This window comes from Hyalangium ruber, assembly GCF_034259325.1.
Taxonomy (GTDB): domain Bacteria; phylum Myxococcota; class Myxococcia; order Myxococcales; family Myxococcaceae; genus Hyalangium_A; species Hyalangium_A rubrum.
The window spans coordinates 57,672-173,014 of the sequence record NZ_JAXIVS010000011.1 but is presented as its reverse complement, the minus strand read 5'-3'; the positions used below and the strand labels follow the sequence as shown (position 1 = coordinate 173,014).

Genomic DNA, 115,343 nt, shown 5'->3' with positions numbered 1-115,343 from the left:
TTCAACTGCCCCCGCTGGTAGTCCTCGTGGAGGCCGCACAGCTGCGCCCATGGCAGCGCCGCCCAGATGTCACTCAGTCCTCCGAAGAAGGGGGACTGGAACTCTCGCTGGCACGCTAGGAGCACATCGACGGGGCCACGCCGCGCGAAGGAACTGGCCAGCACGTGCTCCATGCTCCCCGCGGGGTCGGTTCCGCCATCCACCAACAACACACACGAGAAGTCCTCCGTGGTGAAGCGGTAGCAGTTGCCCCAGTTGCGCAAGCCCGGCTTCAGGGCAGGCCCCTCTCGCGCGGGCTGCTCGCCATAGAAGGGCAGGATGTCGATCTCGATGTCCCCCACCTTCACCGTCTCTCCCCAGGCGGGCGCCAGCACGTTCTGGCCACACGCCCTGAGGGACGCCTCGAAATGCTGGGGGGAGAGGAGGCTGATGCGGGGCATGCGCGGCACCAGCACCGGAACGTCTGGCGTGGCCAGATGGGTCAGCAGCGAGGGAAGGTGCCAGTGGTCTCCGTGGCCGTGGGTGATGACCACGGCGTCCACGCCCTGGGAAGGAAGGTGGACCGGCGCCTCGCTCATGTAGGGCATGCGGCGATCCAGGCTGACCGGATCCACCAGAATGCTCGTCGTGCGCGATCGGAGCAGCAGGCTCGCGTGCTCGCGACGATAGATGCCGGGCTTGTCCGGCACGGGCCAGCGCACCTCGGGAGGAGGCGTGGGACGAAGCAGTTCGAGCGCGTCCTCCTCCTGGAAGGGCCACACCTCGCGCAGGCCCTGGACATCCTCCGTGTGGGTGGCCAGGCGAAGGAAGTGGGCAATGGCCGGGAGCACGTCCGCGGGCAGCTCGGAGTTCCACTTTGCTTCGGGCGCCTGGAAGTCCAATTGCCAGGGACCGGGCTCGGGGAACAGCGCGCTGTCATCGATGACCATCCCTCCGTCATCCACGCACTGGGGGCGAAGCACGGGACGCGTCACCCGGCCATTCATGCGCTCCAGCACCGCGCGGCACCCCCGCGGCTCGAACTTCGCCTGCAGCAGCCTGTGGAGCACGCCGCCCAGAAACCACGCCTCGAGCCGCGGCATGGCCGCCAGCTCCACGAAGAGTTTTGGAGGGAGCACCATGGCCGACAGGGGTGGCAGGTTTATCTACTGTCCCCGGCCACATCAACCGCTCTTCGCCCGCCTGCCGTGGAGACCTGACGGCCAGGCACGTGAGTTGGTCATTTACGCATGAGAGGCCCGACATATACGATGCGCCGCGCCAGTGCCTCGCGCGCGGCCTGGCCCGTTGAACAACCGAGAATGAGCACCATGACGTCAGCGCCGCCGATCGGCTGGAAGAACTTCATTGCGCGGTACTGGCGCAAGGCTCCAGTGCATTTCCCAGCGGCGTTCCGGCCGGGGCTTCTTTCGCCCGATGAGGGCTTCGAGATCTTCGCCACGGCGAGTCGGGCAACGGCGGAGAAGCCAGGCAGCCGCGTCCCGCTCCACTTCTTCACGGGCAAGGGCTTCAAGGAGTCGGACCCCAGGCCCTTTCTGCCGCTCGCGGACAAGTCCCTCGAGGCGTATACGCAGCGGCTGGCCACCCAGCTGCCCGGGCAGAACTTCGTGCTGGCGCTCAACCATGCCGAGGCCTGGAATGACTCGTTGTGGCTGCGGTGCCGTACCTTCCTGCAAGAGCTCTACGAAGGTGTCGGGATCCCGGAGAACACGGACCTGGTCTTCTGGCTGAGCCGGGCAGGCGTCAGTGGCTTCGGTGTCCACAATGATCCGTTCGATCACCTCATCTTCGTGCTCACGGGCCGCAAGCGGTTCCTGCTGTGGCCCACGGACATCATCCGCGCCCACCCCGAGGTGGTGAACGACACCACCTATCTGGGAATCCGAGACCAGAGTCTCATCGTCGATCTGGAGCCCGGGGACATGCTCTACATCCCCCAGGGCTACTACCACGTCGTGGAGGGCGACAACCAACCGTGCTTCCAGTTCAGCCTCGCCATCACCTCCGAGCGAATGCTCTGGCTCGACTGGTTCCGGGGCTCGATGTGGAGAGCGCAGGAGCCCCAGCTCCGCGAGGTGCCCGCGAGCATGACGATTCCGCTGATCCCCCCCCAAGGGGGTGAGGTGACAGCTCCCCTACCCGAGCACCTCGAGCAGCTGACCCATGCCTTCTCGGGCATCGGCTCCAGCATGAGGCTCCAGGTGGCCCGGGGCTGGCTGGCGCGGCTGACGAGCCTCGGGCTTGGTCCCCCGCAGGAGCGGGATACGCGCGCCATTACCGACGACGATACGCTCCAGGGCGACTCCGACAACCCCATCCTGCTATACGCCCTGGGCGACTCGCTGGTGGGGGCCGCGCGGGGGCACTCGTTCGTGACACGCGCGAGCGAGGGTGTCCAGGCGCTGGTGGAGCGCCTCAACAGTGGCCAGCGGTGGCGCGTCGGTGCGCTGCTCGATGAGCAGACGGCGACGTGGCACTGGTCCGCCTCCGACCGCGCCGAGGCCCATCAACTGCTCACGCAGCTCCATCGCGTGCGTGCATTGGAATTGGGGTCCCTGCTCCCAGGGGCCGTGGATTGACAGGAGTTCAAAAGATGGTGGCGCCGTTTCAGCTGAACTGGCCTGACTTCGTTGCTCGCTACTGGCGGAAGCAGCCCGTACACTTCCGCAAGCTCTTCCCGACAGAGTTCCTGGCCAAGCATGACGCGTTCCGGATCCTCTCGGCGGCGAGCAAGTCCGCCAACAAGCCTGGCGAGCAGGTCGCCCTGCGCTTCTTCGTCGACAAGTCCTACCGGGAGTTCGATGCCCGGGGCTTCCTGCCCTCCAATGATGCGTCGATCGAGGACTACACGCGCCGTGTGACGGAGGCGCTCAACGGGCGTGGCTTCGCGGTCGTGCTGAACAAGGCACATACCTGGGACATCGGGCTGTGGCGACAGGCGCGCGGCTTCGTCAAGGGGCTCTACTCGGAGATCGGCGTGCCGGAGAGCACCGACGCGGTCATCTGGTACAGCCGCACCGAGGTCACGGGATTCGGTGTCCATGAGGATCCCATCGACAACCTCCTGGTGATGCTCGATGGGCGCAAGCGCTTCCGGATGTGGGCGCCCGAAGTGCTGCAGCGCCACCCCCATCTGGTCGGGCATGCCGGCTACGAGTCCATCCTCGGGGAGGCCCAGACGTTCGATCTCGAGCCGGGCGACGTTCTCTACATCCCCCAGGGCTACTACCACGTCTCGGAGGCCGGCTCCGAGCCCGCCCTCCAGCTCAGCATCCTGATGGCGGTCCACAAGCACTACTGGATCGAGTCGATCCAGCGAGACGCCACGAAGCTGATCGACTCGCGGCTCAGCAAGGTCGAGAAGAGCCAGACGATCCCCTCCTTCCAGCCGGACAAGGCACGCCGCTCGCCGGAGATGCCCGAGAACCTCAACACCATGCTGGAGGCCTTCGAGAGCATTGGCACGGACCTGCGTCTGGCGGTCTCTCGCAAGTGGCTCGCCCGCTTGAGCGGCCTGGGGCTCGAGGCCGCGCCAAAGCAGGAGCCGCGTGAGCTCAAGGACACCGACACGGTCTGGGTCGATCCTTCCGAGCCGGTCCTGTTCCAGGTGCAGGAGGGGCAGCTGCTTGGCGCCATCTATGGGCACTCGTTCGCCGTCCAGGCGCACCCCAAGCTCGTCGAGCTGTTCCGCGATCTGAACAGCGGCCAGAAGTACAAGGTGCGTGAACTGATCAAGAAGCACAGCGGCGAGGCGACGGTCCGCAAGAAGCAGTACGCGCTGGATGCCGCGTTCATCCGGTCGATGCTCGGGCGGCTCTACTCGATGCGTGCCATCCAGGTCGAAGAGGCCGCCGCGCGGCCAGCCCGCTCATCCACGAAGCTGCCCGTGAAGCGGGCCACGAAGCCGTCCGCGAAGAAGCGCGTCCGGTCCGAGGCGCGCTAGGCCCGTGGCATCGGTCATCGTCTTCCTAGGCCCGTCCCTCAGCCAGGAACGGGCCCGAGCCATCCTGGACGCCGAGTACCGCCCGCCGGCGCGCAAGGGCGACATCTACCGGGTGCTGGCCTCCGGGGTGAAGACCATCGTCCTGATCGATGGAATCTTCCACAGCGGGCCCTCCATCTGGCAGCGGGAGCTGCTCGCCGCGCTGGACGAGGGCATCGAGGTATTCGGAGCCAGCAGCATGGGTGCGCTCCGCGCCGCGGAGCTCCACTCCTTCGGGATGGTGGGGTACGGCACCATCTTCGAGTGGTACCGCGATGGTCTCATCAACGCGGACGATGAAGTGGCGCTGCGCCACGCTCCCGAGGACATGGGGTATCGCGCGCTGTCGGAGCCGCTCGTCAACATCCGCTACACCCTGCGCCAGGCGGTGGCCGACGGAAAGCTCTCGGAAGATGAGTCGGAGCGACTCCTGACCTTCATGCGAGAGACGTACTACCCCGAGCGTTCGTACCGCCGCCTTCTCGAGTGCCCCTTGCTGCGCGACTGGCCCAAGCCGCGAGTGGCGGAGTGGAAGCAGTACCTGCGCGAGAACGCCGTGGACCTCAAGTCTCGCGACGCGAGTGGCGTCCTGCGGCACTGCGCCCAGCGGGAGCGGGTGGGCCGGTCTGGTTCGAGTGACCGGGTGGATCTGTGGCGCGAGGAGTTCCAGCGCGTGAGCCTGGGCTTCCGTCAGCTGGGAAGTGGCACCACGCCCGTCGCGGGGCACACCCTCTTCCGCGCGGCGCGCCAGTCCCAGGAACTCTGGGACGCCACGAGCCAGCGCGTGTTGCGCCAGTGGTTCATCCTCGACTGGGCGCGCCAGCGCGAGCTGACCTGCCCAGAGACCTCCGTGCGGGCCTTCGAGAGCCACTGGGCCCGCGCGAACGACGTCGTGGACGCGGGGACCTGGGCACGTGCCCACGGGTTGACGCGCCAGGAGCACACGGCCTTGCTCGCCGAGCGCGCCCTGCTGTCCTGGCTGCTCGAGTCGGGCCCCGGAGCATTCGGACTGGAATGGGATCGAGATGCCGTGGCCCGACTCGAAGCGCACCTGTCCCGAGAGCGGCCCCCGCGGACCTCCGAGGCCGAGGAGCGGGCTTTCATCGTGGCCTGGGCTCGCGAGAGCGGCGTGCGGTGTCCCCCCGCTGAACGCGACGCCCTCTTCGCATCGTGGGGGCTGGGCTCCGCCACCAGCCAGGTGGATGCCGCCCGCTCACTCGAGCTCGCACCGGAGCGACTCCTCCGCGTCCTCGAGGAGCGGGCACTCGCGGAGTGGGTCATCGCGCAGGGCCCTACCCGGTTCGGACGCGCGCATGATCTCGAGGTCGCCGTCGTCCAGGAGCTCCAGCTGTCGGGACGCACCGCCAGCCTCCTGACCCCTGGGCAGCCGTCATGAGTCTCGAACTTCCCAAGGCCTACATGCGCGGGACGCATCGGGTCGTCTCTCCAGAGACGACCCTCGAGCGAATCCGACCGCATCTGCGCTCCTTCGGCATCACCCGCTGCGCGGACATCACCGGACTCGACTGCACCGGCATCCCGGTCTACGTCGCGATCCGTCCGCAAGGGCGCGTGCTGCAGACCTCCAACGGCAAGGGGCTTCGCCACGTCGATGCCCAGGTGTCGGCGCTGATGGAGTCGATCGAGCACTGGCACGCCGAGAACCCTGCGGTGCCCTTTCATCGCGCCTCGCTTGGGCAGTTACGCCGAGATGGCGCCCGTATCGTCTCACCGGAGAGCCTCGAGGGCTTCTGGTCCTCGGCGTACTTCACGGAGGACCAGGTGCTCGACTGGGTCCAGGGCGAGGACCTGCACTCCGGAGAGGCGCTCTGGCTCCCAGCGTTCACCGCTTACTACTACCGGCACCAGCATCACCGGTACTCGTTCAACGGTCTGGCCAGCGGCAACCACCTCACCGAGGCGACGCTCCACAGCCTGTATGAGTTGATCGAGCGAGACACCCTCTCACGCCTCTCCGAAGGCAATCGGATCCACCTGGGCCGGTGCGATGTCATCGACCTCGACACCGTCACCGACGAAGTGGTCGGCGTGCTCCGGGAGCAGGTCGAGCGCTCCGAGCTCCGGCTCGTGCTGCTGCGAGCACCGAGCGAGCTGCCCACGCATACGTTCATGGCTGTCCTGCTGGACTCCTCGCCCTTCAGCCACGCCTCGACGGTGAACCTGGGCTACGGCGCCCACCTGAGTCCCTCGGTGGCCGCGACACGGGCGATCACCGAGGCCGCCCAATCGCGGCTCACCTTCATCCACGGCTCCCGGGACGACCTCTCGGAGGCGGCCTACCAAGGTGGCGGCAGCCACCAGCGGCTGTACTCGTTCTTCTCGCAGCTCACTCCTGACACGAGCTGGGATGAGCTGGAGGAACGCTCGAGCCACGATCTGACCCGCGACTACCAGCATGTCCTCGAGAGCCTCCAGCAGGGTGGCTTCCAGGGCGCATATCGGGTGAACCTGAGCCAGCGGCTCGCGGAGGTCGTGGTCGTGAAGGTCATGGTTCCGGGAGCACGACTCACGATCTCGATCTGATATATGCCGCGCGGATAACCGCGCCCTGTCGCTGACCGGAGAGCCCGTGGCAAGAAAGTCCCCGGCCGAGAAAGCGGCCCAAGCACCGGTGTTGGGCATGTTCTTCGACGCCCAGCGGTCTCCCGCCGACGCCCTCGTCGGGGGAATGCACGTCGCGATCGAGGACTTCGTGACCGCGACGCTCGCGCATGGCGAGTCCCGGCCGCGGTTCTTCTCGTCGCCAGGCAACGTCGAGACCACCCGTGCCGAGGTGCAACACCTGCTGCGGCGCTGGCACCGCCCCGCTGACGTCGCGACGGTGGACGGTTACGGCACGCTGCTGAGCGGCCTCGATGGACAAGGCATCACGCACTGGCACGACATCACAGGCGAGGCCGAGCGTCCGTTCGCGCTCCGCCAGATGCATGCCCGGACGCCCTACCCCATCACGATCACGCCGCATGTCATCAGCCGTCGGCACCTGCGCCACTCGTGGTTCCTCCAGCTGCTGCTGCTCGACGTCCGGCCTTGTGACTCCGTCGTGTGCATCTCTCCCACTACGCGCGATGCACTGGCCGCCCTCATGGGCCAGGTCGAGGAGTCCTTCAACCGGGCCCACGGCACCCAGCTGAAGTACCGCGGACGCTTCGACGTCATCCCGCTCGGAGTCGATGAACTCCTGTTCCGGGAGCGTGACCAATCCGACGTCCGCCACCAGTTGGGTCTCCCGCGCGATGCCTTCATCCTGCTGTGGGCGGGCCGCGTCGCGCCCGACAGCAAGGCGGACCTCCTGCCGCTGCTGCGCGTCTTCCGCCAGCTCGTCGCGGACAACCCCCGGCAGAATCCCCTACTCGTGCTCGCGGGCTCTGGTACGGACTCCCATCTGCGGACGATCCGAGAGCACGCGGCACAGCAGGGCATCGGTGACCGGGTGATGGTCATGTCCGAGCTGCACAAGGCACGACGACACCTGTACTACTCCGCGGCGGACGTGTTCGTGTCGCCGATCGACAACGTCCACGAGACGTTCGGCTTGACGCCCCTCGAGGCCATGGCCTGTGGCATTCCCGCCGTCGTCTCCGATTGGGATGGCTATCGCAGCACCGTCATCGACGGGGAGACCGGATTCCGGATACCGACCTCCTGGATGCGCTGCGATGCCGATGTCTCCGCGCTCGGGTCGCTGCTGGACTTCCCCACGGATCTGGTGGCCCACCTCACGCTCGCGCAGTCGGTCGCCATCGACCTGACGGTCCTGCGCGAACGCCTCCAGTCCTTGATGAGCAACGAGACGCTCCGGCGCCAGATGGGGCAACGCGCCCGGCAGCACGTGGTGGCGTCGTTCTCGTGGAAGCAGATCATCGCCCGGTACGAGGCGCTCTGGAGGGAACTCTGCGCCACGACGACCCGGTTGAAGCGACGAGCCCCCCGCGCCCTGCCGCACACTGCGCCTCGGTACTTCGACGCCTTCCAGGGCTTCGCCACCGAGATACTCACAGGCCGCAGCAAGCTCGTGCTCGGCGAGCCCGGCCGGGAACTGCTGACGGGGGTTGGACAGCTCGCGCCCCGCTACGTGGGGTCCGAACCGCTCCATCGCGGCACCGTGGAGCAGATCCTCAAGGCGCTCGCTCACGGAAAGGGGGCGCCTGTGAGCATCAGCTCGGTCATGCGCACGCTGGCGGCGAGCCGGACAGCGTTGTCTGGCGACCGGGGCCGTCGCCACCTCATGTGGCTCCTCAAGTACGGCTACATCGAGCGGGCCAGAGAGAAGAAATGATCCTGCTGATCGCCGATCCGGATGACCGGCATGCCGATGCCCTGGAGACCGCGTTGCGGAAGAAGGGCACCGAGACGTTCCGCTTCCATCCCGAGGATCTGCCGCTCACCGCGACCGTCACGCTCCATCCCGGGTCGCCACACGTCCCAGGGTTGCTCCAGAGCGAGCAGGGCATGCTCTCCCTGGAGAGGGTCCGCACGGTCTGGATGAGGACCTATCGGGGCTTCTCGCTCCCGCCAGAGTGGAGCCCCGTCGCGAAGCAATATGCCCAGGCGGAATGCACCGAGACCGTCTCCGGGCTCTATCTGCACCTGCGAGAGCGATTCTGGGTCAACCCGCCCTGGCGACTCCGCCATGGCGCCGACAACCGGGCACTTCAACTCCGCGCGGCCCAGGAGAGCGGGCTCGAGATTCCGCCCACCCTCGTCACGACCGACCCACATGCCGCGCTCGAATTCTTCCGCGAGTGCCAGGGGCAGGTACTGCGCCTGCGGATGAAGCTGTCGCCGCCTGCCAGTGCCCGAGCGGCGGCCCCAGAGAAAGCGCTCACTCTAGAGAGCCTTCAGGATGCCGAACTCTTCCGGCGAGCCCCGGTCATGCTCCAACAGACCACGCCCGGGGTGACGAAGGTGCGTGTGGCCGTCATCGGGTGCCGCCTCTTCGCGGCGGCGCTGCCCGCGCGACCGACCGGGAAACCACGCGCCGCGCGAGCCTCCAAGCTTCAGCCCCACACCCTTCCAGAGCCCCTGGGGACAGCCTGTCTCGCAGTCGTGCGCAGACTGGGCCTGGCCTCGGCGATCCTCGAACTCGGCCTGACGGATGGGGACCGCTATGTGTTCCTCGGCATCGACGCACGGGGCGACTGGCTCCCGCTGGAGCGCGAGGCCCGCCTTCCAGTGCTGGATGCCCTTGCCGAGATGCTCAGACAGGGCAAGACCGACTTCGAGTGGGCAGGCGGATGACTCCGCTCAAGGCCGGCGCATTCGCCAGAGGTGATAGCTCCTCTCGCGCTGCGTATAGCCGGCATACCGCTCGATGGTGATCCGATTGAGGAGGCGGACGACAGCCTCCTCGTTCCCAAGCTTCGGATCGATCATCTGGAAGAACAGCCGGTGCAGGTGGTAGCTGCCGAGATAGATGCCCCGCGCGACATCATCGGTGATGTCGGCGGACCGCACCCGCTCCAGCCCCGCGGACCTCATCCAGCGCTGGTTCCGGGCGACCTCTCCAGGCGCGACGATGTCCGCGTAGCAGAAGACACCGCCGGGCCGGAGCACCCGGGCGACCTCGCGATAGAACCCAGCGAGGTCGGGGTAGTAGTGCGCTGACTCGACGTTCAGGACGACATCGATGCTTGCATCATCGAACGGCAGCGCCTGCGCATCCCCACGGATGAACCGGAGATTGCGGGCGCGGTGGGCCTGCCGGCAGAAATCGATGTTCCCCTGGGACTGGTCGAGTCCGTAGACCTTCTTGGGCTTCGCGTAGCGGACAAGGTAGGAGCACGGCCCGCCACGGCCGCAGCCCACGTCGAGGACGACCTTGCCCGTGAGGTCGACTCCCTCCAGCGTCTGCCGGATCAAATTGACGGAATACCGGAAGGCGAAGTCCAGCTTGGACTTCAACCAGCTGAAGTCTTCGCCCTGGGAGCTTGCATACCCGTGATTCATGAAGACGAAGCGCGGATCCGGGATGCGCTCGGCAAGCTCGTCATACACGCTGGACGTAGCCGGGACCGGGGATGGCTGTGCCGTGCTCATGGTCCGCCTATATCACGCACCTGGCGCTGCGCTGCCCGGCCTATCCACCCGCGATGGCGGGGATGAGAGTGATGCGGTCCCCCTCCTTCACTGGCGTGGATAGTTCCTGGAGGAACCGGATGTCTTCCTCGTTATGGAAGATGTTCACGTAGCGCCGCACACTTCCTTTGTCATCGAGCAGGCGCGGGCCGATTCCGGGGTAGCGACGCTCCAGATCCTGGAGCACTTCGCCCACCGTGGCGCCCTGGGCGGACACTTCACTCTGGTTCTGGGTGTAGCCGCGAAGTGGGGTCGGGATACGGACATGGGCCATGTTCAATCGCTCCTTCATCGGGCCCTGGCGGCCTCGAGTTCACGGGTCAGGCGTTCGATCGTCCTGGCCTGCTCCTGAACTTCGTTTCGAGCCTTCTCGAGCTCGGCAGAGGTCACCTCACGGAGCTTGCGCAGCTCCGTGTAGAAGGCCCAGAGGGTGTTGTAGCGGGCGAGCAGGGAGCCCCCATCCGAGAGCGCCTCTGGGGTGATTCGCTCGGAGGACACATCGGAGATGAACTGTTCGACCCTGGAGGTCAGCTCGTTGCGGAGCTTCAGGTAGTCCAGGTCATTGGGCTCGGGGTTCTGGAGATCGAAGGGAAACCCCTTCCCTTCCAGGAACGCCTCGGGAGAGCTGTGCCGAAGCAGCTGATGGAGCCCAGCGAACCGGGTCTGGTCCGGGCTCTGGTCGAGCAGGAGGACCGGGGTCTCGAAGGCGAGGCAAGGCAAGGCACAGTGCAGCCGCGTCGTCACCACGCAGTGCGCGCGTTGATAGGCGTCCAGGAGGCGCTCGGCCTTGGTGAACCGCTCGGACACGTCAGCGGTCACAGTGTCATCGTGGGTGAGCGTGAGGATCGGTCGGTCCGTTCTCTTCCGGAGCGCTTCGACGATCTCAGCGGGCAGATCCACGGCCGCGATGAAGTCCTCGCGCACGGCCTCCGGCTTGCGCTTCAAGGTGAGCGTCAGGCACCCGGAAAAATACGCGGGCACCTCCGCCTTCTTCAGGAGCTGGAGCGTATGGAGGTCCCGAGCTCCCACGGGCCCCCACTTCTCGAGGTACTCGCGAGCGCTGGGGTGCAGGAAGAACTGCTCGGCTGAAATTCCCGCCGGCCCCCACCCTCGGAAGGAGGAGAGGTGCATGGAGACGGGCAGCGGGATGATGCTCTCGACCGGTGGCCAGTTCTCAGCGCGGTGGGCGAACCAGCCGTTGAGGATCAACGCGACGGGCTGCTCGTCCCCGGGCACGAAGTCGGCGAGGAAGTCACGGTCGATGAAGTGGTCCACGCGCGGAAGGAACTGACGAGCGGCAAGGCTCTGGATCTCGTCCCCCAGATTGCGGGTGTTTCGATAGCAGGACAGACCGAACTTGATCACGAGCGTTCTTTACGCTGTCTCCGAGGCCCCGTCACGCGTGCAGGAGAGGAGCACTTCCGTGAAGGTAGGCAGGCGCTTGAGCTCCACCGCGCGCTCCATCCGCCAGCCCGTCTGCCGCAGCAACACGTCGAGCTCGTCGGGGGTGAAGTCATTGACCCAGGTGAGCTTGCGCCGGTAGGCGATGGAGGCACCCTTGCGGCAACAGTACGACATGACGAGCCGCGGCGCGGCGGCCCCGATGCGGGTCAGCACGGCCGCTGGCTCCTGGATGTATTCCAGCACGCCCAGCATCGTCACCACGTCCCAGCGACCCGGTGGAAACTGCCCCGCATTGAGGTCCGCGACGATGCAGTCTTCGCTGCGCTGGACGAAGTCCGAGGGCGTGTAGCGACACGCGGGATGCAGGAGCCGCCGCACGGCCATGCCCCCAGCCCCGATATCGAGCACGCTCGAGCCTGGGGACACCATGTCCGCAGCGAGCTGGGCGCGCTCGGTCCAGCGCCCCTGCACGCTGGCCGGGTCTGCCCACAAGGCGGCATGGTCCTGGGTGGCTTCCCTGGCGCGTCGCTGCACGACCAACGACTCTCCTGCCTCCAGCACCCGAAACTCAGGATGCGCGACGACCCAGGCATCCAAGAAGGCTCGGCGGCTGTCGAGGGAGTTGTAGTCGGCGAAGAAGATCATCCCACCCGGGCTGACCCGGTGGACGAGCCGCTCCAGGTCCCCCTGGATGGACTCGAGCCGGTCGCAGTCGATACACGCGAGCGCCACTGGCTCATCGAAGGAGAGCGTGTCCTGGTCGACGCGCAGGCCGGGGATGCCAAGGTCTTCTACGGTTCTAGCCAGATGTTCGATGGTGCTCTTCACCGACATCTAGCTCCCCGTCCCCTGCTGATCCGGGTTGGCGCGCTCGGAGAACTCGATCCGGTCCCCACCCGCCGCCTGCGCCTTGCGCAGCGCCTCGCTGGCGTCCTTCATCAGGTTGCCGAAGCTCACCTGCGTCTGGCCTCGCACCGGCGAGGGCTCGAAGACCGACAACCCGATGGACACCGAGATGTTCGGCAGGGGCGCCAGCGTCTTCACCCGCATCCGCAGCCGCTCGGCCACCACCAGCGCGCCCGTCCTCGGCGTGTGCGGCAGGAAGGCCACGAAGCGCCCATCCGCCGTGGGGACGATGACGTCGATGTCTCTCACCCCGCCCGAGAGCAGCCCCAGCATCTCCGCCAGCATCGCGGTGCGCTGCGTGGTGCTCAGGCTCGCGGTGCGCTCGGTCAGGTGGTCCAGCTCCAGCAGCACCAGGGCGATGGGGTAGCGGTAGCGCCGGCTGCGCTTGACCTCCATCAGCAGCAGGCGCTTGAGGAACTCGAAGTCCGGAGAGCCGGGCGCATCCAGCCGCCCCTTGCGGACCTCCGCCTCGCTGGCGGCGCTGTCCTCGGAGGCGGCCGCCTCGGCGTCCTTCGCGGCGGCCCGGGCCTCGGAGAGTTGCACCAGCAGCCCCACGCACGTCACCACCGTGGTGCGCTTGAGCGGCCCCACCAGACAGGCGTCCGCGCCTACCGCGGCCGCCCGGGCCTCTGGGTGCTCCTCCTCGGGCATGTAGAGCAGGAGCACCGGAACCCCCGGCGCCTCCTGCTTCACCTCCCGGCACAGCGCCTCGCCATCCAGCGGCCCCGAGAACGAGGCCAGCAGCACCGTGGGCGGACTGCCGCGCACCTCGCGCAGCGCCTCGCCCGCGGTGGCGACGACGATGACCTCATACCCCGCGCTCTCGAGAAACCTGCGCAGGGCCGTGGAGACCGGGACAGAGGGCTCGGCGATGAGGGCGGCACGCATGAGGAGGTATTAAACCTCCAAATCAGACCGACATGACCTCCTTTTCCTTGGCGGCGATGATCTTGTCGACCTCGGCCACGCCCGCGTCGGTCTCCTTCTGCACCTTCTCCTGCAGCCGCTTGTTGTCGTCCTCGGTGATCTTCTTGTCCTTCAGGCTCACCTTGAGGGCTTCGTTGGCATCGCGGCGGATGTTGCGGATGGCGACCTTGTGCTCCTCGCCCTTGTTCTTCACCTGCTTGGCGATCTCCTTGCGGCGCTCCTCCGTCAGCGGAGGGAACGGCAGGCGGATCATCTCGCCGTCGTTCATCGGGTTGAGCCCGAGGTTCGCCTCGCGGATGGCCTTTTCGACCTCCTTCAGCACGCTCTTGTCCCACGGCTTGATGGTGATGAGCCGGGGCTCGGGCGACTGCACGCTGGCCACGCCGTTGAGCGGGGTAGGAGTCCCGTAGAAGTCCACCCGGATGCCGTCCAGCAGGCTGGTGCTGGCGCGACCGGTGCGCACCTTCGTCAGGTCCTTGCGCAAGTCATCGAGCGTCTTGTCGATACGGGACTTCAACTGCGTGACGACTTCGTCATTCGCCATTGTGAGCTCCTAGGAAGGAAGAGTTCAGGCCCAGACCGTCTCGGATGCACCCACCACTGTACCGATATCGCCGGCGCCCAGCACGGCCCGACCGATATTGCCGCGCACCGTCAGGTCGAACACCACGATGGGCAGCTTGTTGTCCATGCACAGCGAGATGGCCGTGGAGTCCATCACGTTCAGGTTCTGCTTCAGCACGTCCATGTACGTCAGCGAGCGGTAGCGCCGCGCCGTGGCATCTTTCTTCGGATCCGCGTTGTAGATGCCATCCACCTTTGTGGCCTTGAGGATGATCTCCGCGTTGATCTCCATGGCGCGCAGGGACGCGGCGGTGTCCGTGGTGAAGTACGGGTTGCCGGTGCCCGCGGCGAAAATCACGACGCGCCCCTTCTCCAGGTGGCGCACGGCGCGCCGGCGGATGTAGGGCTCGGCGATCTGCTCCATCTTGATGGCCGACAGCACTCGGGTATGCACGCCCTGCTTCTCCAGCGCGTCCTGCATGGCCATGGAGTTGATGCAGGTGGCGAGCATGCCCATGTAGTCGGCGCTCGCGCGATCCATGCCCTCGGTGGAGCCGGCCACGCCGCGGAAGATGTTGCCTCCGCCAATGACGACGGCCAGCTCGACGCCCGCCTCCACCACCTCCTTCATCTCGCTGGCGATGCGGGTGAGCGTGGGCGGGTGGATGCCATACTTGCCATCGCCCATCAGGGCCTCGCCCGAGAGCTTGAGGAGGATGCGCTTGTAGCGGAGGGAGCGGGTCGGTTCGGACATGCGGCCCCGCTTCTATCCCCCACCCCGGCCTCAAGCAACGTTCGCGTCTACACGGTGTCTACAGATCGTCTACCGCGAACTTTCCTCCCCGGGCTTCAGGCAAGCCCCGGAAAAAGCGAAGGGCCGTGGCCCCGAGCCCTCTCGGACTCAGCAGCACACGGCCCCATGCCTGGCCCGCCGGGTGGCGGCGTGCCCTCGACGGCTTAAGCCTGGCCCAGCGTCTTGGCGACCTCGGCGGCCAGATCATCCTTCTTCTTCTCGATGCCCTCGCCCACCACGAAGCGCGCGAAGCGGCGGATGGAGACCTTCTCGCCGATCTTCGCGGCGCGCTCGGTCACCATCTCGTGGATGCGCTTCTTGTCGTCCTTCACCCAGTACTGGTCCACGAGGCAGACCGTCTCGTAGTACTTCTCCAGCTTGCCCACGAGGATCTTGTCCCACATGGCCTCGGGCTTCTTCTGCTCCTTGAGCTGGGCGCGCTGGATCTCCTTCTCCTTCTCCAGCGCGTCGGCGGGGATCTCCTCGCGGCGCACGTACAGCGGGGTGGTCGCCGCCACGTGCATGGCGATGTCCTTGGCCAGGGCCTGGAAGTCCTCGTTGCGAGCCACGAAGTCCGTCTCGCAGTTGACCTCCACCATCACGCCGATGCGGCCGCTGTGGACGTAGGTGGCGATGATGCCCTCGGCAGCGACACGGCCTTCCTTCTTGCCCGCCGCGCTGATGCCCTTCTTGCGCAGCCACTCCTCGGCCTTGGCGAAGTCGCCACCGGTCTCGGCCAGCGCCTTCTTGCAGTCCATCATGCCCGCGCCGGTCTTCTCGCGCAGGTCCTTCACCATCGTGGCGGTAACTTCAGCCATGTTCTTCTCCAGGCCCCGTCTGCCTGGCGCCATGCGCCGGTCGGGGAATTGAGGTCAGGTACTTCGGTGGGAAAACGGAAAAAGGCCGGGCGGTGAGAGCCCCACCACCCGGCCGGACTTCGGTGCTGGTACGAGAGACGCTCGGGCCTGCTTAGGCCTGAGTCTCCTCGCCACCCTCGCCGCCCTCGCCACCCTCTGCGGACGGCTCGGAGGCCGGCGCGCCCTTCATCTCCACGAGGGGCCCACGGCGCTCGCCGCCACGGTCCCCACCACCGCCACGACGGTCACCGCGGTCGCGGTCGCCACGGCGCGGGCCCCGGCGGTCGTCACGGTCCCGGCGGTCATCACGGCCGCCGCCCTCACGCTCCTCCTGCTCGTCGCGGTCCGCGGCGCCCGAGGCGCGGTAGCGGGCGGCGCCCTCGAGGCACGCGTCGGCGATCTTGCCCGTGAAGAGCTTGATCGAGCGGATGGCGTCGTCGTTGCCCGGGATGACGAAGTCGATGCCGTCCGGGTCGCAGTTGGTGTCCACCACGCCGATGACCGGGATGCCCAGGCGCGTGGCCTCGTGGATGGCGATGTGCTCCTTCTTCGGGTCGATGACGAACACGCAGCGCGGCAGCTTCGTCATCTCCTTCACGCCACCCAGGTTCTTCTCCAGCTTCTCGCGCTCGCGCTCCAGCGAGGCGACTTCCTTCTTCGGCAGACGCTCGAAGGTGCCGTCCTCGGCCATCTTCTCCAGCGTCTTGAGGCGATCGATGCCCTGCTTGATCGTCTTGAAGTTGGTCAGCGTGCCACCCAGCCAGCGGCTGGTGACGAAGAACTGACCGGCGCGCGCGGCCTCCTCGCGGATGACGTCCTGGGCCTGCTTCTTGGTGCCCACGAAGAGCACCGAGCCGCCGCGCGAGGTGATGTCCGCCACGAAGCGGAACGCCGAGCGGGCCATCACCACCGTCTTCTGCAGGTCGATGATGTAGATGCCGTTACGGGCGCCGAAGATGTAGGGCTTCATCTTCGGGTTCCAGCGCTTGGTCTGGTGGCCGAAGTGAACGCCGGCCTCCAGCAGCTGCTTCATGGTGATACCGGTGGCGGCGGCCATGGCCTGCGCCTGCGTCTGATTGTCCTGCGTCTCCATCGACATGTTTGCTTCTCCGGTTGTATCCGCCACGCCCGCTGACAACATCGGCCGTCCGCCCCCGGGAGAATCCTCGGGAGCACCGGATGCCGACACGGGCGTGTGTGAAGTGGTACTGCGTCCTGCCTCCCCCAGCTTTGGGCCAAGGGCGGGCGGTTCCTAACAAAACCCCTCCGGGGCGCGCAAGCTTCACGTCGCGGGAGGCCTACATGCCCACACTTCTTGGGGCTGGCAGGTCAGCGGGCAGCAGGGCGAGCGCCTGGGTCCGGCGCCCCCCCTGCCTGGCTACCGGGACGACTCGCGAAGCCTGCGCCCCAGTAGCACGAGCGCCAGGAAGCTCAGGAACAGCGGCACGCCCGCGCCTCCCGCCGAGGCACAGCCCCAGCCCACTGGAGACCCCAGCTCATCGCCGTCGCCATCCCCGTTCCCGCCGCCTCCGTCGGAGCCGGGTGAGCCACCGTCCGGGCCGGGCGTCCCACCGTCCGGACCTGGCGTCCCGCCGTCCGGGCCGGGCGTCCCACCGTCGTCCTCACCCGTGCCGCCGTCCTCGCCGCCCGTGCCCCCATCCGGAGCATTGGGGTCCGTGACCACCACCTCGTTGGACGTAACGCTCGCGGTGAGCCCATGGGCGTCCTGGGCACGGACCGTGGCGACGTATCTCCCCGGTGGCAATGCCAGCCCCGACTTTTGCGCGGACAGCGCCAGGTCCACGGATTCAAACCCCATCACCTGGGTGGGCTCCTCCACGGTGCCGAGGGCCCACTCGTACTTCGCGATGGGCGTGGTGTTGGTGGGCGTGATGTCGTTGAACGGGTCCCAGGACACGGAGACGGAGTGGGTCAGGCCCGTAGGGGTCAGTGTCAGGGTGACCTGGGGATTCGTTCCACTCGCTGGCGGGGTGAAATCGTTCACCTTCACGCTCAGGAGATACCCATCCGGGACAACGGCGGCGCTGTCGTCATAGTGGTACGGGATCCCAGGCATCCCCGTGGTCGATGAGGTCTGCATGCCGACGATGACCCGGCCGGAGTCCATCAGGCACATCGAGGAGACAGCATCCGTGCTCCCGCCTCCCACGAAAGAAGCCCAGCCCTCGCCTCCCGCGGCGGGAGCCATCCACACGAAGCCCTCCCGGGGATTGGCATCCACCGCATTTTCGATCGCGGGGTCGAACCCGGCATTGGCTCCCTGAAAGTCCGCCGAAGCCGTTCTTCCGCCGACGTAGGCCGTGCCGAAGTTGGAGTCGACCGCGAGACTCAGTGCCTCATCAACGCCACTGCCCCCACGCACCTGGACTCCCTGTGTCTTCCCTGCCCCGTTCACCCAGGCCACGAAGGCATTCTTGCCCTCCGGGAGCGTCCCGCTGACGAGGGAGGGAGAGTCCGTGGTGCCTGCCATCACAAAGGACTGGGATTTCCCGGGTGTGATGGCACTGCCCTGGTCCTCTCCCTCGCCGCCGACGTAGGTCAACCACTCGAGTGTTCCCGACACGTCGAGTTTCACGACGAAGGCATCCGAAATGCCTCCCTTGTATGCATTCAGGACCTTGGCGTCGTAGGGCATCCCCAGAGACGTGGTCGTCCCCACCGCCAGGAGCTTTTTCTGCGTCAGGTCCGCGGTGATGCTGAAGAACTTGTCGGAGCGCGAGCCACCGATGAGCAGCGGCTCTTCACCCCACCCGATCATGGCGCCGAACTCGGTGGGCTCCACCCGCACCACGAAGGCGTTCGGTACGGGCTGCGTCCCCAGCGCGCCCATGAAGTTGCCGGAGGCCGTCCACCCAGAGACGTAGACGATGCCATCAATCACCGTCACGCCCGTGGCTACGTCCTCACCACTGCCGCTCAGGTACAGGAACCAATCCGGATTCCCCTCTGCATCGATCCGGGTCAGAAAGGCATCCGGCACGGTCTCCACGTTCGTGGCCTTCGTGCCGATGACAGGCCCCATGCCCGAAACGGAGGAGGAGGTGGTGCTGCCCACGATGTACAGCACACCGTTCGGTCCTGCCGCGACGGCGTTGGGCGTATCGTCCCCGTTGCCTCCAAATACCGCGACGGGGGTGGTGACGTCTTCGACGAGGCGACCGTCTGAGGGATCGAAGCGGGCCACGAAGAAGTCCTGACTCGTGCGCTCCACTGTCGTGCCCGCGTCCGGAGCGAGGCTCGCCGACTTGGTGCGGCCCACGGCCACGACATAGCCGTTGAGGTTCGTGAGGGCCGCGACGTAGTCGGGGCCGTTGCCGCCCAGGTAGGTACTCCATTGGGCTTCGTTGGGCACCGCGCTCGCGATCAGCGGCAGGGTGACCACGAGTGACACGAGCGCGGCGGCCCGAACGGCGCCACGCGGCAGGGAAACGAACACGGTGAAGCCCCCTCAGAGCAGATCGAAGCCCACGCCCGCCGACGTGGTCAGCAGGAAGCCCCGGTACTGGTTCTTGTCTTCGACGGCGAGGTACTCGGCCCCCACATCCACGAGGAAGGTGAGCCGGTTCGAGGCCGACAGCCGAAGGCCCGCCACCGCGCCGCCACCGTATGCGGAGGCGCCCGGGACGGCCGTGCCGCGAAGCGCCAGCCGGGGCTGCACCGCGCCGTTGCCCAGCAGGAGCCCCGCCTCCGCCCCCACGCCCACGCTGCTGCCCATCAGCACGCGCGCGTTCAGATCCACCATGCCGAGCCCCAACGTCAGGCCGCCGCCCACGCCGACACTCTTGCCCACCGGATCGACGAAGCCGAAGACATCCGGGCGCAGTTGCAGCGACGCGGACGCCTCCTCTTCCGCGGGCTCCTCCACCTCGGGTGGAGGCTGCTTCGCCCGGGCTTCGGCTTCCTCGCGGGCCTTGCGCTCGGCCTCCAGACGCTGGCGCTCAGCCTCCAGCTGCGCTTCCTTCTGCTTGCGCTGCGTCTCCACCGTCTCGCGCGCCGCCTCGGCCATCTTCACGAAGTTGGGAGGAAAGATGATGGGATCCACCTTGAACGCGGGCGCCACCACCGCCAGCTCTTCGAGCTGGATGCGGGCCGAGTCCTCCACGCCCAGCGCGAACAGCGACGCCGCGAGGTACAGCCGGGCCTTGGCCTGGTCCTCTTTGGAGAGCCCAGGCGATTTGAGCTCATCCGTCAGCGCCTTGCGGGCCCGGGCGTAGTCTCCCCGCTCGTAGAGCGTGACGCCCCGCATCTCCGCTCGCGCCGGAAGCGCGGCGAGCATCGTCCCCAGGAACAACAGCACCGCGAATCTCATGGCCCCTCGGTCGCCTTCTCCCAGTTCACCTGGTGCTCCGTTCTCTTGCCCGAAAGGATGCGAACGGTAGCCCGGTACTCCTTGAACTTGGGGTTGCGCAATTCCAGCTGGTACGTGCCCGCCTTCAGCTCCAGGTTGTTGTCCTGCGGCACCTGCCCCCTCTGCTGACGATCCACGAACATGTCCGCCCAAGGCCCCGACTTGATGCGAAGCACTCCCCACCCTGGGCTGACCTGAACCTCGAGCGGAAAGTACTGGTCCGCCGAAGTGCCCGGGCGCGAACCAGGCTTCTTCTGCACAGTCTGGGACGTGTTTGGCGTCTGCTGGGCAACCTTGCCCGCGGAGATCTCCACCGGAGGCGGCTTCGGCGTCTCCTCCGGAGGCGGCGTCACCGTCTTCACCTCCACGGGAGGAGGCGTGGGCGTGGGCGTTATGGGCTCGGCCTTCACGACGGTAGGCGGTGGCTCGACCACGGTCGGCGGCACGGGAAGAGGCGTCTCCCCAGGCCGCAGGAACCAGAAGCCCAGGCCCCCCAGCAGCAACAGCGCGAGCACTCCCACCACCGCCAGCTGCGGCGTGCGGCTCGGACGGACCGACGCCACCCGCTCGGTGGTCGGGTGCGCTCCCGGCGCGACGGTCGGGTCCGCGCGCCTCACGGTGACCGACTCGGGCAGTTCCACCGCCGGCGTCTCGGCCAGCGTCTCGGTGGCCAGTTCGGGCGCGGGCCGCGAGTTCCTCGGCACGGGACGGTTCGCAGCCTGCACGGGGAGCGGCTGGGTGCGGACCGGCGGCACCGGCTCGCTGGGCTTCTCGCCCCGGGGCGACGGCTCCAGGCGCGTGGCGCCATCGCCCAGTTGCCGGGCAATGGCCTTCAGCTCGCGGCGCACCGCATCCACCGTGGTCGGGCGCTGCGCGGTGGTCTTCGCCAACAGCCGCAGCACCAGCTCATCCAGCGCTGGGTGGATATCCACGTAGGTGGAGGGCGCGGGCGGCTTGGCCTGCACGTGCTGGATGGCGATGGACATGGCCGACGGGCCCTCGAAGGGCAGCCGCCGGGTGAGCATCTCGAAGGCAATCACGCCCACCGAGTAGATGTCCGTGTGCGGCCCCACCGCCTGGCCCGTGGCCTGCTCCGGCGCCATGTACTCAGGGGTGCCCACGATCATGCTGGCGCGCGTCTGCGGGCTGGTGCCGTTGGGCATCTCGCTGCGCTTGGCCAGACCGAAGTCGAGCACCTTCACCGACTCGCCGCCGCCCGAGTCGCGCACCACGAAGATGTTGCCCGGCTTGAGGTCGCGGTGAATCACGCCCATGGCGTGCGCGGCGCCGAGCGCTGCCAACAACTCGTCCAGGAGCGCGACGACCTCCACCTCCAGCATGGGCGCGCGCTGGGAGATGACCTCGTCGAGCGGTGCGCCCTCCAGGTACTCCATCACCAGGTACTGGCCGATGTGCGGGATGGTGCCGAAGCCGAAGATGTCGATGATGCCGCGGTGGCGCACGGCGCTGGCCGCCCGCGCCTCGGCGATGAGGTCTCGCGCCCCGGAGCCCTCGGACAGCTCGGGTCGGAGGATCTTGATGGCCACCTTGCGGCCAATGATGGGGTGCTCGCCCTCGTAGACGATGCCCATGCCGCCCGCGCCGATGCGGCGCTTGACGACGAAGTCACCCAACTGCTTGCCCACCATCACATCGCGCGACACCGTGGCTTCCCACCCGCCACTGGCAGGGCTGTCCTCGGCCTCGTCCTCCTCCTCCGGCGCGTCCGGGACGAGCGCCAGCGAGTTGGGGGGCGCCTCGGGGGCCTTGCCCTGCGAGCGGCGAGAGGGCGAGTCGTGGCGAACGGTGGACTCGTCGCCGAAGGGGTTGTCCTCTACGGCGCGTGCGCCGTCCCTAGGACACACCGTCTTTCCTGGAGGCAGCATGGCTCCGCACTGGGAGCACTTCAGCAGGCTGCGCATCGGCTGATTCATAGGTTCCCGGCACCCACTTCGGCATAGAGGCCACATGCCGACTGGTCCGCGCGTCCCACTGGCACCTGATCTCCCCCTGAGCAGAATGAACTCGTGTGACAAATATCACACAATGCGGAGCGCCGTACCACGTACCCCGGGCGCACCAGGCAGGGGAGCACAGGCCATGAGCGAGGGAGCAAAAAGGTGCTCGCCCTCTGACCAGACGCATGGAGCCGAGTACGATGGCGGGTGAGCCATTCCGCATGGCCTCCGAGGTATCCCCACATGGGACACGACAAACCGCCCCCTGGTGGCCCGAAGCCCACATCCGCTGGAAACAAGCAGAAGGACGCATCCGCAGGCAGGAAAGAGGGCCGTGGAGGAGCTGCCTCCGGTGCGCCCACGGTGCCCATGCGGCCTGTCCCCGCGCACGCCGCTCCGACGATCGCCATGAAGCCGATCTCCCTGGAGATGGAGGGAGACGAGGGATTGCACAGCGCCCCCACGGTTCCCATGAAGGCGATTCGCCTCCCTGTCGAGGACATCCCTCAGGCCGTCGCGGTTCCCGCGCCCGAGAAGGCTCCGGAGAAAGCCCCTCGCCCCCGGCAGCCCCCTGCCCCTGTTCCGGTGGAACGGCCGGCGGCCACCTCCAAGCAGCCTCCCGCCCCCGTCGTCGTCATCCAGAAGCCCGCGCCTCCCGCGCCGCTCCCCCAGGCCGCGAGCCCGGCAGCGCCCCCTGCCGCGACGAGCGCCGCTCCCGTTCCCAGCGGCGCCAATACTTCAGCCCCCGCCAAGAGCCCGGCGCCGCAGCCCGGCGCGAAGCCACGACCGCCAGAGCCCACCCGCGAGCGAGCAGCCGTGGTGGTCGAGGTGACCCTCACTCCCCCCGCCCCCGCTCCCGAGCCGCAGGCGCCCGAGCCTCCGCGCAAGCGTCCCGGGCAGTCCACCTCGGTGATGCTGCGCGCCGGCAAGCTCCACGAGCTGCTCGATCAGACCCAAGGGGCGCAAAAGAACGCCCGGCCCTCCATCCCCCTGGCGGCGGTGAAGCTCACCTATGACGGCACCCGGCCCGCCGAAGGCCTCGCCAGCCCCCGCTCCGAGTTGGCCCTCGTGGCCCCCGTGCAGAGCTACCCGGGCCAGCGCACGGTCCTCTACACGCAGAACGTCATCAACCAGTACGCCGTGGCGAGCAACCCCCGCTACTACCTACGGCCCCAGGAGCCACGCGAGGCGGCCCACCTCTTCGTCTTCGACGTCATGAGCTCCCAGCACACCTCGCTGGGGAAAGCCTTCCCCGCGCGGGCCGCCGACACCTTCCGGCCCGGCACGCTCGTGGAGATCTGGAAGTGGCTGAATGAGACCGCGCGCTCGAAGGGGTGGCGCCCGGTGGAAGGCAGCGCCCTGCTGGAGGCGATGGGGCGAGGGTTGCCCATCATCGCCATGGCCGACACGCCCTCGGGCCCTCGACTCGCCGTGGTGGAGCCAGGGCCTCCAGGCCCCGGTGGAAAGCCCCGTCTGGCCAGCGCTCACGAGCCGCGCGGCCAAGGCCGCACGCCGGAGCAGGTCTTCGGAGCCATCGTCGCGCGCTACCTGGCCCACGACTGAGCGCGGGCCAGGTGCGCGGTGACAGCGCCCGGGTTGCCCCGGGCCGCCGTCCTGCCTAGACGCTCGCCTCGGCGGCGCCGTGGCACTTCTTGTACTTGCGACCGCTGCCACACGGGCAGGGGTCGTTGCGGCCCACGCGAGGCCCTTCCGCCTTGGCGGGAGGCTTGGCCACCACGGCGGCCTGGTCGAGCTTGCCTTCCTCGTTCGCCCGGCCTTCCACGGCCTGCTGCTGCCGCTGCGCCATCTGCCGCTGGAGCCGCGCCGTCTCCTCGGCCGTGTTGCGCGCCTGCACGCGCATCATCTGGCTGACGAACTGCGTCTTGATGGCCCCCAGCATCTGGATGAAGCCGTTGTAGCCTTCCTTCTTGTACTCCTGCTTGGGGTCCTTCTGGCCGTAGCCGCGCAGGCCGATGCCCTGCCGCAGGTGGTCCATCGCCAGCAGATGGTCCTTCCACAGCTGGTCGATCGTCGCCAGGTACCGGTACTGCAGGAAGCGCAGGAACTCCTCACCGAACTCCTGCTCACGCTGGAGGATGACCTTCTCGGCCGCCTTGTAGAGGTCCTCCTCGACCTGCTCGCGATCACCCGCGGCGTTGAAGGTCATTTCCAGGTTGAACACGTCCTTCACGTTGCGCTGCAGCGACTCGATGTCCCACGTGCCCGGGTTCTTCGTGGGCATGTACGTGTCGGCCTGAGTGACGATGACGTCCTCGAGCGCGTCCAGCACGAGCTCCTTGAAGTCCGCCCAGGTGACGGTCCGCTCGCTGCGGATCTTCGCCCGCGTCTTCTTGTCCTCCTCGTACTCGATGAGCGGCAGGCCGGCGCCCGCGGCCAGCACCTGGCGGCGCAGCTTGTAGATGGTGCGCCGCTGCTGGTTCATCACGTCGTCGTACTCGAGCAGGCTCTTGCGGATGTCGAAGTTGTGGCCTTCGACGCGCTTCTGGGCACCCTCGATGGCGCGGCTGAGCCACTTGTGCTCGATGACCTCGCCCTCTTCCATGCCCAGCCGCTCCATCAGCCCCTGGATGCGCTCGGAGCCGAAGATGCGCATCAGCTCATCTTCCAGCGACAGGAAGAAGTGGCTGACGCCCGGATCACCCTGCCGGCCGGCGCGGCCGCGCAGCTGGTTGTCGATGCGCCGCGACTCGTGCCGCTCGGTGCCGAGGATGTACAGGCCGCCCAGCTCCATCACCTCGGTGCGCTCGGCCTTCGTCTGCGCCTCGAACTTCTCCTTCGTCTCCTGGAACTTCGCCTTGTACTCGGCGAGTTGCTGCTCGTAGGCGGCCTGCGCGGCCGGGTCCACCGGCTGCCCGTCCACGGGCTCGGGCGGCGTCGGCTCGTCGCCCATGGCCATCTTGGTCATCACCTCGGGGTTGCCGCCCAGGAGGATGTCCGTGCCGCGGCCGGCCATGTTGGTGGAGATGGTGACGGAGCCCTTGCGGCCCGCCTGCGCGACGATGTCCGCCTCGCGCTGGTGCTGCTTGGCGTTGAGCACGTTGTGCGGCACGCCGCGCTTCTTGAGGAAGGTGGACACCACCTCGCTCTTGGCGATGGACACCGTGCCCACCAGCACCGGCTGGCCCTTCTTGTTGAGCTCCTCGATCTCCTTGGCCACCGCCTCGAACTTCTCGCGCTCGGTCTTGTAGACCACGTCCTCGAGGTCCTTACGGACCATCCCGCGGTTGGTGGGGATGACGCGCACGTCGAGGTTGTAGATCTTCGCGAACTCCTCGGCCTCGGTGTCGGCGGTGCCCGTCATGCCCGACAGCTTCGAGTACATGCGGAAGTAGTTCTGGAACGAGATGGTCGCCAGCGTCTGGTTCTCGTTCTCGATCTTCACGCCCTCCTTGGCCTCGACGGCCTGGTGCAGGCCGTCCGACCAGCGGCGGCCGGGCATGAGGCGACCGGTGAACTCGTCGACGATCATCACCTCGCCGTCCTTCACCACGTAGTCCTTGTCGCGCTTGTACAGCGTGTGCGCGCGCAGGCCCTGCTCGACGTGGTGGAGCGTTTCGATCTCGCCCGGATCGTAGAGGTTGTCGATGCCCAGCCGCTTCTGGAGCTTCTCGATGCCGTCATCCGTCAACGACACCGCACGCGACTTCTCGTCCAGCGTGTAGTCCTGGTCCGGAACGAGGCCGGGGATCACCTGGTCGATGCGGTAGTACTTGTCGGTGCTGTCCTCGGTGGGGCCCGAGATGATGAGCGGGGTACGCGCCTCGTCGATGAGGATCGAGTCCACCTCGTCCACGATGGCGTAGTTGAGCTCGCGCTGGACGTAGTCCTGCAGACGGAACTTCATGTTGTCGCGCAGGTAGTCGAAGCCGAACTCGTTGTTCTGCCCGTAGGTGATGTCGGCCCGGTACGAGTCCTGGCGCTGCTTGTCCGTCAGCTCGTGGAGGATGCAGCCGGTGCGCATCCCCATGAAGCGGTAGATGCGGCCCATCCACTCCGCGTCGCGGCGGGCCAGGTAGTCGTTCACCGTCACCACGTGTACCCCGCGCCCGCTGAGCGCGTTGAGGTAGCTGGGCAGCGTGGCGGTGAGCGTCTTGCCTTCACCCGTGCGCATCTCGGCGATGCAGCCCTCGTGCAGGAACATGCCGCCGATGAGCTGCACGTCATAGTGGCGCTGGCCGATCACCCGGCGCGCGGCCTCGCGCGTCAGCGCGAACGCCTCGAACAGCAAGTCGTCCAGCGGCTTGCCGTTCTGCACCTCTTGCTTCATCCGGGCCGTGGCGGCGGCGAAGTCCTCGTCCTTGAGCTCCCGCATCCGGCTCTCGAGCTCGTTGACACGGGAAACCTTCGAACGGGACTTCTTGAGCTCGCGCTCATTTTTCGTCCCGATGAGCTTCTTTAAAGTCCATTCGATCATGCGTTATGGCTCTCTCGCGCCGGGAGAATCCCCGAACCACGGCGGCGAGTGAAGGGAAATCCCTGGAGATGTAAGAGGGAACCCCGGGAAAACCACGCGCGCTCCCGAAGCATTCCTCTTGCCCGTCTGCCCTGCGCGCGGTCGGGACACAGTAAAACGGAACCGAGACCACGCAATGTCCCAGCGTCGAAAGTCCTCCCGCCACCCCTCTCGTCCCGCAGGGCAGCGCCCGGCGGGCCCGCGTCCCGCTCGGACTCAGGGCCGGACTCCCGAGCGCCCCTCCGCCGCCGCTGCTCCGGGCCCTCGCATCCCACCCCGGGTCCAGATGCCCACCATGCCCCCACAGAGCTTGACGGCTCGCGTCGGACGGTGGGTCTGGACTTGCCGCGCGGGCTTCGAGCCCCACCTCTACGAGGAGCTGGCCTGGGCGGGGGCACAGCCGCGTCCGCTGGGCGAGGCGCTCGTCGAGAGCGAGGGACAGCAAGGGCTCGCTCCCGCCTTTGCTCGGCTGGGCTTCCAGGTGCTGGCCAGCACCTCGGAGGAGGCGCTGGAGCCTCTCGCCACCCTGGTGGCGGACGTGGTGGCGGCCCTGCGCCCTGGCTCGCCCCTCGTGCTCCAGGCCTTCACGCCCGACACGCCACGCGGCAATGCGCTCGCTCCCCAGGCCGAGGCCCTTCGGGAAGCGGTTCGCGCCCGCCTGCCCGCTGGCCGGCTGCTCGAAGACTCGGAGCGGGCCCGTGAAGCAGGGGCGCAGATCGTCTGCCTGTGCGTGGCCCCCGGGCTCACCGTGGTGGGCGCCGTACTGGCTCGCGAGGCCCTGTCCCTGGCGGCGGGAGGGCGGCAGCGGATGCGGCGCGCGGGGGAGTCTCCCTCCCGAGCGGCGATGAAGCTGGAAGAGGCGCTCCATGGCCTGGCCTTCGAGCCCGGCCGAGGCGACGTGTGCGTGGACCTGGGGGCGGCTCCCGGGGGCTGGACGCAGCGGCTGGTGGCCCGAGGGGCTCGCGTCATCGCCGTGGATCCGGCGCGGCTGATGCCGGAGCTGGCCTCGAACGCGCGCGTGCGGCACGTGCAGGAGAGCGCCTTCGCCTTCGCGCCAGAGGAGCCCGTGGACTGGCTCTTCTGTGACATGGCCTGGCGCCCGCTGGAGGTGGCGCAGCTGCTCGCCAAGTGGGGGCGGCGCGGCTGGGCCTCGCACCTGGTGGCCAACATCAAGCTGCCGATGAAGGACAAGAACCCCATCCTGCTCCGGGTGCGGCACACGCTCACCACGGACGGAGGCTGGAAGGGGCTGACCGTGCGCCAGCTCTACCATGACCGCGACGAGGTGACCGTCACCGCGCACCGAGTCTGATGGATGGGCCCTGCGCGAGGGCCGCCGCCGCGCTACAAGAGCGGGGATGCCCTACGCCATCGATGACGCCACCGCCACCGCCCTCGTCGCCCTGCACCCCTGGGCCGTCGCCCGCAGTGCCCAGCCCGTCCAGCTCGCCGTGGAGACGCTGCTCGAGGCTGAGCGCGCCCGCAGGGGCCAGCCGGACAAGCTGGGGGCGATTCCAGCGCTCGCGCTCACGCAGGGGATGCTCCTCAAGGAGGAGTTCGACCTGTCCACCCATGCCCACCACGACGGCTGGCGCGTGGGCGCCGTCATCGCCGACGTGCAGGGGATGATCAACGCCAACGCGCGCTTTGGCTTCGGTGTCGGGGACGCGGTGCTCAAGGCCACGGTGGAGTCCCTTGGCGCGCAGTACCCGGGGGCCAAGGTGGTGCGGCTCCACCCGGATGCCTTCGCCGCCCTGCTGACGCCCACCTCGCAGCTCACGGTCCGCGAGGAGCAGCGGGAAGCCACGCGCGCGCGGCTCTCCGAGGATGTGGCGAAGGTGCTGCCGTCAGGCACGCCCGTCGCGGACGTGCCCCGGCACACGGTGACGCTGCTGGAGTTCACCGTGGACCAGCCGTCCCACTGGCAGGTGCTCGGCCCCCTGCTGTGGGCCGAGCTGGAGCGCGCTCACGTGATGGAGCGGCTGGGGCGGACGACGGACGTCATCCAGCGCCGGCGCATCCGCCTGGACGGCTTCGTCCCGGGCGCTTGAGGCACCTCGGAGGCGACTACTCCTCAAGGATGAACTTGCGCGGGTTCTGCGGGATGCCGTTCACGCGGACTTCGTAGTGCAGGTGCGGGCCCGTCGAGCGGCCCGTGTTGCCCACCGCCGCGATCAGCGAACCGCGCTTCACCTTGTCACCGGCCTTCACCAGCATCTTCGCCAGGTGGCCGTAGCGCGTCTTGATGCCGTAGCCGTGGTCGATGACGAGCACATTGCCGTAGCCGCCCTCGAGCCCCGCGAACACCACCGTGCCGTCCGACGGCGCGAACACTTCCTTGCCGTGCGGCGCAGCAATGTCGAGGCCCGCGTGCATCACCCGGTCCGCCGTATACGGATCCAGGCGCGAGCCGAAGTCGCTCGTCACCCAGCCGCGCGCCGGCCACAGCGAAGGCGTGGAGGCCAGCAGCGACTTCTGGTCCTGGAAGTACGCCTGCAGCTCCTGGAGGCTCTGCTCCTGCCGCGTGGCCTCGGCCGACAGGCGATCCAGCCGCCCCATCAGCGCGTTGGGCGTCTCGCTCGTCGCCAGCTGCGTGAACTGCGTGTCCGTCGTCGGCGCCGTGGTGCCCGGCTCCGTCTCCGTCGGACCCATGGCCAGGTTGCGCTGCGGGTCCGACAGCAAGGTGATCGCACGCAGCTTCTGGTCGAAGCGCTCTACCCGGTCCAGCGTCGAGCCGATGTGCTCGATGCGCTCACGCACCGACTTCAGCTGGCCGCGGAGCGTCAGGTTCTCTTCCCTCAGGATGCGGTTCTCCGCGGCGTCCTGCGCCACGCGGAAGTAATGCATGGTCCCACCCAGGCCCATGCCCGCCAACAGCAGCACCCCAACACCCACCTGCACCAAGAAGGACTTCTGGATCTGGTAGCGCTTGACCGGAGAGTGGTGGTCCGAAACCACCATGACGGTGTAGGTCTTCTTTGCCACGAACAACTCCCCTGTTTACGCTTTCGGCATGGGCTCTACGGCGCGGAAAGCTAAGTCTTCCCCTCCCGCATCACACCTGCCCGCCCTTACCCACTCCCGCGAGTCCGTCCCTCAGCGGCATTTCGCCGCTGCTGGAACAGTTTGCGCAGCTAGCATCTGCGTTTCTTGAGTGTCAAGGTGAACAGACCGCCGACCCCTACACCGGGTTCCGCAGGGGTCGGAAGATCCGTCACGCCTGAACTTTCACAAGGATGACGGTGATGTTGTCGTCACCGCCCCGGTCATTGGCCATGTCGATGAGCTTCTTCGGCATGTCCGCGACATCGGGCGTATTGAGGACCAGCTCGTGGATCTCCCGATCCTCGAGCATGTTGGCCAGGCCGTCCGAGCACAGCATGAAGACATCGTTGGGCTCGGTGAGCACTCCCATCACGTCCACCTGGACTTCCTCTTCGAAGCCCACCGAGCGGGTGATGATGTTCTTGTAGCGCGAGTGCTTGGCTTCCTCGGGGGTGATCATCCCCGCCTTGATCTGCTCGTTGACCAGCGAGTGGTCCTCGCTGATCTGCTGGATGAGCTCGCCGCGCACGAGGTAGGCGCGGCTGTCACCCACGTGGGCGAAGAAGGCCTGGTCATCCTTCACCACCAGGGAGATGACGGTGGTGCCCATGCCGGAGAGGCGTGGGTCTTCCTGGGCGGCGGTGTAGATGGCCAGGCAGGCCTTCTCCACCGCGTTGCGCAGCGCCTCAGGAATCAGGGAGTCCTGAAGGTTGGAGGTGGAGATGAACGGGTTGTCCCGGCTCTCGCGAGCGCGGCGCATCTCCTTGTCGATGGTCTCCACGGCAATGCGGGAGGCCGTACCACCACCGGCGTGGCCTCCCATGCCGTCCGCCACGACGTAGAGCTGCAGCTCATCGTCAATGAGGAAGCTGTCCTCGTTGTGGTTGCGCTTACGACCGACGTCGGTCTGACCAGCCGAGACGACCTTCAGTCGAGGTGCAGCGCTCTGTCCTGCGGTTTTGGACACGGTGCCGGATGCTATGTGACGACTTGGAGCGGGGCAAGGACGCGGATCTTCCGACCCGAATCAGGCGCTCCGTCGAAGCCGCCCCCGTGCCCCACCGCCAGGCGTCGACACCCGCCTGGGACGGGGCGTGGACCCCAGCGCCCGGTTCGCCGACCGCACCAGGGCCTCCGCCGCCCCCAGGGCCTCGCGCGTCACCTCCACCCCCGAGAGCATGCGGGCAAGCTCCTGCGTCCGCTCGGCCCCCGCGGCCAGGGGAACCACCTCGGAGACGGTACGCTCCCCCTTGAGCCCCTTGCGGATGAGCAGGTGAGCGTCCGCATAGGCGGCCACCTGGGGAAGGTGGGTGATGCAGAGCACCTGCCGGTGGCCACTGACCTCCTTGATCATCCGGCCCACCACGTCCGCGATGGCCCCGCTCACACCCGAATCCGCCTCGTCCAGTACGTAACAGCCGCACCCGTCGCTATCGGCGAGCGCTCGCTTGAGCGCCAGCAGCAGCCGGCTCGCCTCGCCGCCGGAGGCCACCTTGGCCAGCGGGCGCGGAGGCTCGCCAGGGTTGGCGCTGAAGAAGAACTCCACCTCGTCGATGCCCTCGGGCCGCAGCGTCTCCCCCGGGGTGACGCGCACCTCGAAGGCGGCCTTGCCCAGGGCCAGCCCCGCCAGCCCCTCCCGCACCTGGAGCGAGAACTCCCCCGCACAGGCAGCGCGGGCGCGCGACAGGCCTGTAGCACTCTCTCTCGCCCGGGCCTGGGCCACCTGCCGCTCCTTGGCGAGCCCCTCGAGGATCTCCTTGCGGTTCTCCAGCGTGGACAGCTCGACCTCCAGCTCCCCACGCTTCTTGAGCACGCCGTCCAGGGCGGTGCCGTGCTTGCGGCACAGCCGCTTGATGGCGTCCAGGCGCTCCTCCACCTCCGCCAGCCGCGAGGGGTCCGACTCGAGCCCTTCCGTGTAGCGGTTGAGCCGCCGCTGCGACTCCTCGATCTCCGCCACCGCCGAGCCCAGCGACTGGACGATGGGCGCCAGCGTCGCGTCACACCGCGCCGCGTCGTTGAGCAGTCCCAGGGCCCGCCCCACCGTCTCCAGAACGGAGCTCTCGTCCCCGGCGATGAGCAACTCGGCCTCGGACGCCTGGCGCTTGAGCTTCTCCGCGCTGCCCAGCCGGCGCCGCTCCACGTCCAGCTTCACGTCCTCGCCCGGCTCCGGAGCCAGGCGGTTGATCTCTTCCAGTTGGAAGCGCAGGAACTCGGCGCGCTCGCGCACCCGGGCCTCGTCGCCGCCCAGCGACTCCATCCGCTCCTCCACCTCGCGGACGCGGGCGTAGTGCTGACCGTACGTGGCCAGGGCCTCGCCCAGCTCGCCATAGCGGTCCAGCAGCGTGCGGTGGAGGCTCGAGTCGAAGAGGCTCACGTGCTCGTGCTGGCCGGCGATGTCCACCAGCCCTCGCGTGAGCCGGGAGAGCACCCCCACCGTCACCAGCGAGCCGTTCACGTACGCCTTGCCACGCCCGTTGCGCCCCAGCACCCGGCGCACCAGCACCTCCTCGCCCAGCGCCGGCAGCCCCAGCTCTTCCAGGCGCGCGGCCAGCGCCGGACTGCACGCGAACACGCCCTCCACGGCGGCCTCGTCACAACCCGCCCGGATGACATCCGCATCCGCCCGGCTGCCCAACAGCAGCCCCAGTGCGTCCACGAGGATGGACTTTCCGGCTCCGGTCTCTCCCGTGAGCACGGTCAGCCCCGCCCCGAATGCAACCTCCACCTCTTCAATCACCGCGACGTTCGAGATCCGAAGTCCCAGCAGCACACGCCCTCCGATGTCCGCTTCTGGCTACGACACTGAACACCCTAGCAGGTATTGCGGGCACTGCACAGGCGTTCCGTGCAGGCCACGCCTGCCGGACGGGTGGGAGAGGAGGCGACGCGGCGGGCTCAGCCCTCGTTGAACAGGTCCTGAATGTCCTGTTCTGTCAGGGACTTACCGAAGTCCCCCTCCGTGCCGAGCACTCCGGCGGCGAGGTCCTTCTTGCGCTTCTGGAGGCTGAGGATCTTCTCCTCGACAGTGCCGCGGGTAATCAGCTTGTAGCTGATGACGGCCCGGGTCTGGCCGATGCGGTGGGTACGGTCCGTGGCCTGGTCCTCCACGGCCGGGTTCCACCACGGGTCGAAGTGGATGACGTAGTCGGCCGCGGTGAGGTTGAGGCCGGTGCCGCCCGCCTTGAGGCTGATGAAGAACAGCGGAGGACCGTCCGGGCGGTTGAAGTCATCCACCTTGGCCATGCGGTCCTTGGTGCGGCCGTCCAGATAGAGGTACTGCAGGCCCCGCTTGTCGGCCTCGGCCTTGAGCAGCTCCAGCATCTCGGTGAACTGGCTGAAGACGAGGGCGCGGTGCCCCTCGGCCACCAGGTCGTCCACGAGCTGGCCGAAGCGCTCCACCTTGGCGCTGGGCGGCAACAGCGTGTTGGGCGGCAGCTTGAGCAGGCGCGGATCACAGCACACCTGCCGCAGGCGCATCAGCGCGGCGAGGATCGACACGCGGCTGCGCTTGAAGCCCACCTTCTCGATGCTCTCGCTGACCTTGCGGCGGCTCTCGTCCAGCACCTCGCGGTAGAGCGCGGCCTGGCCGGGCTCCATCTCGCACCAGGCGACGCTCTCCGTCTTGGGCGGCAGGTCGCTGGCCACCTCTGTCTTCAGGCGACGCAAGATGAAGGGCTGGATGCGGCGGCGCAGCCGGTCTCGCACGGAGATGTCGTTGGCCACCTGGATGGGCTGCTCGTAGCGGTCGCTGAAGCCCTCGGCGCTGCCCAGGAAGCCCGGCATGAGGAAGTCGAAGAGGCTCCACAGCTCGCTCAGGCGGTTCTCCAGCGGGGTACCTGTGAGCGCCAGGCGCGTGTCGCTGGGCAGTGACTTGCACGCCTGCGCGGTGGCGCTGTCGGCGTTCTTGATGTTCTGCGCCTCGTCGAGGATGACGTAGCGGAAGCCCACCTGGGAGAGCTGATCCAGGTCGCGCCGAACCAGGGCGTAGGACGTCAGCACCAGGTCCATGTCCTTCAGGTCCTCGGCGCGCTCCTTGCGGTCCTGGCCGTGCCACACCATGACCTTGAGGCCCGGGGTGAAGCGCTCGGCCTCGCGCTCCCAGTTGGCGAGCACGCTGGTGGGGGCCACCACGAGCGAGGGCTTGCGGCCCTCTTCGTTCGCCACCTTCTGCAGCAGGCTCAGGGACTGGATCGTCTTTCCCAGACCCATGTCGTCCGCGAGGATGCCGGACAGGCCGTGCCGGTGCAGGAACCAGAGCCAGGACAGGCCCCCTTCCTGGTAGTGGCGCAGCGTGGCCTGGAGCCCCTCGGGCATGGAGATCTTGGGCACGCCGGCGGTGTCGCGCAGCTCCATCATCGCCTGCCGCGCCTTGGCCTCCACCTCGGTGAACTCGCCCAGGTCCGCGAGCAAGTCCAGCGCCACGCCCTGGTGCAGCGGCAGCCGGGTGCGCGTGCGGCCCGGCATCGCGCCCGCCTCCTCCAGGATGTCTGCCACGCGCTTGATCTCGGCGGGGTCCGCCTCCGCGAAGCTGCCGTCCTTGAGGGGCACGAAGCGCCGGCCCGACTCCAGCCACATGCGCACCGCGCCCAGATCCACCGCCTGATCATCGGTGACGAACTCGGCGTCGAGATCGAACCAGCTCACCCCGCTCATCCCCACGCGCACGCGCGGCTTGAGCTTGGGACGCAGGCGCACCTTGGGGGCCTGCACGCCGAAGCGCTCCCACTCCTGGGGCAACGAGGCGAGCCCGCGCGCCCAGAACTCGAGCGCGGAGTCTCCGCTGGCCTCATAGGCATTGGCCTGACCGTCGAAGCGCAGGCCCAGCTCCGTCAGGCGCTTGCCAGCGCCGCGCTCCAGCTCCTCGCGGCGCCGGTAGAGCTTGCGGCTGTCATTGCCCACGCCGCTGGCGTAGCCCAGGTGGCTGGCGGTCGGGGACACCGGCACCGTGGTCTGCCCGTAGCGTGCGGCCAGCTGCACCTTCACGCGCTCGGGGGAGCCCTCCATGGTGAGCACGAAGTGCGGCTCCACCGACTCGTCCACGTCGATGTTGTCCGCCTTGAACGCCATGCGGAAGCGCGGCAGGTGCGCGGCGAAGAACGTCAGCACCCGATCGAGCTGGGGCGCCGGGAAGGACATCGTCGGCTCCAACAGCCACTTGCGCAGCAGCCGCGGCGGGAAGTCCGGCTCCACCGCATACAGGTTCTGGGCCTGGATGACCCAGGTGCGCTTGCCTCCCAGGAGGATGACATCCTTGAGCGGGAAGCTCGACCCATCCGGGAAGAGCAGCTCGATGCGCGCGGTGGCCCCGTCCGCGCGAGACTCGAGGTGGATCTGCGGGCGACACGGCGTCTCCGAGAAGATCAGCGCCGTGCCCCGGTAGATGACGCGGCGCTGGCGCAGCAGATCCAACAGGTCCGCGAGGTCCTCATCCGAGAGGACGATGCGCGAGTCGTAGCGGTGCTCGTGCTTGGCGAGGATGAGGAAGACGCGCTCGTCGGCCGGAGCGATGCGCGTGCCCGCCTGCAGCAGGCGCTTGACGTGTACGGGCCCCTTCATCTGGGCGTCGTTGCGGCGCACGTCCATCACCCAGTGGCGCCCGCTCGGGCCCGTGCTGGAGGGCGTCAGCCGATAGAAGAACTCGTAGTCCGCCTGGGCGGACAGGCCCAGCCAGCTCTCCACCTTGGCCAGCGCCGGCAGGCTCACCGGGTCGGCCGAGGGCGGCAGTTCCGGAACGGGGACCTCGTCGTCCACGGCGTCCGCGAGGGCCTCTTCGGGCTTGGGCTCGGGCGGCGCTACCGGCCGCTTGGGCTCGGGCGGCGGAGGGGGACGGAAGCGCGTGGCGTAGATGAGCGCCGCGGCGACCACGTGCTTGCAGTGCGGCCCGTAGGTATTCCAGGACGGGCAGGAGCACGTGGAGGTGAGCTTGCCGTCCTTGGGCTCGAGGATGACCTCGTAGCGCTCTCCGGTGGAGCCGGCCACCTGGGCGCGGATGCGGTCGCCTTCACGCTGGAGTCCGAAGACGCGGCGGCTCTCCGCGTACTCGCGGCCCTTCTTGAAGGTAGTCGGCTGCACTTCGGCCTTGAGGGCGCGCAGCCACAAGCCGTCCTGCGGGGGAAGAGATTCTCGGGTGTCGACGGGAGATTGCACGAGTCGCGAATGCCCAGGCGAAGGGAACTGCCTCGCATACCACAGAGATGGCTCGCCGCGTCGAAGGGATTACGGCCTCCCGTTCAGATCGGAGCAGACACTGCCCCTGGACTGCTCGCGGCTGTGAGATCATCAACGCCCACCATGGCTCCCCACGTCCGACCACGCGTCTTCGTCACCCGCCAGCTCCCTGGAGAGGCCCTCGGCCGACTGAGCAAGCACGTGGAACTCCGGGTGTGGGAGGAGGAGCTTCCCCCGCCCCGAGAGGCCCTGCTGGAACTCGCACGCGGAGTGGAAGGGCTCATTACCCTGCTCACCGACCGGGTAGACGCGCCCCTGCTGGAGGCTTCTCCCTCACTGCGGGCGGTCAGCAACGTGGCGGTGGGGTACGACAACATCGATGTAGCGGCATGCACTGCCCGCCGGATCGCCGTGGGCAACACGCCAGGGGTCCTCACGGAGACGACGGCGGACTTCGCCTTCGCCCTGCTCATGGGCCTGGCGCGGAGGGTGGCGGAGGCCGATGGGTATGTGCGGGCCGGCCAGTGGCGGACGTGGTCCCCTACCCTGCTGCTGGGCGCGGACATCCATGGGGCCACGCTCGGAATCGTCGGCCTGGGCGCGATTGGCGCCGCGATGGCCCGGCGGGCGCGGGGATTCGGGATGCGGGTGCTGTACGTCAACCGCCACCCGAAGCCGGAGCTGGAGGCGGTGCTGGGGCTGCGGCGGGTGGACAAGGCCACGCTGCTCGCCGAGTCGGACTTCGTCTCGCTCCACGTGCCGCTGACGCCGGAGACGCGGCACTGGATGGGGCGCGCGGAGCTGGCCGCGATGAAGCCGGGCGCGATGCTCGTCAACACCGCTCGGGGGACCGTGGTGGATCAGGCCGCGCTCGCCGAAGCGCTCGCCGGTGGACGCCTGGGCGGCGCGGCGCTCGACGTCACCGAGCCCGAGCCCCTGCCCATGGACAGCCCGCTGCTGAAGCTTCCCAATGTCCTGCTCGCCCCGCATATCGCCAGCGCGAGCCATGCCACCCGCGGCCGCATGGCCTCCATGGCCGTGGACAACCTGCTCGCCGCGCTGGACGGGCGCCGCCCGCCCCACTGCGTCAACCCGGAGCTCTTCCCATGAACGCCGACATCCACCTCGCTGATGAAGTCCTGGCCCGGCTGCGCGACGTGCCGGACTTTCCCCGCCCCGGCATCGTCTTCAAGGACATCACCCCGATGCTCGCGGACCCCATCCTCTTCGGCCGGGTCATCAACGCGATGTCGGCGCCCTTCCGGGGCCAGCACATCACCAAGGTGGTGGGCGTGGAGGCGCGCGGCTTCATCCTCGGCGCGCCCGTGGCGCTGGCGCTCAACGCGGGCTTCGTCCCCGCGCGCAAGCCCGGCAAGCTGCCCCACCGCACCGTCATCGAGCGCTACTCGCTGGAGTACGGCGCCGACGGGCTGGAGATGCACCAGGACGCCGTGCTGAAGGGTGAGCGGGTGCTCATCGTGGACGACGTGCTGGCCACGGGCGGCACCGCCGAGGCCACCGCGAAGCTCGCCACGCAGCTGGGAGGAGAGCTGGTGGGCTTCAGTTTCCTCATGGTGCTCGGCTTCCTGGACGGCGCGAAGCGCCTGGGCGCCGACCGGGTGCGCAGCCTCATCACCTTGTAGGCCCCCGCTCGCTCGACATTGACATCTCGGCCTCGGCTGGCTAATAAATTGGTCGAACAACCAATAAACGAGGCCAGCCGATGGGCCGTCCATCCAACACCGAGGAGCGCCGCCAGCAGATCGTCGCCGGGCTGCTGCGGGTCATGGCCGAGCGGGGCTACGAGCGCGCCTCGGTGACGGAGATCGCCAAGGCCGCGGGCCTGAGCCCCGGGCTGGTGCATTACCACTTCAAGGACAAGCAGGAGATCCTCCTGACGCTGGTGGAGCAGCTCTCCGCGCTCGTGCGCGAGCGGGTGGCGGCGCGGCTCGCGCGGGTGAAGGGAGACGACGCTCGGGCCCGGGTGGAGGCGTTCCTGGATGCCTTCCTGGCCACCGGAGCGGATGCGGATCCCGCCGCGGTGGCGAGCTGGGTCACCATCAGCGCGGAGGCCATCCAGCAGCCCGAGGTGCGCACCCTCTATGAGCGGGCGGTGCGGTCGGACCTCGAGCAGTTGGAGGAGCTGGTCGGCGCGGTGACGGGCAAGCGCAAGGCGCGGGCGGTGGCCGCCGGGCTCTTCGCGGCCATCCAGGGCTACTTCGTGCTCTCCGCGTCGGTGCCGGGGCTGGTGCCGCCGGGCTCGGCGGCGAGCACGGTGAAGCGCATGGCGGCGGGGCTGCTCGACGGGGCCCAGCCCTCGGAGGAGGCATGAAGACCGCGACGAAGCTCGGCCTGCTGTCGAGCCTCTACCTCTCGCAGGGGCTCCCCTTCGGCTTCTTCACCCAGGCGCTGCCGGTGCTGCTGCGCAAACAGGGCATGTCGCTGCCCGACATCGGGCTGACGCACCTGCTCGCGCTGCCCTGGGCGCTCAAGTTCCTCTGGTCTCCTTATATGGACCGGTACGGCTCGGAGCGCCTGGGCCGGCGGCGCGGGTACATCCTCCCGCTGCAGGTGCTGTCGGCAGGTGTCCTTCTGCTGCTCGCGGTCCCTGTCGAGGGCGTGAGCACCCAGGGACTCCTCGCCGCCGTGCTGCTCGTGAACCTGCTGGCGGCCACCCAGGATGTGGCCACCGATGGGCTCGCCGTGAACCTGCTCACCTCACGGGAGATGGGCCTGGGCAACGGCATCCAGGTAGCGGCCTACCGGGTGGGGATGATCCTTGGCGGCGGGCTGATGCTCGTGGTGTTCGATGCCACGGGCTGGCGCCCGACCCTGCTGAGCCTTGGGGCCATGCTGCTCGTGGCCACCGTGCCCGTCCTGCTCTACCGCGAGCCCCCTTCCGCACCTCCGGCACCGCAGAGCCTGGGGTTGAGGTGGTGGCTCCAGCGCCCAGGCGCGGGAGGGTGGCTGGTGCTGCTGCTGCTCTACAAGGCCGGAGAGGCGCTCGCCACGGGCATGCTGCGCACCTTCCTCGCCGACGCGAAGCTCAGCCTCACGGACATTGGCTGGATGCTCGGCGGCGTCGGCTTCACTGCGGGGCTCGCGGGCGCGCTGGTGGGCGGCGCGCTGGTGAACCGACTCGGGCGGCGGCGCGCGCTGATCCTCTTCGGGGCGCTCCAGACCGGGGCCGTGCTGCTCTACGCGCTGGCCACGAAGGGCGCCTCGCTGCCGGTGCTCGCGCTCGTCTGTGGCGTGGAGCACCTGGCCAGCGGCATGGCCACCGCTGCGCTCTTCACGGTGATGATGGAGGAGTGTCGCCCCGAGCACGCAGGCGCCGACTACACCGTGCAGGCCTCGGTCGTCGTCATCGCCACGGGCCTGTCGGCCGCCGTCAGCGGGTTCTCCGCCGAGGCCATCGGGTACTCCGGGCACTTCCTCCTGGCCGCCGCGCTGAGCGCCGTGGGTACCGCCTACGTGCTCTTCACCTTCCACCCGACTCGGGCGCATTCGCTCCGAGCCACTCCGGAGGCGTCATCATGACCATCGCCGTCTACGCCGGCAGCTTCGACCCGGTCACCGCCGGGCACCTCTCCGTCATCCGACAAGCCGCGCGCCTCTTCGGCCACGTGGTGGTCGTCGTCGCCGTCAACCCGAAGAAGCGCACCCTGCTCACCGCGGCCGAGCGCGTGGAGTTGCTCCGGGAGGTGGTGGCGCTCCACCCCAACGTCACCGTGGCCAGCACGGAGGGCATCGTCGTCGAATACGCGCGGGCCATCGGCGCCAGTGTCCTGCTGCGTGGGGTGCGCGGGGCCACCGACGCCCAGTTCGAGACGGAGCTGGCGCAGACCAACCGCGCCCTGGCTCCGGACATCTCCACCCTCTTCCTCCCCGCCGAGGCACACCTCGCGGAGGTCAGCAGCAGCGCCCTGAAGGATCGCCTCTCGCGAGGGGAGGACATCTCGGCCTTCTGCCCGGCCGCCGTCGCTGCCAAGCTGCGCCAGCGCCTCCTCGAGCCCCGGAGCCCCGTATGAGCCTGTCGTTCCTCACCCTCGGAGTCGGAGATGCCTTCTCCGCGCTGTACTACTCCTCGTGCCTCGCCGTGGAGGCGGAAGGTCAGGTGCTGCTGATCGACTGCCCGCACCCCATCCGCAAGATGATGCGCGAGGCCTCCCAGTCCTCCGGAATCCCGCTCGACGCGGACCGGGTGGCCGGTGTCGCCCTCACCCATCTGCACGCCGACCACAGCTCCGGGCTGGAGGGCCTGGGCTACTTCTCCTTCTTCCTGCTGAAGCGGAAGCTGGCGCTGCTCTGCCACCCAGAGGTGGCCCATCGCCTCTGGGAGGGGCACCTGGCCGCCGGCATGGAGTGCCTCATCGAGAAGCACGGCGAGTCCCCCCGACCCAAGCACTTCGAGGACTACTACGCCCACACCCCGCTCTCCACCGAGACGGCCGTGAGCTTCGGGCCCTTCTCCATCGAGTGCCGCCGCACGTACCACCACCTGCCGACCACGGCGCTGCGCATCCGCGCGGGCGGACGGTGCCTGGGCTACAGCGCGGACACGGCCTTCGACGAGGGACTCATCGCGTGGCTGGCCGAGGCGGACCTCGTGGTGCATGAGACGAACTACGGCGTCCACACGCCCTACGCGAAGCTCGCGGCGCTGCCCGCCGAGCTGCGCGCCCGGATGCGGCTCATCCACTACCCGGACGACTTCGACACCGCCGCGAGCGTCATCGAGCCGCTCGCACAAGGGCGCCGCTACACGGTATGAGGGGGCGCCCGCCCCACCGACCAGGTCGGGCGACACGGGAGAACGCGCCCCTTGGAACCCTCGCCCAGTCCTGCTCCCGCTCCGCCCGCGCTCGCCATCCAGGTACGGGGCCTCGTCAAACGCTTCGACGACACGGTGGCCGTCGCCGGCATCGACTTCGAGGTGCGCTCGGGCCAGTGCGTGGGGCTGCTCGGCCCCAACGGCGCGGGAAAGACAACGACGGTCGAGATCCTCGAAGGGCTGCAGAAGCCCACCGCCGGAGAGGTGCGGCTGCTGGGGCGGAGCTGGGAGAAGGATGAAGCGGCGCTCCGCGAGCGCATCGGCCTCGCGCTCCAGGAGACGCGCTTCTACGAGCGGCTGACGGTCGAGGAGACGGTGCGCCTCTTCCGCTCCTTCTACAAGCAGGGGCTGGAGGTAGAGGAGGCCATCGCGCTGGTGCGGCTGGAGGAGAAGCGCGGGGCGCACTCAGTGAAGCTCTCCGGCGGCCAGCGGCAGCGGCTGGCGCTGGCGGTGGCGCTGGTGTCGGATCCGGAGCTGCTCTTCCTCGACGAGCCCACCACGGGCCTGGATCCGCAGTCTCGGCGCGCCCTCTGGGACGTCATCGAGGGGCTCAAGGGCAAGGGCCGCACCGTGGTCCTCACCACACATTATATGGAGGAGGCGCAGGTGCTCTGCGACCAGGTCATCATCATGGACCACGGTCGCATCGTGGGCCAGGGCACGCCCGCCGAGCTCATCGCCTCCATCGGCGGAGACCAGGTCATCGAGTTCGCCACCACCTCGGCCTTCCCCGTCGAGGCGTTCGCGGACATTCCCACGTACGTGTCCCACCACCCCCGCGGCGAGGGCCACACCCTCACGGTGAAGGAGCTCCACCGGGCCCTGCCTGGGCTGCTCTCGGCCGTCTCGTCTCGCGGCACGCAGCTGCGCTACCTCTCCACCCGCCAGGCCACGTTGGACGACGTGTTCCTCGCCCTCACGGGCCGCAGCCTTCGCGAGGACAACGCGTCATGAAAGCCAACCATCCCCTCTGGGAACTCTTCATCTTCCGGATGCGGGCGATGTGGCGCGAGCCCGCCGCGCTCTTCTGGACCTTCGCCTTCCCGCTGCTCACCTCGCTGGCGCTCGGGCTCGCCTTCCGCGACCGCGAGCTGCCCGAGCTCCCGATCGCGGTGGTGGATGGCGCCGACGCGGACCGGCTCTCCGCCTCGCTGGACGCGACGAACGGGCTGGTGGCCTCGCGCATGTCCGAGGCCCAGGGCCGCGACGCGCTGCGGCGAGGCAAGGTGTCCCTCGTGCTCATCCCCGGGGCCCAGCCCGAGCTGCTCGTGGACCCGACCCGGGAGGAAGGGCGCACGGCCCGCATGCTGACGGTGGACGCGCTCGAGCGGCTGAACGGCCGCGTGGACCGGCTGGTGGTGCAGGACCGGCCCGTGACGACGCCGGGCTCGCGCTACATCGACTTCCTCATCCCCGGGCTCCTCGGCATGGGGCTGATGTCCTCGGGGGTGTGGGGCCTGGGCTGGGCCGTGGTGCAGATGCGCACCGGAAAGCTCCTCAAGCGCCTGGCCGCCACGCCCATGAAGCGCAGCCACTTCCTGCTGTCCTTCGCCCTCAGCCGCTGTGTGCTCGCCGTGGTGGAGATCCTCTTCTTCGTCGCCTTCGCACAGCTGCTGTTCGACGTGCAGATGTTCGGCAGCACCCTGGCCTTCGTCGCCCTGGGCCTCTACGGCTCCCTGTCCTTTGGAGGGCTCTCCCTGCTCATCGCCAGCCGGGCGGGCAGCTCGGAGACGGCCAACGGACTGATGAACCTGGTCACCATGCCGATGATGGTGCTCTCGGGGGTGTTCTTCTCCTCGGCCAACTTCCCCGGCTGGATGCAGCCCGTCATCCAGGCCCTGCCCCTCACCGCGCTCAATGATGGGCTGCGCGCCATCATGACGGACGGCGCGGCCCTGCCCAGCCTCTGGCCCCAGCTCCTGGTGCTCGGTGTGTGGGGCGTCATTCCCTTCGGGCTCGCGGTACGCTACTTCAAGTGGATGTAGCCGCGGGCCCTGGGGAGGGTAAGGTCCGCGCCCCGGAGGTGACATCCTTGAACGCCGTGCGACGCCCTCGCTCCCGCTGCCCGTCGTGGATCCCCGCCCTGCTCCTCGTGGCGGGCTGCGCCCAGAACGCGCAGACCGTGGCGCCCTCGGACACGGTCCGCATCACCGTGCTGCACCTCAACGACGTGTACCAGTTCAGCCCGATGGATGGAGGCCGCCTCGGCGGACTGGCGCGCGTCTCCACGCTGCGCAAGCAGGTACACGCCGAGTCTCCGCACACGCTGACGCTCTTCGCGGGCGACACCCTGGCGCCCTCCGTGGAGTCCATCACCGAGGTGGACGGCAAGCCGCTCCGGGGCCGGCAGATGATCGACGCCTGGAACGCTCTGGGCGTGGACTACGCCGTGCCGGGCAACCATGACTTCGACTTCGGAGACGCGGTGCTGCGCGAGAGCATCCACGCCTCCCGCTTCCCCTGGCTCGCCGCGAACATCTTCGACAACCACACGGGCCGCCCCTTCGAGGGGCTCCAGCCCTATGTGCTGCGGGAGATCGGCGGCGTGAAGGTGGGCCTGTTCGGCCTGCTGCTGCCAGAGACGGAGGTGACCTCCAGCGTCTCGCAGGACACGAACATCCGGGACATCTGCTCCACGGCCCGGCCTGTCGTCTCCCGCCTGCGCGCACAGGGGGCGACGGTCATCATCGCGCTTACCCACCTGGAGGTGGGGCAGGACCGGGAGCTGGCGAAGTGCGCGCCCGTGGACCTCATCATCGGCGGCCACGAGCACGAGCGCATCGAGGACCGCTCCACGGGCGTCCCCATCTTCAAGGTGGCGGCGGATGCCGTGGAGCTGGGCCAGGTCACGCTGGACGTGGATCTGCGCAGCGGCGCGGTGAAGAAGCTCGACTGGAAGGTGCTGCCGGTCACGAGCGCCGTGCCGGAGGACCCGGCCTTCGCCGAGGCGATGCGGCGCTATGACGCGCTGGTGGCGGAGCTGGCGCAGCCCGTGGGGCGCACCGCCGTTCCGCTGGAAGCGCGCAAGAAGGTCGTGCGCAGCCAGGAGACCAACCTGGGCTCGCTCATCGCCGATGTGCTGCGCGAGGCGGCGAGCACGGACGTGGCCCTGGTCAACGGCGGCGCCATTCGTGGCGACACCGTCTTTCTCGCCGGACAGCTGACCCGGCGCGAGATGCTCTCCATCTTCCCGTACGCGGACAAGCTGGTGCGGCTGGAAGTCACGGGCGAGACGCTGCTCGCCGCGCTGGAGAACGGCGTGAGCAAGAGCGCCGAGGACTCGGAGCCGGGGCGGTTCCTCCAGGTCTCCGGCCTGCGCTTCGCCTTCGACGCGAGCCGGCCTCGGGGCCAGCGGGTGCTCTGCGTCCTGGTGGGCGACAAGCCCCTGTCGCCCACGGCCCGCTACAGCGTGGCCACCTTGAGCTTCCTCGCGAGCGGCAAGGACGGCTACGAGATGTTCCGTGGCGTACCCGCCACCCCTGCCCTCGCGGAGGGCCGCACGCCCCGGGACGTGCTCAGCGACGCCCTGCGCACCGGAAAACCCTCCCCCATGCGCCAGGGCGATGGCCGCATCCTGCGAGCCTCGAACATCAAGGCCACGGACAAGCAGTGCGTGCCGGCGGCGCCCACGATGTAGACGTGGCCTACTGGGGCGAGCGGACGATCTCGTCCATGCTCGAGTCGAAGAGGTCCCGGGGAACGAAGCCCAACACCCGCCGGGCCTTCTCGATCGAGAAGCTCCCCCGGAAGCTCAGGAAGTCGGGAGCCTGTTCCGGCGGGAGCGAGGGCAGCGCTCCCTTGCTGAAGAACCCGGTGTACCGGTGCCACTCCGTGTGGCCATCGATGATGTTGAACGTCTGCCCCACGGCCTCATGGGTACGCAGGGCGCGGACCACGGACTCCACCAGGCTGCTGATGTGAAGGAAGCCCAACAAGGTCCGCCCGCCGTCCACATGGGGGAACTGCCCGGCCGCGATGAGCGCCGGAATCCGCGTGCCCCAGGTGGACGTGGGGTGTACCCCGAGGATGACCGCGGGGCGGAAGATGACCGTCCGAAGGCCCCGAGCGGCAACCGCGTTCACCACCCGCTCCGCTTCGACCTTGGTGAGAGCGTAGGCATCGCCCTCGGTTGCCAGGGGCGTGTCCTCCTCCACCACATCCGCCCGATTCCGGAACGGGTAGACGGCGATGGTGGAGATATGCACGAAGCGCTCACACCGGGCGGCAAGCGCGGCCTCGGTGACAATGGCCGTGGCCTCCACGTTCACCCGCCGGGCCTCGGCGAGCTCCGTCGTCCCTGTCGCCGCGCAATGCACCACGTACCGGGCACCACGCACGGCGGCCTCCACGGCGCGGGCGTCCGTCAGCTCGCCCAGGAACGTCTCCACGCCCTGCTGCTCCAGCTCCGCCCGAGCCTCGGGACGCCGAACCAGCGCACGCACCCGCATTCCTTCCTCGCGGAGACGCTGGACGACATACGTCCCCACGAATCCGTTGGCTCCCGTGACGAGGACAGTCTGGTCTCGCAGCTCCATGTGAACCTCCCTACTTCCGTTAGGACACCGTCCACCCGCGCAGCCGGTACACCAGCCGGCCCGCCAACTCCCGCAGGGCATCCGAACTCGCGCTCAGGTGGTACGAGCGCGGCAACCAGCTCGGAGGACGCTTTCCGAGCGGCGCGCGCACGTCCGCTACGAAAGTATCCGGACGAACGCCAACCGCCGCGAAGCAGCCATAGGCCCGCGGCATGTGCGCCGCGCTCGTCACCAGCAGCAGCGTCTTCCAACCCTGCTCGCGGATGATCTTCTCGGACCCCACCGCGTTCTCCCGCGTGTTGCGGCTCTTGTCCTCGACGAAGATGCGCGAGGGCTCGATACCCCACAGCTGGAGCTGCCGCGACAGCACGTCCGCCTCGATGATTGCCTCGGGGCGAGGATCCAGCGAGCCGCCCGAGATGAGGACGTTGCGCGCCTTGCCCTCCCGCAGCAGCTCATAGCCCCGAAGGATGCGATCCCCCGCGCCGTTGTACTCGGCCCGCCCCGACGTCTCGGTGGCGTCCGGATCCAGCCCACCTCCCAGCACGATGACCGCGTCGTAGACCACATCGGGCCGATACGTCGGCGTCACCCCAGCCTCGACGCTGCGCATGAGGCCCGCGGCCACCGGCTCGATGGAGAAGACGTAGAGCACCAGCAACCCGAACACCTGGAGCCCCACCGCCAGACGCGCCCGCCGCCGCAGGACGAGCCCCACGACGATGAACAGCATGGCCCACGTGAGGGGCGCGAGGAACATGTCGAGGATCTTCGAGAGGAGCAGGAACATGGAGACGACTCAGCGCTCGCCCCAGTGGAGCTTCTGCCGAAGGATGGTGAAGTAGGCCACGCGGGGGTTGCGCACCAGGTTCACCCGGTTGGGCGAGCGCACCACCTCGATGCAGTCGCCGCCCTGCAGCCCATGGCCCGTCTGCCCATCCAGGGTGAGATAGGTATCCGCCGTCTCGCGGCGCAGGGTGACGCGGATGACGCGATCGGCCGGCACCACGATGGAGCGCTGGGTGAGCGCATGCGAGCAGATGGGCGACAGGATGGTGCAGTCCACCGAGGGGTGGACGATGGGCCCGCCCGCCGACAGCGAGTAGGCCGTCGACCCGGTGGGCGTCGCCAGGATGATGCCATCGGCCTTGTAGGTGGTGATGGGCACCCCATCGATGGACGTCTCATGGTCGGCGATGCGCGCCAGCGCGCCCTTGTTGATGACCACGTCGTTGAGGATCTCATCCTCCACGATGACCTGCCCGTTGCGCAGCAGCCGGCAGGTGAGCTTCATGCGCGAGTCCACCTTGAAGTGGCCGGCGAGCACCTCGTCCAGCAGACCGAACATCTCGTCCACCGGCACCTCGGTCATGAAGCCCAGGCTGCCCAGGTTCACCCCGAGGATGGGCACCCCGCGCCCGCCCAGCAGCCGCGCCGTGTGGATGAGGGTGCCATCGCCGCCGAGCACCACCACGAGGTCGGCCCGCTGGGACAGTTCCCGGTCCTCCACCCTCGGCCAGCCCACGGCGTGCGCCAGATAACGCTCGCCGAGCACGGTGAGGTGCGGGTAGCGCTCGCGGATCTTCACCGCCAGCGCCACGGCTTCCTGCTTGTCCCTCTTCGCGACGATGGCCAGGGTCTGCACGCTGGCGGAAGGTTCTAGTCCAGCCGGGCAAGGCGTGCTGGAGGAAAAGAATGGGAGCGATAGGTTCTCCCCATATGGACCTCTTCGACCACGCCAGCCAGAAGGAGCAGGAGTCCCAGGCCCCCCTGGCCGAGCGCATGCGCCCCACCACCCTGGCCGAGTTCGTCGGGCAGGAGCACCTCACGGGCGAGGGCCGCTTCCTGCGCCGGGCCATCGAGCAGGATCAGGTGCCCTCGCTCCTGCTCTGGGGGCCACCCGGCACGGGCAAGACGACGCTGGCGCGGGTGATTGCCCAGTCCGCCGGGGCCGCCTTCGAGTCGCTGTCGGCCGTGCTGTCCGGCGTGAAGGACATCCGCGAGACGGTGGCGCGGGCCCAGGACCGCTGGAAGATGAACCGCCAGCGCACCCTGCTCTTCATCGATGAGATCCACCGCTTCAACAAGGGGCAGCAGGACGCGCTCCTGCCCCACGTGGAGAAGGGCACGGTGACGCTGATTGGCGCCACCACGGAGAACCCCTCCTTCGAGGTGAACGCGGCGCTCCTGTCCCGCTGCCGCGTCGTCACCCTGCGCGGGCTGGAGGAGGAGGAGCTCATCTCCGTGATGCGCCGCGCCCTGGAGTCCCCCAAGGGCCTGGGTGGCAAGGTGCAGGTGGAGGACGAGGCGCTGGAGTTCATCGCCCAGGCCGCGGGAGGCGACGCGCGCAAGGCCCTCACCGCCCTGGAGGCCGCGGCCGCCTACGGGGGCACGCGCGTGGACAAGAAGGCCGCCGAGGAGGCGCTGCAGCAGAAGATGCTGCTCTACGACAAGGGCGGCGAGGAGCACTACAACGTCGTCAGCGCCTTCATCAAATCCATGCGCGGCTCGGACGTGGACGCGGCGCTCTACTGGATGACGCGCATGCTGGAGGCCGGAGAGGACCCCGTCTTCGTCTTCCGGCGCATGGTCATCTTCGCCTCGGAGGACATCGGCAACGCGGACCCGCAGGCGCTGGGGGGGGCGGTGGACGCGCTGCACGCCTTCCAGCTGGTGGGGATGCCGGAGGGCGTGCTGCCGCTCACCCAGGCGGTGACGTACCTGGCGCTGGCGCCCAAGTCGAACGCCGTGCTCACCTCCTATGGCGAGGCGCGGGCGGCGGTGACACAGGAGGGCGCGCTGCCGGTGCCCATGAACCTGCGCAACGCGCCCACCAAGCTGATGAAGTCCATGGGCTACGGGGGCGGCTACAAGTACCCCCACAACTTCGAGGGCAACTACGTGCCGGAGGACTACCTGCCCGAGGCGCTCAAGGCTCGCCGCTTCTACAAGCCCACCACGAACGGGCGTGAGCGAGAGCTGGCCGAGCGCTACGAGGAGTTCCAGCGCCAGCTCGCGGCACGAGGCCGCGAGCCCGGCGAGGAAGGCTGAACGGCTAGGCCACTTCTAATGGCGAGTTGCCCTCGCCCTTGCGCGTCTTCATGGTGCGGCCTGCCACCTCGTACTGCTTGAGCAGGCGGCGGAAGTTGGAGCGGTCCACGCCCGCGGCGCGCGCGGCGCTGGAGACGTTGTTGTTGTTCCGCTCCAGCAGCGCGGTGAGGTAGCGCCGCTCGAAGGCCCGCATCGCCAGGCGCTTGGCCTGCGCGTAGGGCAGGTGCGCCAGGCTGAACACCTCCACCGGAGAGCCCGCCTGCGGCGACTCCTGGAAGCCCGGCGGCAGGTCCTCCACGTCCAGCACCTCGTTGGAGGTGAGCACCACCGCGCGCTCAATCACGTTCTCCAGCTCGCGCACGTTGCCCGTCCACCGGTTCACGGTGAGCGCCTCCATGGCGCGCGGGGTGAAGCCCGTCACCTTCTTGGCCAGCTTCGCCGCGTACATCTTCAGGAAGTGGTGGGCCAAGAGCGGCACGTCCTCCGGCCTGTCGCGCAGCGGCGGCAGGTCGATGGTGATGACGTTGAGGCGGTAGAAGAGGTCCTCGCGGAACTTGCCCTGCTCCTTGGCGCGCGTCAGGTCCACGTGCGTGGCGGCAATCACCCGCACGTCCACCTTCACTGGCTCGTTGGCGCCCACGCGCTTGACTTCACCCTCCTGCAACACGCGCAGCAGGCGTACCTGGGTGGCGGGCGGCACATCGCCGATCTCGTCCAGGAAGATGGTGCCGCCGTCGGCCGCCTCGAACAGACCCTTCTTGTTGCCGGTGGCCCCCGTGAAGGCCCCCTTCATGTGGCCGAACAGCTCGCTCTCCAGCAGCGTCTCGGTGAGCGCCGAGCAGTTGATGGCGACGAAGGGCTTGTCCTTGCGCGCGCTGCGGTAGTGGATGGCGCGGGCCACCAGCTCCTTACCGGTGCCGCTCTCACCCTGGATGAGCACCGTGGCCGTGGAGTGGCTCACCGTCTCCACCAGCTTGAAGACGGCGCGCATCTGCGAGGACTGGCCGATGAGGTCCTCGAACTGGCTGCGCGCGGTGAGCGCCTCCTCCAGCGCGCGGGTACGGTCCTTGAGCGCCTTGCGCTCGGCCGCCTTGCCCACCGTCAGGCTCAAGTCGTCGATGTTCTCGAACGGCTTGGTCAGGTAGTCGTACGCGCCGGCCTTCACCGCCTCCACCGCGGTCTCCACCGTGGCGTAGGCCGTCATCATGATGACCTCGACGTCCGGCCGCTCGGCCTTGATGGCCTTGAGCAGATCCATGCCGGACAGGTGGGGCATGTTGATGTCCAGCACCGCCACGTCGATGGAGGGGTCCTTCGCGGCCGCCAACCCCTCGACGGCGTCGTCCACCGCGACGACGGGGTAGCCCTCGCGCTGCAGAATCGAAGTGACGGCCTTCAGAACGACGGTGTCATCGTCCACCACGAGGATCTTGGCGCGTTTGGGCTGGGTCACGGCAACCTCTCGAGCTGCAGGGGTATGGGAAGAAAGACGGTGAAGCGGGAGCCCTGGCCGAGCTGAGTGTCGACCTGGAAGACGCCCCCGTGGTCCTGGACGATGCGGTAGGCGATGGACAGGCCGAGCCCTGTCCCCTCGCCGGGGGCCTTGGTGGTGAAGGACGGCTCGAAGATGCGCGGCAGGTAGCGCTCCTCGATGCCCGTGCCCGTATCGGAGACCGTGAAGAAGCAGCGGTCCCCCTCGCGCCCCGTGTCCACCTTGAGCTCACCTTCCGCATGGGGCAGCGCCTGGAGCCCGTTCTGCAGGAGGTTGAGCAACACCTGGGACAGCTGCGCCGGATCGCCGAACAGCTTGGGCAAATCACTGGCCAGGTTCAGCTCCAGCTTCACCTTGGGGTTGGCCTTGAGCTGCGCCTTGAAGAGCACCGTCGCGTCTTCCACGCACTTGGACAAGTCGAACGGCCGGCGGTCCTCGACACGACTGTGACGGCTGAACTTCAGCAGGCTCTCGACGATGCGCTTGCAGCGCAACGCGCTCTCCTCGATGAGATCCAGCGACTCCTTGTCGTCCGCGTTGCGGCCCTCATCGCGCTTCATCAACTGCGCGAAGGCGAGGATGCCGCCCAGCGGGTTGTTGATCTCGTGCGCCACGCCGCCCGCCAGCTGGCCCACCGCCGCCATCTTCTCCGTCTCGATGAGCCGCTTGGTGAGCGCGTGCTCCTCGGTGACGTCGCGGTACGAGCACACCACGCGCCCATCCCCCGGCATGGGGAAGGCGGCCACCACGTAGCTGCGCCCCGCCTGCTGAATCTCCGCCCGCGCGCTCTTGCCCGTCTCCAGCGCCACCGGCAGCGGGCAGCCCTGGCACGGCGTGTCCCGCCCGAAGAGGTACTGGTAGCACGTGGCCGCCGAGGCGTTGGCCCCCTCTCCCTGCGAGGCCACCTTCAGGTACGCCATGTTCGCCCGGCGCACCGAATAGTCCGACTGCATGACGGCCAGCGGCGACTCGATGCAGTCGAACGTCTGCTCCCAGTCGCGCTTGGCCTGGCTGAGCATCAGCGTGCGCGACTCGACGCGCGCCTCCAGCTCGGTGTTGAGCTGCTTGAGCTCCGCGTTCTGCTCCTGCGTCACCCGCATCAGCCGCTCGTTGTCCTCCACGAGCGCGTACTGCTCGAAGGCGCTCTTGACGGTGAGCACCAGGTGGCTGTCGTTCCACGGCTTGGAGATGAAGCGGAAGATCTCCGAGCGGTTGATGGCCTCTTCGATGGCCGTCTGGTCCGCCTGACCGGTGAGCATGATGCGCTGGGCGCGCGGTACCTGCTCTTTCACGCGCGTGAGGAAGTCCACCCCGTTCATCCCCGGCATGCGGAAGTCAGAAATGACCACCTGGGGCGCGAACAGCTCCAACCGCCGCAGCCCTTCCTCGGCGTCCGTGGCGGTCTCGATTTCCCATTCTCCGCGACGCAACACGCGCCGGATGGACTTGAGGATGTTCTCCTCGTCGTCCACCAGGAGCAGTCGCCCGCGGGAACCCGCCTCCTGTGTGTGCGTAAGCCCCACTCTCAGCCTCACCTATCTTTCCGTGTCAAACATTTGCAATGACGCGGCCACCGGATACCCAACACAGGGCGGCGCCAACCTGTTGATTCTTCTCTTTTTTAAATTTCGTGACAAAGACCCACCCCGGGTCATTCCATACCCTGAAGGTGACAAAGGGTCCATATCGACCCAGGTGCGATCGGGAATGACCCGGGTCATTCCGGTTTATACGGATTTGTCCTACCCCCGTCGGGAGCCCGCCAACAAGGAGACGGGCGAGTGCAGGCAGATGCGGTTGCGCCCTTCGGTCTTGGCCCGGACGAGCGCCTCTTCGGCGGTGAGCACGAGCTGCTCGGGCGAGAGCACGGTGCGGTGGGGGAAGCTGGAGATGCCCAGGGAGACGGTGACCTGGAGCTGCCGCTCGGGCCCCAGGTGCAGGCCGCCCATCTCCTTCCAGATGCGCTCGGCCACGGTGATGGCGCCAGCCATGTGGGTGCGCGGCAGGAGCACGGCGAACTCCTCGCCGCCATAGCGGGCGACGAGGTCCGTCTCGCGCACGGTCTTCTGGAGGACGCGGGCCACGGCGCGCAGGACTTCGTCCCCCACGGGCTGGCCGTGGCGGTCATTGAGGGCCCGGAAGTGGTCCAGGTCCACGAGGATGAGGGCGAGCGCATCGTCGTAGCGCTGGGCGCTGCGGAACTCCTCGCGCAGCCGCTCCTGGAAGTAGCGCCGGTTGTGGACGAGCGTCAGCCCGTCCAGCACGGAGAGCTTCTGCAGCTCGATCACCTGCGCGCCCAGAGTTCCCAGCGCCAGGTGGTGGGAGAAGCAGCGCTGCATCCGAACGCGCAGCTCCTCCTCGTCCCAGGGCTCGGACACCACCTCCACCCCCAACCGAAGGGCGGTCAGGCGCAGCTCGCGCGCCTCCATGGGGGCAATGGCGAGCACGGGCACCCGCCTGGTCGGCACCTCGACATCCATCAGGCGGCGCAGCAGCGCCAGGTCATCGTCCGGGCCCAGGCACCACAGGACGAGATCCACCTCCATGGCGAGCCGGAGCACCTCCGGGCCGGGAGGCACCACCCGGGGGGCATAGGCCTCGGATCCCAGCGCTCCGGCCAGCTTCGCCGCAGTCGCCCGGGAATCCTCTACCACCAGCAAGGCGAAGGGCTTGTCTCCCACACTGTCCCCGTGAAGTAAGGCCGGGGACGGTAGCATGGGCTTCCGAGCGAGGGCGACTCCCACGATTGCGTCCCAGGGCCGCCGTCTGCTACCCAGCCTCTCTCTTCGAACGTCGCGAGGACCTTCCTTGGCCACCTACCCGAGCATCAGCCTCTTCCTCCCCGCCTGGAACGAGGAGGACTACGTCGAGCGCGCCGTGTCTCGGGCCCTGGACGTGCTGCCGCGGCTCACGGACGACTTCGAGATCATCGTCGTCAACGACGCGTCCACGGACCGCACCAAGGAGATCGCCGAGGAGCTGGCGACGAAGATTCCGCAGCTCAAGGTCATCACTCACCCGGTGAACCTGAAGCTGGGCGGGGCGATGCGCACGGGGCTGTCGGCGTCCACCAAGGACATCGTCGTCTACTCGGACATCGACCTGCCGTGGGACCTGAGAGAGCTGGAGCGGGCGCTTCACCTCATGGACTACCTGGAGGCGGACATGATCTGCGCCTTCCGGTTCGACCGGACGAGCGAGGGGCCCAAGCGCATCCTCTACTCGTTCGTCTACAACCTGCTCATCCGCTCGCTGTTCGACATCAACATCAAGGACGTGAACTTCAGCTTCAAGGTGATGCACCGCCGGGTGCTGGAGTCGGTGGAGCTCAAGAGCCTGGGCTCGTTCATCGACGCGGAGCTGGTGGTGAAGGCCATCCGCAAGGGCTTCCGCGTCTTCCAGATGGGGGTGGACTACTTCCCGCGCACCCGCGGCGTGTCCACGCTGGCCTCGCCCTCGGTCATCATGAAGATGGTGCGCGAGCTGGTGAACCTCTACCCGGAGACGCGCGAGCCACCTCAGGCGATCAAGCCGGTGCGGCTGCCTCCGGACGTGGCGCCGCTGCATGCCACCCCCGCGGCCTGGCGCCGCAAGCACGGGTAGGCGGGTCGCACTGTGGGACGAGGCCGCACGCGCCTCATCGTCAACGCGGACGATCTGGGGCTGCACCCTTCCCTGGACACCGGAATCCTCCGCGCGCACCGCGAGGGCATCGTCACCAGCGCCACGTTGCTGGCGACGGGCCCCAGCGCGCCCGAGGCCGTCTCCCGCGCGAAGGCCCAGGGGCTGGCGATGGGCGTCCATCTGGCGCTCTCCACGCGACTGCCCAGCGCGGCTCCTGCGGCGGAGGTACCCACGCTGGCGCCGGGTGGGCGGCTGCGCGCGAGCTGGGCGGACTTTGCCCGCGCGTGGCTCACCGGCCGGGTGCGGCGCGAGGAGGTGGCACGGGAGCTGGAGGCGCAGCTGGCCCGCGCCCGCGCGCTGGGCGCCGAGGTGGACCACCTGGATGCGCATCAGCACCTGCACCTGCTGCCCGGCATCCGTCCGCTGGTGGAGACGCTCGCGCGGCGGGAGGGCTTGCCCCTGCGCTGGCCGGACCGACTGCCTCGCGCCGCGTGGCTGCGGGCGCCGGGCCCCGCGCTGAAGACACTGCTCCTGTCGGTGCTGGCTCGGACGGCACGCCCCACCTCGGGCGTGCGGCGGGTGAGCGCGGGAGGCGTCTTCGAGGCGGGCCGGCTGGATGAGCCCACCCTGCTGTCCCTGCTGGACTCGCTGCCCGAGGGGGACTTCGAGGTGGGCTGCCACCCCGGTGAGGGCACGCCCCACGTGCCAGAGGATCCGGCGTGGACCTACGGCTGGCAGGCGGAGATGGAAGCCCTGACCAGCCCTCGGGTGAAGACGCGGCTACGGGAGCGCGGCATCACCCTGGCTACCTACGCGTCCCTGCGCGCCGAGGGCTGAGGGCTGAGGGCATCGCTGCGCTGACGATTCGCGGCGGGCCTCGACGGATTCTTGAGGGGGCTGTCTCCTCAAACGCGTGAGATCCCTAGAGAGGGGGGCGGGAACACGCCTTGCACTGCCCCCATGCATGCGAAAGTCCCTCGTAGCGTTCCTGATGATGGGTGCCTCGGCGTGTGGTCTGCCCGGGGCGCTCGACTCGGACAACCCGCCCACCACCTCGGGCCAGTCCGGCAAGTACCAGCTCACCAACAGCGGGATTCAGTGTACCCAGGCGCCCTGCCCCACCATCCTCGTCACCGCCCTGGGCACCGATGACTCGGTGCTGGTGAGTGACATCGCGTTCCCCGACTCCATGCCCCTGGAGCGCCGCAAGCAGCTGGCCAACCAGCTGTTCGAGCCGGGCGGCCTTGTGGCGGAGGGCACTCCCCACGGAGAGGGAATGGAGGGGGTGTTCGAGCTCGAGTCCGTCACCGAGCCGTAGAAGCTTCCGCCACATAGAGGATGTGCGGGGTGGTGTAGCCGGCATCCAGCTCCACCGTCTCGCGCACCTCGAAGCCCGACGCTCGCAGCAGGGTCTCCATCGCGCTGCGCGGCTTGAGCACCAGCCCGCCACCGGCCTTCGTGCGACCGATAAGCTTCACCATCACCCACTCCTGCGCGAGGCACTTGTAGTGCTTCCAGGAGTGGTCCCCTTCCGCCTCCTTCAAGAGGAAGCGCCCGCCGGGCCGCAGCAGGCTCCGCACCGTGCGGAGGAACGCGGGCCACCGCTCCTCGGGCAGCAGGTACAGCACGTCACACACCACGGCCGCGTCGAACTGGCCAGGGCGCAGGGCCGCGAGGCTCTCCACGGTGCCCACCTCGGCATGGACGTTGGGGAGCCGGCCGGGGCCTTGCGAGGCCCACATCACCTTGCGCGGATCCGGATCCACGCCGTACACGGTGCGGCTCGGGTCGGACAGGGCCATGAGCGCGGAGAGCAGCCCATGGCCACAGCCCACGTCGGCCACGGTGCCCCCCGCGGGCAGCCGGTGGGCCATGGCCTCCAGCGGCGCGGAGAAGGCCCGGGCTCGCACGTGGAAGCGCTCGGCGCGAGGCAGCGAGGAGAACAGCGCCAAGGACTGATCGAGGAGCGTGCTCACGAGACGTTCCGTTCGGAGAAAAGGATGCCCTGCATCATGAGACGTACTGCGCGGCCCCGAAGGCCGCGGCCAGCGCGAGCATGAGCGCCGCGCTGCTGGCAATCACCCCGAGGCGCAAGCGGGGGCGCTCGCGCAGCAACAGCGCCAGCGTGAGGAACAGCGGGAAGGCGGGCAACAGGTAGCGCCCCATTCCCATGAAGTCCTTGCTGGAGAGCGCGGGCAGTCCAACGATGGCGGCCGAGTAGAGGCCATAGCCCCAGCCCAGCCGCTTCACGGTGGGCCACACCAACGCGAGCGCGCCCAGGGTGAAGGCGGCGTGCCCCACCAACCTCAGGAAGTCCCCCACCGGCATGCCCCGGAAGAAGCCCTGGAACCAGCGGACCTTGGCCCACGTGCGCCAGCCGGGCATCTGGTCCCAGCCGGGCGCGGACTGCACCTTCACGAAGGCCATCGGCTCGCCAAAGGTCCGCCAGAGATAGAAGACGTAGAGCAGGAACCCGGTGGCGGCGAGCACCGGAAGCAGATCCGTGACACTCCAGCGCAGGCCGCGCTCGTGCTTCCACTCCAACCTGCGGGCCAGCAACCCGAGCACGAGCGCGGGCGCCACGGGCCTGGCGGCGGTGGCCACGGCCGCCAACAGCACGGCAGGCAGCAGGTGCCCCCGCTCCAGGAGCAGGAAGGCGCCGACGATGAGCAGCAAGAAGAACGCGTCCGAGTACATCGCCCCGTAGAGGAAGAAGGCGAAGGGGTACAGGGCGAGCAGCAGGCCCGCGTTGCGGACGGTGTCCTCGTCGGCGCGCGTGCGGGCCCAGAGGGTGAAGAGCACCAGCGCCAGCACGCCACACACCATGGTGAACAGCACGCCGGCCAGGAAGGTGTCGAGGCCCACCGACGTGAGCCCTCGGAGCACGAGCGGGTACGCGGGGAAGAAGGCCACGGGGCTCTGCTGCCCCGGCGTGTAGCTGTAGCCCTGGGTGGCGATGTGGGCGTACCAGCCGGCGTCGTAGCGCACCCAGCCCATGGGCGGAGGGAGCCCGGACCACGTCTCCCGGGCGGGGCTGTAGCCCTCGGGGAAGGCCCACGAGCTCACCGAGACGGCCACCGTACACGCCAGGAGCGCGCCGAGGGCCGTCAGGGCGATGAGGTGGGGGGCGGAGCGGTTCATGGCGCTGGGACTTCGTCCAGAACCGCTCCAGGGTCAAGGGTGACGGACTACCGGGGATAGAACGTCTTGTTCTCCTTCACCATGCCCTCCAGGGCCGGCGCGGGGGTGAAGCGCTCCCCGTACTTGTCCTGGTAGTGCTCCAACCGGCTGAGCAGCACCGCGGGAGTCAGGCTGTCCGCGTAGCGGAAGGGGCCGCCCAGGAACGGGGGGAAGCCCAGGCCGAAGATGGCGCCCACGTCCCCATCCCTCGGGCTGCGGAGGATGCCCTCGCCCAGGCAGCGGATGGCCTCGTTCACCATCTGCAGCGCGCAGCGCTCGGCCATCTCCGTCCGGTCGAAGCTCCGCCGCTCCGTGCCGTGCGGCAGCAGCGCGTAGATGGAGGCATCCACCTGCTTCTTCTTCCCGGCGTAGGTGTAGAAGCCCTTGCCGTTCTTGCGGCCCAGGCGCCCGTCCTCGATGACCTTCTCGAGCGTCTTCGGCGCCGCCAGTCGCTTGCCGAACGCGGCCTCCATGATGGGGCCGACCTTGTGGGCCACGTCGATGCCCACCTCGTCCAGCAGGGTGATGGGCCCCACGGGGAAGCCGAAGTCGACCAGCGCCTTGTCCAGCTCGGCGATGTCGGCGCCCTCGGCCAGCAGGTACGCCGCCTCGTTTATGTACGGGGCGAGGATGCGCGAGGTGTAGAAGCCCACGCCGTCATTGACGACGATGACCGTCTTGCCCTGCTTGCGGCCGACCTCCACGCAGGTGGCCGTCACCCACTCGGCCGTGCCCGGGTGGGTGATGATCTCCAGCAGCGGCATCTTGTGGACCGGGCTGAAGTAGTGCATCCCGATGACCTGCGCGGGCCGCTTGCTGCCCTTGGCCAGCTCGGTGATGGGCAGGCTGGAGGTGTTGGAGGCGAAGATGCAGTCGTCGCGGGTGACGGCCTCCGTCTCGGCGATGATGCGGTGCTTGAGCTTCAGGTCCTCGAACACGGCCTCGATGACGATGTCCACGTTCTTGAAGCCGCTGTAGTCGGTGCCCGCGGACACCATCGCCAGCTTCGCGGCGGACTCGCGCCAGGTCAGCGAGCGCTTCTTCACCCGCTCATCCAGGATGCTCTGCACCTGCTTGAGCGCACGCCCCACGCCCACGTCGTCGCGGTCCTTCACGCGCACCGGCACGCCCTGGAGCACCGAGGACACGTAGGCGATGCCGCCGCCCATCAGCCCGCCGCCGAGCACGCCGATCTTCTTCACCTCGCGCGCCTTCACGCTCGGGTTGGAGGTGCCGTTCTCCTTCTTGAGCGCGGTGGTGGCGAAGAAGATCTCCACCAGCCGCTTGGAGGTATCCGACACCACCAGCTCGCCGAACAGCCGCGCCTCGGTCTCCAGCCCTACCTTGCGACCAGACTCCACACCCGCGCGAATGGCCTCCAGGGCCTTCTCCGGAGCGGGGTACTTGCCGCGCGTCTTCTTGAGGAGCTGCTTGCGCGCCTGGTCGAAGAGGATCTTCCGGCCGAGCGGGTTGGCCTCGAGCGCCACCTCGGCCCACATCTCCTTGTTGGAGAGGCTCTGGAGCAGCCCCGACAGGCCCTTCTTCGACTGCGCGGCCACGGCCTTGAGGCGCTGGCCATGCGGACGCTCCACCTTCAGCGTCCCGGCGGCCAGCTCCCGCGCGCGCTGGAGCGCCACCGAGCGCAGCAGCGGCACCGGCACCACCTCATCCACCAGCCCGAGCTTCTTCGCCTTGGAGGGCTTCACGTTCTTGCCGGCGAGGATGAGGTCCAACGCCGCCTGGACGCCGATGAGCGCCGGCAGCCGCTGGGTGCCGCCCGCGCCCGGCAGCAGTCCGAGCTGTACCTCGGGCAAGCCGAGCGTCGTCTTCGGGCTGTCGGTGGCCAGGCGGTAGTCACACGCCAGCGCCCACTCCAGCCCGCCGCCGAGACACGAGCCGTGGATGGCCGCCACCACCGGCTTGGGGAACGCATCCAGCCGGTCGAAGCCCTCTTGGGCCTTGCGCGAGGTCTCCGTGGCCTCGGCTGCGCTCTTGATGGTCTGGAGGAAGTCGATCTTCGCCCCGGCCACGAAGTTGTCCTTCTTGCCGGAGGTGAACACCACCGCCTTCACCGCCGGATCCTGCTCCGCGCGGCCCAGCAGCTCCGAGAACGCCTCGCCCGTCTCCGGGGAGAGCGTGTTCACCGACTCACCTGGCAGATCGAACGTGAGGACCGCGACGCCGTCCTCGACCTGGTAGGTGAAGCCCTGCTTCGCCTCGAGCTCTTCGAGTTTGATGGCCATTACGCACGCTCCAGGACCACCGCGGCGCCCAGGCCGCCAGCGGCGCAGACGGTGCAGAGCACCGTGTTCTTGTTCCGTCGCTTCAACTCATTGAGGGCCTGGGTGACGATGCGCGCCCCCGTGGCCCCGAAGGGGTGACCGAGGGAGATGGAGCCACCGTTCACGTTGAGCCGCTCGCGGTCCACCTCGCCCACCGGGCCGCTCCAGCCGGCCTTCTTGGCGAAGGCGGGCGAGGCCAGGGCCTGGATGTTGCTCGCCACCTGCGCGGCGAACGCCTCATGCATCTCCACCAGGTCGATGTCGGCCAGCTTCATGCCGGCGCGCTGCAACGCGATGGGCGCCGCATAGGCGGGCCCCTGCAGGAGCTGGTCCCCCGGGTCCGTGGCGGCGTAGGCGTGCGCGCGCAGGTAGCCGAGCGGCTCCAGCCCGAGCGCCTTGGCCTTCTCCTCGCTCATCAGCAGCAGGGCGCCGGCGCCATCGGTGAGCGGCGAGGCATTGCCGGCGGTGATGGTGCCGTACTTGCGGTCGAACACGGGCCGAAGCTGCCCGAGCGCCTCCAGGCTGGTGTCCTCACGGACGATGTTGTCCTGGGCCGCCACGTCCTCGTACTTCGGAGGGACGACGACGTGCATCACCTCGCCATCGAAGCGGCCTTCCTTCCAGGCGCGCGCGGCGTTGTGGTGCGAGGCAAGGGCAATGCGGTCCTGCTCCTCACGGGAGATGCCGTTCTCCTTGGCCATCTTCTCGGCGCTCTCACCCATGGTGAGGCCGGTGGAGTACTCGGCGATGGCCGGCGGCACGGGCAGCAGATCCTTCGCCTTGAGCTTCTGGAAGGGCTTGAGCTTGTCCGGGAAGCTCTTGGCCTTGGAGGCCGCCACCAGCGCATGCGCCAGCGGGCGACTGGTGAAGATGGGGGCGTCCGACATGGACTCGGTGCCACCCGCGATGACGACGTCCGCCTCGCCCACGGCGATGGCATTGGCCGCCGTGGTCATCGCCTGGATGGAGGTGGCGCAGGCGCGCGCCACGGTGAACGCCTCGATCTTGCGCGGCAGGCCCGCGGCGATGACCACCTCGCGCGCGATGGAGGGGGCCGTCAGCGTGGGGATGACCTGCCCGAAGACCACCTGGTTGATTTCATGGGGATCGATGTCCGCCCGCTGCACCAGCTCCTGGACCACCAGCTTCCCCAGGTCCAGGGCGGTGAGCCCCGAGAAGACGCTGCCCGCCTTCACGAACGGAGTCCGCAGCCCACGGACGATGGCCACTCGACGGTGGCCGTTGCTCTCACGTGCCATGTTCCTCACCTCCAACTGCGAGTGAGGAACTTGTAACGGCCCTTGATGCGACGCGTCAACGGGAGATTGATTCTAGAGTCAATCGGCGGACGAAGCCCGGCTGCTCGCATGGAAAGCCGGGGGTTTGCCGAGCGTCAGGGGCTCTGGCGGAGCGCGGTGCCGTAGCGGTGTACGGAGTCCACCAGGAACTTCGCGGCCTCCGGATCCGTGGGCGGGAGGATGCCGTGGCCGAGGTTGAAGATGTGCCCCACCGGCCCTGCGCGCTTGAGGATGTCCACCACGCGGGCCTCCAGCTCCTCGCGCGGCAGGAAGAGGTGGAGCGGATCCAGGTTGCCCTGCACCGCCACGTCCTGCCCCAGCACGCGCCGGCCCTCGTCCATCTGGATGCGCCAATCCAGGCCGATGACGTCCGCGCCGGTGCGCTTGAGCAGCGGCAGGTGCGGAGACATGCCCGTGCCGAAGACGATGACGGGCACGCCCGTGGCCTGCAGCTCCTTCACCATCCGCGTGAGGTACGGGAGGCTGAAGCGCTCGAAGTCGTAGGGGCCCAGCTCTCCGCCCCACGAGTCGAAGATCTGGACAACCTTCGCCCCCGCCTCCACCTGCATCTTCAGGTACGGGATGAGCGTGTCGGTGAGCTTCTGGAACAGTGTGTGCGCCAGCTTCGGCTGCTCGAAGAGCAGGCGCTTGATGAGCATGTAGCTCTTGGAGCCGCCGCCCTCGACCATATAGGCCGCCAGGGTGAACGGCGCGCCCGCGAAGCCGATGACGGGCACCGAGTCATTGAGCGCCTTGCGCGTGCGGCGGATGGCCTCGGCGACGAAGCCAGTGCCCTCCACGGGGTCCGGCACCGCCAGCCGCTCGATGTCCGCCGCGGTGCGCACGGGGTTGGGGAAGTGCGGCCCCTTGTCCCCCAGCTCCAGGGCGATGCCCATGGCCTCCACGGGGATGAGGATGTCCGAGAAGATGATGGCCGCGTCCACACCCAGGCGGGTGATGGGCTGCACCGTCACCTCGGCGGCCAGGTCCGGGTGCTTGCACAAGTCCAGGAACGCGATGTTGCCGCGGATGGCGCGGTACTCGGGCAGGTAGCGGCCCGCCTGGCGCATGAGCCACACCGGTGTGGTGTCGGTGGGCTGGCGGCGCGCGGCCTTCAGGAGTCTGTCGTTCATGCGGGAGTCCTCCGGCGTCGTCTGGCGCCGTGCTCCGCCCATACCGGACTTCGACGCGGAAGTCCTGCCCCACGCACCGCCCCGCGCTCTAAATGACGCGGGCCGGACCCACTCCCCACGGAGCGAGCCCGGCCCTGAAGTTTCGGAGGCAGCGGCCCTATCCTGCGCCGCGCCTTCGAGCCCTGCGCTTACTTGGCGATGAGCAGCAGCACGCCCCGGCCGCACACGCCGTAGACGTAGTTCTCGCCGCCCAGCAGCGTCTCGGCGCCGGGGCTGGCCACCTGGCTGGCGCCCTCGGCCCAGTTGCAGGTGTCCGTCACCCGGTACCAGCTCTTGCCGGTGCCCGGCCACGGCAGCTTGAAGTCCACGTTGCCGGACCAGCCGTTGTAGGCCACGTAGATGGCGCTGGCCGGGTCACCGAACTCGGTGCCGTCCACGCGGAAGGCCAGGGCGTGGTTGCCGCCGTTGTTGAAGTAGGCGGAGTCCGGCACCAGGCCATCGGGCTTGAACCAGCGGTGCTGCTCCATCACGTTCCCGTTGTTGTCCACGGCGCTGTAGAAGTTGAGCGGCCGCAGCGCCGGGTGCGCCTTGCGGAAGGCGATGAGGCGCTGGGCGAACGTCTTGAAGCTCGTCTGGTCCGTGGTCAGCACGTAGTTCAGCCAGTTCTTGTCCGAGTCCAGGTTGTAGACGTTGTTGTTGCAGTACTGGGTGCGGAGGAACTCGTCGCCGCCGGTGAACATCGGCGTGCCGGCGCTCAGCATCAGGAAGGCGAAGCCGTTGCGCGCCGCCTTGCGCTGGTCCGCGGCGATGCCGCCCTGGTCCCAGCTGTGGTTGTTGTCCTCGCCACCATCCGAGGGGCCGTAGGGCCACGCCTGGTTGTTGTTCTTGCTGTTGCAGCTGTAGAGGTCGTCCAGGGAGAGGCCGTCGTGGGCCACCATGAAGTTGATGGAGTTGAACGGCTTGCGGCCATCATCGCCGTACAGGTCCGACGAGCCGGCGAAGCGCGTGGCCAGCTGGCTGGGCGTCACCGTCTCCATGCCCATCTGGTTCTGGTCCTTGCGCAGCGTGTCGCGGAAGATGCCGTTCCACTCGGACCAGGCCCCTGGGAAGTTGCCCACCTGGTACGAGTTGCCACCGATGGCCCACGGCTCGGCGATGAAGTCGGTGCCCACGCCGCCCGCGGCCGCGCGCGGCGTCAGGGTGTTCAGGATGCGGTTGAGCGCGGTGCCGCTGTTCAGCTTGTCGTAGTTGAAGCAGCCGTGCTCGCAGGTGTTGCCCAGCACCGAGGCCAGGTCGAAGCGGAACCCGTCCACGCCCAGCGTGTCCTTCCAGTACGCCAGCGAGTGGATGATGAGGTCCTGCGCCTTCGGGTTGAAGGTGTTGAAGTTGCCGCCCACGCCGGTGTTGTCCCAGCTGAACTGCTTGTCGGCCGTGAGGCTGTAGTAGGTGGGGTTGTCCAGGCCGCGGAACGTGTAGACGTTGAAGGTGCTCGAGTCGTTACCGTTCCACGCGCCGCCCTCGCCGGTGTGGTTGTAGACCACGTCGACGAAGACCTTGATACCGTTGTCGTGGAAGGCCTTGACCATCTCCTTGAACTCGCGCGTGGGGCCACCCGCCGACTTGTCGTAGGCGTAGCGGCGGTCCGGGGCGAAGTAGTTCAGGGTCATGTAGCCCCAGTAGTTGTCCCCCGCGGTGCTGGCGACGTTGTCGTTGGCGTCGTTCTCGGTCTCCTGCACGGGCAGGAACTCCACGGCGGTGACCCCCAGCGCCGCCAGAGAGGCCGCCTTCAAGCCCGCGCCCTTGTAGGTGCCCCGGTAGGCGGCGGTGATGCTCGTGTCGTTCTTCGTGAGGCCGCGCACATGCACCTCGTAGATGACGTCATCCTTCAGCGCGCGCGTGGGCTTGGTGCCGATGGACTGGGTATCCCCCGCCAGGACGACGCCCTTGGGCGCCCGCGCGCCGCTGTCCAGGTTGCGGTAGAGCGGCCCGGAGCCGAACACCGTGCCGTCCGTGCTGTTGGCGTTGGACGGATCGTGGCTGATCTCCAGCGCGTAGGGGTCCAGCAGCAGCTTGTTGGGGTTGAAGCGGTTGCCGCTCGCGTCGACATCCGAGATGAAGCCGGTGGCCGTACCCTTGGCCCAGCTGCTGTTGTACGGCCAGTTCGGGCCCCAGGCGCGATAGCCGTAGTACACGGGGCCGGTAATCCCGTAGGTGGTCTGCAGGGTGGAGACGGCCACGGTCTTCGACCAGATGTTGGTGGCCGTGTCCTTGGTCATCACGTACTTCACCACCTCCTGGGCGCCGTACGGAGTCTTGTAGAGCCACACCTCGAGGCGGGTGGCGCGCGCGGAGTAGACACGGAAGGTGATGTTGGCCTTGGTCGAGTCGTAGCTGGCCCCCAGGGTCCAGGTCACCGCCTCCTGCTGCTGGACGCCTGTCTGCTCGAGCTGCTCGGCGAGGAAGGAGGCGCTGGGGTCCGAGGGACCGCAAGCCGCCAGCGCCGCGACCAGGCTCGCGGTCAGGAGGGAACGCCAGGGCAAGGACCCGAGGGCCCTGCCAAGGGGGTCGGTGGCCATCTTCATGGGGGACAACTCCCAGCGCGGTTTCGGGGGGATGGATGCAGCGGGCCCGCGCTTGCCCGTAGAGCGGCCTTCCAGCATCTCACGGGGAGCAGAGTCAACGCGACCATGCCCGAAAGGACTGAAATGTCATGGAGCGAGCCCCCTGCCCGTCCGGGCTCCTGAGGGGCAGGTTGGGGCTTTTGGGGGAATGATCGAGGCCTCAAAAACGTAGGCTTGACAGTGGCGGAGGCGGTCGATACAAGGCCGCCCACGTTGGTCGCGGCGAACGCGCTCAGGGCGGATAGCTCAGCGGTAGAGCGTCGCCCTTACAAGGCGAGGGTCACAGGTTCGATCCCTGTTCCGCCCAAGAGTTGTGGGGAGTTAGTTCAGTTGGTTAGAACGCCGGCCTGTCACGCCGGAGGCCACGGGTTCAAGTCCCGTACTCCTCGCCAATAGAAGGGCCCGGAATCGCAAGGTTCCGGGCCCTTCGTCTTTGGCGGTGGACCTTCGAATCGCCTCGTACAACATCCTGGCGGACGCCTACCTCAAGCCCGAGTGGTTTCCGCACACGCCCGCGGACCTCCTCCGGCCGCAGGGGCGCCAGGAGGCGCTGACCCAGCGCATCACGGGGCTGGATGCGGACATCGTCTGCCTGCAGGAGGTGGAGCCCAACAGCTTCGCCGCGCTCCAGCGGGCGCTGGAGCCGCGCGGGTACTCGGGCGTGCTGGCCCTGAAGCAGCAGGGCCGACCCGATGGCTGCGCGGTGTTCCACCGCATGGAGCGTTGCCTGGGCCACCGAGCCCATTACTTCGGGGACCGGCTGGAGGACGGGCGCATCTCCGGGAACCTGGCGCTGGTCGTGGACTTCGATGCCGGAGGGGACCGGCTGCGCGTGGCCTGCACCCACCTGCGCTGGGACCGGCCGGACAAGCCCGTGGAGCAGCACCAGGGGATGCAACAGGCGACCGAGCTGCTCGAGGAACTGGTCCGGCGGGACTCGGAGGCCCTGTGGGTCGTGGGCGGCGACTTCAACGCGCAGCCTGGGGATCCGCTGGTCCGAGCGTTCGCGGCGGCGGGGCTGCTCGATGCCTACGCGGGAAGGCACCAGCCGACCTGCAACGCGAACGGCAGGCCCAAGACCATCGACTTCCTCTTCCACTCGCGCGCGCTGCAAGCGCAACCGGTCCGGCTGCTGGAGCTGGATGCCCAGACGCCGATGCCGTCGGAGACCGAGCCCTCTGATCACCTGCCGATCGCCGCGCGGCTGCTGCGCGCCTGAGCCGCCGCCACCTCTGCTTGCGAGCGCGGGAGGTGGTCTCGACGGGGCCCGGTGATTGAAACCCGCTTCCGCCACATGGTAGGACGAGGAGGGCCGCTCGCTCCCTGTCGAACATCATGGAATCCCACGGAGCTGGACGACCTCGCCGTCAGCTGGCTCGAATCATCGCAGGCGTGCTCCTGGCACTCGGTGCGGCCCTCGCGCTGGTGTTGGCTACGACGGTGGCCGCGCTGCACAACCTCGAACACCCCTGGTTGAAACAGCGCATCGTCTCCAAGGCGGAAGCGGCCACCGGCCTGCGGCTGGACTACCAGACAGCCGAGGTCGCCCTGCTCTCGGGCCTGCGGCTCGAAGGGCTGGTGGTGCGTACCCCGTCGCCCTTTCACACCGTCGCGCCCGAACTGCTGCGCGTCGGCACGCTGGAGGCGCAATGGTCACCCAGCTCGCTGCTAAGCGGGGCCACCCAGATTGAGCGGGTGGCGGTGCGGGACGTGGCCTTTGTCCTGGTGGCCGACGATGCGGGGCCCACGTCTCTTACGGAGTTGATGGGGCCGAGTACACCTGAGCCGCCGCCCGTGAAAGCCCCCCTCGGAGCCTCGCAGCAGCTCGCTGTCCTCCTGGCCTCCGCGCCCCCCTTGGGGAAGGTTGAGGTGTCGGGCGGATCGTTGAGCTACGTGCGCGTTCGGAACAGCGAAGTGCTCGAGCGCTGGTCCCTACGTGGGCTCGCAGCCACAGCCGAAGCGAAGCATCAGAACGACGGATGGAAGCTCTCCGCGCAGCTCGGCCAGACCGGTACGCCGCTTGCCCTGGAAGTGAGCCGTGAAGGCGCAGCCCTTCCGTCGGCCCAGGCCCTGCTGGAACTGGCCCTCTCGGCGGAGGCGGGGGCGATGGACACTCGCGTGCGGGTGGATCTCGATGTCGCACGGCAGACCTTCGATCCGCGGTTCACCGTCCGCTCCCTGCTGCACGGCTCGGCCTCCGCGAAGTTCGATGGTGAGAAGCGGCACATCGCCATCGAGCTGGACCGCACCCAACTGACCGACAGCGCCGAAGTGCAAGCCCGGTTGGTGCTTCCGGATGCGGCGGATGTCCCGCCCGTCGTGACGCGGCTCTCAGTGGATCTGGATCTCGGGCGACTGTTGCAATGGATTCCCGCCGATTTGCGGCCGTTCTCCCTCGAGCGCGGCACCGTGCATCTGGACGCTCAGGAGCTCACGCTCAGCGCCATGCCGCAGCTGGGCCCTCAAGGGAAACTCGGGCTGGACGTCGACGTCGCGGCGCTCCAGCTCGCTCAAGACGATCTTCGGGTGGCCCTCGGCAATGGACGCGTCTCCCTGGTGGCGACTCCGGATTCGTCCAAGGGGCTGGACGCTCGACTCACCTTTGCGCTTCAAGCGCTCGATGTCGGGGGGCCCACCACGCTTCGTATTCCGAAGGCCTCCGGGGAGCTGAAGGGTCGGCAGCTGCGGCCAGACCTCTCCTCGCCCATCCAGGTTGCGGGGGATGTTGCCCTGTCCGGAATGGTGGATGCCTTGGACCTCCGTGCCTCTGGGATCCGTGCGTCCGCGGAACGTCTTGGCTTTCACCTCCAAGCTCCCTTGGCGGGTGAGCCGCCCTTCGCGCTGAAGGCGGATGTGCCCGTGGGGGCGCTCCGGGTGGTCCTGGCGGATGGACGCGAGGTGCTGCAGGGCCCCGTGCGCATCAAGCTCGACGCGTCGGAGGCCTTCCCTCGGTGGGACGAGCCGCGACTTGGCCGGGCCCGCGCCCATCTGGAACTCGACCTTGGCACGATGCACGCGTCGCTGGATGCCACCAAGGGGACCGACGATGTGGCGTACACCTTGGCCGTCCAGACCCCGGACCTCGTGGCTGTTCGGCCCTTCATCCCCGAGTCGGTCGCCGCGCGCGTTCCCTGGAATCAGCTGGCCGTCAACCTGGCCTCCACCGGCAGACTGGCGGCGCTCTTTTCCCCCTCGCCCCGGTTGGAGCACCGAACGGAGCTGCGCCTGCAGCGGCCGGGATGGGACGACGTGTCGGCCAGCAGCCTCACCGCCGTGATGCGCTCTCAAGGAGACTCCTGGCGGCATCAGGGCGAACTGGACCTCAAGGTCGAAGGGCTGCGCGCCGGTGAGAAGGACATGGGTCCTCAGCACCAGGCCGTGACGCTGAACCTCGATCGCCGCAAGCCGTCGCTTCGGCTTGGGCTCACCAGCCATGCAGGGCTGAAGATCGCGCTCGATGCCGCACTGGCGTTCGACCGAAAAGCCCGCGCGCTTCGCGTGGATGTGAAGGGCGACCTTCCGACCCTCGGGGAATGGTCCCCCCTTCTGGCCAAGGCTCAGGTGCCCACGGAGCTGGACACCTCGCGGCTCGCGCTGAACGTCGAGTTGCATGGCACGCTGCTCGGAGTGCTCACGGACATCGCCGCCGACGGCACCCCCAGCCTGGCCCCCGCCCCTCAGCGGACGGCGAGCTTCGAGGGAAAGGCGGTGGTGGACGCACGCGGCATCCGCTGGAGACAGGCGGGCCAGTCGCTCAACCTCCCTGCCCTGCACTGGCAGGTCGAGTCGCACGTCGAAGGGGCACGGCGAAGCGTCCACAGCCTCCTGACGGTGGAGAAACTCACCGTGGGCATGGGCGATCGCCGGCTCTCCCTCGCCGACCTGTCCAGCGACACCACCGCCACCTTCACCGAGCGGTTGGAGGCGGACGAGGTCGAGCTGAGACACCTCATGAAGGTCCGCTCCCTCGAACAGAGGCCGGCACTGCCCTATCCGGTTCAGGATCTGGAGTGGTCGTTCTCCGCTCGCCGTAAGCCCAACGGCGTCATTCACGTCCCCGACCTGCAACTGACCCATGCGGGGACAAGTACCCAGCTGAAAGCCAGAGGCCGGCTCGACCTCAGCGACAACGGGCGCCGCCTGGCGGTCCAAGGTGAGTTGACCCAGGACTTGTCCAAGCTCGCGCAGCCGGGCCGGCTCGAGAGCAGCGGCAAGGTCACGGTCGATTTCCAGGTGGCTTCGCCCGATCTGGTGGTCTTCCGAACCCTCTCCAACCTGCTCCTCCAGAACGTACACGTGCGGCTGCCCGAAGCGGGGATCTCGGTCCAGGCGCTCGATGGCAACGTGCCGCTGACCGAGAACGTGGAGCTCTCCCAAGGCCAGGTGCGACTGCTGAGCGACATCGACGTGAACCCGTACTCGATGCTTCGCTTCACCGACCAACACCCCTTGCTCTCGCGCAGTGGCTTCGTGTCGGCGGGCAGCATCACCACGCCCTACCTCTCCATCGCGCCCCTGGCCGGAAACCTGTCCATCAACCAGAACGTGGTCTCCATGAGTCAGCTGGAGATGGGCGTCCGCGGTGGGCGTATCACCGGGCAGTGCATGCTGGACTGGCAAGGAAATCACTCCACCCTGCAGGCACACGTGCGGGCGACCGGCGTGCAGTCGTCCCGAGGCGAGCCCTTCGACGGAAATATCGCCGTGGTCGTCTCGGGCAAGGACCGCAGCGTCAACGGGCGCGCGGAGATCCTGCGCATTGGCAACCGTCACCTGCTCGATCTGCTCGACCTCGAGGATCCGCACCACACCGATCCCGCGACCAACCGCGTCCGCTACGCGTTGGGACTGGGTTACCCGAAGAACGTGCGGGTGAGCTTCAACCATGGCTTTGGCCGCCTGAGCATCACCATGGGCGGCGCGGCCAGCCTGCTCAGCATCGACGAGATCCGGGGCATTCCCATGGGCCCCATCGTCGACCGTGTCATCAACTCCTTGTCCCTCGTGGAGGCCACGCCGTGAAACACCGCGTGTTGCTGCTGCTTGCCGCCCTCGCCTCCGCCGGGTGCATCAGCGCCCCGGAGATCGTCATGGTCGATCGCGCGACCGCGCTCGAAGAACAGGCCGCGGGCTCGTTCAAGGAGGTGGAGCAGCGGCTGGCTCGCGCGGGAATGAGCCCGACGCCGGTGCCGCTCACACCCAACCAACTGGAGGAGCTGGGCCTCCAACCCACGGCGTTGGTCGAGAACGTGGGCAAGACGCAGGCGGACCGCGTCGACGAACTGCTCCGCCGTCACTGCGTGGGCGAAGGAAAGGACGGGCTGCTGGTGGACACCCGGCGTCAGTGCCAGGCCAGGCGTTTGTCGGCCGATGACGTCGCCCTGGTGGAGCGGGTGAACCGAGCCCGGCTGCAGCTGTGGCAATGGATGCGAACGGTCCGCCCCGGCGTGCCCGAAGAGTCGTTGCGCCGGAGCTGGCAACAGGTCCACGCCCAGGGGGTGGTCTGCGGCGGCTGGGTGGAAGCCGATGACGGCACCTGGGGAGAGAAGAAGTGCTGACGCCCCGTGGCCCCTGCCTCTTGGCCCTGGCCGTCCTCCTCGCGAGCGGCGCCTGGGCGCAGGACGATGAAAACGATGGAGGCTTGCGCACGCCCTCGCTGCTCACCGTGGGCGTGGGAGATCACTTTCTGGGGCAGTTGGCGCCCGATGGGAACACGCTGATCTTCCTGTCCAACCGCAACATCGCGACCGAGATCTACGTTCAGGATCTGGAAGGAGGCCGCGAGCGCCGCCTCTTCGACGAAGGCGCCGACGTGACGTGGCCGCGGATCAGCCCTGACGGCAAACACCTGCTCTACATCTCGTTCCGAGACCAGGCCAGCGGTCAGCTGTGTGTGCGGGACTTGCCCGATGCGGAAGGTCGCCGCTGCCTCGTGGAAGAGACCAGCGCGCTGCAGGCGGAGTGGATCGATGCCTCGCATATCGCGCTGGTGAGCAGGGCGACCATCCAAGGCGATCTGCGGCTGTCGCGAGTCACCGTAGGTAGCGAATTGAGCGCCAGGCCTCTGCTCGATCGCAACCTGACCAGCCCCACCCTCTCACCCGATGGGCGCTGGCTGGTGTACGTCCCGATCGAGCGCTCCGTGCGGCAGGTGGGCCCCGGCTTCGCCGCGCGCGCCGCGCCCCACCTGGAGGCACTTCGGCTGGATCGCCCCGGCGCGGCCCCCGTACGGCTGGCGCTCGATCTCCCAGGAAAGACGGGACAGCCGATGTTCGCTGTCGATGGGCGCTCCCTGTACGTGGTGCAGTTCTTCACGGACTCCAACGCGGACGGGGTGATCGACGCCAGCGACAGCGGAGTGCTGTTCCGGATGCCCTTCGAGGCCGAGCGCGAGGACGCACCCGAGCTGGCCGCTGCCTCCAGCCCGGACCAGCTCACCAGTGTGTCCTGGAACTGCCAGTACCCGGCGCCCGCGGCCGCCTCCCTCATCGCGACCTGCTCGCGCGATCGCTCCCTGGATGTGTTTCAGCTGCCGCTGGATGGACAGGTTCCCAGCAACTGGGACGTTCCGCGTCTCAACGAGGAACTGGGGATGGTTGGCAGGCGCGCGGATCAGCTCCTGCTCTATCGCCAACGCCTGCTGCGCGAAGCCCGGCCCAAGCCCCGCCGCCTGCTGATGATGCGCATGAGCCAGCTCCACCTGGCTTTCGAGGACTTCGAGGCGGCGGAGTTCTACGCCCGCCAGATGCGCTCGGTGCCCGATCCCGCCACCGCGGGCCTGGCGGAGCCGATGCAGATCCTCATCGACCACCGACGAACCATGAAGGAACGCGAACGCGGCCGCATGGTGGACGAGCTGAGCGACAGCGGGCGCCAGCGCATGGCCGCGCTGGATCCCGCCGCTGCTCCCAGCCCGCCCTCGGCCGTCTTTCAACACGTGGTGCGCAGTGAGCTGGCCGAGGCCGCTGGCGACTTCACGCTGGCGCGTCAGGAGCTGGAGGCGGCCCAGGTAACGGACTCCTCGACGCGCGCGGTGCTGGAAGCCTACTTCGAGCGAGCGGACGCGCTGTACCGCAAGCTCGACGATCGGCAGGCCCTGGTCGAAGCCGGCCGCCGGCTCTCCCTGAACAAGGCCTTCCAGGACGAGGACCAGCTCGACTTCGCTCGCGCGGCCGTCCGAGCCCTGTACCGGGGACGCCCCTACGACGAGGCGGATGCCGCCATGGCCCAGGCGCTCGCAGCGGCACCCGCCGGCTCGGCCTATGCGTTCGCCTTGGAGCTGGGCCGGTACGTCAACGCAATACATGAGGAGCGCCCTCCCCGCCCGGTCCGGGACGCGTTGACCGCGTTCTACCGCCAGCAGACGGATCCCATTCGACGGCGAGCGCTGGTGCAAGAAGCCGTCGAGCGCGCGGCGGGGCTCGGCGCTGACGGCGTGCTGGAGGCGTTGGCGACGCTCTACATCGACGACGCCCCGCCCGGCACCCAGGAACTCCGCCGGGCCGAGCGGTTGTTTCGCCGCGCGATGATGGGCCGCGCCTACCGTCGGCTGGCGAGAGAGCGCAAGGACGAGGCCCGCGCCGACTTCGACCTCGTGACGCAGCGGACGGGCTCCCTGGAAAGTGCTGTTGAATCCATGAACCTGCGCTTGCGCGCCGACGTCCCCCCCGAGGTGGTGGAGAAGGAGGTCACCACCACCTCCGAGAAGATGGCCAAGCCTCTCGCGCACTTCGTGAAGGCCTACCTCACGGCGCGCCAGTTGCCCAAGCTGGAGGGTAGCGCCCACTCCCAGGCGGTGGAGGCGGCCATGGGAGCGCTGCGCGCCTCGTGGAAGGAACTCAAGAACCAGCGAGCGGTACACGCGCTGGCTGGCGCCATTCAGCACGAGGACTTCCTCCGTGGCCGGAAGCCCGCCGCCGCCGAGCGCGCCAACCGGCACTACTTGATCGCCTTGGACCTGGTGCGGAACAACATCCGCTACCGAGCGATGATCCTCGGCGCGCTGGGGCAGTTGCATACCCAGGTGGGCAACTACCACATCGCCTTGGGCTACCTCGATCAACGGGACAAGTATCCCTACGTGGACAACGCCGCGGGGCTGGCGGTGTCCCTTGCCCGCGCCCAAGCGCTCTTACACGTTGGCCGCGAGGCGGAGGCAGCGCAGGCGGCGGATCGCGCCCTGGCCATGGTGGATGCCAAACCGAAGCTCGCCAGGTTCATCCCCCTCGCGCTGGATCGCGCGGCGCTCTACAACCTCGCCGCGGGCCGCTTCGAGCGTGCATTGGCGCTCTACGATCGCGCGCTGCCCACCTTGGAAGCGGGCCCCAGCGACGAGGAGGGCCTGCGCAACCGGCTGGTGGTGAGGCTGGCCCGCTGCGCCGCGGCGCTAGGGGCGGATCAGCCGCAGCGCGCGTTGGAGGATCTGGACATCATTGATCGACAGCTGGAGACCCCCGCCGTGCAAGCCACACTGAGCTTGTCACGCGCCACGCCCCGGCACGTTCAGCGCTCCTACGGCATCATCGCCTCTGGACTGCGCGCCAATGCGGAGACCCGACTCGGGCGCCCGGATGCCGCCGCCCGCGCACTCGAACAGCGGCGTGCGCTGTTCCTGGAGCGGTTCGCCGAGTCGGATCGCGATGAGGACATCGGCGCGGTGATGCTGGTGGAGCTGCGGCTGGCCGAGAATGCCGTGGAGCGCCGGGACACGGCGCTCGCGGCCCGCTGGTTGGGCCAGGCGATCGCGCACGCCGACTCCCTGCTCGAGCGCACCCACGCGCCGGTCCATACCGGTCAACTGGATGTGCTCTGGTTCGCCGCGCAGTTGCACGCGGAGGGAACCGCGCAGATGCCCTTCGACGTACCCAAGCGGCTGGGCCAGGCGCACCGCTCCCTCCTCGACCAGCGGCACCCCTCCTGGCGCTCCTATCTGGCGTGGTTCGAGATCTATCTGGCGCTCGGCGCAAACCCGCCAGCAGAGACCCGGGAAGCCTTGCTGCTCCCCGCCCAGCCCTGAGTCGCCGCTACGCCCGGGCCCGCATCCGCAGGTGTTGGGGCGAGCGGATGAAGAACGAGGGGGACCAGGTCACCTCCTGCTCCACGCGCTGGAGGTCCTTCAGGCGCGACAGCATCACCTCCAGCATCACCTTCGCCTCCAGCCGGGCCAGCGGCGCTCCGAGGCAGAAGTGGATGTCCATGCCGAAGGCCAGGTGTCCCTTGGTGTCCCGGTGGATGTCGAAGCGGTCCGGGTCCGGGAAGCGGCTCTCGTCCCGGTTCGCCGAGGCCAGCAGCGGCAGCACCACCGTTCCCTGAGGAATGAGCTCGCCCCCTACCTCCACGTCCGCGGTGGTCAGCCGGAAGATGCACTGCGCCGGGCTCTCGTAGCGCAGCACCTCCTCCACCAGATTGGGGATGAGCGAAGGGTTCGCTTGCACCTCGGCCAGTACCTCCGGGTGGTCCGTCAGCGTCGCCAGCGTGTTGCCGATGAGGCTCGTCGTGGTCTCGTTGCCGGCGATGAGCAGCGTGTTGGCGAACCCCAGCACCTCCCGAGGCGTCAGCCGGGCGCCGTCTACCTCCGCCTGGATCAGCAGCGAGATGAGGTCCCCTTTTGGATCGCGCCGCCGCTCCTCGAGCACCCCACCGAAGTACGCGTAGAACTCCTGCGTCGACGCCATCACCTGCGCCACGTTGCCCGAGCGCACCAGCGACAACGAGCTCACCATGTCGTCCGACCAGCGCTTGAAGTCACCGCGGCGATCGGCACCCACCCCGAGCAGCTCGGCGATGACGATCATCGGCAGCGGGTTGGTGATGTCACGCACCAGCTCGAACTCGCCTTTGCCAACCACGGCGTCCACCAGCTCGTGGGCGATCTGGCGGATACGCGGCTCCAGTTGGGTGACGGTCCGTGGAGTGAACGCCTTGGTCACCAGACTGCGCAGCTTGCCGTGCCGGGGCGGGTCGCTCTGCACGATGGAGCCCCCAGCGCGCTCCGGATCTCGTAGCGCGGGCGGCATGCCGGCGGAGTAGCCCGAGTTCGAGAAGTGCTGGGAGTTCTGGAGCACGCGCAGGACGTCCGCATAGCGGCCCACCCCCAGGAAACCCGTGGGCATCAGTTTGCAAACGGCGGACGAGCGGCGAATCTCCGACAGCACGGCGTAGGGGTTGCGGAGGACGTGAGGGGCGGCAATATCGAAGGTGGCGATCATCGGTTCTCCAGCAGCGGGCCCGTGCATCCTAGCCCGGCCCCTGCGGATGCTGGGTATGCTGGCCCCCCGTCCAAGGAGGCAAGCCACGGTGAGCCCGAAGCCCGAGTCGAACAAGCGTGTCGCCATCGTGGGCGCGGGGCCTGCGGGGCTGGTCGCCGCCAGGTACCTCGCGGCTCACGGCTTCGAACCCGTCCTCTTCGAGCAGAGCGCCGACATGGGTGGCCAGTGGAACGCGGAAGGCACACACAGTGGCGTATGGCCCTCCATGCGCACCAACTCCACTCGCGTGACCACCTGCTTCAGCGACCTCCCCCACGCGGAGGGCGTCGCGATGTTCCCTCGGAACCAGGAGATGCTCGCGTACCTGCGTCGCTATGCCGAGAAGTTCGGTCTCCTCCGGTACGTGCGCCTGCGGACGCCCATCGAGCGGCTCGAACGCAGCCCAGAGAGCGGGCGCTACCTCGTGTCCTCCAAGCCTGAGGGCGGTGCCTCACGGCAGGAGCCGTTCGACCATGTGGTCATCGCCTCCGGCCGCTTCCACAAGCCGTTCATCCCAGCGATCCCCGGTCTCGAATCCTTCTCGGGAGCGGGCGGCGTCACGCACTCCTTCCGCTACAAGGAGCCGGAGAAGTATCGCGGCCTGCGGGTCCTGGTCGCTGGCTGCAGCATCAGCGCGCTCGAGATCGCGAGCGATCTCGCGATGCTTGGCACCCAGCGGGTGCTCTCATCGATGCGGCGCCAGCGCTACATCATGCAGAAGATCTCGGGAGGCGTGCCCAACGAGCATCTCGCCTTCACACGCTGGGGCGCGCTCGCCGGAGAAGTCTTCCCGCTCGAGCGGATCGCCATCGGCATCAAGGAGTTCCTCATCCGCAAGAGCGGAAGCCCTGAGCAGTACGGCGCCTTCAAGCCCTCCGACAACCTCTTCGAGGCGGGAATCACGCTGAGCCAGCACTACCTGCCGCTCATCGCGGAAGGACGCATCACCCAGAAGCCGTGGATCACGGAGGTCCGCGGCCAGCGCGTGTCCTTCGCGGATGGCACCAGCGAAGAGGTCGATGCCCTCATCCTCGGCACCGGCTATGACCTGCACCTGCCGTTCCTGTCGGAGGAGCTCCGCCAGACGTTGAACGTGGACACCCGGCACATCGACCTGCACCGCTTCACGTTCCACCCTGAGTTGGAGGGGCTCGCGTTCGTCGGCATCTTCGAGGTGGGCGGACCCTTCTTCCCACTGCTCGAGCTGCAGGCGCGATGGATCGCCTACACGTGGGCGAACGTGCGGCCCAAGCCGTCGATGGACGAGATGAAGGAGGGAGTCGCCCGCTATCAGGCGAGACGAGGCCAGCCACAGGAGCAAAGCATGGAGGCCATGGCGCTCATGCTCTCGCGCCTCGTGGGCGTGGAGCCGCTCCCCGAGCAATATCCCCCGCTCACCCGGGCGCTGATGTTCGGGCCGCTCTCCCCTCCTTCGTTCCGGCTGACCGGGCCGGACGCTCTCCCTGAAGCAGCGGAGCGGTATGCGGCGGACGCCGCGGCCTTCGGAGCCTTCACCTCACCCGAGCTGACGGATGAGGAGCGCCTGCGGCTCGAGCGTCTGATGCGAGCACTGGACGACAAAGCCAGGTCCGTAGACGCTCACAAGAGCAGCGGAACCCACCCGGCCGCCCTGTATGCTCCGGCGAGCGAGGACACATGAAAACCCAAGTTCGACCGTTTCTGATGTTCGAGGGCAAGGCCGAAGAGGCGATGAAGTTCTACGTCTCGCTCATCCCTGGGAGCGAGATCATCGACATCGCTCGCTATGGCCCGGGCGGGCCCGGCGCCGAGGGCTCGGTGTTCAAGGCCTCCTTCTCCGTCGCGGGCCAGACGGTGCTGTGCATCGACAGCCCGGCGAAGCACGCCTTCACCTTCACGCCGGCCTTCTCATTCTTCGTCGACTGCGCTTCCGAGGAGGAGATCGACCGGCTCTCCGCCGCCCTCTCGGAGGGCGGCTCCACGCTCATGCCGATGGGCAACTACGGGTTCAGCCGCAAGTTCACCTGGGTCAACGACCGCTACGGCGTGTCCTGGCAGCTGAACCTCCCCTGACGCGGTACTACCGCGGGTCCCCTGCCCGAAAGATGCTGCTCAGGGCCAGGCCGAGCTGGCTCCGGACGATGCCGAGGATGCTCTCGACCTCTCCCTGCTCGATACGGAGCCTTTGCGTGAGCAACTGACGCGTCCCGGTCAGGAGCGCCTCCCGGCCACGCGCCACCCAGCGCGCCACCGTGGCACGGTGTACTCCGTAGACCGTGGCGATCCGCTCCGCGCTGAGCCCGTCCAGGAAATGCAGCCGCAGCACATTGCGCTCGTCGGCCTCGAGGCCCGCGAGCGCGTCCTTCAACGCCTGATGGACCTCGTCCCGGTAGTGCGACTTGAGGAAGTCGAGTTCGGGATCCGACGTGCAGGGCTCGCGGACCTCGTCCACCCGAGCCCCCACCAGCAACAGGTCGCTCTTCCGCTGCTCGAAGAAGTTGAGCGCCGCGCGCATCGCCGCCACGCGCACCCACCCCCCGAGCGGCCCTCGGCCCGAGTAATCGCCGATCTTCGCGGGGACTCCCGGGTGACCCACGAAGAGCTTCTCCCAGAACGCCTGCCCCAGCTCCTCGCGCTCCGCCGGTGGCACGTTCCGACCGCGCAGCGCCGCCTCCACCGTGGCCCCATAGCTCGCCTGAAACGCGGCGACCGCCCCTGGAACCCCTTCCTTGCAGGCGCAGGCCAGGTACAGGTCCGCGCCATGCAACCCCTCGAGGTATTTCTCGGGGTCGCTCCGCTCGGGGACGTGGCGCGCGACGTGCCGCATGAACGAAGAGGCCTCGAGCGCCAGCGACGGCCACGCCTCTCGACCCTCGCGGAAGAGCCGCTCCAACCCCCGAGGAGAGCGGCTCGAAGCCATTCCATCGTCCATGGGGCCCATTCTCTCCGCGCAGCAGAATAACACCCTCAGTGTGGGAGCGGATGCTCGGCCAGCCACTTTTCCAGCCCGGCGGCTTCCTGGGCCAGCGTGCTTCCTCCCCCTCGCGCCAGCTCGAGCGCGCCCGCCATCAAGGTGCGCGCTCTCGCGCGCTCACGGCCCAAGGTCCAGAGGGTGTTCGCCAGGGTCTTCCGCAACTCCACCCGCACGTCACGCCCCGTGGAGTACGAGTCCGTGAGGGGACGTGCCTCGGCGATGGCGAACGCGCGCTCCAGGAGCGGCAGCGCCCGGGCCGGCGCACCGAGTCGCTGATGCGCCTGCCCCACCATGTGGAGCGTCTGCGCCACGTCCGCATGATTCGGGCCGAGGAGCTTCTCTTCGATCGAGAGCGCGAGCTGCCCGTACTCGAGTTGCTCTCGGAAGTGGTCGAGCAGCCCGTGGTTGATGGCCAGGTTCTTCAGGATGAAGACCCTGTCAGGGTGATTCACGTCGGGGACCTGGTTCTGGATCGCCAGTGCGCGCTCCAGCAGCGGAATGGCGTCAGCCGCCTCGCGGTGGACATTCGAGAGGTTGATCAGCGACTTCACGATGGCGGGGTGGTTCGGGCCGAAGGCGCGCTCCTCGATGGCCAGGGCGCGCTTCATGTGCGGCAGTGCCTCGTCGGGTCTGCCGGAGATCGCCAGCACGAACGCGATCGAATGAAGCGAGGCTGAGCAATCCGGATGCTCGGGGCCGAGCAGCCGCTCATTGATGGCGAGCGCACGCTGCGCATACGTGAGCGCCTCCGCGGAGCGGTCGAGCGTCGCCATCGTGGAGGCGAGCCGGGAGAGCGTCCTCGCCACCTGAGGGTGCTCGGAGCCGTGGGCCCGCTCCTGAAGTACGAGCGCCTCTTCGAAGAACGGCGCCGCCTCGCTCGCGCGGCCTTCATCGAGCAGGAGGTTCCCCATGATGAACAGCCGCTCCGCCGAGAGCGCTGGCACCTGCCCGAGGCGCTCCAACATCGCTCCACCGAGATCCGCCCACAGGCGTCCCTGCTCGTTCCGCCGAAGCATCTGGCCGTGGACATGGGCGAGCAACAGGGAGGTCTGCGCGGCGACGGTGCGGTGCGCGCTCGCCTCCGCGGCCATCAGGGCACCGTGGAGCGCCTTCTCCGCCAGGGCTCCTTCTTCCGAGCGGACGTAGGTGTGCGCGAGGGCCAGGAACGCCTCGGCCTCGACCGGCTTGTAGGCCAAGGCCTTCGAGGTCTCGATGGCCTCCTGCGCGAGCGCTCGGCTGGGCTCGTGTCGGCCCGCCGCGAGCAGCGCCTTCGCCTCGACGAGCTGTGCGCGAACAGCCCGGAGCCGCGTCCGGGTCGCCTCGTCGGGAGGTGGGCGGAGCGGAGCGGTGAGGGCTTCCTTCGAGGCGCACTCCTCGATCGGTGGCAGTTGCCCCGCCGCGGATACGGCCCTCTCCACGACGCCCGTGTCCGCGGCGCTCAGCACACGCGCCAGCCCGCTCAAGGCTGCGCGACGCCGCCCGAGGCATTCCATGCGCAAGTCCAGCAGCTCCCCGGATTGCTCGCCGCGCACGTGGGTCGCCTCGCACGCGTCGGTGCGCATCTGGACCCAGTTGTTCGCGTAGCGATCCATGAGGAGCTCCGCTCCCGACCAGGCCGCCTCGGCATGGCGCGACCCGGTCGCATGGAAGGCGGCGCGCACCTCGCTCTTCCGGGCTTCGTCCCAGGTGCCCTCGAGCCGCTCGCGCGCACCCGCGCAGACGTTCTGGGACCGGTAGCGCCAGGAGACGAGTCCAAGGCCCGCGGCGATCAAGGCCACCACACCGAGCGACGCGCCCACCTGGAAGCGCCGCCTGCGCTGCGAGGTCTGCGTGCGCTCGAGCGCGGCGAGCAGCGCGACCATGGAGGGAAAGCGCGCTTCGGGCGCGGCGGCCAGACCTCGGACGAGGATCTGCCGCCACCGTGGCGGGACGCGGTTTCCGCGCGGCAGCTCTCGCTGCTCGGTCCGGGCCGACTCTTCAGCGAGCTCGGTCACAGTGAAGGGGCGCTCGCCCTGGATCGCCTCGTAGAGGGCGACACAAAACGCGAATTGATCACTGCGCGCGTCCGCCGGGGCGCCACGCCACAGCTCGGGCGCCATGTACAGCGGCGTACCGAGCCGCGCCCCGGGCTGGGTCCTCGCCTCCGCTCCGGCGGGCAGCGCTCGCGGCAAGGCCGCGCCTTCTCCGAGCGGCTGTACACCCGAGGAGGCGAGCCGTGCCAAACCGAAGTCCGTCACCCGCACCCGGCCGTCCTTGCCGACGAGCACGTTGTCCGGCTTGAAGTCACGGTGTACCAGTCCCGCGCTGTGCGCCGCCGCGAGCCCTCGCCCCGCATCGAGGAACATCGCCAGGACCGCGTCCGCCGTGCGAGGGGCCGCCTGGAGCCATTGCCCCAACGTGCCCCCCTCGATGAACTCCATGGCCAGGAAGACCTGCCCGTCGAAGCGGCCCCCATCGAACACCGTGATCACATGAGGGTGGGAGAGCCGCGCCAGCGCTTGCGCCTCCCGGAGCAGCCGTGCGGCCGCCTCTTCCCGTGAGTCGCTGGGGAGGGCCTCGTCGTGAACCAGCTTCAGCGCGATGCGCCGGTCGAGCTCGGGATCATAGGCCGCGTAGACGACCCCCATCCCACCAGCGCCCACCAGGTGGAGCACCGTGTAGCGTCCCACCCGATCGCCGGCCGCGAGGCGAGGCGCCAGCTTCCTCGGGCCGGTGTCGGTGGCTGTCGGCGGTGTCGCTACCTCGTGCCCGCTGATGGCGTGTCCCAGCGCGGCCAGGAGCTGTCGGCAGGCGTCGCACGCGTCGAGGTGACGCACGGCGGCCTCGCGCTCTCCGGGGGACAACAGCCCTCGGCTCAGGCCATCCAGGGTGTTCTCACCGAGGCAACGGGTCTCTACCTCATCCGTGGGACCGCCCATCCGGATCCTCTAGATGAAGCGCCTCGACAAAGAAAGGTGGGGGGGATGTGCGGTTTCGAAACTTTTTTTGCGACATCCGGCGGCGAGGACTGTCACCCCGGCGAGGCTCGAATCGATGGGCCGGGGAGACTTCATGCATTTTCGTCGAGAGCAGTCCGTTGTCCGTCCAGCCTTGACGCTGGTGTTCGCCGCAGCGATCGCCGCGGTGGTTTCGTTCCCTTCCGAGGGACATGCCTCCTCCAGCACGGGGCAGATCACCCACCTCTGCGGCAGCGTGCCCCCGCTTCCCTACGGCTACACGGGATATAGCCCCACGGGCCCGTGCGAGGGCGTCTGTTACTCGGGCTGGACCGATGGGTCCTGTAATGATCCCGTGGACTCGCAGAGCCGCGTGGAGGTCTACGGCTGCACCGGAAAGACCTCGGGCAGCGGGTACTCCTGCGATGGCGACCACAACGGCGGCGTCCTGCTCGCGACCCTGTCCGCGGGGGAGTACGTGCCGTTCTCCTGGTTCACGAGCGACACGAACTACTGCACCTTCGCCATGGCCGTCCTGCGGCCGAACGAAAACGACGCGGTCGGCCTGCGCGACTTCATCATCTGGGAGCGGGATGAATGCTCGCCGCCCCCTCCCCTCTGCGATTGCCCCGGCGGCACCGACTACCTGGGCAACCCCGTCAGCTCCACCACGTGCAATGAGCCGGTCTGTGGCGCCGATTACCAGTGGTACTCCTGCCAGCAGGGCGGCTGGGCCTTCGAAGGCGGCGTTTGCTATGTGCCGCCCGTCTGCTCCTGTACCGGTACGGACTATGAGGACAACACCGTCACCGTCGCATGCGGAAATCAGGTCTGCGGACGCGACTTCCAGTGGTACGCCTGCGAAAACTCGAACTGGACCCCCCAGGGCGGCACCTGCCCGGAGGCGCCTCCCGCCTCCTGGCTCGCCTTGAGCGCGGGCGGCTATCACACCTGTGGGCTGCGCAGTGACGGCAACGTCTCGTGCTGGGGCAGCAACACCTCCGGCCAGGCCCCCTCCTTCGTCCAGGGGCCCTTCAATCAGATCAGCGCCGGCTATGACTTCACCTGCGGCCTGCGCACCAATGGCTCGATCGAGTGCTGGGGCTCCAACGAGTATGGCCAGGCGCCCAGCTACCGGGCCGGCCCCTATCTCTCCCTGAGCGCGGGGGTTACCCACACCTGCGGCGTGACCATCAGCCTCGGCATCGATTGCTGGGGCAACATGCAAGGCACGCCTCCGACGACGGGCGACTATTACCGGGTTGCCGCGGGCGGCTACCACACCTGCGCGCTGGAGACCGATGGCACCGTCGCCTGCTGGGGTGAGGACGGCTGGGGCCAGGCGACGCCGCCCTCGGGCAACTTCATGCAGATCAGCGCCAACTACACCACGAGCTGCGGGGTGCTCATCGACGACACCGCCGTGTGCTGGGGCCAGGACTCGTCGGGCCAGGCCACCCCTCCCTCGATCTCGTTCTCCCAGGTCAGCGCCGGGTACATCCACACCTGCGGCGTGGACACCTCCGGTCAGCTCGCTTGCTGGGGTGACAGCTACCAGGGCGTGCTCAACGCCCCCAGCGGCGACTACACCCAGGTCACCGCGGGCTTCCACCACAACTGCGCGCTGAGCACTTCGGGCGAGCCGGTCTGCTGGGGCTCCAACAGCAGCGGCCAGCTCAACGTGCCGCAGTAACCCGCTTCGCCCGCTTGCCGGGGCAGAGGGCCTGGGACCGTCAGGTTCCGGGCCCTTTCGCTTTTCAACCCTCGGGCTTTCGAGGACCGAATCTGTCCGCAACCCTTCTTAGTGTTTTCTCATGACCCGGCCGGGACGCCGCGAGCGTCTGGCCCACCGCCTTGGAGCATCCGATCATGAGCCCCTCCGACTCCGCGCAGCCGACCGTGACCCCTGGCCTCCGGACCTACAAAGGCAGCTGCCAGTGCGGCGCCGTACGCTTCGAGGTCGACTTCGACCCGAGCGCCGGGACGACCCGGTGCAACTGCACCGTCTGCAAGAAGACCGCGTGGTGGGGCGCCACCGTGAAGCCGAGCGCCTTCCGTCTCCTCTCTGGCCGGGAGTCCCTCGGTGACTACTCGCGCTCCGAGGCCAGCCATGCCCGGTTCTGCAAGGTCTGCGGACTCCGCGCCTTCGGGCACGGAAACATCCCGGAGCTGGGGGGCGACTACTACTCCGTCAACCTGAACTGCCTCGATGGCGCGGACCTCTCCGGCGTCCTCGTGAGCTACCTCGACGGGCTCCACGACACCTGGCAACAGCTCGCCGTCGTGCCGTATGTGGACCCTGTCACGGCCGCGATGCGAGCCTAAGCGCTCATTGCCGCTGGGTGGAGGGCTTGCGCACACATGCCGCCGCGCGATCGAGCAGCAGCTCGCGCTCACGGGTGTTGCGTGTGAGTGAAGCCGCGCGCTCGAACTCCTCCCGTGCTTCGTTGAAGCGTTCGAGTTTCGCGAGGAGATCGCCGCGCACGCTCGGCAAGAGGTGATAGCCCTCGAGCGCGGGCTCCGAGGTCAGCGCATCGACGACCTCGAGGCCCGCGGCGGGACCGAACGCCATCCCGAGCGCGACCGCGCGGTTCAGCTCCACGACGGGGGACGGCGTGACCTGGGCGAGCACCCCGTAGAGCGCCGCGATGCGCACCCAGTCCGTCTCCTCCGCAGTCCGCGCGCGCGCGTGACAGGCGGCGATCGCGGCCTGCAACGCGTACGGGCCCCGCGCGCCTCCCAGCGCCTCCGCACGCTCGAGGGCCGCGAGCCCTCGATGGATGAGGATCCGATCCCACAACGAGCGTTTCTGCTCGAGCAACAGGATGGGCTCTCCCGACGGGCCGACCCGTGCCCGGGAACGTGAGGCCTGGATCTCCATGAGCGCGACGAGGCCGTGGACCTCGGGCTCATTCGGAACGAGCCCGGCGAGGATACGCCCCAGCCGGAGCGCGTCCTCGCAGAGCTCCGGCCGCATCCAGTCATCCCCGGCGGTCGCCGAGTAGCCCTCGTTGAAGATGAGGTAGATGACCTGCAGCACCGACGCCAGCCGGGCGGTGAGCTCGGCCCCTCGCGGAACCTCGAAGGGGACATGCGCCTCGGCCAGCGTCCGCTTGGCGCGGACGATGCGCTGGGCGACGGTCGGCTCGGAGACGAGGAACGCGCGCGCGATCTCCTCGGTCGTCAGTCCTCCCAGCAAGCGGAGCGTGAGCGCCACGCGCGCCTCGGTCGAGAGCACTGGATGACAGGCCGTGAGCACGAGGCGCAGGAGGTCATCGCCCACGTTCTCATCGATCGCAGCCTCGAGCTCCGGCGTGGCCCGCTCTTGCCGGGCCTCGAGCTGGTACACGATCTCCTCGTGCTTACGCTCGAGCAGCTTGCCCCGGCGCAGCGCGTCGACCGCACGATGCTTCGCGGTAGCCATCAGCCAGGCACCCGGGTTGTCCGGAACCCCCGACTCCGGCCAGCGCTCCAGCGCGGCGACGAGCGCGTCCTGCGCGAGCTCCTCGGCGAGCCCCACATCGCGCACGAACCGCGCGAGACCGGCGATGAGCCGGGCCGACTCGATTCTCCAGACCGCATGGATCGCGCGATGTGCGTCGGCAGCCGTCACGGCCGCCGACTAGAGCACCTCCTGCCGCCGGTGCAAGGCCGAGGCGTCGCGACTAACGATTACGCGACTCGGACATGGCGCGCAGCTCCTCCTCCTTCTTCCTGATCTCTCCCGTGGGGTCGCTCTCGGCGAAGTCCGCCGCTTCGAACACCTGACGGATCTCGATCTCGGACTCCTCGTACATGGGGTTTGGGCAGCGCTTGACCCACTCGATCGCCTCTTCCTTCGACTTCACCTGGAAGATCCAGAAGCCGGCGACCAGCTCCTTGGTCTCGGCGAAGGGCCCGTCGACGACGCTGCGCTTGTCCCCGGAGAACTTGACGCGTGCGCCCTTCGAGCTCGGGTGGAGCCCCTCGCCCGCCACCAGCACGCCCGCCTTCACCAGCTCTTCGTTGTACTTCATCATGGCGGTCAGGAGCTTCTCGTCCGGCATGACGCCCGCCTCGGAGTCCTTCGTGGCCTTGACCAGGATCATGAATCGCATCGTCGTGTCTCCTATGGGTTGAAAGCCGGGCTTCCAGCCCGGCTCGACCGGGGCTGAACCCAGGCTCTATCAATGCGTCGAGCGAGGGTTCTCGAGATCGACACGGCGAACGATCTTTTTCCCAATTCCGTTAAGTGACTGAAATCACGAACGATTCGCACCCGCGAGCAAGGGCGCGAGGTCGATGCCGCGCCAGAGCCGCTCCCGCATTTCGCGTGAGTCCGCCAGCGCACGCGCCCCCCGAGGCGTGACGGCGAACAGCCTGCGGGAACCTCCAGCGCCCGCCTCGCCGCGTTCCGAGGCGACCAGTTCCTTGACCTCGAGCCGATCCAGCGTGGCGTACACCGCGCCGATCGCCACCTCGCGCCCTGCCACCTCCTCGAGCACGCGGCGAACGGCCATGCCGTAGGCGCCGCTCCCGTCGGGCGTACGACCCGTGCGCAGCACGGCAAGCAGCACCTGCTCCTCGAAGGTGCCAAGGGGCGCGTCAGAGGTCGTACTGGATGGGGACGGCACGGGGGACTTCCTCCTATGGCAACGACGGACTGGGGCAGCTACGACGGGCGAGAGTCTATCCCTCGCGGAACACGGCGGCGGGATCCAGGCGACTGGCGCGCCAGGCCGGCAGCAGCGCCGCGGCGACGCCGACGGCGAGCAGGGCCAGGGTTGCCCCCAGCAGCGACAATGGGTCCACCGCGCTCACCCCGTACAGGAACGAGGAGAGCAGCCGCGCCAGTGCGAGCGCCGCGGCGGTGCCCAGCACACTCCCGAGCAGCACCAGCGCCCCACCCCGGACCACCACCTGCGCCACCACGCGGGAAGGCCGCAGACCGAGGGCGATGCAGATGCCCAGATCGCGCTGGCGCCGACGGACGAAGTGGGCGGTGACGCCGTAGACGCCCACCGCGCCGAGCACCACCGCGAGCGCCGTGAGCAGCGCGAGGACCGACATCACCTGCCGCGCGGGGCCGATCGCCTGCGCGAACACCGCCTCGAGCGTGGTGGTGCGCTGCACCGCCACGGAGGGGGAGATGGCGGCGATCCGCCTGCGAGCTTCTTCGAGCAGCGCCGCGGGCTCGTGCCCTGGCTGCGCGCTGAGCACCAGCGCGTGCCCCGTCGGCGTGTACTCCGTCAACTGCGCGTAGAGCATGTAGCGAGCCGGGACCGGGCCGTCGGTGAGCCTCGCCTCCGCCACGTCCTCCACCACCCCGACGATCCGCGCCCACTTGCCCATCCCCGTGCCAATACGTCGCCCAAGGGGGTTCTGGCCGGGGAAGTACCTCGTGGCAAGCGTGTGGTTGATCACCACGGCGGGCTCCGTGTCCTCTCGGTCCTCGGGCCCCAGCAGGCGGCCCTCGAGCAACTGGATCCCGATCGCCTTGAAATACCCGGGCGTCACCAGCCGCACATAGGTGGTGGTGGCGGGGAGGTCCGGCTTGTCCTCCACCTTGATTCCCCAGTCCTGGCCTGGCCCCCGCAGGGGCAGCTTCAGGGTGGCGCCCGCCGCGCGGACTCCCGGCAGCACCGCGAGTGCCTCTTCCAGCTCCACCAGCAGCCTCCGCCGCGCATCGGGCGCGACATTGCCCTCCATCACCACGTCCACCACCGCCACATGGGAGGTGTCCACGCCTGGATCGATGGCCCGCAGGTTCGCCACCGAGCGCACCAGCAGCGCGGCCCCCGCCGTCAGCAGCACCGCCAGCGCCACCTGCCCCACCACCAGCACCCCCTCGGTCCTTCCACCACGTGCGCCAATCCCACCCGTCCGCGCACTGCCGAGCGCGCGCTGCGGATCCGACTTCCGCAACGAGCGTGCCGGCAGCAGCGCCACTCCGATCGCCGCGACGAGCGCCAGCACGAGCGCGGCGAAGAACACGCCCCAATCCAGCGAGCCGTGCGGAGCCAACGGCCCCAGCGGGAGCGCCTCGGAGAGCACCCTGAAGCCCTGGACGGCGATCGCGGCGCCGACCGCGGCCGCGGCCAGCCCCAACAGGAGCGCCTCCACGACCAGTTGCTGCGTCATCCGCCGGCTGTCCGCGCCGAGCGCCACGCGGACCGCCAGCTCCGTGGCGCGGCTGTCCACCTGCCCGAGCATCAGGGCGGCGACATTGGCGCACGCGATGAGCAGCAGCACCGCCATCGCCGCGAGCGTCGCGAGCAACGGGGCCTGGAGCGACCCGAGCAGGTGCTCTCGCAGGGGCATCATGGAGGGTGCGCGCGTCTTGTCCCAGGCCTCCGGGTACTTGAAGCGCTCACCGAGCCGCGAGGCAATCCGACCCAGCGCCAGGTCGAGCGCGGGTCCATCGGTCCCCGGCGTCCGCCGTCCCACCAGCGCGTAGTTGCCGGCGTTGTCCTCTTCGTTGAGCGGCTCCGCCACCCAAGCGCCCACCGTCGGGTCGGGGAACCAGAAGCCCCGGGGCATGACCCCCACCACCGTGTGCGCCTTCCCATCGAACTCCACCGTGTTCCCCACCAGTGACGCCTGCCCGCCGAGCTCCTCGAAGAGCGCGTGGCTGAGGACCACCGCCGGCGCGGCACCGGGGCGGTCGTCGTTGGGCTCGAAGCCTCGGCCGAGCGCGGGGCGCACCCCGAGCACCTCGAAGAGCCCGGCGCTCGTGAACGTCGCCTGCACCAGCTCCGGAGACGCGTCCGGTCCACGCCGCAGCGGGAGTTCCTGGGGACGGAACGCCGCGACGGCGCTGAAGCCGGACCACTCGGGCGACAGGTGGAGGAACTCCTGCTCGGTCCAGTTCCCCGGTGACCAGAACAGGCCGAGCCGCTCCTCGGCCGGGTACGGCAGCGGCGTCATCAGCAACCCCCGCACCAGCCCGAAGGCCGCCGCCGTCCCGCCCACACCAATGGCCAGGGTGAGGACCGCCAGCAGCGCGTAGGTCGGACGGGCCCGCAGCCGCCGCGCCGCGTACCGCAAGTCCATGATGAAGCTCTCCATCCGAGGCCCTCCAGGCCGTAGGCGGCTGGAGGCCGGCTCGAAGCCGCTCCAGCCGCGAGAGAACGTCCGCCGCACCAGCGGTGGCACCGAGCCGAGCACCTGCCGCCACAGCCACGCGCGCGCGGCACGGCGACCCTCCCGGGCCTCCCGGGCAGCGAGCTCGGCGGAGAGCTCGGCAATCACCTCGTCCCGCTCGGCGTACGGAAGCCACGAGCGCAGCAGCGCCAGAGGCAGACAGGGGACCTCCAGAGGGCCTCCATTCCTCGGGTCAGGCTGTGGCACGTACACCTCGGCTCGCTGGGGGATTCAGTTACTACAATGTAGAATACGAAGCCAGCAGCAGCCGATTGCGTGGCCTTTCGCCACGGTCGGCGCCGCTCCCGCCCGGCCCTAACCTGCCCTGTTGGGCACCGCCGGCACCGTGGGCTTCTGCCCCGGCTTCACCTCGGGCTCAGGCTGGGGCTTCGGCTCCGGCTTCACCGCGGCGGGCTTGGCTTCGGCGGGCTTCTCCTCGGCGGGGATCACCAGGCGCGCGCCGGTGTCCTGCACGATGCGCCGGTACCAGGACTCCTGGTACTTGGGGTGGTTCACCTTGCCCATCTCGTCGCGCACGTTGCCGTCGATGTACTTCACGAGCAGCTGCTCCCCCAGCTTGCGCCAGCGGGCGTGGACCTTGTCTCCCTGCTGCGTCGAGTAGTCGGTGAGGTAGACGCGCGCCTGCTCGGGCGAGTTCTTGTAGAGCTCCAGCGCGGCCTTCTCGATGTCGGTCTGGTCGGCGAGGAACTGCCCCTCCAGCTCGCCCTGCGCCTTCTGGACATCGACGATCATGTCGCTCCAGCGGGCATAGGCCTGGTTGGTCACCCAGTTGAACACCCAGAAGGACGAGTCCCAGGAGAACTCGCCGCGGCTGGCCACGCCCTGGGCGAAGTTCTTCGGCGAGCGGCGGATGCCCGCGTACATGGGCGTGTACACGGTGGTGAACGTGTCATCCACGCCGAACCAGAGCACGCCGCCGATGGGCGCCGGCATCCAGGAGCGCATCTGCGCCACGAAGGAGAAGCCCGTCTGCTGCGTGGAGATGGCGCGCTCGTGGAGGTACTTCTTGCCATCCACCTCCCAGGTCATCGGCCGCCAGCGGTAGGGCACGGCGTACGGCCCGGAGCCCACGTCCTTGGTCATGTCGAAGGACGTGCCCTCGAAGTGGTCGCGCATCAACCCCATCACGTCCTGCACGGCCAGCTTCTTGTCCGGCTTCACCCAGAGGGGCAGGCGCTTGGCTGGGGCCGAACCATCCACGTAGTCCACGCCCAACTTGGCCGACGGTGCCGCGCGGCGGAAGATGCTCCATACGCGCGCCTCGGCGAAGCGCAGGCTCTCGAAGTCGATCGGGTGGTAGGTGTCGGCGAAGCTGAAGTCCTTGTCCGCGCCGGTGAACCAGCCCTTCTCGCGCGCGAAGGAGATGACGTCCTTGGAGTAGAGGACGTTCTCCGCGTCATTGAGCGGGAACTGGCGGATGCGGGCCTGGTTGGCGTGCGCCGACAGGTACCCCTCGGGCAGCCGGCGAGCGACCCACACCGCGCCCTTCTGTCCCGCGCCCTTGCCGATCATCTCCAGGATCCACGCCTCCTTGGGATCGGCGATGGAGAAGGACTCACCGGTGGAGGCGTAGCCATACTCGGCGACCAGGTCGGTCATGACCTTGATGGCCTCGCGGGCCGTCTTCGCGCGCTCCAGGGCGACGTAGATGAGCGAGCCGTAGTCGACGATTCCTGCGGGCCCCTCCAGCTCCTTGCGACCGGTGAAGGTGGATTCACCGATGGTGAGCTGGTGCTCGTTCATGTTGCCCACCACGCTGTACGTGACGGGGGCCTCCTTGATGCGGCCCAGGAACTTGCCCGTGTCCCACTCGATGATGTCGCGCATGGCGCTGGGGCCATTGCGACGCGCGGGGGTGTAGTACAGCTCCCCGTACAGCTCGTGCGAGTCCGCGGAGTAGGTGATGAGGGTGGAGCCGTCCGCCGTGGCCCCCTGGTTGACCAGCAGGCTGGTACACGCGAGCGCGGTGGGAGCGACCAGCCCCGTCGAGAGGGCCAGCACCGGGAGGAACTTGGAGAGGGGTCGAATCATGGCGGCGGATGCTATCAGGACACCCTGGTAGGTCGCATCTGGGCGTCCGCGCCCAGCCACCCTCAGCCTCGGAACAGGTTGAGGAAGACGGTAATCACCACGGCATTGCTGAAGTCGATGAAGAACGCGCCCACCATGGGCACCACGAGGAAGGCGCGTGGCGCTGGGCCATATTTGTGGACCAGCGCCTCCATGTTCGCGACAGCGTTCGCCGTGGTGCCCAGCATGAACCCGCACAGGCCTCCACCCATCACCGCGGAGTCGTAGTCCCGCCCCATCAGGCGGAACATCGGCCAGAAGCAGACCGCCGCCGTGAGGGCCACCTGCACGGTCACGAGGATCAGCAGGGGCAAGGCCACCGAGGCGAGCTTCCACAACTCCAGCGTCATCAACGCCATGGTGATGAACAACGAGAGCGCCGCGCCACCGAGCGCCTCGAGGTGCGGGCCGGACAACCGCAGCCACCGCGTCCGGTCATCGAGGTTGCGCAGGAAGGCCGCCGTCAGCATCGCGCCGATGTAGCCGGGCAGCGTCACCCCCAGCGCCTTGAAGCCCTGGCTGATCCACCCGCCCACCCAGAGGGTCGCCAGCAAAATCACCACGTGCTTCAGCAGGGCCCGAGCGCTCTCCTCCGCTCCCGGGGCCGAAGGGGTGTGGGCCTCGGCGGCTCCGGCGGCGGGAAGCGAGGCCGCCTGGGACTTGAGCCCATGGCGCCGGATGAGGAACGTCGCCACGGGGCCACCAATCAAACCTCCCGAGATGATGCCCAACATCGCCGCAGCGATGGCGATGGCGGGAGCGCCCACCACTCCGGCCTGCTCGAAGAGCGGCGCGAACGCGAGCCCCGTCGCGGGCCCCCCCGCCAACGTCACGGAGCCCGCGAGGACGCCAAACAGCGGCGGCACTCCGAGCGGATACGTCAGGAGCACGCCCACCACGTTCTGGAGGACGGTGAGCACGGTGGAGGCGATGAAGAAGAAGGCGACCTGCGGCCCACCCATGCGCAGCAGCGAGAGCGACGCCGCGAAGCCGATGCTCGCGAAGAAGGCGATCATCAGCGGACTCTGGAGCGCGGTATCGAAGGTGAGGGGCGTGTAGCCCGCGCTCCGGGAGACCGTCAGCGCGGTGGCGACCAACAACCCACCGATCACCGGAGCAGGAATGTTGTACCGAGCCAGCGGAGGGACCAGCCAGCGCACGCCCTGCCCGGCATACAGGACGATGCCCGCGAATGCGACGGTTTCGATGAGGTTGAGATGCATGCGCGTGTGGATTCCCTCCGCTCCCGCGCGACATGGTGTGTCAGTATCCGGCGCCCTTTCCAGCCCGCAATCCCGCGGCAGGCACTTATCAGGTACGCATGGACACCTCCCTGCACCAGCGCATCATCCCGAAGTCTCCTGAAGTCCGCTCCCGCTACGGGGGCCAGAAGATCCCCATCACCACGCTCATCGATGACTTCATCCACGAGCGCATCGACATCCAGGGCGACTTCCGCGACTTCATCAAGCAGCGTGACGCGGTGGTGGACTACAGCCTGGTCGGAGACCACTTCAAGTTCGTCTTCACCCGCTTCCTGCCCGAGGTGCTCATCCACTCGCAGGAGCAAGACATCCGCATCGGCCGCGCCCACTATGACCGCGGCAACGACTTCTTCGGCGCCTTCCTCGGGCCCCGCATGGTCTACACGTCCGGCTTCTTCCGCTCCCTGGACGACACGCTGGAGCAGGCGCAGGACCAGAAGATCCGCCTGGTCTGCGAGAAGATGCAGCTGAAGAAGGGCGAGCGCCTCCTGGACATCGGCTGTGGCTGGGGAACCCTCGTGGCCCACGCCGCGCGTGACTACGGCGTGGACGCCACCGGCATCACCGTGGCGGAGAAGGGCGCCGAGTTCGCCAACGAGCAGTGCAAGCGCGAGGGCGTCTCCGCCTCCGCACGCGCGCTGGTGATGGACTACCGCGACATCCCCAAGGAGCGCTTCAACAAGATCTCCTGCCTGGAGATGGCCGAGCACGTGGGCGTTCGCAAGTTCGGCGCCTTCATGGATCAGGTCTACAACCTGCTCGACGACGACGGCATCTTCTTCCTCCAGATCGCCGGCCTGCGCGCCCGCAACGGCCTGCTGGGCTTCAACCTCGAAGACCTGGTCTGGGGCTTGTTCATGAACAAGTACATCTTCCCCGGCGCCGACGCCTCCATGCCGCTGAGCTTCGTGGTGGAGCACATGGAGAAGGCGGGCTTCGAGATCCACTCCGTGGAGAACATCGGCATCCACTACTCGTTCACCATCTCGCGCTGGTACGACAACTGGGTGCAGAACCGCGAGGCCGTGGTGAAGGCCTACGGCGAGTGGTGGTACCGCCTGTGGGAGGTGTTCCTCGGCTGGTCGGTGGAGATCGCCGCTCAGGGCAGCTCCACCGCCTTCCAGGTGGTCGCCAACAAGAACCTCAACCGCTTCAACCGCCAGCGCTGGATCGGCGCCACGAACCTGGGTGAGCGGGATCTCGCCTCCGAGGCTCCGAAGCGCGCCAAGAAGGCCTCGCAGGGCTGAGTCAGCTCAGTGAGCAGCACCTCGGGGCGGACCTCTTTCCGGGGTCCGCCCCGTTTTCATGCAGCGCGAGAGGACCTGACACGGTGGATCCCCACGCACTGCCTGCCAGGTGGCGAAGACGCGTGTCAGGGAGTCGGGGTACACCTGCGGCTTCATGGGTCACCAGAAGCCACGTCCCCATATGGACCTGCCCAGCATGTCCGAGGCCGAGCAGGCCCTCTTCGAGGAGCGCGCCGCCATCCGGGAGTTTCTGGGCGGAATGCCGCGAGCGGAGGCCGAGGCCGCCGCCCACGAGGACGTTCGGCGAATCCTGGCGGCGGAGCGCGCCGCCGAGGCCGGCTGGCGCGAGCGCATCAAGCCCTGAGCCACCCGCCGGAGCGCTCTGGAAGACCTCCTCCGCCAGGGGTCGGGTTCGAGCCCCGTCAGGACAGATCCGCCGGGTCGCGTTCATCGACCGGCCGCGCTCGCCGCACCGGAGGCAGCGGGCGCCGTGCCCACTCCGGCGTGAGTTCGAGCTCCTCGAAGAAGAACAGGTCCTCTCCGAGCCCGGGGACTCGGACCTGGATGAGCGGATCCGCCGGGTACTGGAGGCGAGGATCATCGAAGACCAGCGCCACCACGACGCCGACGCGGCCGAGGAAACGCTGGCTGAGCACATCCTCCGGGGGAGCGCGCGCGATCCGCACCTTCTCGCCGATGCGCACGGGTGCTCCCTCCACGTCCTCCGACACGATGAGAGACGGATCCTGATTCATGGCGCGAACGACCGGGGCTTGAGGAACTTCGACACCGCCAACTCCACCAGGGCGACGAGCGCCCACGCCGACAGGTGGTAGCCCGCCACGTGCCGCCAATCCTGCGCGCACGCGAGCTCTCCCATCAGCGCCCCCGTCGTCCCCACCGCCAGCCCCGCCACGAGCGCGCGCAGCGGATGGAAGGCGGCGGCGCGCAGGGCCAACACCGAGACGATCAACGGGCCGATCGCCACCCCGAGGTGGCTCACCGTACATACCCATGGAGGCAGCGAGGGCGCCGAGGCGGCCGCTCCCCGCGAGAAGACAAGGGTGGCGGCGCTGACCATCGCCAGCAGCACGCCGACCCGCCGCAGCCCGCGCCCGCGCGGAGACAGCGAACTCCAGGCGCACACCGCCCCGGTCACCCACAGCAGCGCGAACAGGTGCGCCCGCCCCAGCAGGTCCGACAGGGTCAGTTGCTCCACCGCCAACAGCACCGCCGCCACCGAGCCCACCATGGCCACAGACGACGCGACCACCCACACCGCCTGCGTGCGCCAACGCCGCACCGGCCGCTTCAACGCCAGCTCTCCCCGGGCTGCGGTGAGCGCACGCTCGAGCGCGGCGCCGTTGGCGGGAGGCTCCCGCAGGAGCAACGTATCGACGGAAGAAGGTTGCATCAGGCCTCTCCCAGCCCGTCCAGCAACTGCCGGAGCTTCTCGTAGCCACGGTGCGCCCGGAGCCGGGCCGCCCCCACGGTGATCCCCCGCATCGTGGCGATCTCCTCGAACGACCAGCCCTCCACCTTGCTGAGGATGACCGCCTCTCGCTGGTCCGGAGGAATCTGCTGCAGCGCGTCCTGGATGTGCCTGCGCACGCCTGGATCGCCCACGCCCGGCGGGACCGAGGCCGGAGCCGCGGGGCGCTGGCTCGACCAGGCCTCGACATGCCGCTGGTGGCGCAGCGCGTCCCGGGCCGCGTTGGCCGCGATCGTCATCAGCCAGGGAATGAAGCGGGTGCCCAGCTCGTACCGGCCTCGGGCCCGGATGACGGACAGGAACGTCTGCTGCAGCAGGTCCTCCGCCAGCGGCCCGTCGCGCACCATCCGCGCCAGGAAGCCCTGCACGCGCCCCGCATGACGGCCGAAGAGCGCTTCGAACGCGGCCTCGTCACCCTGGCAGAATCGTTCCATGAGCTCTTCGTCCGTCAGGCTCCCCATCCTCTGCCTCACGTACGTTTGGGCCCCAAAAACGTTTCCGCGCGCCTCGGCGGCGGGGAGTCGAGACGCCAAAGTAGCGGAAATGCTGGGGAATCTCGCTAGGCTGCGCGCCAATGAGAGCCCACCGCGCCGCGCTGTTCGCGCTGATCGCCTGTCTGATCCCCTACGCGGTGCTGCTCCTGGGCTTTCCCGCCTCCGGGGACCAGGACGCTGCCATCCACGCCATCTACAGCCGGTGGCCCACCGCCCCCAACCCGGCCCCCTTCCCCTATCGCCTGCTGACCGTCTGGTCCCGGCCGCTGTTCGCCACCCTCTACGCCGTGCCGGGCCAGCTCGGCTATGCGCCGATGCGCCTCTTCACCGTGCTCCTCTGCGCGTCGACCGGCTGGCTCACCTACCTGCTCGCGCGGCGGCTGTCGCTCCCCCGTCCCTGGCTGGCCGTGCCCCTGACGATGCTCCAGCCCGTGCTGCTCCAGGTGGGCACGGACGTGATGACCGAGGCCCTCTTCGCGCTGGTGCTCGCCGCCGGCTTCCTGGCGCTGGAGTCCGGCCGCAGGCTCCTGGCTGCCGCCCTCTGGTCCTTTCTTCCGTTGGCGCGTCCCGAGGGGGCCATCATCCTGGGCGTACTCGCGGCGCTGTGGGGCTTCGAGGCGCTGCGCGACCGGCGCGCCCTCTTGCCACTGCTGATGCTGGGGTTGGGCGCCGTGCTGTGGGAGCTCACCGTCCTGGCGCTCACGGGTAACTGGCGCTACCTCCTCGACACCTTCCCCTGGCCCGTCCACGGCACCCAGTGGAGCGGCCCTCCGTTCCACTATCTCCTGCGCTGGCCGCTCATCGTGGGCTTCGCCGCGCTGGTGCCGTGGCTCGTCGGGCTGAGGCCCTCGTGGCGCGCGGGCGGCACCGCGAGGCTCTCTGTCCTCTTCTGCGCCGTGGTGCTCGTCATCCACGCCTTGCTCTTCACGACCGGCGGCTTCGCCTCCACGGGTTTCGATCGCTACTTCGCCACCCTCGTCACCTCCAACGCCCTCATCGCCCTCACTGGCGTGGCGTGGCTGGAGGAGCGCTTCCCTCGCCTGCGAGCAAAGGCCCTGCTGCCCGCGCTGCTCGGGCTCCAGGCCGTGCAGGGGCTGGTGTTGGTCGAGCTGCAGCCTCTCTCACACCTGCCCAAGGCCACGCTCCACGCCATCCAGGAGGCCCGCTCGCGCGTGGAGCTCGCTCAGCCCCTCGTCGCCTCGGACTTCTTCACCTTCGTCTTCCTGGACCTCGATCCGGGCGGCAGCCGAGCCAAGCTCCCCGTCTCACGCGAGGGGGCCCTGGCGCGCATCGCGGAGCTGCCCACCGGCACCGTCGTCATCTGGGACAACCTCATCGGCCAGTGGTGGTACGGGCTGGCCACCGAGGACTTCACGGCACGGGGCTACGAGGTGCTCTGGGAGCGAGACACCGCCCTCCAGTCGTCCTGGTTGTCCTTCGCGTCCAGCACCCCTCTCCGCCAGACCGTGCTCGTCCGGCGGAAGGGGCCTCCCTGAGCGCGAGTTCAGCGCACGCCCGCGAGTCTACCCGCAGCGGCCGCAGTCGGCCTTGCAGCTACCGGGCACGGAGCCATTCCCGCAGCTCTCAGTGAACTGACACACCCCATCGCCACAGGTGAAGATCTCCTGAGGCTTGATGCGGGTGGTGAGGGGGACGAAGGTTTCCCCCTGATAGGTGCACTGCGCGTAGTACTTGCTCGAGGCGTCTCGCGTGCAGAAGTCGTCGCAGAACCCCACGTGCGCCACGGCGGGGCAGCTTTCCTCGGTGCCTCGCGAGGCCAGGCCGCAGGCCCGCGAGGTGCTCTCGGTGTCCTTCAGTCGGGGCCGATCGTTGGCCGCGAAGCCGCCCCGGCCATTGAAGAAGTTGCCGAAGAAGCACGACTCCCGCTCGGAGAAGCGCGCCAGCTCCTCGTCCGTGAAGGGAATGGGCACGCCCTTCGCGCTCTTTCCCAGCACGGACAGGGGCACGTGCTTGCCGAACTTGTTCACGTGGGCCGCCAGGCACGCGGAGACGACCTGCTGCTCCTTGCGGCTCGGCGCCTGCCCCACGCTCCAGTCGGGCGCCAGTCCCAGCTGGCCCTGCCACGTGTAGCTCAGCCCCGTCGACGGGTTGAGATAGGTGAGAGACGTGCCCGCGGGCATCGCGCACAGGCTCACGTACTCCATCACGGCGTCATGCTCGGCCGGGTTCTGGTTGAACCACTGCCTGAACTCCACCGAGGAAAGGCCGTTGACCGACAGCCCGTTGACCGACAACCCGTTGACCGACAGCCCGTTGACCGACAGCCCGTTGAGGGTCTTCACCGCCTGCGTCCGGGTCTCCAGCGATGAAGCCTCGGCCTCCACCCCCGGTTCCATGGGGCCACACGCCGCGGTCGTTGCCACCCCGAGAACCCACATCAGGTTCCACAGCCACTGCTGAAGCCCGACCCGCGGAATGCCCTGCTGCGCCATCCCAGCCAGTTTTCGCTCCATGTGCTCTCCTCCCCGTTAGGGCGCCCGTGGGGAACGGGCGCTAGAGCAGCCACTTCAACCTCGCCGCAAAAAAGCGGTGAGGTTGTGACCGCTTTCAGGGTACGGCAGAGCCCTCAGGGCAGGTTTTTCGCTGGATCTCAAAAATTAAGAGACTTGTAATTCCGGACAATTCGTTTGCTCGCCGCGTCCATGCGTGAACGCGAGCGACCTTATCCAGAATTTTGGCTCGTTCCGGCGGGTCGGCAATGACCCGAACGCGGTCAAACGCGGCAGCCTTGAAACTGTGGTTCTGGCGCTCAGGAGACAACCAGCCGAGGGCTGTACTGGGTTGCCTCCTGAGCGATGCACTCTGACCGCCGCATGGGACAGTTGATGATGGGGCCCGCCTCTGGTGGCCTGCTGCTCGGCACCTGCCTCATCGGCGTGGTGGTAGCAGCCATGAAGCCCGGTAGCACCTCCAAACAAAGTGGGCACCTCCAGGTGGCGTGTCCAGCGCCGGGAGAGGTGTGCCTCGAGAGAGGTCCATCGCTGAGCCCCAAGGCTTCTTCAAGGTTACTTACGGCCAGCGGCGAACAGCCAAGACACTCCACTCCCGCGGCAGGCGGGCCTCCCGCGGCTTGGAGCCTGGGTTCTTGATGGTGAGTCCCGTCAGGTCCCCCAGCACGAAGCACACAGGGACGCGGCGCCCATCCGGCAGGAGGGCCTCGGTATAGCGGCCCAACACGGCCTCCTGCCCTTCCTTGGTCAACCCCTCCGTCCAGAGTTGCCCATAGAGGAGGGTTCCCTCGGGGAGCGGGCCTGTCCATGAGTACTTCACCACCCTGCTGACGATGGGCCCTGGCCAGTAGATGCCCTCCTGCTGCTGCTTGCCGGGCTGATTGATGTCGATGACCACGCTGTACGCGCCTTGGTTGAGGAGGTTCATCTCCTCCATGCTGCGGACAGCTTCCGCAGGGCAGTCCTCCGGCAGAGGCCGCACTTGGGCCGCAGTGCATCCGACGCTGAATGTGACGCACAGCCAGGCTGCGGTGGCCCTCACGGGCCGGGAGTTGCTGATGGTGGACACGAGCGAGCTTCCTTTCTCGGATGCAGCGGGGGAAGGCAGGACGGGAGTACGCCACACCTGCCAGGCAACCCAGAACGTCAGGAGCAGCAGGAGCGAACCCGCCCCGAGGACGATTCTCCGCCATCGCTTCTTGCGGCGGGCAGCCTTCTCAGCAGCGGCACGCGCCTCCGCCTCCAGTGCCTCAGCGGCTTGCGCCTTGGCCCCCAGTTCCTGAATGGTGGCGGAGAACTCCTCCAGTGCCTGCTCACGTGAGAGTTCTTCTTCCTTCTCCTTCTGTGCCTCCTGAGCTCTGCGCTCCGATTCCTGCTGCAGGAGTCGTCGCTCCTCCACCTCGTCCTGGGTCACGGGAGCCGGGCCTTGAGGAGGAAGCCGCAGCGACACCTTCCATGCCGTCGTGGCGCGCTCCTTGTTGGCATCCCAGAGCGCCTTGAGCAGGGACTCTGCGCTCTCGTAGCGATCCTCGGGCTGCTTCTCGAGCAACTTCATGGCGATGCGGCTGAGGGATTCGGGAACCTCGGGGTTGATACGATGCGGTGGGCGCGGGACGACGTTCTCAATGGCCACCAGCAACTCGTCCTTCGTCAGCCGCGGATCGAAGGGCCAGCACTCTGTGAGCGCTTCGTACAGGAAGATACCGAGCTGGTAGAGGTCACCCGCTTTCCCCGGATCAAACCGGGCGCCCTGCTTCCAGGAGCCTTCTCGAATGAAGGCGACGCACTCCGGGGGCAGCATGTGGGGCGTGCCCGGTGCCAGCCCCACGGTGAGGATGGAGCCGCCTGGCAGCCACGCGCTGCCCAGGTCCACCACCACTGGCTTGTGGTCCTCCGGGACGATGACGTGCTCACTCTTGAAGTCCCGGATGGAGATGCCCTTGGCGTGCAGCCCCTCCACCACGCGCACCACCTCGATGAAGACGTCCACGAACTGGGCGACGGTGGGCTGGGCATGCTCCCTCCAATCCTGGAAGGGCTCGCCGAGCACGTAGTCGGTGATGATGTAGAGGTAACCCCAGACGGGGTGGGGCCAGCGGCCTACCTCGCGCAGGTGTGGCAGGCCCGGGTGACTGGTGTTGGCCAAGAGGATGGCGCCCTCGTGGCACATGCGCCCATCCACTTGCCGCTCCTCCAGGGCTTCCTCGGGGGTGTCCTTGGGCAACTCGGGCGCGGGGCGCACCGCCATCTTCATCGTGAAGAAGATCCCCTCGCGCTCGACTTTGAAGGCGTGGCCGAAGTTGCCAGTGCCCAGCGACTCAACAATCTTCCAGGGGCCTACCATATCCCCCGGCCTGAGGTGATCGGGGTGAACGGCGTTAGTTACCATGGGCGGGCTCCTACTTCTTCACCAAGGTGATAGAGAGGCGGCGCTCGCCGCTGATAGCCACTAGGTCCACGCTGAAGGGCTTGCCGGCCGTCCAGGGTGGCGTCTGCACCTCCACCACCACGAGCCCCTCCTCGCCAGGCACGAGTTGCACCGGCTTCATCTGCGCCGAGAGCACCTTCACCGCCGCGCCGCCTGGGCCGGCAACGCGCACCTGCTCCATCGCCCACGGCTTCTGGCCCGGGATGTTGCGCAGCCGGATGGCGACCAGCGCTGAGCCCTTGCCCAGGAAGCCAAAGGCTTTTTGCACTTCAAGTCCGTGACCATCGGCTGCTGGGGACTCCACCACCAGGATGACCGGGCCACTCTCCTCGGTGAGCCACTCAGAGAGCATGAGCCCCGCAGGGCCGCTGCCGGCGTACCGAGCCTTGAACTCCGCCAACTCGGCTTCCTTCTGCGTGAGGGCCGCGAGCAGTGCCTCGGGGGTGTTCGCCCTCCGGTGCATTTCCACTTTGCCGTCCATCACGTCCTCCTTGGAGGTGACGGCGAGGATGGCCTTCGCTGGCAGGGCCCTGTCCTTGAAGCCCACCTGCATGATGAGCCGCTCGCCCGACCCGAGGTCCGTGAAGGGCTCCAGGGCGAGGATGCGGTCCCCGACGTCCACCCACTTGAAGCGGGTGCGGTCTACCACGAGGCTGTCCCTGTCCAAGGGCCCGTTGAAGGCCACCGTGGTGAGGTTGCCGGCGGCTACGTACACCTCGGGGATAGGCTCAGCGTCAGTGGCGGGCAGCGCGGCACGCCGATCCTGGCGCTGCCGTGCTGAAGCCTGGGGCTGGGCGGCGGCTGTGCTCGTGACCAGCAGCGCCAGCGCGAAGGGATGCCACTTAGTGGGTAACACCAAGGAAAGAGAACCTCCGAGGTTCTCAACCCTAGCAGATGTGCGGCATTGTAGTGCGACGCTAGCCCCCTCAGTCGCACTCGGGCCGACGAAAAAATGGGTAAGGTCGAAGTGAACGCGAGCGACTGCGGCGAGCCCGGCCTACGGCAGCTCCGGCAGCCACGCCTTCAGGGAGGGGAGCTTCACCCGCTCATCCCGCATCCGCTGGTCGAACACGAAGCGCTCCGAGGGCTCCACCCGCCACCGGTTGCCGTGGCGCGCGCTGAGCGCACGGGCGATCTCGTAGAAGGTCCACCGCTCGTTCGAGTCGAGCATGTAGAGCCCCTGCGCGGCCCAGGCCAGCTCGCGCAGCGCCCGCACGGTGTCCTCCAGCGGAGAGCAGGCCGGGTACCAACGCGTGCTCGCCTCCACCCGGCCCTCCTGGCGCATCTTGTCCTCCAGGAAGGCCAGCATGTTGTTGCCCGTGAGCTGCTCGCCGATCTGCCATCCCAGCCGCACCACGCGCGCCTCGGGGTTCTGGAAGAAGGCACGCTCCTCGGCCCGGCGCTTCTCGTACCCGTAGCCCTCGGTGGCATCCGGCCGCGAGTCCACCGTGAAGGGCCCGCGCGCGTCGTTGGAGAACACCAGCGTCGTGCTGGAGAACACGAAGCGCACGCCCAACGTGCGGGTGATCCACGCCAGCTCGCTGGTCCACTCGTAGTTGATCAGCCACGACTCACCGGGCCGGCCCGTGGGCTCGGAGGCCGTGGCCAGGTGGAAGAGCACGTCCGGCGCCGTCTCGCGGACGAAGCGCTCCATGGCCCAGTAGTCATCCACGGGGACCCGCCGCCGGTCCCAGGGGATGACCTCGAAGCCCTCCTGGCGCAGGTGCGCGCTCAGGCGCGTGCCGACCGTGCCGCTGGCTCCCGTAATGACCGCTCTCATCGCAGGCGCCAAACCGCGCTGGAGTACGCGGGCACCGATAGCCGCCACGTGCCGCGCTTGCCCTGCTCGGCGGTGGCCGTCACCTCGGGATCCGAGAAGAGGGCCTCCCCGGGCGCCGCCGGGAGCGCCTGGAGCACGGTGGCCGGCGTGGCGCCCACATTGTGGACCACCAGCACGCGCTCGCCTTCGGCCTCCCGGAGGAAGGCCACCACGGAGGGGGCCTCCTTGCTCGCGGGCAGCAGCTTCAGCGTGCCCAGCCGCAGCGCGGGCGAGGCGCGGCGCACGTGGATGAGCAGCCGGTAGCGGTGCAGCAACGAGCCGGGGTCCGCGAGCTGCGCGGCCACGTTCCGGGCCTGCCAGCCCTCGACGAAGGGCTTCCAGGGCTTGCCCGCGGTGAAGCCCCCCTTCTCCGAGCCATCCCAGGGCAGGGGCCGGCGCTTGGCGGGATCGCCCTCCTCGCCCGGGCCGTTGGGCAGGCCGATCTCCTCGCCGTAATAAAGGAAGGGAGTGCCCGGCAGCGTCAGGAGCACCGCAGGGGCGCTGCGCAGCCGCCGCTCGTCCCCCTTGAGCAGGGTGGCCACGCGCGTCTGATCATGGTTGGTGAGGAAGGGCGCATCCAGCACGCCCGACGGGTAGGCCTTGGTCACCTCGGCGAGCGTGGTGGCCAGGCGCGCCGGGTCGCCCGTCTCGAGCGCGTTCACCGCGGCCTCGGCGACCGGGAAGTTGAAGAGCATGGGCAGCTCGTCACCGCCGCGCAGCCGCGCCGTCGAGCCGTAGTACGGGAGGATCTCCGGGGTGGTGCTCCACACCTCGCCCACCAGGAGCGCGTCGGGGCGCACCCCGCGCACGTGGGCGGAGAACTCCCGCCAGAAGGCGTGCGTCTCCGGCGTGTTGTTCTGCGCCTCGCCCGGCCCCTTCTCGGTGATGTGGCGGGCGGCATCCAGTCGGAAGCCGTCCACGCCCCGCGCCAGCCACAGCGAGGCCAGCCGCTTCATCTCCGCGCGCACCTCGGGATTGCGGTGGTTGAGGTCCGGCATGCCGCTCCAGAAGATGCCGTAGTAGTACGCGTCGCCCTTGCGGTGCCACGTGGGCCCGTTGCCCCAGGGCTGCTTCCAGCCGGGATCATCCTGGCGCCAGACGTACCAGTCGCGGCGGGGCGAGTCGGGAGAAGCGGCTGACTCCACGAACCACGGGTGCTCGGCGCCGGTGTGGTTGATGACGAAGTCCACCACGATGCGGATGCCGCGCCGGTGGGCCTCGCGCAGCAGCCGATCGAAGTCCTCCTCGGTGCCGTACTCCGAGTCCACCTTCTCGTAATTGACGACGTCGTAACCGTGGTAGCTGGGCGACTCGAAGATGGGCATGAGCCACAGCCCCTCCACGCCCAGCTCCTTCAGGTAGTCCAGCTTGCTCGTGAGGCCGTTGAAGTCCCCCACCCCGTCGCCGTTGGAGTCGGCGAAGCTGCGGACGAACACCTCGTAGAACACGGCACCGCGCGCCCACTCGAGCTGCCAGCCGGGAGGCGCGGCGGCGGCGGGACGCACGGGCGGAGCGGCGCGGGCGGTGAGCGCGCCGCACAACACGGCCAGGACACAGAGCGAGCGGGTCATGGGCGCGCACCTTAACCGAAGGTGGACGCCCGCTCAGGCGCTCAAGCGCTCGGAGCCATCCGCTCGTCGGCCGTACACATTTGGAAGCGGAAGGGCGGTTCGTTGGAGAGCTGCTCGGGCTCGAGCAGCAGCGACATCAGATCTGTCGAGGTGACCAGTCCGACCAGCTCGTTGAAGGCATTGACGATGGGCAGCGAGTCGATCCGGTGCTCGAGCATCAGCGCGGCGAGCTGCGAGACGGGCGTCCCGGCCCGACAGGTGATCGGCCGCAGCGTCATCGCCTGGCTGGTGGAGATGTCCGGGAGCACGAACGTCCCCTCGAGGAGCGAGCCCCGCGACAGCAGATCCCGGTCCGAGAGGATGCCGCAGAGCACACCCTGGGTCACCACGGGCAGGTGACGCACACGGAGCTGCTTCATGAGCGCCTGAGCGCGCGGCAGCGGAGTCTCCGGGGTGATGCAGGTCACATTGATGGTCATGATGCGGCTGGCCTTCATGGATTCCTTCCGGGGTGCGTGGGTCCGGCGGTGGCGTTGCAGGGCCCAGGCCATCCGCTCTCGTTGGGGATGACGCGGGAAGACCGCAGATCTTGCGCCGCGCCGCTCGTTGTGGCGCAGCCTCTGCGTGGGAAGCACGGCCGGCCGTGGCGCGAGGAGACAGGTTCCGCTCCCAGAGGGCCCGTGCGAGGCTGCGCCCGCATGAACGTCCAGGTCGAGAAGCGCGGGCCCGTCACCACCGTCATCCTCCACCGCCCCGAGGTGCGCAACGCCGTGGACGGCACCACGGCGCAGTCGCTCGCGGACGCCTTCCGGGCCTTCGACGCGGACCCCGACGCCAAGGTGGGCGTCTTCTTCGGCGAGGGAGGCACCTTCTGCGCGGGGGCGGACCTCAAGGCCGTGGCCGAGGGGCGGCTGCCCCGGCTGGCCCCCGAGGGAGATGGGCCCATGGGGCCCTCGCGCATGCTGCTGAGCAAGCCGGTCATTGGAGCGCTCTCGGGGCATGCCGTCGCCGGCGGGCTGGAGCTGGCGCTCTGGTGTGACTTGCGGGTGGCCGAGGAGGACGCGGTGCTGGGCGTTTTCTGCCGCCGCTGGGGCGTGCCGCTCATCGATGGAGGAACGGTGCGGCTGCCGCGGCTCATCGGCCTGTCGCGCGCGTTGGATCTGATCCTCACCGGGCGCCCCGTATCCGCACAGGAGGCGCTGGGCATGGGGCTCGTCAACCGGGTGGTGCCGCCCGGGACGGCCCGACAGGCGGCCGAGGCGCTGGCGCGGGAACTCGCCGCGTTTCCCCAGGCCTGCATGAACGCCGATCGGCGCTCGGCCTACGAGCAGGACGGACTGCCCCTGGAGACCGCGCTCCGCCAGGAGTTCGAGCGGGGCATCCAGGTGCTCCAGTCCGAGTCCCTCGCGGGCGCCCGCCGCTTCGCCCAGGGGGCCGGCCGCCACGGCAGCTTCGAGTAAAACCGGAGCCGCCAGATCCCCTTGAAACTTTGGAACAGCAATAATATCCTATCTGCCAGAGTCAGTTGACGCTTATAAAAATAAGGTCCCTCTGGCCCATGGACGCTCAGGACTACCGCATCATCGACATGTTACAGCGTGACGGGAGGGCGACTCAGTTGGAGATCGCCCGCGCGGTCGGGCTGTCGCAGCCGGCGGTCGCCGAGCGCATCCGCAAGCTGGAGGAGCGTCGCGTCATCACCGGCTACACGGCGCGCGTGGACGCGACGAAGCTGGGCAATGACATCACCGCCTTCATCGGGGTGAACATCGAGCACCCCAAGTACTTCGAGAACTTCGCCCAGAAGGTGCTGACGCTGCCCGAGGTGCTCGAGGCGCACCGCGTCGCCGGCCAGGACTCGTACATCCTCAAGGTACGCACGGCGAACACGCGCACGCTCGATCAGCTGCTCGTGGAGACGCTGCGCACCATCTCCGGCGTCACTCGCACCAACACCACCATCGTTCTGACATCCATCAAAGAAGAGACGCTCGTACAGCCCTCTGCTGTTCTCCTGAAAGGAGATTGACCGTGACCCTCGCCGCTAGCGTGCATCCCACTCCTATTTCGCTCCCGCTCGCGCGGCGCATGGCGCGGCTGAAGCCGTCCGCGGTGCGAGAGATCCTCAAGGTGGCCGAGCGTCCGGACATCCTCTCCTTCGCCGGGGGCCTGCCCGCCCCCGAGCTGTTCCCCATGGAGGCGATCGCGCAGGCGCACGCCGAGGTGCTCGCGGACGAGGGCCGGGCGGCGCTGCAGTACAGCACCACCGAGGGCTACGCGCCGCTGCGCGAGTGGATCCGTGGGCACATGGCCCAGCGCGGCATCCGCGCCACGTCCGAGCAGGTGCTCATCACCAACGGCTCGCAGCAGGGCATCGACCTGGTGGCCAAGGCGATGCTGGATCCGGGTGACATCGTCGTGGTGGAGAACCCCAGCTACCTGGCGGCGCTGCAGAACTTCGCCGGCTACGAGGCCGACATCCGCGTTGTCGGCAGCGACGACGAGGGCATGTGCGTAGACGAGCTGGAGGAGCTCGTCACCGAGCGCCGGCTCAAGCTCATCTACCTGGTGCCCAACTTCTCCAACCCGAAGGGCACCACGCTGTCGGTGGAGCGTCGGCACGCGCTGGTGCGCTTCGCGCAGACGCACGGGGTGCTCATCCTCGAGGACAACCCGTACGGCGAGCTGCGCTTCCGGGGCACGCACCTGCCGCCGCTGGCCTCGCTGGACGAGGCGGGCGTGGTGGTCCACCTGGGCACCTTCTCGAAGACGCTGGCGCCGGGGCTGCGCATCGGCTGGGCGGTGGGCCCCAAGGAGCTCATTCGCAGCCTCACCATCATCAAGCAGGCGGCGGATCTGCACACGGCCACGCTCGCGCAGCGGGCCACCTACCGGCTGCTGCAGCGCTTCGACTACGAGGGGCACCTGAGCCAGCTGCGCCTGCACTACGGCGCGCGGTGCCAGGCGATGCTGAATTCGCTGACGGCGCACATGCCGAAGGACATGCGGTGGACCCACCCGGATGGCGGCATGTTCCTGTGGGCGGAGCTGCCGCGCGGCCTGAGCGGGGATGAGCTCTTCCCGCGAGCGCTGGAGCAGCGCGTGGCCTTCGTGCCCGGCACCTCGTTCTTCGCCGCCAACCCGCAGCCCCAGTTCATCCGCTTGAACTACTCCAACCGCCCGCCGGAGATCATCGACGAGGGCATGCGGCGACTGGGCGCGGTGCTCGCGGCGAAGTAGGGTACGGGCATGCGCCCGATCCTGAACATCCTGTGGATCATCCTCGGAGGGGGATTCATCATCTTCCTCGAGTACCTGATCGGCGGGCTGTTGCTGTGCCTCACCGTCATTGGCATCCCCTTCGGTCTGCAGTGCTTCAAGATCGCCGGGCTGTCGCTGCTGCCCTTCGGTCGAGAGATCCTCGACGCGCCGGGCAGCAGCCCCGTCGGCTGCGTGCTGAATGTCTTCTGGATCCTCGTCGCCGGCATCTGGATCTTCCTGAGCCACATCGGGCTCGCCCTGACGCTGGCGCTGACGATCATCGGCATTCCGTTCGCCATTCAGCACGTGAAGCTGGCCATGCTCGCGCTCGCGCCCTTTGGGAAGCTCGTGCGCGAGACGCCAGGCTGAGTCGCTCGGGCCTACCAGCTCACCGAGTCGACGTGGACGGTGCCCGTCCAGCTCCCGTTGGTGGAGAGCTCGAGCCCCAGCTCCTGGAGCGGTAGCACCGCGTTCGCGGGCACCTGAACGCTGACGGTGTTCCAGGCGCCAGTCCTCAGGGTCGCGGCGGAGATCCACGTTCCGGTATACCGCCACCCTCCCCCCGCGCCCTGCTGAACATAGGGCTGGAGCGCGGTGACGCGGCTGCCCGCCGGGACCCAGACGCGGAAGGAGACCGTGCGGCCTCGGGGCACCGAGGCGCCGGGCACGTAGACCTTGGCCAGGCCATTCACGGCGCCCGCCATCGACACCGCGAGCGAGCGGCTGCCCGCCCAGGCGCGAGCGGAAGAGGAGGAGATGCCCGTGATGGTGGCGCCCCAGCGTGTCCACCCCTGGGTGCCATTCTCGAAGTGGAAGGGTGCGGGGTCCGTGGACGGCGGAGGCGTGGGCGGAGGCGTCGTGCCGGGCAAGGTGGGCCCCGCGGGGATGACGAGCCCCCCCGCCTTCAGGAAGGCGCCGGCCCGGCTCTTCATGAAGAGCTGGCCATCGGTGTAGTAGTCGTTCGTGTACGAGCTCTGCCGGCCCTCGCCCTTGCCGAAGAGCAGGGCGATGACGCCGCTGCCAGCGAACTTCTCCCGATGGGCGGCGCCGCTGGTGCCAAAGAAGTACTCGGCGCGGTTGTCGCGGTAGCCCTCGCGCGGCGCGTCGCGCGTGTTGTCCACGCCCAGGTGGTTCGAGTTGCCCAGGGGCAGTTGCCACAGCACCCAGCGCTTGCCGGAGGCGACGTTCCACAGGCGCAGCCACTCCGCATACCGGTTGAAGCTCTTGGAGGTGATGGGGGCCGAGTCGCTGGGGTCCCACCACCGGTCCTGCCCGAACATCCGCTGGAAGAACTCCGCATCGCGATCGAGCGGATCCGTCACCAGCACGTCCCAGGTCGCCCCCGTCACGTTGGAGGCCAGGCCGAGCGGCTTGAGGAACGAGTGGACCTTCGTCACCTCCGGCTCCAGCGGCGTGGTGACGGAGAAGTGGGCGAGATCTCCGTCCCCAGCCCACGCGGAGACGTGGATGCCCAGGATGACGTTGCTGGCCCCCACCGCCTTGCGGAGCTGGAGGAAGGCGAGCCCCCAGCCGGCCGCGGTGTTCGGCAGCCCGGCCAGCTCCGGCAGCCCCGTGGAGGCCACCGCCGCCGCGGTATTCGGATTGTTGAGCGCCTGCTTCTGCAGCAGCCCGAAGCCGTCCGCCTCCACCATGACGAGCACCGGCTTGCCGAACTCCTTCGCCCGCTGCATCAACACCTTGAAGTCGGAGAAGTAGCTGCGCATGGTGGTCGCGTTCTGGACCTTGGAGAGCAGCTGCGCCTCGCCGCCGCCGGGCTCATCGTTCAGCTGGTAGTACTGGATGGCGGGGATGAAGCCCTGCGCGTCACACTCGCGCATGTAGTCCAGGCCCCACTTGCCCTCGGTGGGGCCCCAGCCCCAGTTGTCGATCCAGCCCTTGACGAAGTAGCGGTACCGCACGTTCCAGGGCACGCCGCTGTTCTTCATCCAGCTCTGTCCGGCGTCCTCGAACAGGCCCACCAACAACTGGGGAGGCAGGCCTGTGGGGACGGAGCCAGCAACGGGGGCGACGAGGGCCGCCTCACCCGTCGAGAGGCTCTCGGCCTCGGAGCGTTCGGCCGTCCCGGGACCACATGCAACGATCGCCAGGAGGGCAGGCAATAGGAGGTTGTATTTCATGGCCCCCCAACAGCCGGGGCGGGGGCGCGGCATTTCTCCCACCCCGGGGGCCCGCACGTTCCGCGAGCAGAGGCGCGGGCGGATGTTGGGGACGAGCCGCCTGCTCTACAGCACCGCCCGGCGCACCTTCCAGAAGGCCTCCTTGGCCTTGCGGAACGCCGGCGAGTCCGGCTTGAGCACCGCGCGCAGCAGCTCCGCGGACTGGGTCTGCAGCGGCCGCATGCAGTGCGTCTCCAGGCGCGAGCGGAGGAAGCCGACCGGATCCCTGCGCCGGTACTCCGCGAAGTACGCCGCCAGCTCGTTGCGCGTGCGCACCCGCCCGTTGTCCGCGTACTTCGCCACATAGGGGCTGAAGTCCGGGTACAGCCGTCCCTCTCCGAAGTCGCCGTGCAGCGTCGTCTTCATGAAGTTGCCGATGAGCAGATCATCGAAGACCTCGTAGCGCACCGCCGTCATCAGCGAGTTGCGCGGCGCCTCGAAGGTGATGCCCTTGTGGAAGCGTCCCCGACGGAAGGGGATGAAGTGCTCCCGGCCGCCCACACGGAAGCGCAGGAAGTCCAGGACCCGCTCCAGGTGGTGGACCCGCCGGAAGTACGCCTCCAGGTCCTGAGCCTCGCGGGAGTTCAGGTGCTCGCTCCAGTCGTCGCCGAAGACCTTGGGGTCCACGGGCTGGAGGGCCCGCTCTCGCGGGGAGATGGACTCGAGGCGATCATGGAGGAAATCGCGCTGGATGAAGGCGGGCAGCAGCTCGCACGTCGAGGACTCGAAGCCCCGGGCATAGTCCTCCAGCGTGGTGGTGTACTCGGAGGCCCAGACGCTGTCGTTGCGCTGGTACTTGTGCATGGAGCTGAAGGGCACGAAGTAGCGCACGCCATAGAAGCTCGCCATCCGCGCGATCGTCTGGCCCACGGGCGTCTTCGCCGCGGCGTACGGGGGGAGCCGCGACCCGTCCTCGGTGAAGTAGTTGATCATGTCCGCGTCGCCATAACCGGACAGCGCTAGCAGGTAGGACTCCGAGTAGCCGGAGATGACCTTGCGCACGAAGCGGCCCCAGCCCCGGTCCCCCGCGTCGTTGAGGTTCACGATGAGCCGCCCGCCGAGGTCCACCAGCAGCACCGCGTCCTGGTTCATGTCGGGGATGCACATCACCCGCAGGCGCGGGGTGAGCGGCGTCCACACCCGATCCACCAGCACCTCCACATTGAAGCCCTGGGCCTTGAGGTCATCGCGGATGCGGTGGCCGAAGTGGTTGGGCAGGAGCACCGTCTTGTCGCGCAGCTTCTCCAGCGACTCCGTGCTCAGGTGGTCCGGGTGCCCGTGGGACAGCCACACGTACCGGCAGCCACGAACGTGCTCGCGCTGGGCTTCCGGTATCTCGTGCGACAGCGTCCAGCTGCCAAAGTAGGCGCCCCCATCCAACCAAGGGTCCGTCACCAGCACTGGCCCGCCGTCGTGACAGATGAGCGTGGCGTTCCCGATCGTCTCGAAGCCCAGTTCCATGTTCCCAAGGTGGCGCACAGGGAGCCGGGCCTCCATTGCCTTACCGGGTAGGCAAACGTTCATGCCCGGCGAGCCCGGGAGCAGCCATGCAGCCAGCCGCTCCCAGGCTCCGGAGTCCTGACTTGGAGGCAGCCGCTACGGGAGCACGTCCGAGAGCTGCTTCGCCATGGTGAAACCGTCGTGGTACAGCACGCCCACCTGGGACACGGTCTCGTTCCGGTACAGGCCCAGCTTCAGGTAGTTGAGCATCCCCGAGTACTGGGTGGCGATGTAGCGCTTGGGCAGGACGAGCTTGCCGTTGTGGTACAGCTCGACGAAGCCCACGCTCGCGTTCGGCGACCACTTCACGTGGAAGATGAAGTCCTGCCACGCCCCACGGACCAGGGGCGTGCGCCACACGATGGTGCCGGGGTTGCCGCCGATGTTCAGGCGAATCTCCTCACCGTTCACGTAGAACTCCACGGGCGGCGAGCCGCTGCTGCCCTCGTGGTGCCACTGGGCGAAGAGCTGCCAGGTCTTCACGCTCGGGAAGTCCGTGGCGAACATCGTGCTCCACTTGTAGTAGTACTCCGAGCCCGTCGGCTCTCGCGTCATGCGGAACAGCTCGTTGCGGTTGCCGCTGGAGTTGATGGGGTCATCGCCCTGCCGCACGGTGACCTTCATGGCGTAGCGGCCCTCGCGCATCGGCGAGGACACCACCTGCAGCCGGTCCGCGCTCACCATCTGCGTCCCGGACCACTGGGTGCGGTCCCCTGTCTCGAAGTCCCCGCGCCACACGACGGTGGAGGGCGGAGGCGTCGTGCCGGAGCACACGCGCGCCTCGGCGATGCTGGCCCACTCGTTCAGGCTGTTGCCGTTCACGGTGATGCGCAGGCGGCGCGCGGTGCGGGCGGTGAAGGCATATGTCTCCGCCGCCGTCGTAGTGCCGCTGCTCGTGCCCGTGTAGACCGGGGTGTACGTCATCCCATCCAACGAGGTGGAGAGCGTGAAGGTGTTGGTCCGGGTGTTGCCTTGGTGCCAGGCGATGGCCGCCGCGGAGACCGTCTGGTTGGAGCCCAGGTCGTAGTCGATCCAGGAGCCCTTGCCGAGGTTGCTCCAGCGGGTGCCGAGCTGATCATCGAGGGTATTGGCTGGCGGATTGCCGTCATTGCCGCTGGCGATGACGGACGAGGCCGCCAACGGCGTGCAGTTCTGCAGGGTCAACGCCTCCGTCTCGGTTTCCACGAGCGCGGGTTCTTCACCACCGGTGACCATGTCCTGCGAGCCACAGGCGAGGCTGTTGATGACGAGCAAAGATCCGACCAGGAAAAGGGCTTTCTTCAAAATGAGAGTCCTTGTGTGAAGGCAAAGGGGGGACTGCTCCGTGCCGCGCGAGGCAGCCGGGAGGTGCGGGTTGGGGGGTTTGGGGGTACAGCTCTCCCGTGACGCAGGGCTCGAGCCCTGACGTTGGGGACGCCGCGAGGGTCTGGGTGGGTCTGCTCCGGGTCTGCGGCCGCGGGATGCGGTCACGCCTTGCGAGCTCACCAAGGCGCAAGCGCGGGATTTATTTCGTACTCAACATATCCCCTACCGAGCCTGCTCTCGCTGCAGGCGAGCAGCCACGGGCTCCAGATTCTCTGAATCCGCAACTTTTCCACGGTTGATTCGAGAATCAGGGCACCATCTTCGCACGGAGTCCTTGTGTCCCAGTCCTACACGATCCGCAGTGGTGACACCCTCGGAGGCATCGCCAAGCGCTTCAACACCTCCGTGGACCGCCTCGCCCAGACCAATCGGATCGCCAACCCGGACCGGATCTACGCGGGCCAGCAGCTCACCATCCCCGACGGCTTCGACGCCCCCACCGCGACTCCCAGCGGCGGCTCGCGCGGCTACACCGTCCAGAGTGGCGACACGTTGAGCGGCATCGCCGGGCGCTTCGGCACCACCGTGGGGGCGATCGCCTCCGCCAACGGCATCTCCAACCCCAACCGCATCTACGCCGGTCAGCGCCTCACCATCCCCGGGGGCTCCGCGCCCCAGGCGCCCAGCGCGCCCCCGGCTGGCGGCGGCTCGCGCAGCTACACGGTGCAGAGCGGAGACACGCTGAGCGGCATCGCCGGGCGCTTCGGCACCACCGTGGGGGCGATTGCCTCCGCCAACGGCATCTCCAACCCCAACCTCATCTATGCCGGCCAGCGCCTGACCATCCCCGGAGGCAACGGCCCCGTCACCGGCCCGGGCCCCGTCACCGGCCCCGGCAACGTGCCGACCACGGGCGGCGTGTCGCTCCAGCAGCTCCGGGCCATCATGCCCAACCTCCCCGAGGGCCGCGCGCAGCAGCTCCTGCCCTACCTCAACTCCGCCATGCAGGAGGCGAACATCAACACGCCTCGCCGGCAGGCCGCCTTCCTCGCCCAGCTCGCCCACGAGAGCGTCGAGCTGCGCTACTTCGAGGAGATCGCCTCCGGCGCCGCGTACGAGGGCCGCGCGGACCTGGGCAACACCCAGCCTGGCGACGGCGTGCGCTTCAAGGGCCGCGGCCCCATCCAGCTCACGGGCCGCTCCAACTACCGCGCCGCGGGTCGGGCGCTCGGCATCGACCTGGAGAACAACCCCGCTCGCGCCGCCGCTCCGGACGTGGGCTTCCGCACCGCGGCGTGGTTCTGGACCAGCCGCAACCTCAACTCCTACGCGGACGCCGGCAACTTCGACGCCATCACCTACCGGGTGAACGGCGGCTACAACGGCAAGGCGAGCCGCGATGCCTACTACGCGCGCGCCCGGAGCGTGCTCGGCGCGTAGACCGGCTCAGTAAGCACTGAATTCCGGTTTTCCCCCACCCCGCCGGACGAGCACGTTCGGAGCACGCCGGGTATGGGATTGGGGGCGGTCGCGTGTTAACGGGAAGCGCCGCTCCTCCTCTAATAGGAGGCGGCGTCTCCACCATGGCCACGCCCGCTCGCTTCCTCCATCCGTTCCTTCCCACCACTCGCGCCGACATGGAGGCGAGAGGCTGGGACCAGCTCGACATCATCATCGTCAGTGGCGACGCCTACGTGGACCACCCTGCCTTCGGACCGGTGCTCATCGCCCGGTTCCTCGAGGGGCGAGGGTTCAAGGTAGGCATCATCGCCCAGCCTGACTGGCACTCAGCCGACCCCTTCAAAGTGCTGGGCAAGCCGCGGCTCTTCTTCGGGGTGGCCGCCGGCAACCTGGACTCGATGCTCAACCGGCTCACCGCGCAGAAGAAGAACCGCTCGGAGGACCAGTACAGCCCCGGCGGGCGCACCAACTGCCGGCCGGACCGCGCCACCATCGTCTACGCCCAGCGCTGCCGCGAGGCGTACCCGGACGTGCCCATCATCCTGGGCGGGATTGAAGCCTCGCTGCGGCGCATCGCCCACTACGACTACTGGAGCGACAAGGTGCGCCGCTCCATCCTCTTCGACGCCAAGGCGGACCTGCTCATCTTCGGCATGGGCGAGCGCCCCGTATGGGAAGTGGCCGACCGGATGCGCCGAGGTGAGCGCATCGATCAGATCCGCGACGTGCGCGGCACGGCCTACCTCATCAACGACGCGGAGATGAAGGTCCACGAGGCGGACCCGGCGAAGCGCGCCGCGGACCGCAAGACGGTGGTGCTGCCCTCCTACGAGGAGGTGATCGCCGACAAGCGCGCCTTCGCGGTGATGACGCGGGACTTCCAGATGGAGACCAACCCGGGCAACGCGCGCCCGGTGGCCCAGCGCCATGGCAACCGCGCCATCTACATGAACTCGCCGGCGCAGCCGCTGGAGGACGGGGTAGGCACCTCGGAAGGCGCGGTGGCGATGGACGAGATGTACGACTTGCCGTTCAACCGCGTCCCCCACCCCATGTACAAGGAGCGCATCCCCGCCTACGAGACGGTGAAGCACTCCATCGTGCTGATGCGAGGGTGCTTCGGCGGATGCACCTTCTGCTCCATCACCGAGCACGAGGGGCGCGTCATCCAGAGCCGCTCGGCGGAGAGCGTGCTGCGTGAGGTGCGGGCGCTGCGGCGGATGGGCGACTTCCGGGGCACCATCACGGACCTGGGGGGCCCCACGGCCAACATGTACAAGCTCAAGTGCAAGAGCGAGGACATCGAGCGCAGGTGCCGCAAGCTGTCCTGCGTCCACCCCGGGGTGTGCGAGAACCTCCAGACGGACCACGGGCCGCTCATTGATGTCATGCGGCAGGTGCGCGAGGAGGAGGGCGTCAAGCACGTCTTCATCGCCAGCGGTGTGCGGTACGACCTGGCGGAGCGCTCACCCGAGTACGTGAAGGAGCTCGCCGCGCACCACGTGGGCGGCCAGCTCTCGGTGGCGCCCGAGCACGTGTCGCCGCGCGTGCTGGAGAAGATGAAGAAGCCGGGCATCGCGAGCTTCGAGCGCTTCCAGCACATGTTCGCGTGCGCCAGCGAGGAGGCGGGCAAGGAGCAGTACGACATCCCCTACTTCATCAGCGGACACCCGGGCTCGGCGCTGGAGGACATGATCGACCTGGCGCTGTGGCTGAAGCAGAACGGGAAGCGACCGCGCCAGGTGCAGGACTTCATCCCCACGCCGATGGCGGTGGCCACGGCCATGTACTACTCGGGGTTCGATCCACTGAAGATGGAGCCGGTGTACACGGCGCGAGGGCTGCGCGAGAAGCGGCTGCAGAAGGCGCTGTTGCTCTACTGGAACCCGGAGCAGTGGCCGCTGGTGCGCGAGGCGCTGGAGCAGGCAGGCCGCAAGGACCTCATCGGGCGGGGACCGAGCGCGCTGGTGCCTCCGGAGAGCGCTGGCGAGGCCGAACGGCGCCGACGGGCCGAGGAGCGCCGGTCGAACTGAGGGCCTGTGCTCCGAGGAAGGAACACAGGCCCCGGTGACGCACGGGTGGGCGGGAGCTGAGTCCCCCCGCCCACCGTGTTCAGCGGACTACCCGCCGAGCGCGCCGTTGATGAGGGCCGAGACGGCGCTCATGCCCGGGTCCTCGTTGTTGTAGTTGTTTGCCGGCTCGTAGATGCGGATGCGCTGGTTCTCGTTGATCCAGCGGCGCAGGAACGTGTCCATCGAGACGAACTCGCTGTAGCACTTGTACGTCTGCCCCGGCGGCCACTCCAGGTACTCATACCAGTAGCGCTTCTTCTCCATGCGCTGGCAGGCGTGCGAGCCGATGAAGGTGATGACGGTGCTGCAGTGGCTGTCGTTGATGGGGCGGTGATACGGAATGAAGTAGCTGAAGTTGTTGTAGAGGTTCATCTCCGCCACCAGCTTGTCCTGGTCCGCCTTCCAGTAGTTGAGGATGGAGGCCTTGTCGTTGGGGGTGCGGAAGCGCTCGTACGAGAAGCGCGAGTAGTTGTAGTCCTGCAGATAGCCCGTGTACGCCAGCTGATCGTTCGGGAACTCCTGGGCCACCATGCGGCTGATGCTGCCGAAGTTGTTCTGGTCGAAGGTGGCCGGCAGCTGGCCGAACACGGAGTTGAGGTTCCAGGACTGGCGGATCTTGTCGTGCAGCGGGCGCGACAGCGCGTCCGCGTTGGGCGCCAGGTGGATGGGGCCCGAGTCATTCAGGTAGTAGCCCTTGGCCGGGTTGATGATCTTGCGGATGAAGTAGTACCCGGACGCGGTGGCCGCGCCGCCCGCGCTGTAGCCGGTGACCAGCAGCTTCTGCACGCCGGGGATCTGCGCCTTCACGTAGTTGGCCGCGGCGATGGAGTTGGAGTAGCCCTTGTGGTGCCAGGTCAGCGGCGGGTTGGCCCCCGTCGGGTCCACGTAGGTGGCCACGTTGTTGCCCGTGTGGACGTCGCCGGTGCAGTAGGGCAGGTAGACGACGTTCCACCCCTTCGTCACCAGGTCCGTCTTCGAGCGCAGCGGCAAGCCCGGGTCCGCGCCGTTCACGAGGGGCGATACGTACTTCGCCGTGAACTGCTGAATGTAGTCGTCGCTGATGCCGTTCGGGTTGGCGGCCCCGAGCACTCCGGCGCGGCCACTACACGTGTCGTAGTCCCAGCACGCGCCGCCACCTTCGAGCAGGAAGAGCACGTTGGGAGAGGAGGTCCGGCTGACGAAGAACTTGTACTGCGAGCCGTTGCCGCACTGGGTCCCCGGCAGCTCGACCTTCTGCCAGTTATAGTTGTTACCACCATCCACGAGGACGTCGATGATGGCGGGCAGCAGCACCTCGGCACTGGCGACCGCGGGCGCCAGCGTCAGGGCCAGCAGCGCCGGTAGGAGACGTAGCTTCATTTATGGGTTCCTCCTGGTTTATCGGGGGTTGCTCGGTATACTGGGAGTGAAGTCCAAGGGCAAGGGTGTCTGATCCACCATGAGTTTGACTCACCGCATAAAGCTGCCGCTCGTGCTGGGAGCGCTGGTACTGGTGGCTGCGGTCCTCTTCGCGCTGCTCAACCATTCCTCGCCGGAAACCACTCCCATACATGAGGCGAAGGGTGCGACAACCCCCGCGCCCGCCCCCAGCGTGCCGGCACCCTCGAGCGTGGCGACGCCAGGGCGCATCGCGGTGCCGGACCCGAACGACTCTCTGGCCAAGCTCCTCGAGGTCCCCCCTGCGGAGTCCACGCAGGAGCAGTATCCGGATTCTCCGCTGAAGATCGAGGAGCTGAGGGCCCGGCTGCCAGACAACCTGTACTGGAAGCGAGACGCGCCGACGACGGATCCCGAGGTGCTCCGGCAGCGCGACGAGGAGGCGCGGCAGTGGAACA

General features: G+C 68.4%; 92 protein-coding genes and 2 tRNA genes (2 of these 94 cut by a window edge). 42 read left to right on the top strand and 52 right to left on the bottom strand.

All coding sequences use genetic code 11. From position 1 onward, the window contains the following. Positions 1-1,082 carry the 5' portion of an MBL fold metallo-hydrolase gene (locus SYV04_RS28940; RefSeq protein ID WP_321549177.1) on the bottom strand. It extends 277 nt beyond the left edge of the window, so 1,082 of the gene's 1,359 nt are visible here — the first part of the coding sequence; the start codon lies at positions 1,080-1,082; its stop codon lies off the left edge, out of view. Positions 1,083-1,310: 228 nt separating this feature from the next. On the opposite strand from SYV04_RS28940, the gene SYV04_RS28935 reads away from it, so the two are divergent. Genes SYV04_RS28935 through SYV04_RS28910 form a run of 6 tightly spaced genes read left to right on the top strand, consistent with a single transcriptional unit; the run spans position 1,311 to position 9,244 of the window. After that, a complete protein-coding gene (locus tag SYV04_RS28935) occupies positions 1,311-2,579 on the top strand; it encodes a JmjC domain-containing protein (protein WP_321549176.1) in 1,269 nt (422 codons plus the stop codon). 14 nt (positions 2,580-2,593) lie between these two features. Next, positions 2,594-3,943: a JmjC domain-containing protein gene (locus SYV04_RS28930; protein ID WP_321549175.1), complete on the top strand. Its 1,350-nt coding sequence runs from the start codon at positions 2,594-2,596 to the stop codon at positions 3,941-3,943. A gap of 4 nt (positions 3,944-3,947) precedes the next feature. Beyond that, a complete protein-coding gene (locus SYV04_RS28925) occupies positions 3,948-5,378 on the top strand; it encodes a TfuA-like protein (RefSeq protein ID WP_321549174.1) in 1,431 nt (476 codons plus the stop codon). Continuing rightward, the gene (locus SYV04_RS28920) at positions 5,375-6,526 is read left to right on the top strand and encodes a YcaO-like family protein (RefSeq protein ID WP_321549173.1); all 1,152 of its coding nucleotides are present in this window, start codon (positions 5,375-5,377) and stop codon (positions 6,524-6,526) included. The genes SYV04_RS28925 and SYV04_RS28920 overlap by 4 nt, the downstream gene beginning before the upstream one ends. 46 nt (positions 6,527-6,572) lie before the next feature. Continuing rightward, positions 6,573-8,282 carry a glycosyltransferase family 4 protein gene (locus tag SYV04_RS28915; protein ID WP_321549172.1) on the top strand — a complete coding sequence of 570 codons (1,710 nt, stop codon included), beginning with the start codon at positions 6,573-6,575 and terminating at the stop codon, positions 8,280-8,282. Beyond that, positions 8,279-9,244: an ATP-grasp domain-containing protein gene (locus SYV04_RS28910; RefSeq protein ID WP_321549171.1), complete on the top strand. Its 966-nt coding sequence runs from the start codon at positions 8,279-8,281 to the stop codon at positions 9,242-9,244. The genes SYV04_RS28915 and SYV04_RS28910 overlap by 4 nt, the downstream gene beginning before the upstream one ends. A 6-nt stretch (positions 9,245-9,250) precedes the next feature. Here SYV04_RS28910 and SYV04_RS28905 read toward each other — a convergent pair whose 3' ends face one another. The 12 genes from SYV04_RS28905 to SYV04_RS28850 form a co-directional block, all read right to left on the bottom strand. Next, positions 9,251-10,042, bottom strand: a complete 792-nt coding sequence (locus SYV04_RS28905; protein ID WP_321549170.1) for a class I SAM-dependent methyltransferase — start codon at positions 10,040-10,042, stop codon at positions 9,251-9,253. A 40-nt stretch (positions 10,043-10,082) separates the two neighbouring features. Then, the gene (locus SYV04_RS28900) at positions 10,083-10,355 is read right to left on the bottom strand and encodes a ubiquitin-like small modifier protein 1 (protein WP_321549169.1); all 273 of its coding nucleotides are present in this window, start codon (positions 10,353-10,355) and stop codon (positions 10,083-10,085) included. Between the two features lie 14 nt (positions 10,356-10,369). Beyond that, the gene (locus SYV04_RS28895) at positions 10,370-11,446 is read right to left on the bottom strand and encodes a polysaccharide pyruvyl transferase family protein (RefSeq protein ID WP_321549168.1); all 1,077 of its coding nucleotides are present in this window, start codon (positions 11,444-11,446) and stop codon (positions 10,370-10,372) included. Between the two features lie 9 nt (positions 11,447-11,455). Continuing rightward, a complete protein-coding gene (locus SYV04_RS28890) occupies positions 11,456-12,319 on the bottom strand; it encodes a class I SAM-dependent methyltransferase (protein ID WP_321549167.1) in 864 nt (287 codons plus the stop codon). Then, positions 12,320-13,279: a response regulator gene (locus SYV04_RS28885; protein WP_321549166.1), complete on the bottom strand. Its 960-nt coding sequence runs from the start codon at positions 13,277-13,279 to the stop codon at positions 12,320-12,322. A gap of 22 nt (positions 13,280-13,301) precedes the next feature. After that, on the bottom strand, positions 13,302-13,862 hold the full coding sequence (gene frr / locus SYV04_RS28880) for a ribosome recycling factor (RefSeq protein ID WP_321549165.1): 561 nt from the start codon (positions 13,860-13,862) through the stop codon (positions 13,302-13,304). 24 nt (positions 13,863-13,886) lie between these two features. Beyond that, on the bottom strand, positions 13,887-14,636 hold the full coding sequence (gene pyrH, locus SYV04_RS28875) for a UMP kinase (RefSeq protein ID WP_321549164.1): 750 nt from the start codon (positions 14,634-14,636) through the stop codon (positions 13,887-13,889). Positions 14,637-14,839: 203 nt separating this feature from the next. Beyond that, positions 14,840-15,493 (bottom strand): translation elongation factor Ts, encoded by a 654-nt coding sequence (gene tsf, locus SYV04_RS28870; RefSeq protein WP_321549163.1) that lies wholly within the window; start codon positions 15,491-15,493, stop codon positions 14,840-14,842. Between the two features lie 151 nt (positions 15,494-15,644). Further along, positions 15,645-16,625: a 30S ribosomal protein S2 gene (gene rpsB, locus SYV04_RS28865; RefSeq protein WP_321549340.1), complete on the bottom strand. Its 981-nt coding sequence runs from the start codon at positions 16,623-16,625 to the stop codon at positions 15,645-15,647. A gap of 285 nt (positions 16,626-16,910) precedes the next feature. After that, entirely contained in the window at positions 16,911-18,989 is a 2,079-nt protein-coding gene (locus SYV04_RS28860; protein ID WP_321549162.1) for a hypothetical protein, read from the bottom strand. A gap of 12 nt (positions 18,990-19,001) precedes the next feature. Then, positions 19,002-19,862: a hypothetical protein gene (locus tag SYV04_RS28855; protein WP_321549161.1), complete on the bottom strand. Its 861-nt coding sequence runs from the start codon at positions 19,860-19,862 to the stop codon at positions 19,002-19,004. After that, a complete protein-coding gene (locus SYV04_RS28850) occupies positions 19,859-21,823 on the bottom strand; it encodes a serine/threonine-protein kinase (protein WP_321549160.1) in 1,965 nt (654 codons plus the stop codon). The genes SYV04_RS28855 and SYV04_RS28850 overlap by 4 nt, the downstream gene beginning before the upstream one ends. Before the next feature lie 405 nt (positions 21,824-22,228). Between SYV04_RS28850 and SYV04_RS28845 the strand changes: the two genes are divergently transcribed. After that, the gene (locus SYV04_RS28845; RefSeq protein ID WP_321549159.1) at positions 22,229-23,422 is read left to right on the top strand and encodes a hypothetical protein; all 1,194 of its coding nucleotides are present in this window, start codon (positions 22,229-22,231) and stop codon (positions 23,420-23,422) included. A 55-nt stretch (positions 23,423-23,477) separates the two neighbouring features. Here SYV04_RS28845 and secA read toward each other — a convergent pair whose 3' ends face one another. Further along, positions 23,478-26,294 (bottom strand): preprotein translocase subunit SecA, encoded by a 2,817-nt coding sequence (gene secA, locus SYV04_RS28840; RefSeq protein WP_321549158.1) that lies wholly within the window; start codon positions 26,292-26,294, stop codon positions 23,478-23,480. A 334-nt stretch (positions 26,295-26,628) separates the two neighbouring features. Between secA and rlmM the strand changes: the two genes are divergently transcribed. Both rlmM and SYV04_RS28830 read left to right on the top strand, forming a co-directional pair. Continuing rightward, positions 26,629-27,645, top strand: a complete 1,017-nt coding sequence (rlmM, locus tag SYV04_RS28835; protein ID WP_321549157.1) for a 23S rRNA (cytidine(2498)-2'-O)-methyltransferase RlmM — start codon at positions 26,629-26,631, stop codon at positions 27,643-27,645. A 46-nt stretch (positions 27,646-27,691) separates the two neighbouring features. After that, positions 27,692-28,384, top strand: a complete 693-nt coding sequence (locus SYV04_RS28830; protein ID WP_321549156.1) for a GGDEF domain-containing protein — start codon at positions 27,692-27,694, stop codon at positions 28,382-28,384. A 16-nt stretch (positions 28,385-28,400) separates the two neighbouring features. On the opposite strand, the gene SYV04_RS28825 is transcribed toward SYV04_RS28830, so the two are convergent. The 4 genes from SYV04_RS28825 to SYV04_RS28810 all read right to left on the bottom strand — a co-directional run bounded on the left by SYV04_RS28825 (position 28,401) and on the right by SYV04_RS28810 (position 35,525). Further along, on the bottom strand, positions 28,401-29,318 hold the full coding sequence (locus SYV04_RS28825; protein ID WP_321549155.1) for a M23 family metallopeptidase: 918 nt from the start codon (positions 29,316-29,318) through the stop codon (positions 28,401-28,403). 229 nt (positions 29,319-29,547) lie between these two features. Next, complete coding sequence (locus SYV04_RS28820) at positions 29,548-30,345, bottom strand: Stp1/IreP family PP2C-type Ser/Thr phosphatase (protein WP_321549154.1); 798 nt, start codon at positions 30,343-30,345, stop codon at positions 29,548-29,550. 60 nt (positions 30,346-30,405) lie between these two features. Then, positions 30,406-32,148, bottom strand: a complete 1,743-nt coding sequence (gene recN / locus SYV04_RS28815; RefSeq protein ID WP_321549153.1) for a DNA repair protein RecN — start codon at positions 32,146-32,148, stop codon at positions 30,406-30,408. Between the two features lie 125 nt (positions 32,149-32,273). Continuing rightward, a complete protein-coding gene (locus SYV04_RS28810; RefSeq protein WP_321549152.1) occupies positions 32,274-35,525 on the bottom strand; it encodes a DEAD/DEAH box helicase in 3,252 nt (1,083 codons plus the stop codon). 144 nt (positions 35,526-35,669) lie between these two features. Between SYV04_RS28810 and SYV04_RS28805 the strand changes: the two genes are divergently transcribed. The 9 genes from SYV04_RS28805 (at position 35,670) to SYV04_RS28765 (ending at position 44,017) form a co-directional block, all read left to right on the top strand. Then, positions 35,670-36,656 carry a 2-hydroxyacid dehydrogenase gene (locus tag SYV04_RS28805; RefSeq protein ID WP_321549151.1) on the top strand — a complete coding sequence of 329 codons (987 nt, stop codon included), beginning with the start codon at positions 35,670-35,672 and terminating at the stop codon, positions 36,654-36,656. Next, positions 36,653-37,189 carry an adenine phosphoribosyltransferase gene (locus SYV04_RS28800; RefSeq protein WP_321549150.1) on the top strand — a complete coding sequence of 179 codons (537 nt, stop codon included), beginning with the start codon at positions 36,653-36,655 and terminating at the stop codon, positions 37,187-37,189. The genes SYV04_RS28805 and SYV04_RS28800 overlap by 4 nt, the downstream gene beginning before the upstream one ends. A gap of 80 nt (positions 37,190-37,269) precedes the next feature. Further along, positions 37,270-37,878, top strand: a complete 609-nt coding sequence (locus SYV04_RS28795) for a TetR family transcriptional regulator (RefSeq protein WP_321549149.1) — start codon at positions 37,270-37,272, stop codon at positions 37,876-37,878. Then, positions 37,875-39,086 (top strand): MFS transporter, encoded by a 1,212-nt coding sequence (locus SYV04_RS28790; RefSeq protein ID WP_321549148.1) that lies wholly within the window; start codon positions 37,875-37,877, stop codon positions 39,084-39,086. Before SYV04_RS28795 ends, SYV04_RS28790 begins: the two co-directional genes overlap by 4 nt. Continuing rightward, a complete protein-coding gene (coaD, locus tag SYV04_RS28785) occupies positions 39,083-39,577 on the top strand; it encodes a pantetheine-phosphate adenylyltransferase (protein ID WP_321549147.1) in 495 nt (164 codons plus the stop codon). Before SYV04_RS28790 ends, coaD begins: the two co-directional genes overlap by 4 nt. Continuing rightward, complete coding sequence (locus tag SYV04_RS28780) at positions 39,574-40,320, top strand: MBL fold metallo-hydrolase (protein ID WP_321549146.1); 747 nt, start codon at positions 39,574-39,576, stop codon at positions 40,318-40,320. The genes coaD and SYV04_RS28780 overlap by 4 nt, the downstream gene beginning before the upstream one ends. Positions 40,321-40,371: 51 nt before the next feature. Further along, positions 40,372-41,334: an ABC transporter ATP-binding protein gene (locus tag SYV04_RS28775; protein ID WP_321549145.1), complete on the top strand. Its 963-nt coding sequence runs from the start codon at positions 40,372-40,374 to the stop codon at positions 41,332-41,334. Further along, positions 41,331-42,365, top strand: coding sequence for an ABC transporter permease (locus tag SYV04_RS28770; protein WP_321549144.1), 1,035 nt, complete (start codon positions 41,331-41,333; stop codon positions 42,363-42,365). The genes SYV04_RS28775 and SYV04_RS28770 overlap by 4 nt, the downstream gene beginning before the upstream one ends. A 56-nt stretch (positions 42,366-42,421) precedes the next feature. Continuing rightward, complete coding sequence (locus tag SYV04_RS28765) at positions 42,422-44,017, top strand: bifunctional metallophosphatase/5'-nucleotidase (RefSeq protein WP_321549339.1); 1,596 nt, start codon at positions 42,422-42,424, stop codon at positions 44,015-44,017. 7 nt (positions 44,018-44,024) lie between these two features. Here the strand turns inward: SYV04_RS28765 and SYV04_RS28760 are convergent, their stop codons facing one another. From SYV04_RS28760 to SYV04_RS28750, 3 genes are read right to left on the bottom strand one after another with little or no spacing between them, the layout of a single operon-like run. After that, the gene (locus SYV04_RS28760) at positions 44,025-44,915 is read right to left on the bottom strand and encodes an NAD-dependent epimerase/dehydratase family protein (protein ID WP_321549143.1); all 891 of its coding nucleotides are present in this window, start codon (positions 44,913-44,915) and stop codon (positions 44,025-44,027) included. A gap of 19 nt (positions 44,916-44,934) precedes the next feature. Beyond that, the gene (locus SYV04_RS28755) at positions 44,935-45,705 is read right to left on the bottom strand and encodes a YdcF family protein (protein WP_321549142.1); all 771 of its coding nucleotides are present in this window, start codon (positions 45,703-45,705) and stop codon (positions 44,935-44,937) included. A 9-nt stretch (positions 45,706-45,714) separates the two neighbouring features. Next, the gene (locus tag SYV04_RS28750) at positions 45,715-46,560 is read right to left on the bottom strand and encodes an NAD(+)/NADH kinase (RefSeq protein WP_321549141.1); all 846 of its coding nucleotides are present in this window, start codon (positions 46,558-46,560) and stop codon (positions 45,715-45,717) included. Positions 46,561-46,634: 74 nt separating this feature from the next. Between SYV04_RS28750 and SYV04_RS28745 the strand changes: the two genes are divergently transcribed. Then, positions 46,635-47,966 carry a replication-associated recombination protein A gene (locus tag SYV04_RS28745; protein WP_321549140.1) on the top strand — a complete coding sequence of 444 codons (1,332 nt, stop codon included), beginning with the start codon at positions 46,635-46,637 and terminating at the stop codon, positions 47,964-47,966. A gap of 4 nt (positions 47,967-47,970) precedes the next feature. Here SYV04_RS28745 and SYV04_RS28740 read toward each other — a convergent pair whose 3' ends face one another. From SYV04_RS28740 to SYV04_RS28730, 3 genes are all read right to left on the bottom strand, one after another. Continuing rightward, on the bottom strand, positions 47,971-49,419 hold the full coding sequence (locus SYV04_RS28740; protein ID WP_321549139.1) for a sigma-54-dependent transcriptional regulator: 1,449 nt from the start codon (positions 49,417-49,419) through the stop codon (positions 47,971-47,973). Then, entirely contained in the window at positions 49,416-50,981 is a 1,566-nt protein-coding gene (locus SYV04_RS28735; protein WP_321549138.1) for an ATP-binding protein, read from the bottom strand. Before SYV04_RS28735 ends, SYV04_RS28740 begins: the two co-directional genes overlap by 4 nt. Positions 50,982-51,200: 219 nt before the next feature. Continuing rightward, complete coding sequence (locus SYV04_RS28730) at positions 51,201-52,139, bottom strand: GGDEF domain-containing response regulator (RefSeq protein ID WP_321549137.1); 939 nt, start codon at positions 52,137-52,139, stop codon at positions 51,201-51,203. A gap of 127 nt (positions 52,140-52,266) precedes the next feature. On the opposite strand from SYV04_RS28730, the gene SYV04_RS28725 reads away from it, so the two are divergent. From SYV04_RS28725 to SYV04_RS28715, 3 genes are all read left to right on the top strand, one after another. Next, positions 52,267-53,061 carry a glycosyltransferase family 2 protein gene (locus SYV04_RS28725; protein WP_321549136.1) on the top strand — a complete coding sequence of 265 codons (795 nt, stop codon included), beginning with the start codon at positions 52,267-52,269 and terminating at the stop codon, positions 53,059-53,061. A 12-nt stretch (positions 53,062-53,073) separates the two neighbouring features. Continuing rightward, positions 53,074-53,919 carry a ChbG/HpnK family deacetylase gene (locus SYV04_RS28720; RefSeq protein WP_321549135.1) on the top strand — a complete coding sequence of 282 codons (846 nt, stop codon included), beginning with the start codon at positions 53,074-53,076 and terminating at the stop codon, positions 53,917-53,919. Positions 53,920-54,046: 127 nt separating this feature from the next. Next, positions 54,047-54,400, top strand: a complete 354-nt coding sequence (locus SYV04_RS28715) for a DUF6748 domain-containing protein (RefSeq protein ID WP_321549134.1) — start codon at positions 54,047-54,049, stop codon at positions 54,398-54,400. On the opposite strand, the gene SYV04_RS28710 is transcribed toward SYV04_RS28715, so the two are convergent. From SYV04_RS28710 to SYV04_RS28685, 6 genes are all read right to left on the bottom strand, one after another. After that, the gene (locus SYV04_RS28710) at positions 54,387-55,058 is read right to left on the bottom strand and encodes a class I SAM-dependent methyltransferase (RefSeq protein WP_321549133.1); all 672 of its coding nucleotides are present in this window, start codon (positions 55,056-55,058) and stop codon (positions 54,387-54,389) included. The genes SYV04_RS28715 and SYV04_RS28710 overlap by 14 nt on opposite strands. Before the next feature lie 34 nt (positions 55,059-55,092). Next, positions 55,093-56,223: a mannosyltransferase family protein gene (locus tag SYV04_RS28705; protein ID WP_321549132.1), complete on the bottom strand. Its 1,131-nt coding sequence runs from the start codon at positions 56,221-56,223 to the stop codon at positions 55,093-55,095. A gap of 47 nt (positions 56,224-56,270) precedes the next feature. Continuing rightward, positions 56,271-58,505 carry a fatty acid oxidation complex subunit alpha FadJ gene (fadJ, locus tag SYV04_RS28700; RefSeq protein ID WP_321549131.1) on the bottom strand — a complete coding sequence of 745 codons (2,235 nt, stop codon included), beginning with the start codon at positions 58,503-58,505 and terminating at the stop codon, positions 56,271-56,273. Next, positions 58,505-59,803: an acetyl-CoA C-acyltransferase FadI gene (gene fadI, locus SYV04_RS28695; RefSeq protein WP_321549130.1), complete on the bottom strand. Its 1,299-nt coding sequence runs from the start codon at positions 59,801-59,803 to the stop codon at positions 58,505-58,507. The genes fadJ and fadI overlap by 1 nt, the downstream gene beginning before the upstream one ends. Before the next feature lie 134 nt (positions 59,804-59,937). Next, positions 59,938-60,975 carry a uroporphyrinogen decarboxylase gene (gene hemE / locus SYV04_RS28690; protein ID WP_321549129.1) on the bottom strand — a complete coding sequence of 346 codons (1,038 nt, stop codon included), beginning with the start codon at positions 60,973-60,975 and terminating at the stop codon, positions 59,938-59,940. 188 nt (positions 60,976-61,163) lie between these two features. Then, positions 61,164-63,557: an isoamylase gene (locus tag SYV04_RS28685; RefSeq protein ID WP_321549128.1), complete on the bottom strand. Its 2,394-nt coding sequence runs from the start codon at positions 63,555-63,557 to the stop codon at positions 61,164-61,166. 274 nt (positions 63,558-63,831) lie between these two features. Between SYV04_RS28685 and SYV04_RS28680 the strand changes: the two genes are divergently transcribed. From SYV04_RS28680 to SYV04_RS28655, 6 genes are all read left to right on the top strand, one after another. Then, positions 63,832-63,903: transfer RNA gene (locus SYV04_RS28680), tRNA-Val, on the top strand. Between the two features lie 8 nt (positions 63,904-63,911). Next, a tRNA-Asp gene (locus tag SYV04_RS28675) sits at positions 63,912-63,988 on the top strand. Between the two features lie 47 nt (positions 63,989-64,035). Continuing rightward, a complete protein-coding gene (locus tag SYV04_RS28670) occupies positions 64,036-64,815 on the top strand; it encodes an endonuclease/exonuclease/phosphatase family protein (RefSeq protein ID WP_321549127.1) in 780 nt (259 codons plus the stop codon). Positions 64,816-64,931: 116 nt separating this feature from the next. Then, entirely contained in the window at positions 64,932-68,618 is a 3,687-nt protein-coding gene (locus SYV04_RS28665) for a hypothetical protein (RefSeq protein ID WP_321549126.1), read from the top strand. Continuing rightward, positions 68,615-69,154, top strand: a complete 540-nt coding sequence (locus SYV04_RS28660) for an aminoglycoside phosphotransferase family protein (RefSeq protein WP_321549125.1) — start codon at positions 68,615-68,617, stop codon at positions 69,152-69,154. The genes SYV04_RS28665 and SYV04_RS28660 overlap by 4 nt, the downstream gene beginning before the upstream one ends. Continuing rightward, a complete protein-coding gene (locus SYV04_RS28655; RefSeq protein ID WP_321549124.1) occupies positions 69,148-72,612 on the top strand; it encodes a hypothetical protein in 3,465 nt (1,154 codons plus the stop codon). Before SYV04_RS28660 ends, SYV04_RS28655 begins: the two co-directional genes overlap by 7 nt. A gap of 7 nt (positions 72,613-72,619) precedes the next feature. On the opposite strand, the gene SYV04_RS28650 is transcribed toward SYV04_RS28655, so the two are convergent. Continuing rightward, the gene (locus SYV04_RS28650) at positions 72,620-73,804 is read right to left on the bottom strand and encodes a cytochrome P450 (protein ID WP_321549123.1); all 1,185 of its coding nucleotides are present in this window, start codon (positions 73,802-73,804) and stop codon (positions 72,620-72,622) included. Positions 73,805-73,892: 88 nt separating this feature from the next. Here SYV04_RS28650 and SYV04_RS28645 point away from each other — a divergent pair, with 88 nt between their 5' ends. Together SYV04_RS28645 and SYV04_RS28640 are read left to right on the top strand one after the other, a co-directional pair. Further along, positions 73,893-75,503 carry a flavin-containing monooxygenase gene (locus SYV04_RS28645; RefSeq protein WP_321549122.1) on the top strand — a complete coding sequence of 537 codons (1,611 nt, stop codon included), beginning with the start codon at positions 73,893-73,895 and terminating at the stop codon, positions 75,501-75,503. Further along, positions 75,500-75,895 (top strand): VOC family protein, encoded by a 396-nt coding sequence (locus SYV04_RS28640; protein WP_321549121.1) that lies wholly within the window; start codon positions 75,500-75,502, stop codon positions 75,893-75,895. Before SYV04_RS28645 ends, SYV04_RS28640 begins: the two co-directional genes overlap by 4 nt. 7 nt (positions 75,896-75,902) lie before the next feature. Here the strand turns inward: SYV04_RS28640 and SYV04_RS28635 are convergent, their stop codons facing one another. Together SYV04_RS28635 and SYV04_RS28630 are read right to left on the bottom strand one after the other, a co-directional pair. Further along, a complete protein-coding gene (locus tag SYV04_RS28635) occupies positions 75,903-76,754 on the bottom strand; it encodes a sigma-70 family RNA polymerase sigma factor (protein WP_321549120.1) in 852 nt (283 codons plus the stop codon). A 35-nt stretch (positions 76,755-76,789) separates the two neighbouring features. After that, positions 76,790-79,714, bottom strand: coding sequence for a serine/threonine-protein kinase (locus SYV04_RS28630; RefSeq protein ID WP_321549119.1), 2,925 nt, complete (start codon positions 79,712-79,714; stop codon positions 76,790-76,792). Between the two features lie 133 nt (positions 79,715-79,847). On the opposite strand from SYV04_RS28630, the gene SYV04_RS28625 reads away from it, so the two are divergent. Together SYV04_RS28625 and SYV04_RS28620 are read left to right on the top strand one after the other, a co-directional pair. Continuing rightward, entirely contained in the window at positions 79,848-81,425 is a 1,578-nt protein-coding gene (locus SYV04_RS28625) for an RCC1 domain-containing protein (RefSeq protein WP_321549118.1), read from the top strand. Between the two features lie 176 nt (positions 81,426-81,601). Then, the gene (locus SYV04_RS28620; protein ID WP_321549117.1) at positions 81,602-82,057 is read left to right on the top strand and encodes a GFA family protein; all 456 of its coding nucleotides are present in this window, start codon (positions 81,602-81,604) and stop codon (positions 82,055-82,057) included. 4 nt (positions 82,058-82,061) lie between these two features. Here SYV04_RS28620 and SYV04_RS28615 read toward each other — a convergent pair whose 3' ends face one another. From SYV04_RS28615 to gltS, 6 genes are all read right to left on the bottom strand, one after another. Beyond that, entirely contained in the window at positions 82,062-83,345 is a 1,284-nt protein-coding gene (locus tag SYV04_RS28615) for an RNA polymerase sigma factor (protein WP_321549116.1), read from the bottom strand. A gap of 52 nt (positions 83,346-83,397) precedes the next feature. Continuing rightward, positions 83,398-83,829, bottom strand: coding sequence for a YciI family protein (locus SYV04_RS28610; RefSeq protein ID WP_321549115.1), 432 nt, complete (start codon positions 83,827-83,829; stop codon positions 83,398-83,400). A 144-nt stretch (positions 83,830-83,973) separates the two neighbouring features. Further along, positions 83,974-84,345 carry a PadR family transcriptional regulator gene (locus tag SYV04_RS28605; RefSeq protein WP_321549114.1) on the bottom strand — a complete coding sequence of 124 codons (372 nt, stop codon included), beginning with the start codon at positions 84,343-84,345 and terminating at the stop codon, positions 83,974-83,976. A gap of 55 nt (positions 84,346-84,400) precedes the next feature. After that, positions 84,401-87,061: an ADOP family duplicated permease gene (locus SYV04_RS28600; protein ID WP_321549113.1), complete on the bottom strand. Its 2,661-nt coding sequence runs from the start codon at positions 87,059-87,061 to the stop codon at positions 84,401-84,403. Positions 87,062-87,169: 108 nt separating this feature from the next. Beyond that, positions 87,170-88,906 (bottom strand): dipeptidase, encoded by a 1,737-nt coding sequence (locus tag SYV04_RS28595; RefSeq protein ID WP_321549112.1) that lies wholly within the window; start codon positions 88,904-88,906, stop codon positions 87,170-87,172. A gap of 62 nt (positions 88,907-88,968) precedes the next feature. After that, a complete protein-coding gene (gene gltS, locus SYV04_RS28590; protein WP_321549111.1) occupies positions 88,969-90,168 on the bottom strand; it encodes a sodium/glutamate symporter in 1,200 nt (399 codons plus the stop codon). A gap of 98 nt (positions 90,169-90,266) precedes the next feature. Between gltS and SYV04_RS28585 the strand changes: the two genes are divergently transcribed. Both SYV04_RS28585 and SYV04_RS28580 read left to right on the top strand, forming a co-directional pair. Beyond that, positions 90,267-91,457: a cyclopropane-fatty-acyl-phospholipid synthase family protein gene (locus SYV04_RS28585; protein WP_321549110.1), complete on the top strand. Its 1,191-nt coding sequence runs from the start codon at positions 90,267-90,269 to the stop codon at positions 91,455-91,457. A 181-nt stretch (positions 91,458-91,638) separates the two neighbouring features. Next, positions 91,639-91,821, top strand: a complete 183-nt coding sequence (locus tag SYV04_RS28580; protein ID WP_321549109.1) for a hypothetical protein — start codon at positions 91,639-91,641, stop codon at positions 91,819-91,821. A 58-nt stretch (positions 91,822-91,879) separates the two neighbouring features. Here the strand turns inward: SYV04_RS28580 and SYV04_RS28575 are convergent, their stop codons facing one another. The 3 genes from SYV04_RS28575 to SYV04_RS28565 are packed head-to-tail and all read right to left on the bottom strand — an operon-like array spanning position 91,880 to position 93,410. Further along, positions 91,880-92,212: a Carotenogenesis protein CarS gene (locus SYV04_RS28575; RefSeq protein ID WP_321549108.1), complete on the bottom strand. Its 333-nt coding sequence runs from the start codon at positions 92,210-92,212 to the stop codon at positions 91,880-91,882. Continuing rightward, positions 92,209-92,871, bottom strand: coding sequence for a DUF1109 domain-containing protein (locus SYV04_RS28570; protein WP_321549107.1), 663 nt, complete (start codon positions 92,869-92,871; stop codon positions 92,209-92,211). Before SYV04_RS28570 ends, SYV04_RS28575 begins: the two co-directional genes overlap by 4 nt. After that, entirely contained in the window at positions 92,871-93,410 is a 540-nt protein-coding gene (locus SYV04_RS28565; protein ID WP_321549106.1) for an RNA polymerase sigma factor, read from the bottom strand. Before SYV04_RS28565 ends, SYV04_RS28570 begins: the two co-directional genes overlap by 1 nt. Positions 93,411-93,523: 113 nt before the next feature. Here SYV04_RS28565 and SYV04_RS28560 point away from each other — a divergent pair, with 113 nt between their 5' ends. Then, positions 93,524-94,939 (top strand): hypothetical protein, encoded by a 1,416-nt coding sequence (locus tag SYV04_RS28560; protein WP_321549105.1) that lies wholly within the window; start codon positions 93,524-93,526, stop codon positions 94,937-94,939. A gap of 27 nt (positions 94,940-94,966) precedes the next feature. Here the strand turns inward: SYV04_RS28560 and SYV04_RS28555 are convergent, their stop codons facing one another. From SYV04_RS28555 to SYV04_RS28530, 6 genes are all read right to left on the bottom strand, one after another. Beyond that, on the bottom strand, positions 94,967-95,917 hold the full coding sequence (locus SYV04_RS28555) for a hypothetical protein (protein WP_321549104.1): 951 nt from the start codon (positions 95,915-95,917) through the stop codon (positions 94,967-94,969). A 556-nt stretch (positions 95,918-96,473) separates the two neighbouring features. Next, the gene (locus SYV04_RS28550; protein WP_321549103.1) at positions 96,474-98,258 is read right to left on the bottom strand and encodes a serine/threonine protein kinase; all 1,785 of its coding nucleotides are present in this window, start codon (positions 98,256-98,258) and stop codon (positions 96,474-96,476) included. A gap of 55 nt (positions 98,259-98,313) precedes the next feature. Beyond that, positions 98,314-99,198 (bottom strand): DUF2381 family protein, encoded by an 885-nt coding sequence (locus SYV04_RS28545; protein WP_321549338.1) that lies wholly within the window; start codon positions 99,196-99,198, stop codon positions 98,314-98,316. Positions 99,199-99,339: 141 nt separating this feature from the next. Continuing rightward, positions 99,340-100,122: a sugar nucleotide-binding protein gene (locus SYV04_RS28540; RefSeq protein ID WP_321549102.1), complete on the bottom strand. Its 783-nt coding sequence runs from the start codon at positions 100,120-100,122 to the stop codon at positions 99,340-99,342. After that, positions 100,119-101,732, bottom strand: coding sequence for an alpha-amylase family glycosyl hydrolase (locus SYV04_RS28535; protein ID WP_321549101.1), 1,614 nt, complete (start codon positions 101,730-101,732; stop codon positions 100,119-100,121). The genes SYV04_RS28540 and SYV04_RS28535 overlap by 4 nt, the downstream gene beginning before the upstream one ends. Before the next feature lie 41 nt (positions 101,733-101,773). After that, positions 101,774-102,229, bottom strand: a complete 456-nt coding sequence (locus SYV04_RS28530) for a CBS domain-containing protein (protein ID WP_321549100.1) — start codon at positions 102,227-102,229, stop codon at positions 101,774-101,776. Positions 102,230-102,430: 201 nt separating this feature from the next. On the opposite strand from SYV04_RS28530, the gene SYV04_RS28525 reads away from it, so the two are divergent. The 4 genes from SYV04_RS28525 to SYV04_RS28510 all read left to right on the top strand — a co-directional run bounded on the left by SYV04_RS28525 (position 102,431) and on the right by SYV04_RS28510 (position 105,362). Further along, complete coding sequence (locus tag SYV04_RS28525; protein WP_321549099.1) at positions 102,431-103,192, top strand: crotonase/enoyl-CoA hydratase family protein; 762 nt, start codon at positions 102,431-102,433, stop codon at positions 103,190-103,192. Between the two features lie 98 nt (positions 103,193-103,290). Further along, positions 103,291-103,761 carry an Lrp/AsnC family transcriptional regulator gene (locus SYV04_RS28520; RefSeq protein ID WP_321549098.1) on the top strand — a complete coding sequence of 157 codons (471 nt, stop codon included), beginning with the start codon at positions 103,291-103,293 and terminating at the stop codon, positions 103,759-103,761. 59 nt (positions 103,762-103,820) lie between these two features. Beyond that, on the top strand, positions 103,821-104,972 hold the full coding sequence (locus tag SYV04_RS28515; protein ID WP_321549337.1) for an aminotransferase-like domain-containing protein: 1,152 nt from the start codon (positions 103,821-103,823) through the stop codon (positions 104,970-104,972). A 9-nt stretch (positions 104,973-104,981) separates the two neighbouring features. After that, positions 104,982-105,362, top strand: a complete 381-nt coding sequence (locus tag SYV04_RS28510) for a YccF domain-containing protein (protein ID WP_321549097.1) — start codon at positions 104,982-104,984, stop codon at positions 105,360-105,362. Positions 105,363-105,373: 11 nt separating this feature from the next. Here SYV04_RS28510 and SYV04_RS28505 read toward each other — a convergent pair whose 3' ends face one another. The 3 genes from SYV04_RS28505 to SYV04_RS28495 all read right to left on the bottom strand — a co-directional run bounded on the left by SYV04_RS28505 (position 105,374) and on the right by SYV04_RS28495 (position 109,954). Then, entirely contained in the window at positions 105,374-107,131 is a 1,758-nt protein-coding gene (locus tag SYV04_RS28505) for a hypothetical protein (protein ID WP_321549096.1), read from the bottom strand. A gap of 105 nt (positions 107,132-107,236) precedes the next feature. After that, entirely contained in the window at positions 107,237-108,631 is a 1,395-nt protein-coding gene (locus SYV04_RS28500; RefSeq protein ID WP_422723981.1) for an MBL fold metallo-hydrolase, read from the bottom strand. Positions 108,632-108,766: 135 nt separating this feature from the next. Then, complete coding sequence (locus tag SYV04_RS28495; RefSeq protein WP_321549094.1) at positions 108,767-109,954, bottom strand: heparin lyase I family protein; 1,188 nt, start codon at positions 109,952-109,954, stop codon at positions 108,767-108,769. Positions 109,955-110,311: 357 nt separating this feature from the next. Between SYV04_RS28495 and SYV04_RS28490 the strand changes: the two genes are divergently transcribed. Beyond that, complete coding sequence (locus SYV04_RS28490; RefSeq protein WP_321549093.1) at positions 110,312-111,415, top strand: LysM peptidoglycan-binding domain-containing protein; 1,104 nt, start codon at positions 110,312-110,314, stop codon at positions 111,413-111,415. Positions 111,416-111,558: 143 nt separating this feature from the next. After that, positions 111,559-113,469 (top strand): YgiQ family radical SAM protein, encoded by a 1,911-nt coding sequence (locus tag SYV04_RS28485; protein WP_321549092.1) that lies wholly within the window; start codon positions 111,559-111,561, stop codon positions 113,467-113,469. A gap of 87 nt (positions 113,470-113,556) precedes the next feature. On the opposite strand, the gene SYV04_RS28480 is transcribed toward SYV04_RS28485, so the two are convergent. Further along, a complete protein-coding gene (locus SYV04_RS28480) occupies positions 113,557-114,867 on the bottom strand; it encodes a pectin acetylesterase-family hydrolase (protein ID WP_321549091.1) in 1,311 nt (436 codons plus the stop codon). A gap of 79 nt (positions 114,868-114,946) precedes the next feature. On the opposite strand from SYV04_RS28480, the gene SYV04_RS28475 reads away from it, so the two are divergent. Beyond that, positions 114,947-115,343, top strand: partial view of a hypothetical protein gene (locus SYV04_RS28475; protein WP_321549090.1) — the 5' portion only. It continues 287 nt past the right edge of the window; the window shows 397 of its 684 coding nt (coding positions 1-397); the start codon lies at positions 114,947-114,949; its stop codon lies off the right edge, out of view.

What these genes read in the sequence shown, in the direction of transcription:
- SYV04_RS28935 (WP_321549176.1), top strand. Translation starts at nt 1,311, where the DNA reads ATGACGTCAGCGCCGCCGATCGGCTGGAAGAACTTCATTGCGCGGTAC.
- SYV04_RS28930 (WP_321549175.1), top strand. Translation starts at nt 2,594, where the DNA reads ATGGTGGCGCCGTTTCAGCTGAACTGGCCTGACTTCGTTGCTCGCTAC.
- SYV04_RS28920 (WP_321549173.1), top strand. Translation starts at nt 5,375, where the DNA reads ATGAGTCTCGAACTTCCCAAGGCCTACATGCGCGGGACGCATCGGGTC.
- SYV04_RS28910 (WP_321549171.1), top strand. Translation starts at nt 8,279, where the DNA reads ATGATCCTGCTGATCGCCGATCCGGATGACCGGCATGCCGATGCCCTG.
- SYV04_RS28905 (WP_321549170.1), bottom strand. Translation starts at nt 10,042, where the DNA reads ATGAGCACGGCACAGCCATCCCCGGTCCCGGCTACGTCCAGCGTGTAT.
- SYV04_RS28900 (WP_321549169.1), bottom strand. Translation starts at nt 10,355, where the DNA reads ATGGCCCATGTCCGTATCCCGACCCCACTTCGCGGCTACACCCAGAAC.
- SYV04_RS28890 (WP_321549167.1), bottom strand. Translation starts at nt 12,319, where the DNA reads ATGTCGGTGAAGAGCACCATCGAACATCTGGCTAGAACCGTAGAAGAC.
- SYV04_RS28885 (WP_321549166.1), bottom strand. Translation starts at nt 13,279, where the DNA reads ATGCGTGCCGCCCTCATCGCCGAGCCCTCTGTCCCGGTCTCCACGGCC.
- frr (WP_321549165.1), bottom strand. Translation starts at nt 13,862, where the DNA reads ATGGCGAATGACGAAGTCGTCACGCAGTTGAAGTCCCGTATCGACAAG.
- pyrH (WP_321549164.1), bottom strand. Translation starts at nt 14,636, where the DNA reads ATGTCCGAACCGACCCGCTCCCTCCGCTACAAGCGCATCCTCCTCAAG.
- tsf (WP_321549163.1), bottom strand. Translation starts at nt 15,493, where the DNA reads ATGGCTGAAGTTACCGCCACGATGGTGAAGGACCTGCGCGAGAAGACC.
- rpsB (WP_321549340.1), bottom strand. Translation starts at nt 16,625, where the DNA reads ATGGAGACGCAGGACAATCAGACGCAGGCGCAGGCCATGGCCGCCGCC.
- SYV04_RS28855 (WP_321549161.1), bottom strand. Translation starts at nt 19,862, where the DNA reads ATGAGATTCGCGGTGCTGTTGTTCCTGGGGACGATGCTCGCCGCGCTT.
- SYV04_RS28850 (WP_321549160.1), bottom strand. Translation starts at nt 21,823, where the DNA reads ATGCGCAGCCTGCTGAAGTGCTCCCAGTGCGGAGCCATGCTGCCTCCA.
- SYV04_RS28845 (WP_321549159.1), top strand. Translation starts at nt 22,229, where the DNA reads ATGCGGCCTGTCCCCGCGCACGCCGCTCCGACGATCGCCATGAAGCCG.
- secA (WP_321549158.1), bottom strand. Translation starts at nt 26,294, where the DNA reads ATGATCGAATGGACTTTAAAGAAGCTCATCGGGACGAAAAATGAGCGC.
- rlmM (WP_321549157.1), top strand. Translation starts at nt 26,629, where the DNA reads ATGCCCCCACAGAGCTTGACGGCTCGCGTCGGACGGTGGGTCTGGACT.
- SYV04_RS28830 (WP_321549156.1), top strand. Translation starts at nt 27,692, where the DNA reads ATGCCCTACGCCATCGATGACGCCACCGCCACCGCCCTCGTCGCCCTG.
- SYV04_RS28805 (WP_321549151.1), top strand. Translation starts at nt 35,670, where the DNA reads ATGGCTCCCCACGTCCGACCACGCGTCTTCGTCACCCGCCAGCTCCCT.
- SYV04_RS28800 (WP_321549150.1), top strand. Translation starts at nt 36,653, where the DNA reads ATGAACGCCGACATCCACCTCGCTGATGAAGTCCTGGCCCGGCTGCGC.
- SYV04_RS28795 (WP_321549149.1), top strand. Translation starts at nt 37,270, where the DNA reads ATGGGCCGTCCATCCAACACCGAGGAGCGCCGCCAGCAGATCGTCGCC.
- SYV04_RS28790 (WP_321549148.1), top strand. Translation starts at nt 37,875, where the DNA reads ATGAAGACCGCGACGAAGCTCGGCCTGCTGTCGAGCCTCTACCTCTCG.
- coaD (WP_321549147.1), top strand. Translation starts at nt 39,083, where the DNA reads ATGACCATCGCCGTCTACGCCGGCAGCTTCGACCCGGTCACCGCCGGG.
- SYV04_RS28780 (WP_321549146.1), top strand. Translation starts at nt 39,574, where the DNA reads ATGAGCCTGTCGTTCCTCACCCTCGGAGTCGGAGATGCCTTCTCCGCG.
- SYV04_RS28770 (WP_321549144.1), top strand. Translation starts at nt 41,331, where the DNA reads ATGAAAGCCAACCATCCCCTCTGGGAACTCTTCATCTTCCGGATGCGG.
- SYV04_RS28760 (WP_321549143.1), bottom strand. Translation starts at nt 44,915, where the DNA reads ATGGAGCTGCGAGACCAGACTGTCCTCGTCACGGGAGCCAACGGATTC.
- SYV04_RS28755 (WP_321549142.1), bottom strand. Translation starts at nt 45,705, where the DNA reads ATGTTCCTGCTCCTCTCGAAGATCCTCGACATGTTCCTCGCGCCCCTC.
- SYV04_RS28745 (WP_321549140.1), top strand. Translation starts at nt 46,635, where the DNA reads ATGGACCTCTTCGACCACGCCAGCCAGAAGGAGCAGGAGTCCCAGGCC.
- SYV04_RS28715 (WP_321549134.1), top strand. Translation starts at nt 54,047, where the DNA reads ATGCGAAAGTCCCTCGTAGCGTTCCTGATGATGGGTGCCTCGGCGTGT.
- SYV04_RS28705 (WP_321549132.1), bottom strand. Translation starts at nt 56,223, where the DNA reads ATGAACCGCTCCGCCCCCCACCTCATCGCCCTGACGGCCCTCGGCGCG.
- fadJ (WP_321549131.1), bottom strand. Translation starts at nt 58,505, where the DNA reads ATGGCCATCAAACTCGAAGAGCTCGAGGCGAAGCAGGGCTTCACCTAC.
- fadI (WP_321549130.1), bottom strand. Translation starts at nt 59,803, where the DNA reads ATGGCACGTGAGAGCAACGGCCACCGTCGAGTGGCCATCGTCCGTGGG.
- hemE (WP_321549129.1), bottom strand. Translation starts at nt 60,975, where the DNA reads ATGAACGACAGACTCCTGAAGGCCGCGCGCCGCCAGCCCACCGACACC.
- SYV04_RS28685 (WP_321549128.1), bottom strand. Translation starts at nt 63,557, where the DNA reads ATGAAGATGGCCACCGACCCCCTTGGCAGGGCCCTCGGGTCCTTGCCC.
- SYV04_RS28665 (WP_321549126.1), top strand. Translation starts at nt 64,932, where the DNA reads ATGGAATCCCACGGAGCTGGACGACCTCGCCGTCAGCTGGCTCGAATC.
- SYV04_RS28650 (WP_321549123.1), bottom strand. Translation starts at nt 73,804, where the DNA reads ATGATCGCCACCTTCGATATTGCCGCCCCTCACGTCCTCCGCAACCCC.
- SYV04_RS28640 (WP_321549121.1), top strand. Translation starts at nt 75,500, where the DNA reads ATGAAAACCCAAGTTCGACCGTTTCTGATGTTCGAGGGCAAGGCCGAA.
- SYV04_RS28635 (WP_321549120.1), bottom strand. Translation starts at nt 76,754, where the DNA reads ATGGACGATGGAATGGCTTCGAGCCGCTCTCCTCGGGGGTTGGAGCGG.
- SYV04_RS28630 (WP_321549119.1), bottom strand. Translation starts at nt 79,714, where the DNA reads ATGGGCGGTCCCACGGATGAGGTAGAGACCCGTTGCCTCGGTGAGAAC.
- SYV04_RS28625 (WP_321549118.1), top strand. Translation starts at nt 79,848, where the DNA reads ATGCATTTTCGTCGAGAGCAGTCCGTTGTCCGTCCAGCCTTGACGCTG.
- SYV04_RS28620 (WP_321549117.1), top strand. Translation starts at nt 81,602, where the DNA reads ATGAGCCCCTCCGACTCCGCGCAGCCGACCGTGACCCCTGGCCTCCGG.
- SYV04_RS28610 (WP_321549115.1), bottom strand. Translation starts at nt 83,829, where the DNA reads ATGCGATTCATGATCCTGGTCAAGGCCACGAAGGACTCCGAGGCGGGC.
- SYV04_RS28595 (WP_321549112.1), bottom strand. Translation starts at nt 88,906, where the DNA reads ATGATTCGACCCCTCTCCAAGTTCCTCCCGGTGCTGGCCCTCTCGACG.
- gltS (WP_321549111.1), bottom strand. Translation starts at nt 90,168, where the DNA reads ATGCATCTCAACCTCATCGAAACCGTCGCATTCGCGGGCATCGTCCTG.
- SYV04_RS28585 (WP_321549110.1), top strand. Translation starts at nt 90,267, where the DNA reads ATGGACACCTCCCTGCACCAGCGCATCATCCCGAAGTCTCCTGAAGTC.
- SYV04_RS28580 (WP_321549109.1), top strand. Translation starts at nt 91,639, where the DNA reads ATGGACCTGCCCAGCATGTCCGAGGCCGAGCAGGCCCTCTTCGAGGAG.
- SYV04_RS28575 (WP_321549108.1), bottom strand. Translation starts at nt 92,212, where the DNA reads ATGAATCAGGATCCGTCTCTCATCGTGTCGGAGGACGTGGAGGGAGCA.
- SYV04_RS28570 (WP_321549107.1), bottom strand. Translation starts at nt 92,871, where the DNA reads ATGCAACCTTCTTCCGTCGATACGTTGCTCCTGCGGGAGCCTCCCGCC.
- SYV04_RS28565 (WP_321549106.1), bottom strand. Translation starts at nt 93,410, where the DNA reads ATGGGGAGCCTGACGGACGAAGAGCTCATGGAACGATTCTGCCAGGGT.
- SYV04_RS28560 (WP_321549105.1), top strand. Translation starts at nt 93,524, where the DNA reads ATGAGAGCCCACCGCGCCGCGCTGTTCGCGCTGATCGCCTGTCTGATC.
- SYV04_RS28555 (WP_321549104.1), bottom strand. Translation starts at nt 95,917, where the DNA reads ATGGAGCGAAAACTGGCTGGGATGGCGCAGCAGGGCATTCCGCGGGTC.
- SYV04_RS28550 (WP_321549103.1), bottom strand. Translation starts at nt 98,258, where the DNA reads ATGGTAGGCCCCTGGAAGATTGTTGAGTCGCTGGGCACTGGCAACTTC.
- SYV04_RS28540 (WP_321549102.1), bottom strand. Translation starts at nt 100,122, where the DNA reads ATGAGAGCGGTCATTACGGGAGCCAGCGGCACGGTCGGCACGCGCCTG.
- SYV04_RS28535 (WP_321549101.1), bottom strand. Translation starts at nt 101,732, where the DNA reads ATGACCCGCTCGCTCTGTGTCCTGGCCGTGTTGTGCGGCGCGCTCACC.
- SYV04_RS28530 (WP_321549100.1), bottom strand. Translation starts at nt 102,229, where the DNA reads ATGAAGGCCAGCCGCATCATGACCATCAATGTGACCTGCATCACCCCG.
- SYV04_RS28525 (WP_321549099.1), top strand. Translation starts at nt 102,431, where the DNA reads ATGAACGTCCAGGTCGAGAAGCGCGGGCCCGTCACCACCGTCATCCTC.
- SYV04_RS28520 (WP_321549098.1), top strand. Translation starts at nt 103,291, where the DNA reads ATGGACGCTCAGGACTACCGCATCATCGACATGTTACAGCGTGACGGG.
- SYV04_RS28515 (WP_321549337.1), top strand. Translation starts at nt 103,821, where the DNA reads ATGGCGCGGCTGAAGCCGTCCGCGGTGCGAGAGATCCTCAAGGTGGCC.
- SYV04_RS28510 (WP_321549097.1), top strand. Translation starts at nt 104,982, where the DNA reads ATGCGCCCGATCCTGAACATCCTGTGGATCATCCTCGGAGGGGGATTC.
- SYV04_RS28505 (WP_321549096.1), bottom strand. Translation starts at nt 107,131, where the DNA reads ATGAAATACAACCTCCTATTGCCTGCCCTCCTGGCGATCGTTGCATGT.
- SYV04_RS28500 (WP_422723981.1), bottom strand. Translation starts at nt 108,631, where the DNA reads ATGGAACTGGGCTTCGAGACGATCGGGAACGCCACGCTCATCTGTCAC.
- SYV04_RS28485 (WP_321549092.1), top strand. Translation starts at nt 111,559, where the DNA reads ATGGCCACGCCCGCTCGCTTCCTCCATCCGTTCCTTCCCACCACTCGC.
- SYV04_RS28480 (WP_321549091.1), bottom strand. Translation starts at nt 114,867, where the DNA reads ATGAAGCTACGTCTCCTACCGGCGCTGCTGGCCCTGACGCTGGCGCCC.